This is a genomic window from Nonomuraea soli (genome assembly GCF_013761175.1).
In the GTDB taxonomy this organism is placed as follows: Bacteria; Actinomycetota; Actinomycetes; order Streptosporangiales; family Streptosporangiaceae; genus Nonomuraea; species Nonomuraea soli.
Genome location: NZ_JACDUR010000005.1, coordinates 382,437 through 497,779 on the forward strand (window position 1 = coordinate 382,437; position 115,343 = coordinate 497,779).

Annotated in this window: 52 protein-coding genes and 1 tRNA gene (2 of these 53 cut by a window edge); 20 read left to right on the forward strand and 33 right to left on the reverse strand. The window is 72.0% G+C overall.

Annotated features, from left to right (window positions below; translation table 11 throughout):
- On the reverse strand, positions 1 to 948 hold the 5' portion of the coding sequence (locus HNR30_RS49445; RefSeq protein WP_181612523.1) for a M28 family peptidase. It extends 549 nt beyond the left edge of the window; 948 of the gene's 1,497 nt are visible here — the first part of the coding sequence; the start codon lies at positions 946 to 948; its stop codon lies off the left edge, out of view.
- A 367-nt stretch (positions 949 to 1,315) separates the two neighbouring features.
- Between HNR30_RS49445 and HNR30_RS25355 the strand changes: the two genes are divergently transcribed.
- Complete coding sequence (locus tag HNR30_RS25355; RefSeq protein WP_181612524.1) at positions 1,316 to 2,317, forward strand: ATP-binding cassette domain-containing protein; 1,002 nt, start codon at positions 1,316 to 1,318, stop codon at positions 2,315 to 2,317.
- On the forward strand, positions 2,314 to 3,144 hold the full coding sequence (locus HNR30_RS25360) for an ABC transporter permease (protein WP_181612525.1): 831 nt from the start codon (positions 2,314 to 2,316) through the stop codon (positions 3,142 to 3,144). Before HNR30_RS25355 ends, HNR30_RS25360 begins: the two co-directional genes overlap by 4 nt.
- Here HNR30_RS25360 and HNR30_RS25365 read toward each other — a convergent pair.
- Complete coding sequence (locus HNR30_RS25365; RefSeq protein ID WP_181612526.1) at positions 3,123 to 6,287, reverse strand: AfsR/SARP family transcriptional regulator; 3,165 nt, start codon at positions 6,285 to 6,287, stop codon at positions 3,123 to 3,125. The genes HNR30_RS25360 and HNR30_RS25365 overlap by 22 nt on opposite strands.
- Before the next feature lie 119 nt (positions 6,288 to 6,406).
- Here HNR30_RS25365 and HNR30_RS25370 point away from each other — a divergent pair, with 119 nt between their 5' ends.
- Positions 6,407 to 8,710 (forward strand): polysaccharide lyase 8 family protein, encoded by a 2,304-nt coding sequence (locus HNR30_RS25370; RefSeq protein WP_181612527.1) that lies wholly within the window; start codon positions 6,407 to 6,409, stop codon positions 8,708 to 8,710.
- Here HNR30_RS25370 and HNR30_RS49450 read toward each other — a convergent pair.
- Entirely contained in the window at positions 8,683 to 9,279 is a 597-nt protein-coding gene (locus HNR30_RS49450; RefSeq protein ID WP_181612528.1) for a TetR/AcrR family transcriptional regulator, read from the reverse strand. The two genes, HNR30_RS25370 and HNR30_RS49450, sit on opposite strands and share 28 nt — an antisense overlap.
- Before the next feature lie 93 nt (positions 9,280 to 9,372).
- Here HNR30_RS49450 and HNR30_RS25380 point away from each other — a divergent pair, with 93 nt between their 5' ends.
- The 3 genes from HNR30_RS25380 to HNR30_RS25390 all read left to right on the forward strand — a co-directional run bounded on the left by HNR30_RS25380 (position 9,373) and on the right by HNR30_RS25390 (position 12,815).
- The gene (locus HNR30_RS25380; RefSeq protein WP_181612529.1) at positions 9,373 to 10,572 is read left to right on the forward strand and encodes a cytochrome P450 family protein; all 1,200 of its coding nucleotides are present in this window, start codon (positions 9,373 to 9,375) and stop codon (positions 10,570 to 10,572) included.
- A 74-nt stretch (positions 10,573 to 10,646) separates the two neighbouring features.
- Entirely contained in the window at positions 10,647 to 12,380 is a 1,734-nt protein-coding gene (locus HNR30_RS25385; RefSeq protein ID WP_181612530.1) for an alpha/beta hydrolase, read from the forward strand.
- 3 nt (positions 12,381 to 12,383) lie between these two features.
- Positions 12,384 to 12,815: a hypothetical protein gene (locus HNR30_RS25390; RefSeq protein ID WP_220133982.1), complete on the forward strand. Its 432-nt coding sequence runs from the start codon at positions 12,384 to 12,386 to the stop codon at positions 12,813 to 12,815.
- Here HNR30_RS25390 and rnhA read toward each other — a convergent pair.
- Positions 12,802 to 13,263 (reverse strand): ribonuclease HI, encoded by a 462-nt coding sequence (rnhA, locus tag HNR30_RS25395; protein ID WP_246379357.1) that lies wholly within the window; start codon positions 13,261 to 13,263, stop codon positions 12,802 to 12,804. The genes HNR30_RS25390 and rnhA overlap by 14 nt on opposite strands.
- Before the next feature lie 82 nt (positions 13,264 to 13,345).
- Between rnhA and HNR30_RS25400 the strand changes: the two genes are divergently transcribed.
- Positions 13,346 to 15,496, forward strand: a complete 2,151-nt coding sequence (locus HNR30_RS25400; RefSeq protein ID WP_181612533.1) for a hypothetical protein — start codon at positions 13,346 to 13,348, stop codon at positions 15,494 to 15,496.
- 11 nt (positions 15,497 to 15,507) lie between these two features.
- Positions 15,508 to 15,858 carry a hypothetical protein gene (locus HNR30_RS25405; RefSeq protein WP_181612534.1) on the forward strand — a complete coding sequence of 117 codons (351 nt, stop codon included), beginning with the start codon at positions 15,508 to 15,510 and terminating at the stop codon, positions 15,856 to 15,858.
- Here HNR30_RS25405 and HNR30_RS25410 read toward each other — a convergent pair.
- Complete coding sequence (locus HNR30_RS25410; protein ID WP_181612535.1) at positions 15,842 to 16,792, reverse strand: GlxA family transcriptional regulator; 951 nt, start codon at positions 16,790 to 16,792, stop codon at positions 15,842 to 15,844. The two genes, HNR30_RS25405 and HNR30_RS25410, sit on opposite strands and share 17 nt — an antisense overlap.
- A gap of 91 nt (positions 16,793 to 16,883) precedes the next feature.
- Here HNR30_RS25410 and HNR30_RS25415 point away from each other — a divergent pair, with 91 nt between their 5' ends.
- Together HNR30_RS25415 and HNR30_RS25420 are read left to right on the forward strand one after the other, a co-directional pair.
- Positions 16,884 to 17,498: a DJ-1/PfpI family protein gene (locus HNR30_RS25415; RefSeq protein WP_181612536.1), complete on the forward strand. Its 615-nt coding sequence runs from the start codon at positions 16,884 to 16,886 to the stop codon at positions 17,496 to 17,498.
- 46 nt (positions 17,499 to 17,544) lie between these two features.
- Positions 17,545 to 17,916 carry a nuclear transport factor 2 family protein gene (locus HNR30_RS25420; RefSeq protein ID WP_181612537.1) on the forward strand — a complete coding sequence of 124 codons (372 nt, stop codon included), beginning with the start codon at positions 17,545 to 17,547 and terminating at the stop codon, positions 17,914 to 17,916.
- 71 nt (positions 17,917 to 17,987) lie between these two features.
- On the opposite strand, the gene HNR30_RS25425 is transcribed toward HNR30_RS25420, so the two are convergent.
- Positions 17,988 to 19,055: a PP2C family protein-serine/threonine phosphatase gene (locus tag HNR30_RS25425; protein ID WP_181612538.1), complete on the reverse strand. Its 1,068-nt coding sequence runs from the start codon at positions 19,053 to 19,055 to the stop codon at positions 17,988 to 17,990.
- A gap of 141 nt (positions 19,056 to 19,196) precedes the next feature.
- Here HNR30_RS25425 and HNR30_RS25430 point away from each other — a divergent pair, with 141 nt between their 5' ends.
- A complete protein-coding gene (locus tag HNR30_RS25430) occupies positions 19,197 to 21,257 on the forward strand; it encodes an ATP-binding protein (RefSeq protein WP_181612539.1) in 2,061 nt (686 codons plus the stop codon).
- A 170-nt stretch (positions 21,258 to 21,427) separates the two neighbouring features.
- On the opposite strand, the gene HNR30_RS25435 is transcribed toward HNR30_RS25430, so the two are convergent.
- Positions 21,428 to 22,294 (reverse strand): GNAT family N-acetyltransferase, encoded by an 867-nt coding sequence (locus HNR30_RS25435; RefSeq protein ID WP_181612540.1) that lies wholly within the window; start codon positions 22,292 to 22,294, stop codon positions 21,428 to 21,430.
- Positions 22,295 to 22,597: 303 nt separating this feature from the next.
- On the opposite strand from HNR30_RS25435, the gene HNR30_RS25440 reads away from it, so the two are divergent.
- From HNR30_RS25440 to HNR30_RS25445, 3 genes are read left to right on the forward strand one after another with little or no spacing between them, the layout of a single operon-like run.
- The gene (locus tag HNR30_RS25440; protein WP_181612541.1) at positions 22,598 to 25,495 is read left to right on the forward strand and encodes a helix-turn-helix transcriptional regulator; all 2,898 of its coding nucleotides are present in this window, start codon (positions 22,598 to 22,600) and stop codon (positions 25,493 to 25,495) included.
- A 59-nt stretch (positions 25,496 to 25,554) separates the two neighbouring features.
- On the forward strand, positions 25,555 to 25,677 hold the full coding sequence (locus HNR30_RS49455) for a hypothetical protein (RefSeq protein ID WP_281389815.1): 123 nt from the start codon (positions 25,555 to 25,557) through the stop codon (positions 25,675 to 25,677).
- A 33-nt stretch (positions 25,678 to 25,710) separates the two neighbouring features.
- Positions 25,711 to 29,772: a S8 family serine peptidase gene (locus HNR30_RS25445; protein ID WP_181612542.1), complete on the forward strand. Its 4,062-nt coding sequence runs from the start codon at positions 25,711 to 25,713 to the stop codon at positions 29,770 to 29,772.
- Positions 29,773 to 29,953: 181 nt separating this feature from the next.
- On the opposite strand, the gene HNR30_RS25450 is transcribed toward HNR30_RS25445, so the two are convergent.
- From HNR30_RS25450 to HNR30_RS25475, 6 genes are all read right to left on the reverse strand, one after another.
- Positions 29,954 to 30,027: transfer RNA gene (locus tag HNR30_RS25450), tRNA-Lys, on the reverse strand.
- A gap of 57 nt (positions 30,028 to 30,084) precedes the next feature.
- Entirely contained in the window at positions 30,085 to 31,836 is a 1,752-nt protein-coding gene (locus HNR30_RS25455) for an ATP-binding protein (protein ID WP_181613051.1), read from the reverse strand.
- Positions 31,837 to 31,941: 105 nt separating this feature from the next.
- Complete coding sequence (locus tag HNR30_RS25460; RefSeq protein ID WP_312894633.1) at positions 31,942 to 32,640, reverse strand: 4'-phosphopantetheinyl transferase family protein; 699 nt, start codon at positions 32,638 to 32,640, stop codon at positions 31,942 to 31,944.
- Positions 32,641 to 32,730: 90 nt separating this feature from the next.
- Positions 32,731 to 33,378 (reverse strand): response regulator, encoded by a 648-nt coding sequence (locus tag HNR30_RS25465; protein WP_181612543.1) that lies wholly within the window; start codon positions 33,376 to 33,378, stop codon positions 32,731 to 32,733.
- Positions 33,365 to 34,351, reverse strand: coding sequence for a sensor histidine kinase (locus HNR30_RS48120; RefSeq protein ID WP_181612544.1), 987 nt, complete (start codon positions 34,349 to 34,351; stop codon positions 33,365 to 33,367). Before HNR30_RS48120 ends, HNR30_RS25465 begins: the two co-directional genes overlap by 14 nt.
- A gap of 347 nt (positions 34,352 to 34,698) precedes the next feature.
- Entirely contained in the window at positions 34,699 to 36,369 is a 1,671-nt protein-coding gene (locus HNR30_RS25475) for a 2-isopropylmalate synthase (protein ID WP_181612545.1), read from the reverse strand.
- A gap of 307 nt (positions 36,370 to 36,676) precedes the next feature.
- Here HNR30_RS25475 and HNR30_RS25480 point away from each other — a divergent pair, with 307 nt between their 5' ends.
- A complete protein-coding gene (locus tag HNR30_RS25480; protein WP_181612546.1) occupies positions 36,677 to 37,609 on the forward strand; it encodes a UbiA family prenyltransferase in 933 nt (310 codons plus the stop codon).
- Positions 37,610 to 37,777: 168 nt separating this feature from the next.
- Here the strand turns inward: HNR30_RS25480 and HNR30_RS25485 are convergent, their stop codons facing one another.
- The 4 genes from HNR30_RS25485 to HNR30_RS25500 form a co-directional block, all read right to left on the reverse strand.
- On the reverse strand, positions 37,778 to 40,495 hold the full coding sequence (locus tag HNR30_RS25485; protein ID WP_181612547.1) for an AAA family ATPase: 2,718 nt from the start codon (positions 40,493 to 40,495) through the stop codon (positions 37,778 to 37,780).
- Positions 40,496 to 40,720: 225 nt separating this feature from the next.
- Positions 40,721 to 40,996 (reverse strand): DUF5988 family protein, encoded by a 276-nt coding sequence (locus HNR30_RS25490; RefSeq protein ID WP_220133983.1) that lies wholly within the window; start codon positions 40,994 to 40,996, stop codon positions 40,721 to 40,723.
- 76 nt (positions 40,997 to 41,072) lie between these two features.
- Positions 41,073 to 41,927: an ABC transporter permease gene (locus tag HNR30_RS25495; protein WP_312894634.1), complete on the reverse strand. Its 855-nt coding sequence runs from the start codon at positions 41,925 to 41,927 to the stop codon at positions 41,073 to 41,075.
- Complete coding sequence (locus HNR30_RS25500) at positions 41,924 to 42,769, reverse strand: ABC transporter ATP-binding protein (protein WP_181612548.1); 846 nt, start codon at positions 42,767 to 42,769, stop codon at positions 41,924 to 41,926. The genes HNR30_RS25495 and HNR30_RS25500 overlap by 4 nt, the downstream gene beginning before the upstream one ends.
- A gap of 206 nt (positions 42,770 to 42,975) precedes the next feature.
- On the opposite strand from HNR30_RS25500, the gene HNR30_RS25505 reads away from it, so the two are divergent.
- The 5 genes from HNR30_RS25505 (at position 42,976) to HNR30_RS25525 (ending at position 48,841) form a co-directional block, all read left to right on the forward strand.
- Positions 42,976 to 43,692 (forward strand): ABC transporter ATP-binding protein, encoded by a 717-nt coding sequence (locus tag HNR30_RS25505; protein ID WP_181612549.1) that lies wholly within the window; start codon positions 42,976 to 42,978, stop codon positions 43,690 to 43,692.
- Positions 43,689 to 44,411: an ABC transporter permease gene (locus HNR30_RS25510; RefSeq protein ID WP_181612550.1), complete on the forward strand. Its 723-nt coding sequence runs from the start codon at positions 43,689 to 43,691 to the stop codon at positions 44,409 to 44,411. Before HNR30_RS25505 ends, HNR30_RS25510 begins: the two co-directional genes overlap by 4 nt.
- Complete coding sequence (locus HNR30_RS25515) at positions 44,405 to 45,628, forward strand: sensor histidine kinase (RefSeq protein ID WP_181612551.1); 1,224 nt, start codon at positions 44,405 to 44,407, stop codon at positions 45,626 to 45,628. The genes HNR30_RS25510 and HNR30_RS25515 overlap by 7 nt, the downstream gene beginning before the upstream one ends.
- Before the next feature lie 3 nt (positions 45,629 to 45,631).
- Positions 45,632 to 46,267: a response regulator gene (locus HNR30_RS25520; RefSeq protein ID WP_181612552.1), complete on the forward strand. Its 636-nt coding sequence runs from the start codon at positions 45,632 to 45,634 to the stop codon at positions 46,265 to 46,267.
- Positions 46,268 to 46,372: 105 nt separating this feature from the next.
- Positions 46,373 to 48,841 (forward strand): PEP/pyruvate-binding domain-containing protein, encoded by a 2,469-nt coding sequence (locus HNR30_RS25525; protein ID WP_181612553.1) that lies wholly within the window; start codon positions 46,373 to 46,375, stop codon positions 48,839 to 48,841.
- 101 nt (positions 48,842 to 48,942) lie between these two features.
- On the opposite strand, the gene HNR30_RS25530 is transcribed toward HNR30_RS25525, so the two are convergent.
- From HNR30_RS25530 to HNR30_RS48130, 16 genes are all read right to left on the reverse strand, one after another.
- Entirely contained in the window at positions 48,943 to 49,917 is a 975-nt protein-coding gene (locus tag HNR30_RS25530) for a methyltransferase (protein ID WP_181612554.1), read from the reverse strand.
- An 8-nt stretch (positions 49,918 to 49,925) separates the two neighbouring features.
- The gene (locus HNR30_RS25535) at positions 49,926 to 50,666 is read right to left on the reverse strand and encodes a thioesterase II family protein (protein WP_181612555.1); all 741 of its coding nucleotides are present in this window, start codon (positions 50,664 to 50,666) and stop codon (positions 49,926 to 49,928) included.
- Positions 50,663 to 51,697 (reverse strand): Gfo/Idh/MocA family oxidoreductase, encoded by a 1,035-nt coding sequence (locus HNR30_RS25540; protein ID WP_181612556.1) that lies wholly within the window; start codon positions 51,695 to 51,697, stop codon positions 50,663 to 50,665. Before HNR30_RS25540 ends, HNR30_RS25535 begins: the two co-directional genes overlap by 4 nt.
- Positions 51,694 to 52,758, reverse strand: coding sequence for a saccharopine dehydrogenase NADP-binding domain-containing protein (locus tag HNR30_RS48125; RefSeq protein WP_181612557.1), 1,065 nt, complete (start codon positions 52,756 to 52,758; stop codon positions 51,694 to 51,696). Before HNR30_RS48125 ends, HNR30_RS25540 begins: the two co-directional genes overlap by 4 nt.
- A complete protein-coding gene (locus HNR30_RS25550) occupies positions 52,755 to 58,133 on the reverse strand; it encodes a non-ribosomal peptide synthetase (RefSeq protein ID WP_312894635.1) in 5,379 nt (1,792 codons plus the stop codon). The genes HNR30_RS48125 and HNR30_RS25550 overlap by 4 nt, the downstream gene beginning before the upstream one ends.
- The gene (locus HNR30_RS25555) at positions 58,130 to 64,426 is read right to left on the reverse strand and encodes a non-ribosomal peptide synthetase (RefSeq protein ID WP_246379168.1); all 6,297 of its coding nucleotides are present in this window, start codon (positions 64,424 to 64,426) and stop codon (positions 58,130 to 58,132) included. The genes HNR30_RS25550 and HNR30_RS25555 overlap by 4 nt, the downstream gene beginning before the upstream one ends.
- A 36-nt stretch (positions 64,427 to 64,462) precedes the next feature.
- A complete protein-coding gene (locus HNR30_RS25560) occupies positions 64,463 to 67,522 on the reverse strand; it encodes a non-ribosomal peptide synthetase (RefSeq protein ID WP_181612558.1) in 3,060 nt (1,019 codons plus the stop codon).
- Between the two features lie 2 nt (positions 67,523 to 67,524).
- Positions 67,525 to 68,346 (reverse strand): hypothetical protein, encoded by an 822-nt coding sequence (locus HNR30_RS25565; RefSeq protein WP_181612559.1) that lies wholly within the window; start codon positions 68,344 to 68,346, stop codon positions 67,525 to 67,527.
- Between the two features lie 14 nt (positions 68,347 to 68,360).
- Positions 68,361 to 95,699: a type I polyketide synthase gene (locus tag HNR30_RS46885; RefSeq protein ID WP_220133984.1), complete on the reverse strand. Its 27,339-nt coding sequence runs from the start codon at positions 95,697 to 95,699 to the stop codon at positions 68,361 to 68,363.
- 71 nt (positions 95,700 to 95,770) lie between these two features.
- Positions 95,771 to 96,661 carry an FG-GAP repeat domain-containing protein gene (locus tag HNR30_RS25600; RefSeq protein ID WP_246379173.1) on the reverse strand — a complete coding sequence of 297 codons (891 nt, stop codon included), beginning with the start codon at positions 96,659 to 96,661 and terminating at the stop codon, positions 95,771 to 95,773.
- Between the two features lie 171 nt (positions 96,662 to 96,832).
- Positions 96,833 to 97,603 (reverse strand): ABC transporter permease subunit, encoded by a 771-nt coding sequence (locus HNR30_RS25605; protein WP_181612561.1) that lies wholly within the window; start codon positions 97,601 to 97,603, stop codon positions 96,833 to 96,835.
- Positions 97,603 to 98,502 (reverse strand): ABC transporter ATP-binding protein, encoded by a 900-nt coding sequence (locus HNR30_RS25610; protein WP_181612562.1) that lies wholly within the window; start codon positions 98,500 to 98,502, stop codon positions 97,603 to 97,605. Before HNR30_RS25610 ends, HNR30_RS25605 begins: the two co-directional genes overlap by 1 nt.
- Before the next feature lie 30 nt (positions 98,503 to 98,532).
- Complete coding sequence (locus HNR30_RS25615; protein ID WP_181612563.1) at positions 98,533 to 99,951, reverse strand: isochorismate synthase; 1,419 nt, start codon at positions 99,949 to 99,951, stop codon at positions 98,533 to 98,535.
- Entirely contained in the window at positions 99,948 to 101,558 is a 1,611-nt protein-coding gene (locus HNR30_RS25620; protein ID WP_181612564.1) for a (2,3-dihydroxybenzoyl)adenylate synthase, read from the reverse strand. Before HNR30_RS25620 ends, HNR30_RS25615 begins: the two co-directional genes overlap by 4 nt.
- 37 nt (positions 101,559 to 101,595) lie before the next feature.
- The gene (locus HNR30_RS25625) at positions 101,596 to 111,315 is read right to left on the reverse strand and encodes a type I polyketide synthase (protein ID WP_181612565.1); all 9,720 of its coding nucleotides are present in this window, start codon (positions 111,313 to 111,315) and stop codon (positions 101,596 to 101,598) included.
- A 29-nt stretch (positions 111,316 to 111,344) separates the two neighbouring features.
- Positions 111,345 to 115,343 carry the 3' end of a type I polyketide synthase gene (locus HNR30_RS48130; protein ID WP_181612566.1) on the reverse strand. It continues 7,071 nt past the right edge of the window, so 3,999 of the gene's 11,070 nt are visible here — the last part of the coding sequence; its start codon lies beyond the right edge, outside the window; it ends in the stop codon at positions 111,345 to 111,347.

Below are 115,343 nucleotides of genomic sequence, written 5' to 3' on the forward strand. Positions count from 1 at the left end.
CCAGACGGCGTGGGCGATGGCGTCGGCGTTGCGGTCAAGGGCGGTGTCGTTGATGTTGGAGGTCGTGTCGCAGGCGCGATGGTAGCAGACGTCGAAGGCCTGCCCCGCCGTGCCACCCCAGAGCTGCGCCTGGGCGCTCGACTTGATGCCCTCGGCACCGGTGAACGTGCCGCCGGCGGCGATGCCGCGGGAGATGAACGGGCCGTAGTCGGAGCGGCCGTCGAAGTCGGTGCCTCGCGTGGGCACGCCGATCGACGTGAAGTAGCTCTGCAGGACCTGCTCCAGCTGGGCCGAACCGGCCGGGCCCGGTCCGGCGCCGACGCCGTCGGAGTTGTCGCCGTCGTAGAGGAAGTAGCCGGCGTTCGGAGAGCCGACCATGTCGAAGTTCAGGTACGCCTTGATCTTGGCTCGCTCGGTGGCGGCCAGGTTGGTGACGTAGTGCTGGGAGCCGCGCAGGCCCAGCTCCTCCGCTCCCCACCAGGCGAAGCGCAGGTGCTTCGTCGGCTGCAGCGCCTGGCGCGACACCTCGAGGGCCGTCTCCAGGATCGCCGCGCTGCCCGAACCGTTGTCGTTGATGCCCGGTCCGGCCGTCACGCTGTCGAGGTGGGCGCCGACCATGAGGATGTCGTCGGGATTGCCTCCCGGCCAGTCGGCGAGCACGTTGTAGCCGGTCAGGCCGTTGTAGGTGAAGGACTGCAGGACCGTCTGGAAGCCGGCGGCGTCCAGCTGGGCCTTCACGTAGTTGGCCGAGGCCAGGTAGCCGGGACGGCCGTGGGCCCGGTTGCCGCCGTTGCTGGTGGCGATCGTCTGGAACTGCGTCAGATGGGCCTTGACGTTGGCCAGCGAGATGTTGGGTGGAGCGAGCCGTACGGCTGACGCGGGCGCGGCATGGACGAGGGGTGCGACCAGGGATAAGGCCGCTAGTGCTGCGAGGAGCCTGGCTTTCATGGACCATCCTCCGGGGGTGCGCCGACAGGACACTGAGCGGACGGTAAGCCGCCGACGCCCCGTTGGGTAGGGCCCCTATGGCAATCAGCAGAGATGAGACCTTCCTGCCGGTCACCGGCGGCGTTCGCCGATCTTCTCGGCCGCCTCGACGGCCACCGCCGCGACCAGCTCGCCGCTGCCCCTCGCCACGGGGCTGACGAGCGTCTCGTAGCTGGTCGGCGCGTCGCGGGAGGGGAGTGCCGTGGAAGACGATCGCGGGCGGTCGTACCGCCTCCAGGCGGTCGCCCCACACGGTAGGAGGTGCCCACGAAACGGTGTGAAACCATCGCGAGGGCGCCGTGAAACCGGACCCTCCCAACCTGGGGTCATGACTATCACAGCGCTCGACCGTCCCGGCGGGCCCTCGCCCGCCGGGACCGACCTGGCCGTCATGGCCGACGGGCTGGTCAAGACCTTCGGCGAGCAACGCGCCGTCGACGGCGTCGACCTGGCCGTACGGCCCGGCGAGATCTTCGGCGTGCTCGGCCCCAACGGCGCGGGCAAGACCACGATGCTGCGCATGCTGGCCACCCTGCTGAAGATCGACGGCGGACACGCGGAGATCTTCGGCGTGGACGTCGCCAGGGAACCCCACGTGATCAGGCAGCTGGTCGGCGTCACCGGTCAGTACGCCTCGGTCGACGAGATCCTCACCGCCCGCGAGAACCTCTGGCTCTTCGGCCGGCTTCAGGGCATCGCGAGCAAGCGCGCCCGGCGGATCGCCGAGGACCTGCTCGCCCAGTTCGGCCTGCAGGACGCGGCCGACAAGCCGATCGCGCACTTCTCCGGCGGCATGCGGCGGCGCCTCGACCTGGCCGCCAGCCTGATCACCAGACCCCCGCTGATCTTCCTCGACGAGCCGACCACCGGTCTCGACCCGCGTACGCGCGGCCAGATGTGGGAGACGATCCGCGGCCTGGTCGCCGACGGCTGCACCGTGCTGCTGACCACGCAGTATCTCGACGAGGCCGACCAGCTCGCCGACCGCATCGCGGTCATCGACCACGGCCGCAAGGTCGCCGAGGGCACGCCCGACGAGCTGAAGACCGCCGTCGGCGACTCGACCCTGCAACTGCTGCTCTCCGACCCGGACTCGGTGCCCGCCGCCGCGGCGGTCGTGCGCAGGATCCTCGGCTCCGACCCGGTGCTCAGCCCCGAGCTGGGCCGCCTGAACGTCGCGCTGGAGCAGGCCGACCTGGCCGCCGACGTGCTGATCGCGCTGCGCGACTCCGGGGTGTCGATCGCCTCGATGAACGTGGCCAAGCCCAGTCTGGACGAGGTCTTCCTGGCTCTGACCGGCCACGGGACCGAGGAGGAGGAGAACCGATGACCACCACCCTCGCACCCGCCACCCGCGGGCGGGACCGCGCCGCGACCGCGCGGCGGACCGTCTCGACGAGCGAGACCGTGAGCCAGACGATGACGATGGCGTGGCGGTCGTTGAAGAACATGCGCAGGCAGCCCGAGCAGTTCTTCGACGTGGTCCTCCAGCCGTTGATCTTCACCGCGATGTTCGCCTACATCTTCGGCGGCGCCGTGTCGGGCAGCGTCGAGGACTACCTGCCGTTGATGATCCCCGGCATCGTCGCCCAGACCGTGCTGACCACCTGCATGGTCACGGGCACGAAGTTGCGCGAGGACATGGAGAAGGGTGTCTTCGACCGGTTCAAGTCGTTGCCGATGGCCAGGATCGCCCCGCTGGCCGGTCCGATGGTCGCCGACCTGTCGCGCTACACCATCGCCTCGGTGCTGACGTTCGCCACGGGCATCCTGATGGGCTACCGGCCCGGCGGCGGCTTCACCGGGGTGACCGCCGCCATCCTGCTGTCGATCTTCACCGGCTGGGCGCTGGCGTGGATCTTCACGTGGATCGGCACGATCGCCAGGAGCGCGCAGGCGGTGCAGGGCATCTCGATGCTGATCCTGTTCCCGCTGACGTTCCTGTCGAATGCCTTCGTGCCGGTCGACACCCTTCCCAGCTGGCTGGCCGCGTTCGTCCGGGTGAACCCGGTCTCGCACCTGGTCACCGCCGCCCGCGACCTGGCCAACCACGGCACGGTCAGCTCGGCCGTCTTCTGGACACTCCTGGCCGGGGTGATCGTCATCGCGATCTTCGCCCCGCTGTCGGTGTCGAGCTACAAGCGCAGGCACGTCTGACGGAGCCGGGCGACCAGGGCGCGCGCCTCGTCGAGCAGGTCGGGGCCCCGCCGCTCGCCGTACTCCTCGAAGACGGCGGCGAGCGCGCCCGGCGCCACCCGCTCGGCGTGCGACTCGGCCCGCTCGAAGGTCAGGCTCGGCATGCTGCGGTTGTAGCCGAACCGCTCGGCCAGCGCCAGCGACCTGATCGCGTCGTCGGTCGTCATGCCGCCGCGCAGCAGCCCCCAGGCGCCGAAGGCGAACACCATCGTGCCCGACACCGGGTAGTCGATGAACGAGATGCCCTTGTTCAGCACCGCGTCCATCCTGGCGACCCCCGCCCGCAGCAGCTCCTGGCCGTACGGCAGGTCGGCGGGGGTGCCGTGGTAGGCGAAGGCGACCAAGGCGAGCGCCTCGGCCATCACCAGCCACGGCTCGAACCCCGTCTGGGGCACGGACGGCAACCGCAGGTCGCGTGCGCGTTGCACGCCCACGCGATACTCCCGCAGGGCCCCCGCCGTGTCTCCGCGCGCGAGGGCGACCTCCGCCACGCACAGCGGGACGACGGCCAGGGCGCCGAGCACCGGATCGTCCTCGTTGATCCCGCTGATCCGCTTGAGCTCGGCCTCGGCGGCCTCGAGATCGTCGTCGCCCAGCGCGGCCATCAGCAGTACGGCACGCAGCTGGGTCTCGTCGTCGGTGGCGCCCAGCCTGGCCAGCACGGGCAGCGCGGCCCGCGCGTGTCCCACGGCCCGCTCCGTGTCGCCGAGCTGCATCGTCAGGTGCGCCAGCGTGGTGTGCATGAGCGCCGCCTGCCAGGGCCCGTCGGCCTCCACGTCCACCAGCGCCAGCGCCTGCTCGGCGGCCTCGACGGCGGCCCTGCGGTCGCCCGCGTTCTCCAGGATGTGAGCGCGGGTCTGCGCGGCCATGTGCGCCAGGTGATGGTCGGGGTCGTGGCTGAGCTCTTCGAGCCTGCGCAGCCCGGCCGAGGCGTCGGCGGGGTCGAAGGCGAGCATCACCGTGCCGATGGCGGCGGCGCGGGGGTTGGTGGTGTCGCGGATCGGCAGGCTGCGCAGCAACTCGCGCAGCGGCCTGTCGCCGTCGTCAGCGATGATCATCGTATTCATCAGCGTGATCACCACGGCGATCCTGGTGGCCTCCTCGAGCTCGGGCGGCGGCCGCCACCCGTCGAGCACCCGCACGACGGCGTCCCTGAGCACCAGGACACGCGGGTGGTCGCCCCGCATGGACCACAGCCCTCCGAGCCCGGCCAGCAGTTGCACCGCCGTCGGGATGTCGGGCTCGCTCAGGGTCTGGCGCAGCAACTCGGAGAGGTTGCCCTCCTCGGCGCGCAACGCGTCGGCCGCCTCGAACTGCCCGGGGCCGGTCAGCCTGTCGGCCTGGCCGATGGCGTACCCGACGGCCCAGGCGCGGTAGGCGGCCTTGGCCCTCTCCTGCTCTCCGGCCTGCGCCAGCCGCATCCGGCCGAACTCCCTGACCGTCTCCAGCATCCGGTAGCGCACGCCCGCGTCGCCCTCCCCGACGGTCAGCAGCGACTGGTCGGCCAGCGCCCGCACCGACCGCAGCGCGTCGGGCCCCAGCAGACCCTCGGCCGCCTCCAGCGTGAAGCCGTCGCCGAACTGCGACAACCAGTGCAGGGCGCGGCGTTCTTGCTCGTCGAGCAGGTTCCACGACCAGTCGATCACCGCCAGCAGGGTCCTGTGCCGGTCGGGGGCGCTGCGGTCGCCGCCGTCGAGCAGGACGAACCGGTTGGCCAGCCGCCTGCCGATCTCCTCGACCGACATCACCCGGACCTTGGCCGCGGCCAGCTCGATCGCCAGCGGCAACCCGTCGAGCCGGGTGACGACCTCCAGCACGGTGGCGTCGTCGAGGCGCGCGTCGGGGCGGGCGGCCCTGGCCCGCTGGCGGAACAGCTCCACGGCGTCGCCGGCGCCGAGCTCCCCGAGCGGGTAGACCTGCTCGGCGGCGATCGACAGCGGAGCACGCGAGGTGGTCAGCACGCGCAGGTCGCGGGTGGCCGCCACCAGGAAGGCGACCAGGTCGGCCACAGCGCCGACCACGTGCTCGCAGTTGTCGAGGATCAGCAGCGCGGGCGCCTGGCCGAGCTGCTGGGCGATCATGGAGCGCAGGTCGGTGCGCCGGCTCGGAGCCAGGGCACGCCGGGCGCCGACCGAGTCGCGCACGCCGAGCGCGGAACCGACCTCGCTCACGACGTCTTCGGGCGAGCCGACGCTGACGAGCTCCACGAAGTGCACGATCGGCTGCTCGGCGACCCTGCCGACGACGTGCGCGAGCCGCGTCTTGCCCAGCCCGCCGGCTCCGAGGATGGAGACCACCCGGCTGCCGGCCAGCAGGGCGCGCACCGCGCGCAGGTCGTCGTCCCTGCCGAGCAGCGACGAGCCGTCGAACAGGACACCCTCACGGACCGGATGGTCGGCCGCCAGCAGCTCCGCGTGCACACGGGCGAGCTCGGGCCCGGGGTCGGCGCCGAGGTGTTCGGCCAGGTCGGCGCGGTGGCGGTCGTACCGTTCGAGTGCCGCGGCCGCGCCGCGCACCGCCGCCTCGCTGCGCAGCAGGCCGGCGATCAGCTCCTGGTCGTACGGCTGGGCGGCGGCGGCCTCCTCCAGCAGCGGCAACGCCTCCTCGTGGGCGCCGCCCCTGCTGCGGGCCAGGGCCAGCACCCGGCGCGAGTCGGTCAGGTGCCCGGCGGCACGGCAACGCAGATCCTCCAGCGCTCCCGTGGAACCTTCCACGCCCGCGCCCGCCAGGCCGAGCGCTTCGCGGGCCCGTTCCGTCGCGGCGGTGACGTCGCCCTCGGCCAGCGATTCGCGCGCTCTGCCCGCCAGCACCGCCACGAGCAGCGCGTCGACGTCGGCGTCGGCCAGGCCCAGCCGGTATCCGTGCGGGGTGCGCACCACGGCCTCGGCCGAGGTCGCCGACCGCACCCGGGAGACGACGACCTGCAGCGCCTTGGTGGGGTTGGCCGGGGGCTCGTCGCCCCACAGCTCCTCGACCAGGCGCTCGTCGCTCACGCCCGCTCTGCCGTACAGCACCAGGACGGCCAGGAGCGTGCGGGCACGGTCGCCGACGACGCGCGTGCCCTTCCAGGCGACGCCGTCGAGCAAGGTCAGCACCGGTGCCATGTCCCCAGCTTACGGAGACGCGCGGGGCCGTGGATCTCCCACCCAAATTGACCTGATGATCCCCGCATGGCACGTTTTGTCATTGTGGTGTCGGCACCCCGCGAGCGAGGCCCTCTTTCATGACCTTCCCCCTCTCCCGGCGATCAGCCCTGCTGGGGGCCGCGGCCGTCACCGGCCTCGCCCTGGCGGGCAGGCCCGCCGAAGCCGGCACGAGCGCCTTCAGTACGGCACGGCGCCGCTGGGTGGAGATGATGCTGGCCGACCCCGCCCGACTGGAAGGCTCGGCCGGCGCGGTCCTGCGCAAGCTCGACCCCGACCCACGCCGCCCCAGCCTGTGGGACGACCTGCCGATGGGCCACCCCTCCAACGGCAACTTCAACCGTTCCTACAACCGCATGCGCGCCCTCGCCCTGGGCTGGGCGACCCCCGGCACCCGCATGCACCACGACCGCGACGTCGCCAGGACCGCGATCAAGGCCCTGGACTTCCTGCACCGGCACGCCTACAACGAGCACCTCGACCGGCGCGGCAGCAACTGGTACTGGTGGGAGATCGGCGTGCCCCGCGCGCTGACCGACACCTGCGCCCTGCTCTACGAGGCCATCCCCGACGACCGGCTCGAACGCTGGCTGCGCCCCCTGCACCGCTGGTGCCCCGACGCCGACCACCGCGCCGGCACCTCGGTTCCCGAGACCGGCGCGAACCGGGCGGGCAAGGCCATGGCCGTCGCCGTGCACGGCGTGCTCACCCACGACTCCCGGCTGATCAAGCGGGCCAGGTCCGCGATCTCCGACAAGCGCGGCGGCGGGCGCTGGAGCCTGCTGCGGCTGACCAGAGGTCCCGGCGACGGCTTCTACCGCGACGGATCCTTCATCCAGCACGACCTGTTCCCCTACACCGGCAGCTACGGCGTCGACTACCTCGACGGCATCGCCAGGCTCGTCACCCTGCTGTCGGGCTCGCCGTGGGCGATCACCGACCCCGACCTCGACAACGTCTTCGACATCGTGGAGCGCTCCTTCGTCCCTGTCGTCTTCGACGGCCTGATGATGGACGGCCTGCGCGGGCGCCAGATCAGCGTCCAGGGCCACCGCGACGTCACCTCGGGGCAGAAGGCCATGGAGGCCATACTCAACCTGCTGCCAGCCGCACCCGACAAGCACGCAGAACGCTGGCGCCCCCTGGTCAAGGGCTGGCTCACCCGCAACCCCGCCCTCACCACGCCGCCCCAGGCGCGGGCGCTCATGGCCGACCCCACGATCGCACCGGGCGAGCGCACGGTCGGAACGTACGTCTTCGCCGACATGGACCGGGTCGTGCACCGGCGGCCCACCTGGGCGTACACGATCTCCATGTCGTCGTCGCGCATCGCCGCCGTCGAGGGCATGAACCGGGAGAACCTGCACGGCTGGTACACCGCCGACGGCATGACCTACCTCTACACCGAGGACCTCACCCACTGGAACGACGAGCTGTGGCCGACCATCGACCCCTACCGGCTGCCCGGTACGACCGTCGACCGGCGCAAACGTGCCAACGTGCCGCACGGCGCCCGCTACCGGCCGCCCACCCGCTGGGCCGGCGGCGCCGCCCTCGGCAACCTCGGCGTCGCGGCCATGCAGCTCGACGCCGAGAACTCCTCGCTGCGCGCCAAGAAGGCCTGGTTCCTGCTCGACGACGCCGTGATCGCCCTGGGCGCGGGCATCACCGCCTCCGACGGCCGCCGCGTCGAGACCGTGGTCGAGAACCGCAACACCGGACGCGCGCACCCCGATCTGTCACGCGGCGACTCGTGGATCCACCTGCCGGACGTGGCCGGATACGTCACGCTCGGCGACGCCAGGATGAAGGTCGTCAGGGACAGGCGCACCGGCCGCTGGCGCGACATCGACCGAGGCGCCACCACCGGCGGCGACGGCGAGCGCCACACCCGGCACTACACCACCATCGTGCTCGACCACGGCGTCGACCCCGGGCGCGAGCGATACGCCTACGCCGTCCTGCCCGGAGCCACCTCCGAGTCCACCGCCGCCTTCGCCGCCGAGCCGTACGTCGAGGTGCTCGCCAACGGTTCGCGCGTGCAGGCCGTACGGTCGGGCGACGTGCTGGCCGCCGCCTTCTGGCGGGCGGGCTCCGTCGACGGCGTCGAAGTCGACGGGCCCTGCGCGGTGCTCATCAGCAGGACGGGCTCCGAACTTCGGGTCGCCGTCTCCGACCCGACACGCACCCGCGACAAGATCCGCGTCCGGCTGGCCTGGCCCGTGCGCTCGCTCGAACGCGGCAGCCGCTCGGTCAGGCTACGCAAACGCACGCTCACCGTGGAGGTCGGCGGCAGCAGGGGCCGCACCCACACCGCGACGCTCACCCTGCCGTCGGAGCCCCCGCCGATCCACGTCTACCCGGACCTGAAGCTGCTCACCTGAACAGCGGGCATGACCACCTGATCGACGATGTCCTCGATGTCCCTTCCTGAGAGCTCGAGTCCCTGGATCAGGTAGGTGTAGATGATCAGTGCGGGTCCCGACGCGGCCACGAACGGCGTCACCGCGCCCGGCCGCACCTCGCCCCTGTCGACGCCCCGCTGGATGGTGTCGGCGACCGCCTGCGCGCGCGGCCGCACGATCCGCTCACGCGCCGCCTTCTGCAGGCCGGGGGCGTACGGCAACGCGCCGAGCAGGCCGGCGATGGCGCGGCCCGCCGGGGAGTTGAGGGTGTCGAGCATGCGCCCGAAGCCGACGACCAGGTCCTCCCTGACGCTCCCCGTGTCGGGGTACTCCTCCGGCTGGGTCATCCTGCGGTCGACCGTGTCGATCACGAGCTCCTCGATGGAGCTCCACCGGCGGTAGAGCGAGGCCTTGGCGGTCCTGGCCCTGGCCGCCACGCCCTCCATGGTCAGGCGGCCGTAGCCGGCCTGCAGCAGCTCGTCGATCACCGCGTCGTGGATCGCGTCCTCGAGTAGCCGCCCTCGCCGGCGCTGCTGGCCCACTGTCACAACCCAGAATCTAGCAAAGAGACGCTTGCGTCCCCTAACTTAGAGACTTACGGTGATTTAAGAGACGGAACCGTTTCTTAAGGAGAGCCCATCATGGATCTCGAAAGCCAGCTCTTCCAGCCCGACCCCTACCCGGCCTACGCCAGGCTGCGCGACCAGGCGCCCGCCGTCCGCGTCGACGGCGCGGGCGGCGACATCTGGGTCATCACCCGCTACGAGGAGGCTCGCGCCGCCCTCACCGACCCCCGCCTGGCCAAGGACCCCACGCTCGCCCCGCGCTGGATGCAGGAGATCGGCCTCTTCGACGGCGACGAGGGCCCCGCCGGGCGCACCATGCTCGTCAGCGACCCGCCCGACCACACCCGGCTGCGCAAACTCGTCGCCAGAGCCTTCACCCACCGTCGCATCGAGAACCTCCGCCCTCGCGTCCAGCGGATCGCCGACGACCTGCTCGACACCCTCCCCCGCGAAACCGACCTGGTCGCCGCCTTCGCCTTCCCGCTGCCGATCACCGTGATCTGCGAGCTCCTCGGCGTCCCGCTCGACGACCGCGCCGACTTCCAGCGGTGGACCCGCGAGCTGCTCACCCCGCCCTACACCCCGCCCGGGGCCGAGACCCGACGCCGTGGCGCCGCCGCGATGGAGCACTACATCACCGCCCTCATCGAGCGCCTCCGCGAACGGCTCGACCCCGGCCTGGCCGCCGACGAGCAACCCGACCTCCTCAGCGCCCTGATCAACGGCGGCGGCCTGAACGAGCGCGAACTGCTCGGCATGGCCCAGCTCCTGCTCGTCGCCGGACACGAGACGACCGTCAACCTCATCGCCAACGCCGTGTTCGCCCTGCTGCGCCACCCCGGGCAGTACGCCCTCCTGCGCGAGCGCCCCGAGCTCATCCCCTCGGCCGTCGAGGAACTCCTGCGCTACGACGGCCCCGTGGAGCGTGCCACCCCGCGCTTCGCCCTCGAAGACGTCACGATCGGCGACACCACCATCCCCAAGGGCAGCGCCGTCCAGGTGGGGCTCGGCTCCGCCGCCCGCGACCCCCGCCGCTTCCCCGACGCCGACCGTCTCGACATCACCAGAAGCGACAACCCGCACCTCGCCTTCGGCCACGGCATCCACCACTGCCTCGGCGCACCCCTCGCCCGGCTGGAAGCCCAGGTCGCCCTCGCCACCCTGCTCCGCCGGTTCCCCTCCATCACCCTCGCGTGCGCCCCCGAGGACCTGTCATGGCGGGCCGGCGGCCCCTCGATCATCCGAGGCCTGGAGGCCCTCCCCATCCGCACCTGACAGACCACCACGAACCCGGGTAACCCGCCGACCTGCTGAAACGAACCCGCCCGGACTGCCATCCTGAGCCGGTCATGGCGGAGTATGCAGCGGCCCTCGAAGCCTTCAAACGCGCGACGGCCCTCGCCGCCGACCACCACACCGCGCTCGACGCGGCCGCCCGCCTCATGGCCACCTGCACCTGGGTCGGCGGCGGCGCCACCGCCTTCACCACCGCCCTCGCCGGCAGCCGCACCCGCCTGCAGACCGCCCTGTCGTCGGCGCTCCAGTCGCTCGCCACCCAGGTCGTACGGCAAGGCGGCCCGCCACCCGGCATCCCCCGGGTCACCACCACCCCCGTCACCCTCAGCCCCGCACCCAGCGCCTTCCAGGGCATCGACCCCCAGGCCATGACCGCCCTCGCGTCCACCCTCGACCAGGCCGCCCACACCCTCGCCGCCGCGGGCGCCCGCCTGGCCACCGAACTGTCCACCCACGGCCTGCCCTCCCAGCCAGGCCACACCGTCGGCCAGATCGCCGGCTGGGCAGCCGCCCAGAGCACCGACCTACGCCGGCGCCTGGCCCTCATCCAGCGCACCGTCCCCTCTGGCGCGCTACCGGCGGGCATCACCGCCCACCACCTGTTCGGCGCCCACGCCCCCGACCCCCACGAGACGGGCGCCCTGCTCGCCCGCCTCGCCGCAGGTGACACGGCGGCACTGGCACGGCTGCTGGAGCTGCAGGAACAGGGCCGAGACGCGGACCTCGCGGCCCGGGTCAACGCGTGGTGGCGCGGCCTCACGGACAGGGTCAAGGAGGCCCTGGTGGGCGTAGGCGGGTTCGGGCTCCTCAACGGGGTGCCGTCGAGCGTGCGAGACACGGCCAACCGGCGGTGGCTGGGCAGCGAGAAGGCTCGGCTGCGGGCCGAACTGGACGAGGCCACAACCGCGTTCGGGCATCCGCTCGACCTCGGAGGGTGGGAACGGATCGCCAACCAGCTGCGGAGGATCGAATACATCGAACGCGAACTTCGCCCCGTCCCCGGCTACCCGGATCCACTGCTGCTCGCCTTCGATCTGACCGGGCAAGGCAGGCTCGTCGTCTCCTGGGGCGACCCCGACACCGCCGACATCACCGTCACCAGCGTCTCAGGGCTCACCTCCGGCCTGGATGTCGCCCACGGCGATCTCGGACGTGCTCGCGCCCTCTGGCGCCAGGCCGACGCCACCGGCGGCGGCAGGTCAGTCGCCTCGATCACCTGGCTCGGATACGACGCGCCCCAGCTCGATCCCGGGCTCCTCGACGCCCGCAAATCGGTCGCCTTCCAGGCGTCCGCCGCTGCCGGCGGCGCCTCGCTTGCCGCGTTCACCGACGGGCTGCGAGCCTCCCACGAGCCCACCAGCACAGGGCGCACGGTGGTGATCGGCCACAGCTACGGCTCGCTCACCAGCGGCCGCGCCGCGACCCTGCGGCCGGGACGGTTCGCCGACGAGCTCATCATCGTGGGCAGCCCGGGCGTGGGTGTCTCCCACGCGGCGGAGCTCGGGGTGAATCCCCGGCACGTGTGGGTCGGCGAGGCGGGCGGGGATCCGGTGGCGGCGCTGGGGCGATTCGGGACGGACCCGGGGCACTCGTCGTTCGGAGGGCAACGGTTCCCTGTGGGCCGCGACGTGTGGACTTCGGCGCACAGCAGTTACTGGAACCCGCAGTCACCCTCCCTCATCAACATGGGCCACCTCATCAACGGCGGCTATCACCGGCTCGTTCGTCCGGAACCGCTCAATGACCAGCCTCAACTCCTCCTGCCCGCACTGGCCCCGGAAAGCTGAAACGTGCGCCCCATTCTCGTGCTGTTCGCCCTCCTCCTGACCGGATGCACCATGACTCAGCCCGCCATAAACCGAGCGCAGGCTCTGACCCGCGTAGAAGAGCTCATCCACGACACCACGCGGGCGCTCACGCCAAGGCCGCGACTCGAGGCCCTGCCGTCGTTCAACGCGCCAACCGGCTGCCTCGATGACGACGAACACCGGGTCGTGATCAGCCGCGCCTACTGGCTCCGCGACGTTCCCGCAACGGAGAACATGGCTGTCTCACGCCAGATCCGTGCCCACTGGGAGAGCCGAGGACATCGGATCACCGCCTCAGGAGGCCCCGGTCTCAATGCGGAGACCCGCACCGACGGATTCCTCCTGGCCCTCGTCTGGTCCGAAGGTGACGCGCTCTACCTGGGCGTCTCATCCCCCTGCATCACGCCGAGCTGACGACCCCCGCCCCCTCGCACCCCAACCGCGCCAGCTCGTCCGCCCGTTCATTCCCCGGATCTCCGTTGTGCCCCTTCACCCACAACCACTCCACCCGATGCCTCCCCGCCGCCTCCTCCAGCCTCTGCCAGAGGTCGGCGTTCTTGACCGGCTCCCGCCCCGCCGTCTTCCACCCGTTGCGTTTCCATCCGGCGATCCACGACGTGATCCCGCTCCTCACGTACGTGCTGTCCGTATACAGCCGCACCTCGCAGGGCCGTGTGAGCGCCTCCAGTGCCTGGATGGCCGCCATCAGCTCCATGCGGTTGTTCGTCGTGGCGGGTTCGCCGCCCTTCAGTTCCCGCTGGTGCCCGCCGTACTGCAGCAGGCATCCCCACCCGCCGGGCCCTGGGTTGCCTCGGCAGGCGCCGTCGGTGTAGATCACGACCACGTCCGTCACCTCACCCAGCCTAGGTGCGTTCCGCACCGCGGCCCGAAGTTGTGGGTAATTGTGCGTGTACGCACCGCCCAAGGGGCGAGACAATCCGCGCATGGCTGTGGCATGGGGCCCGGTGCGCGGGCGTGTGGTCTTCGACAGCACCTGGCAGCAGGGGGTGCGCGAGCAGCAGTCCACCGGCTTCTCGTGGACGGGGACGCGGTCGTTGCTGGTGACCGACTGGCCTGCGGTGTACGTGCATGACAGTGGCGGGATGGGGCTGGGGCGGGCGCCGGCGGTGGTGGCGCTCGATCCGGCGCGTGATCCTGAGGCGTCGATCGAGCTGGCCGACAACAGCACCAGGCTGGTGGCCGATCTGCGGTTGCCGCAGGGGCGGTCGATCAGGATGAGTTCCGGGGTGCTGCCTCCTGCGGCGCTGGCGACGTTGACGGGGCTGCGCGGGCGGTTGTTGCCGGACGCGGCGGCGGCCGACTTCGTGAGTCCGTGCGCGGTGTCGATCACGCCGCAGTTCGAGTCGCCGGAGGGGGTGGAGGCGGAGATCACGGCGTACGTGGTGCTGGCGGGCGGGCGGCTGATGGTGCGCGCTCGCGGTGAGGTGCTGGTGGAGTGGCCGGTGAACCGGGCGGCTCTGAGCGCGTACGGTCCCGCTTCTGTGCGGCTTCGCGGCGGCGCGCTTCTGGGCGGGCGCTTCCTGACGGGGGCGACGGTGCATCTGGCGACGGTCCAGGTGCGGCAGGCGTTCATGGCGGCGGCGTCGGCGCTGAACGAGGGGTCGGCCACGGTGGCGGTGCCGATGCGCCGGCCCTCCTCCACCGCTGGGTCGGCCGGGTTGTCGGCGCAGGTCACGATCAGGGGGCCGGTCCCGGGCAGGCCGGCGGCGAAGGCCGACTGCGTCCTCACCGACGACTCGCTGGAGTTCCAGGCCACCGACACCCAGCGGGTGGTCGCCGCGTTCGCGCTGGACGATCCGCAGTTGCGCGTCGCCGGTTCGGCCGAGCGGTTCGTGGTGTTCACGCCGGCGCACGGCCCGCTGGCGGTCACGTGCGACTCGGGCACGTTCGGGCGGCGCCTGCACGAGAACACGAAGTTGCGCGAGGCCGCCGAGCGCACGCTGTCGTCGGGCATCCTGCCGGCCGAGCTGGCCGACGGCAGCCCGGTCGCGATCGCGTTCGCCGGGGACGGCATGCGTGTGAAGGGCCCTGACGTCAACGTCAGGATCGCCTACGACACGATCCGCGGCGTGGAAGGCGATCTGGCGGGGGCGCGTCCGGCGCTGCGGGTGTCGGCCGAACGCGGCGAGCACGTGATCGTCGCCCAGCCCGAGCTGGTCCAGGCGGCCCACATCGAGATCAAGGCGTGGAGCTACGCGAGCGCGACGCCCCGGCAGATCCCCGACCTCCTGCGTGCCGCGGTCGGCCTGGAGGAGGACTACCTGCTCTACACGATCTTCGGCCCCTTCTACGAGCTGCACGCCGCCCTGCTCGGCCAGGCCGAGGAGCTGCTCCCCGCGGAGTCGCCCGAGGAGCGTGCGCGTGTCGCGGCCGGGCTGCAGATCGGGCTCGGCGAGCTGCAGCGTCACCTCGACCAGGTCGCCTTCGTGCTGCCCGCGTTCCTGCGTCACCGCGACGCGCTGCTGATCAGGGCGGCCGGCGGCGGTGAGCCGGCCTGGCTGAAACAGGGCGAGGCGGCGATGCGCGCGGCGCTGGCGCCGACGCAGCGGATCGCGGCGGAGACGGCGCAGCTCGCCGCGCAGGTCTCCCGCCTCGTCGACCTCGACCCCGATGCCCTGCCCAAGGTGAGTTACGCCGGAGCCGCCGTCTCGCTCGGCGCGGCGGCGCTGATCAACCCGGTCTTCGCCGTTTCCGGCCTGTCGCAGGCCTACTCGGCGCGCACCCAGGGCGAGAAGCGCAAGGCTCACGTGACGGCCCAGTCGGAGCGCGGCTGGGCGACGGTCCTGGAGCGGTGGAACGCGCTGATCGCCTCCACCCTGCCGGTCCTCTCCTACGTGATCACCGAGAACGTCTTCGCCCTGCGCTGGGCGGCGGCGCGGCGCATCAGCACCGAGGTCGCCTCGGCGAAGGAGCCGGACGCCGCCCTGCGAGCGGTGGCGCGCCGCCTGGCCACGCTCGACGTGATGCGCAAGTACCCCGCCAGCCCCGCCGTACGGCTGCGCCGGGGCGAGATCGCCGACCAGCTGCGCGCCCGCCGTGACTCCCTGTCCACCCCGCGCTTCACGGGCTTCTGAGAGGACCCATCATGTTCAGCAGCCAGTTCGACAAGGCCCGCCGCTACGCCGAGGCGTATGCCGGGCCGTCGGGCGAGACCCGGTTCTGGACCCCGGCGAAGGTGGCCGCGGCGGGGATCGCCGGGGCGGCCGCGGCCGGGCTCGTCGCCGCCGGGCTGGCGGACGACCCGTTCGCCGACGACCCGTTCGCCGAGGGTCCTGTCGCCGAGGGCCAGGTGGCGGACGGCGCGGGGCCGCCGGCCGCCGACGACGGGGGCGCGTGGTCGGTGCACTCCGACTGGACCGACGCCTCCGTGGGCGGCGACGGCGAGGGCTTCATGTACTTCTCCGACGGCGACGTCAGCTTCACCGTCGACGGCTGACCCACGAGTCGCGATAGGCCTGCGGGCTGGTCCCCACGATCCTCTTGAACTGGTCGCGGAAGGCCGTGGGCGAGCCGAACCCCACCTGGACCGCGATGCGCTCGACCGGTTCGTCCCCCGACTCCAGGAGGTGTTGTGCCCGCCGTACGCGTGCCCGGTTGAGCCACTTGAGCGGCGTGGTACCGGTCTGCTCGCGGAAGCGGCGGTTGAGCGTGCGCGTGCTCATGCCCGCCCTGGCGGCGATCTCGGCCAGCGTCAGCGGCCGGTCCAGGTGGTCGCCGATCCATCGCAGCACCGGTTCCATGAGCGAGCCGCGCGGCGCGGGCGGCTGGTCGTGCACGATGAACTGCGTCTGGCCGCCCTCGCGTTCGAGCGGCATGACCGACAGCCGGGCGGCGTCGGCGGCGACGGCGGCGCCGTGGTCGCGGCGGATGAGGTGCAGGCACAGGTCGAGCCCGGCGGCGGCGCCCGCCGAGGTGAGGAACTGGCCGGCGTCGACGTAGAGCACGCCGGGGTCCACGGTGATCTCGGGGTGCAGCTCGGCGAGGGTGTGCGCGGCGAGCCAGTGGGTGGTCGCGCGGCGGCCGTCGAGCAGCCCGGTGGCGGCGAGCGTGAACGCGCCGGAGCAGATGGAGGCGATCCTGGCGCCGCGTGCCGCGGCCTCGCGCAGCGCCGCGATCACCTCGTCGGGCACCGGCGTCAGCGGGTCGGCCCGGCCGGGCAGGATGATCGTCCCGGCCGCGGCCAGCGCCTCCAGCCCCCACGGGGCCCGCATCACGAACCCGCCCGCCTCGACCTCCGGCTCGGGCGCGCAGACCCTGACCTCGTACGGCACGCGCCCGCCCGGCAGCCTGGTGCGCGCGAAGACCTCCAGCGGGGTGGCCAGGTCGAAGGCGACGACCTCGGGCAGGGCCAGGACAGCCACGGTGTGCATGACCGCCACCCTAGAAGCGCTGGCGAGAATCCGTGGACACCCGGCAATCCTGCCACTGCCGTACCCGCGTGCCCGTCACTAGCGTGGCCGCATGCTCACCCAGTTCGTTCTCTTCGACGGTTTCGACCCCCTGGACGTCATCGGCCCCTACGAGGTCCTGCACGCGGGCGGGACTACCGTCGAGCTGGCCTGCGCGGAAGGGCCGCGCGACGTCGTCAGCGGCCTCGGCCTGTCGCTGCGCGCCGTCGCCCGGCTCGACCCCGATCGCGCCGACGTGATCGTCGTCCCCGGCGCCGCGGGCCGCCTGCCCGCCGGTGACGACGACGTGGCGCCCGACAGCATCCCCGGCATCCTGCTGGCCACGCTCTCCACCGGGCTGCCCGCCGTACTCAAGCACGCCCTCGACCTGCCGGACGTGACGGTCGCGACCGTGTGCGGCGGCTCGCTGATCCTGGCGATGGCCGGGCTGATCGGCGACCGGCACGCCACGACCAACCATCTCGGCCTGCACCTGCTGCCCGGCCTCGGCGTGCACGCGGTCGACGCGCGGGTGGTCGACGACGGCGACCTGGTGACGGCGGCCGGCGTCACGTCGGGGGTGGATCTCGGCCTGTACCTCCTGGAACGGCGTTTCGGGCCGGCCAGGGCGATCGAGGTCGAGAGGCTCTTCGCCCACGAGCGCCGCGGCACGGTCTGGCGGCCGTGATCGGCGTGTGATCCGCGCGTGACCCGCTCGCGTGGACAATGGCGGCATGGCCGACCACGACGCCACCCAGCTGATCGACGCCTACTGCGCGGCCTGGAGCGAACCGGATCCGGGCAGGCGACGCGAGATCCTCGGCGGGGTGTGGGCCGACGGCGGCACCTACACCGACCCGAACGTGCACGCCGTGGGGCTGGACGACCTGCTCGCCCACATCGGGTCCGTCGTCGCGCGCCGGCCGGGCGCCAGGGTCGTGCGCACCAGCCGGGTCGACGTCCACCACGGCCTGGCGCGGTTCGCCTGGCAGGTCGTGCAGGCTGACGGCACGGCCCTGCCGGAGGGGCTGGACCTGGCCGAGTTCACCGGCGACGGGCGGATCCGCCGCATCGTCGGCTTCTTCGGCCCGCTCGCGAAGGCCTGACGCTCGGCACAGAGCTCGGCTTGGCAGGGGGTATAGCGCGCGGCCTCGCCCAGGCGTAGCTCGCGGAGGGGTCAGCGGGCCGGTTCCGTCACCGGGCTGCGCGGCCACGCCTGGGCCGCGCCCGAGTGGTCGTACTCCGGCTGGCACAACACCAGCGCCAGATCGTCGTCGAAGTCGCCCCTGGCATGTGCGAGCACCATGTCGTGCACCCCCTGCAGGGCGTCCTCGAGCTGGGGACGGGTGAGGCAGGCGCGCACGCGCTCGTCGAGCGCGAACATCTGCCCGCCCGGGTCGCGCGCCTCGACCAGGCCGTCGGTGTAGAACAGCAGCCGCTGGTTGCCGCCGACGATCGCCGTGATCATCGTGGGGTCCGGGTCGAGCCCGAGCGGCGGCGCCGGGTCCGGCGCGCACAGCACGTCGAGGCGGTGCCCGATGCGCACCGGCGGGTGGTGGCCGCAGTTGACCAGCCGTACCAGCCCTGGCGCGAACTCCGCCAGCAGCACGGTGACGAAGTCCTCCTCGTCGAGGTCTGCGCCGAGGCGCCTGTCCATCGCCTTGGCCAGGTCGACCAGGTCCTGAGCGTGGAAGACCGCCTCGCGGAAGCTGCGCAGCACGTCCGCGGCCTGGGAGACGGCCTGCAGCCCCTTGCCTTTCACGTCCCCGATGATCAGCCGCACCCCGAACGGGGTGAAGGCGACGTCGAACAGGTCTCCGCCGATCAGGGCCTGGCGCGCGGCCGAGCGGTAGCGGTGGGCGAAGGCCAGCCCGCCGACGCGGGCGGGGATGGGGCGCAGCAGCGCGCGCTGGGCGACCTCGGCGACCTGGGACAGGTCGGCCAGCCGCGACAGCTCGCTCTCCCGGTGTCCGCGCACGTGCGCGGCGATGGTGGCGAACACGCCGCCGACCATCACGGTGACGGTGTGCACGACGTGGTCGGCGGTGACGAGGGTCTGTTCCAGTACGCCGGTCATGGTCGCCAGCACCACGGCGAAGATCCCGGCCATCGCGGTGCGCGCGGCGACCGACCGCGCGGAGATGATCAGCGGCCCGGCGATCAGCAGCCCGGCCAGGTGCACGCCCGGGCCCAGCATCACGTCCGCTGACGCGATGGCCAGACTGGTCAGGAGCGCGAATCCCACCCACGCTCGCTCGATGTGCACGAGAAAGTACCGCCTCGCCGGATTGCTTTGCCTGTGGCAACTATCTCACCATGCGTCAGCTCTCGCACACGGTCCGCGAAAGAGTACGCTGTGGTCTTCTCCTCACGGGAGGTGAATGCCGTGAACCTGCGGACGGGCAATCTCCCGGCCGAGTCGACGAGTTTCGTCGACCGGGAGCGCGAGCTGGCCGAGCTGCGGCGCCTCGTGGGCGGATCGCGCCTGGTGACGCTGACCGGCGTCGGCGGGGTGGGCAAGTCGCGGCTGGCGCTGCGCCTGGCGTCCCAGCTGGCGCACGCGTACGCCGACGGCGTCTGGTTCGTGGAGCTGTCGAGCCTGCAGGAGCCCGCGCTGCTGGCGCACACCGTCGCGCTGACGCTCGGCGTGCCCGACCAGTCCGCCCGCCTGCCCGGGGAGGTGCTGGCCGAGTACCTCGCGGGCAGGCGCTTGCTGATCGTCTGGGACACCTGCGAGCACATGATCGCGGCCTGTGCCGATCTGGCCGCTGCCCTGCTGCGTGCCGCGCCGGGGCTGCACCTGGTGGTCACCAGCCGCGTCAGGCTCGGGCTGAGCGAGGAGCGCCTGTTCACCGTCGAGCCGCTGGCCGTACCGGAACCCGGCGAGATCGGCCCCGACTACACCACGCAGCCCGCCGTGGTCCTGTTCGCCGAACGGGCCCGCGCCGTCGCGCCGTCGTTCACGCTGACCCCGCAGGTCGCCGCCATCTGCCACCGCCTCGACGGGCTGCCGCTGGCGATCGAGCTGGCCGCCGCCCGCCAGCGGGTCATGACGGTGCAGGAGATCACCGACCACCTCGCCGACCGTTTCCACCTGCTCACCGGCACACCCCACGGCGATCCTCGCCACCAGACGCTGCGCACCACGATCGGCTGGAGCCACGAGCTGTGCGAGCCGAAGGAACGGCTGCTGTGGGCCCGCCTGTCGGTGTTCGCCGGGCTGTTCGACCTCGACGCCGCCACCACCGTCTGCGCCGACGAGGCGCTCTCGCCCGCCGAGATCACCCACGTGCTGCGCGCCCTGGTCGACAAGTCGATCGTGCAGCGCCTGCCCGAGGGTTACCGCATGCTCGACACCATCCGTGAGTACGGCGCGCAGTGGCTGGCCGAGCTCGGCCAGGACGAGCCGCTCCGGCGCGGGCACCGCGACTACTTCCTGGGCCTGGCGCGCTGGTTCTACGCCGACTGGTACGGCCCGCGGCAGATCGAGTGGTACGACCGCCTGCGACGCCGGTTGCCCGACATCCGCACGGCCCTCGACTACTCCTTCTCCCGCCCGGACCAGCAGCTGGCCGGGCTCGACCTGGCCGGGTGCCTCATCTACTGCTGGGTCTGCCTCGGCATGGTCCGCGAGGGCCGGCTGCACCTCGACCGCGGCCTGTCCCTGGCCGTCGAGCAGGGTCCCGAGCTGGCCCGCGCCCTGTGGGCCTCCGGCTGGGTCACCCTCACCCAGGGCGACTACGAGCGGGGCCAGGTGCGGCTCGAACACGCCCTGCGTGTCGCCGACGAGCTCGGCGACCTCGAAGCCCTCCCCCACGCGGGCGCCATCACCGCGGTCGCGCCCGCGCTCGCCGGCCGCAACGACGACGCGGAACGCCTGTGCGGCGAGGTCCTGGCCCTGGTCGGCTCGCGTCACCACGACTGCCTGTTCGTCGTCCACATCCACCGGCTCATCGCCCGCGCCCAGAGCGGCGACCTCGACGGCGCCCTGGAGACCGTACGCACCATCCGCGAGCTGTCCGACCGCCACGGCGAGGTGTGGGCACGCTCCTACGCCGACGCGTTCGGCGCGGGGGTCCAGCTGGGCCTGGGCGACTTCGCCGCGGCCGCCGCCTCGGCCCGCGCGGCCATCCGCGTCAAGTCGTCGCTCAACGACGCGCTCGGGCTGGCCATCTCCTTCACCAACCTCGCGCTGGCCACCGCCTTCCTCGGCGACGCCGCCCGGGGCGCGACGCTGCTGGGCATCGCGACGGCCCAGTGGCAGGTCGCCGGTTCGGTGGTCGCGCAGACCTCACCGGCCTTCGTGGCCGCGCACACGAGGTGCGAGGAGCACTGCCGCGCGGCGGTGGGCGACCAGGCGTTCGAGCACGCCTTCGGCGAGGGCGAGGAGATGGACCTGCGGGCGGCGCTCGCCTACGCGCTCCATGACCCGGGCCGCCGGCGATGACCTCGCGCCCCATTACTCCGTTCGATCAGCACCAGGTCATGGACAGCGCGACGCCCTCACCCACCGGCCCATGGACCTGACGGACGACGAGCAGGCTCTGGTCGGGCGAACGATCGCCGAACTCGGCGGTGAGTAACCCCCCTACAGCCCCATCGGCGGGCAGGCACGCCTTACTCCACCCGGCTCAGGTCCCGCACCTCGGCCTGCGCCTGGTACCCGGCAGAGCGATAGGTAGCGACGGCCCCGGCGTTGGAGCCTTCGGCGCACACGGTCGCGCTGGACGCCCCCATGTCCCGCAGAGCGGCCGCGGCACCGACCGCCATCGCCTTGCCGTAACCGTGCCCTTGATGATCGCCGTGCACTCCAAGGGGTTCGAGCAGGCCGGGCTTCCCCGGACCCGCAGACCAGACGGTCGTGGCCGCGACCGCTTCGCCCTGGTCGTTGTATCCCACCAGGCATCGAGCGTTGGCGTACGGCGTCCCGGCCGCCATGGCCTGCCATCGCTCCACGCTGAACTTCGACCCTGGGAATGCCGCGCGGTGAACCGCGACTCGGTCGTCGACCCGTTCGGGGCCGACCACCTCGACTCGCAGGCCGCAGTCCTCCACGGCTTCGCTCAGGCCACGCACCATCGGGATCCACGGCTCATCGAGTTCCCAGCCGCCCTCCTGCAACAACTCCGAGAATCGGCTGCCCCAGAGCGCTTCGACATGAGCCTTGCCCGCCGCCAGGACGCCGCGTTCGCGTCGCGACACGTCATCGGCCATCTGCCGCGCGAGGTCCTCATCCATTCGCGCTTCCGGATCGACCGCCAGACGCACCAGTTCGGACCCGTCGAGCAGGCCGACCCCGAGGATCCTGCCCTCACGACTCCACACTCGCAACGCCGCGGCGGTCCGCTCCGGGCCGAACTGCCAGTAGAACCCGACATCCCCCGGATGCAGCTGCATCGAGGCCCCTTCGCGCCGCCACTCCGCCAGCGCGCGCACCACTTCGTCCAGGTCACCGGCACCCGGCGTACTCAGCAAGACAGACATCCCGCGATCAAACACGGTCACACCCGGCGCGTCCAATGATTTAGCGCGAGCCCCAGCACGCTCACCGGCGGAGCCTCCGCCTCGGCGCGTCAGTCGCCGCACAACCGACGAGACCGGAAAGGGAGAAGCCATCTGACGAACTTCACGCGATGCACGCCCGGAGAGGGGCCAGAACTCGCCCGTGCTCAGCGCTCCACGATCCACAACCTGCCCCTGAGCCGTACGAACCTTTGCTGTATGAATGACCGCAACTGTGGCGATTCGTGACGCAGGGCATGGGTCAGGTGAGCGGAGGCGGTCCCGATGGCAGGCAGCGACGCGGGACGGGTGACCTGCCCGATCCTGATCGGACGTGAGCAGGAGCTCGATCGCCTGGTCGCGGCGGTGAGTCGGCCACCCGCTGTGGTGGTTCTCGAAGGCGAAGCCGGCATCGGTAAGAGCAGGCTGCTGGCCGAGCTGGCCGAGCGGCCCGAGATGGACGGCAGGCTGCTGCTCCGGGGCGGCGCCCGGCGCATCAGGGAACCGTTCCCGCTGGGTCCTCTAGTGGAAGCGCTCCGCGGCACAGGCGATTATCTGGTGCGCGCCGAACTGTCGCCGGTCGCGGGCGCGCTGCGCGCCCTGCTGCCAGAACTCGCGCCGGTGCTGCCGCCCGCGCTCGACCCCCAGAACGACCGGGCCGCCGAACGGCATCAACTGTTTCGCGGTCTGGCCGAGGTACTACGAGCGCTTGAGCCCCTGGTCCTCGTGGTGGAGGATCTGCATTGGGCTGACCAGCAGACGATGGAGTTCCTCTCCTACGCACTGGCGCTGCCCCTGCCCAGGACGTCGGTCGTGCTCGCCTACCGTGGGGAGGAAGCCGGCCCCGCGGTCCGAGAGGTGACCGGGCGTCACGCTGACGCGGTCTTCCACGATCACATCCTGTTGACGGCCCTGAACTCCGCGCAGACGGGTGACATGGCTGCGGCGATTCTGGGCGAGGAGGGTGTCACCGCCGATTTCGGCGCTCACCTGTATGAGCTTTCGTCAGGGCTTCCGCTCGCCGTACAGGAGTTGATGGCGCTGCTGCGGGCGCGTGGTGCGCTGATCAGGCTGCGTAGCGGACGGTGGGCTCGCAAGGCTGTGGCTGAGCTTGACGTGCCACCAGGCGTACGCGACTCGGTGCGTGAGCGGGTGGCACGGCTGCCTGAGCCGGCGCGCGTCGTGGCCGAGGCGGCCGCGGTCCTGCATGTCCAGGCGCGCTTGGAGGAGCTGCAGCGGGTCAGCGGGCTTCCCAGGGCTGACACCGTGGCCGGAGTGGACGAGCTGCTGGTCTCCGGCCTGCTGGTCGAGCAGGACGGGTCGGTGGCGTTCCGGCATGTCCTCACCGCCCAGGCGGTGTACGGAGCGATCCCGCTCGGCCGCCGGCAGGAGTTGCACGCGCGGGCCGCCGCGGCGGTGCGGGCCCGCAAGCCGGTGCCGCTCGGTCAGGAGGCCCACCATCTGCGCCAGGCCGGGCGGCTGGCCGACTGGGTGGAGACGGCTGAACAGGCAGCCGAACAAGCCTCGCAACTCGGCGACGACGCCGAGGCCGTGCGCATTCTGGAGGACGTGCTGCGCCACGCGCCCCTCGAACCCGAACACCGCAGCCGCCTGGCGGTGCGGCTGGGCTGGGCCGCTCCCCAGATGCTGCGCCCGCCGGAGGTCATCGACCTGCTGTCGCAGGCGCTGGAGTCGGAGCAACCAGGCCTGCTGCGCGGCCAACTGCACTTCCTCATCGGCCTGCTCCAGGAAAGACGCGGAGAGGATCCAGGCGCCCAGCGCCGCGCCTTCGCCGCGGCCGTCGGCGATCTCGCCGGCCGCCCCGACCTCGTGGCATGGGTGATGGCGGCGCTCGGCCGGCCGATCGACCCGCGAGTGCCGCTGTCCGAGCACGCCGTCTGGCTGGAGCGGGCGCTGCGGGCGGTGCCGGCGATCGGCAACCCGGTCGAGGAGGTGTTCGTCCTGGGCAAGATCGCGACCTCGCTGGGTGGGTACGGCGATTCCCGCTGGCGGGAACTGACCGAGGAAGTGCGCGGCAGGACCGGCGGGCGGCCACGGCACCGGCAGGAGGTGGGCGCCTATCGGTCCATCGCGGAGAACGCCTGCCTCACGGGGAGCTACGAGATCGCCGCCGCTCTGCTGGCGGCGGCGATGCGGGAGGCGGCCGGTGAAGAGTGGTCACGCGAGCCACTGGCTCGCTGCCGCTTGGTCGCGCTCGTGCTGTCTTGCTGCCAAGGCCGGTGGGACGGCCTGGAGGAGGAAACCGCGCTGCTGCTCGAGGAGTACGACGGACGCCCGTTCGATCGCCTCGGTGCCGAGACCGTCGCGGCCTGCCTGGCTTTGGCGCGTGGCGAGCTCGACACCGCCCGGCGTGAGCTCCCCGATGTGGCCGGGAAGGCCGTGGCCATGGGCGCCTATGAGCTGCTTCCGCTGTCGGTGGCCGGGCTTCTACGGCTGTCCACGGCGAGCGGCGAGGCCCGGGGCGCGCTCGCGGCGACCGAGGAGGCAGTGGCCGTGTGGGACACCAAGGGACTGTGGCCGCTCGCGGTCCGAGCGGCACCCGCGCTGGCCGAGGCGATGGTGGCAGCGGGCCGGCAGGACGACGCGGCCGCCTTGACGGATCGGCTGGCGACACGCCTCGACGGCCTCGACGCGCCGCTGGCCGCCGCGGCGCTGGCGCACGCGCGCGGTCACCTGGCCTCGGAGGACATGGCCGCCGCGGCGCACTTCCGCGCGGCGGCGGCCGGTTACGACCTGCTGGGCGCACCGTATGAGGCGGCCCAGGCGCGCGAGCTGGCCGCCGGTCGCCTGTTCGCCGGCGGCAGATCCGGAGCAGGTGAGCTTCTGCTGGCTGCCATGGCGACCTTCCGCGACCTGGGCGCGCGTTGGGATCTCGATCGTGCCGCGCAGCTCGCCCGCAGGCACGGCGTGACGGTCAAGGGCCGCTATCCCGGGGGTCCGCAGGGTTACGGCGCGGACCTGTCCCCCAGGGAACGGGAGATAGCCGAGCTGGCCGCAGAGGGACTGACCAACCGGGAGATCGGCCAGCGGCTGTTCGTCTCGCCCAGGACGGTGGAGAAGCACCTCGGCGCCGCATTGCGCAAGCTCGGTCTGCGCTCGCGTGCGGCTCTTGGCGCGCACCTCGGCACCGAGCGCCCCCGTAGTGACCCACCCGGTCCGTGAGCCTCGAATGGGGCGCCCTACCCATAGCCCCTACCGGCCGCGCACAAGACGCTTATGGCATGTCCGAAACCGACTCCCCCGACGGCGAACAGGGCGACGCCGACCCGAAGCGGAAAGAACCGCCGGAGAAGCCGGTCATCGAACCTCTTGATGACGCCCCCGAAGGGTTCGAGCCCGTCTGATCTTCCCCACTGCAGCCGAAAGGGCAGTTCCGCATGCTTTCCCGCAGATCACCGCACGATCCCCCCTCCCTCAGGCCACGTCGCACGAGCGCGCTGCTCGCGGTCTCGGCACTGTCGATCGGCGCCTTCGCAGCGCCTGGCACCCCCGCCCTCGCCCAGGAACCCGCCCCCGTTCCGGGCCAGATCACCAGTCCGGTCGCGCTGACCGGACTGGGCCCGGGTGACCGTACGATCACCCTGATCTCCGGAGACCGGGTACGGCTCAGCGACGCGGGCGGCGGCACGTACTCCGTCCGGCCGGAGTCGAGCGTGCGCCCCGACGGCACCACCGCCCAGCTCGCCACGCTCGCCACCCCGGACGGCGTCTACGTCACCCCGAGCGACGCCGTGCCCGCCATCAACGCGGGCCGCCTGGATCGGGAACTGTTCAACATCACCTACCTGGCCGAGAACGGCTACACCGACGACCAGGCCGAGCAGTTACCCGTCATCGTGCAGTACCCCGGCCGGCACACCGACAACGCGGTCGCCTCCGCGGCCGAGGCCATCCCCGCCAGCGAGCCCGTGCTCACGCTGGAGAGCGTCAACGCCGCCGCGCTACGCGTCACCAAGGCAGAAGCGGGCACGTTCTGGACCGCGGTACGGGCCGCGCCGGACGCGAACGGGCTCGCCGGGCGGGCGGCGCTGCGCGGCGAGATCGCCAAGGTGTGGCTGGACGGCAAGGTCAAGGCCGACCTGGCCGAGAGCGTCCCGATGATCGGCGCACCGCAGGCGTGGGCCGGCGGCCACGACGGCGCGGGCGTGACGGTCGCCGTCCTCGACACCGGCGTCGACGCGGACCACCCCGACCTGGCAGGCCGGATCGCCGACAGCAGGTCCTTCATCCCCGGCCAGCAGGTGCGGGACGGCCACGGCCACGGCACCCACGTCGCCTCCACCATCGCCGGCTCCGGCGCGGCGGCCGGTGGCAAGCACAAGGGTGTCGCGCCCGGCGTCCGGCTGATCGTCGGCAAGGTGCTGTCCGACGAGGGGTCGGGCAGCGATTCCCAGATCATCGAGGGGATGGAGTGGGCAGCCGCCTCCGGCGCCAAGGTGGTCAGCATGAGCCTGGGCGGCGGGGCCAGCGACGGCGGCGACCCGATGAGCCAGGCGGTCGACGCGCTCAGCGCGTCGACCGGCGCGCTGTTCGTGATCGCCGCGGGTAACGCCGGCGAGGGTGGTGCCGAGACCGTCGCCACCCCCGGCACGGCCGACGCCGCGCTCACCGTGGCCGCCGTGGACAAGAGCGACCAGTGGGCCGCCTTCTCCAGCCAGGGGCCGCGCGTCGGCGGCGGCCTCAAGCCGGACATCGCCGCCCCTGGCGTCGCCATCGCCGCGGCGCGCGCCGCGGGCACGAGCATGGGCAGCCCGATCGACGAGCACTACACGGCCGCGAACGGCACCTCGATGGCCACCCCGCACGTCGCCGGAGCCGCCGCGATCATGGCGCAGCGGTATCCGGACTGGACGGGCCCGCAGCTCAAGGCCGCGCTCATGTCGACCGCGAAGGACGACGCGCTCAGCGTGTACAAGCAAGGCGCCGGCCGCGTCGACCTGGCCACGGCCCACACCCAGCAGGTCTTCGCCGTCACCGGAGGGATCGACTTCGGCGCGGTGGAGACCGGCGCCGAACCGGCCACCCGGGAGCTGACCTACACCAACGTGGGCAGCATGCCCGTCACGCTGACGCTCGCCTCCGCCCTGAGCGAGTCGGACGGTGGCGTGGTCGAGGGCGCGCTGAGCCTCGGTGCGACGACGCTCACCGTGCCCGCCGGAGGAGCCGCCACCACGACGGTCACCGTCGACCCCAAGGCGCTGGCGAACCTTGACAACTACACCGGCGCGGTCACCGCGACCGCCGACGGCGTCCGGCTGCGCACCCCTGTGGGGGTCGTCCGCGAGGTTCCCAAGGCCACGCTCACCATCCGCACCCTCGGCCGTGACGGCAGGCCGCTGACCCCCTGGGCCCAGGACACCATCGACGTGTCCGGTGGCAAGGGCGTCATCGGCGGCGTCGCCGTACCCGCCGAGGGCACCACGACCGTCCGCGTCCCGCACGGCGTCATCAGCGTGGCCCAGTTCGTGGAATGGGTCGGCGACGACGACCGGCTCAACCTGGCGATGTTGTCGGTGCCGGAGCTGACCGTCACGCGGGACACCGAGATCACGCTCGACGGCCGGAAGCTGAGCCAGGTGCGCTTCAGCACCCCGCAGCCCGCAGAGCCGCTGAACAACTATCCCTACCTGGCCTATCAGCGGACCGTCGTCAACGGCGACTCCTACATGGGGTTCACCTGGCCACGCGCGCCCTACGGAGGAGCCGCCCAGTTGTGGGCGCTGCCCACGGAGAAGGTCACCAAGGGCGCCTTCCGCTTCCACACCCGCGTCACCCTCGGCCGGGCAGAGGTCGCCATGAGCGTGCGCGGGCGCGACAGGCTCACCCTGCACCCGATGACCGCGCTGCACGGCATCAACCCCGCCGGGGTGCACGAGCAGAGCGACGGCTTCCCCGGCTACGTTCCGTTCACCGGCACCCAGGACCTGGAGGTCGTCGACGTCGGCGAGGGCAGGCCCGAAGACCTCGCGGGCCGCGACCTGCGAGGCAAGCTGGTCCTGCTGGAGGCGCCGCTGTCACAGGGCGTGTTCGGTGACGCGTGCGGCGTGCAGATCGAGCGGCTCGGCCCGATCCGTGACGCCGGTGCGGCGGCGGTCGCGCACTTCCCGAAGCCGGGGTCCGGCTGCGCCATCCCGCTGGGCTTCACCCAGGTCCCCTTCACCGGGGAGGCCAAGCCCATCGGCGTCGCCACGGTGTCACTGCCGTCCCGCGAGGGGCTCGCCCTGCGCGCCCGGCTCGCCGGCGGCAACCAGGTGACCGTACGCGTGACCGGCACGGAGGAGACGCCCTACAGCTACACCTTCGCCCCCTACGAGGAGGGCCGGGTGTCCCGCTCGCTGCACTACACCTTCGGCGAGCGTGACCTGGCCAGAGTCGATCTGGAAGCCCATGTCGCCGCCCCCAATCGTTACGACGACTGGCGGTATGCGCACAAGCTCGACGACGTCATGCCGCTGTCGACGAGTCTCGCCGGATGGGGCGGCCCCCGGCTCGGCCTGCAGGAACGCCGCGACTGGATCGGGCCGCTCGACGGCGGGACGCTCTGGTCGCACGGCATGGAGGAGTTGCGCGGCACGCCCGCCGACGCCCGCGTGCCGCAGTGGGCGCTGGAGGTGTTCGACAAGCCGGTCAGGATCCGCCAGACCTGGATGGCCACGCCGTTCACGCCCGGCGCCGCGACCGGCTCGGACAAGGTCTACAAGCTGGCCCGGCCGGGCGCGAACCTCGGCGCGTTCTTCCGGTGCATGATGTGCGTCCAGGGCGACAAGCTGTGGGCGGAGTTCGAGCCCAGCTACGGCTCCCCGGGCACCAGGCAGTACAGCGGCGGCTACTGGCCGACGAACGACCTGACCAAGCCCGGTTTCGAGGTCCGCCTCCACCGGGACGGCAAGGAGATCCCGCGCGCCTCGGTCGGCGGCACCACCATCCTGCCGGTCTTCACCCTGCCGGAGGAGTCCGGTAGGTACCGGTTGACGGCCAGGAACGATCGGCACGACGTCGAATGGATCTTCAGCACCCCGGTGACGGCCCAGCCCCTGCCCGGCTCCTTCTGTTCACTCGAGGTGCTGTACGGCACGGCAGAGCCCTGCAAGCCGACCCCGGTCGTGTTCGTCAGCTACGACCTGGGCGACACGCTGGACGTCGCCAACAGCGTGCGCGCCGGGCGTTCACACACCTTCACCGTCTCCCCCTACCACGCGCCGTCCTTGGGGAAAATGCCTGACATCGCCGGCCTGAAGCTGTGGGCCAGCACCGACGACGGCGCCACCTACATCCCCGTCCCGGTCACGCGCGGCGCGGACGGCACCTACACCGCCAGGACCCGCTACCCCGCTCTCGGGGACACCACGGGCGCCGTGACTCTCAAGGTCGAGGCCTGGGACAGGGCGGGCAACACCATCAAACAGACCACCATCCGAGCCTTCGACCTGCGTAAGTGACCATCTGACCGCGTGGATCCGGCCGCGGCGCAGAGCCGCGCCGGTTCCGCCGGGGATCTCGTCCATGAGCGCGTGCCGCAGGTGGCGACCGGATGCACGCCTCGACAGCCGCATCGACGATCCGAGCCCTGAAAACCACGAAGCCCCAGCTCAGCACGCTGAGCTGGGGCTTCGTATCAGGTGCGCCGCCAGGGACTCGAACCCCGGACCCGCTGATTAAGAGTCAGCTGCTCTAACCAACTGAGCTAGCGGCGCCTGCGAGAGAAATATACCGGTGATCCGCATCCTGGTCGAATCGGTTACCTGAGCGGCTCACACGTCGAGGATCTCGCAGATGACGGCGCCGGTGGCGATGGTCTGCCCGGGGGTCACGCCGAGGCGGGCGATCATGCCGGATTTGTGTGCGGTGATCGCCTGTTCCATCTTCATCGCCTCGATGACCGCCACGAGGTCGCCCTTCTCGACCAGGTCGCCGTCGCATCGCGCGACCATCACGACCGTGGCCTGCATCGAGCTGACCACGGCGGTTCCCTGGGCCGCAGGGGTGGCGACGCCGAGGCCGCTCCGGCGGGAGGCCGGGCGCGCGGGTGTCGGTACGGCGGCGCCGGACAGGGCGGCGGGCATCACCACTTCGAGCCGCCTGCCGCCGACCTCGATGAGGACACGTTCGCGGGCGGGTGAGGGCGGCCCGTCGAGGGTGCCCGATCCGGCGAAGGGCGGGATGGTGTTGGCGAACTCCGTCTCGATCCAGGAGGTGTGCACGGTGAAGGGAGAGGAGGTGAAGGCGGGGTCGGTCACGACCGCGCGGTGGAAGGGCAGCACCGTCGGCATGCCGTCGATCTCCATCTCGGCCAGGGCACGCCGTGACCTCTCTAGAGCTTCGGTGCGGGTGCGCCCGGTCACGACGAGCTTGGCCACGAGGGAGTCGAAGGTCTGGGGGACCGTCATCCCGGCCTCGTAGCCGCAGTCGAGCCGCACGCCCGGTCCGGAGGGGACGCGCATGGCGGTGAGGGTGCCGGGGGCGGGCAGGAAGTTGCGGCCGGGGTCCTCGGCGTTGAGGCGGAACTCGATCGAGTGTCCGCGCACCTCCGGGTCACCGTAGCCGAGCGGCTGGCCGTCGGCGATGCGGAACATCTCGCGCACCAGATCGATCCCGGTCACCTCTTCCGAGACGGGGTGTTCCACCTGCAGCCGGGTGTTGACCTCCAGGAAGGAGATGGTGCCGTCGCGGGCGACCAGGAACTCGCAGGTGCCCGCGCCCGAGTATCCGGCGGCCCGCAGGATCGCCTTGGAGCTGGAGTAGAGGATCTCGACCTGGTCCGCGGTCAGGAACGGCGCGGGCGCCTCCTCGACGAGTTTCTGGTGCCTGCGTTGCAGCGAGCAGTCCCTCGTGCTGACCACCACCACGTCGCCGTACTTGTCGGCCAGGCACTGGGTCTCCACGTGGCGTGGCCGGTCCAGGTAGCGCTCCACGAAGCACTCGCCCCTGCCGAAGGCCTTCGTGGCCTCGCGGACGGCGCTGTCGTACAGGTCAAGGATCTCCTCCAGCGTTCTGGCGACCTTCAGCCCGCGTCCGCCTCCGCCGTACGCCGCCTTGATCGCGATCGGCAGCCCGTGTTCCCGCGCGAAGGCGACCACCTCGGCCGCTCCCCGCACCGGTTCGCTCGTGCCCGCGGCCAGGGGCGCGCCCACGGCCGCCGCGATGTGTCTGGCGCGGACCTTGTCGCCCAGGGCGGCGATGGCGGAGGGCGGAGGGCCGATCCAGGTGAGGCCCGCTTCGATGACGGCGCTGGCGAACTCGGCGTTCTCGGCCAGGAAGCCGTAGCCGGGGTGCACCGCGTCGGCGCCGGTCCGCGCCGCGATGCGCAGCAGCTTGGCGACGTCGAGGTACGTCTGCGCGGGCGACTGGCCGCCCAGCGCGTGCGCCTCGTCGGCCATCCTGACGTGCAGCGAGTCGAGGTCCTGCTCGGCGTAGACCGCCACGCTGGCCAGCCCGGCGTCCCTGCAGGCACGTGCCACCCGTACGGCGATCTCGCCGCGGTTGGCGATCAGGACCTTTCTCAACATGCTTCCCTCCGCGAACGTGGGCGGGGCGGTGACCGAAGGGCGGGGCGGTGACCGAAGGGCGGGGCGGTGACCGAAGGGTGGGGCGGTGACCGAAGGGGCGGATCAGATCCGCTGCAGCGCCTTGTCGGAGCGCGCCGAGATGGCGATGGCCGTGAGGACCAGCCCATGGCTCGCCATCCAGCGGCCGCTGAAGCCGGTCAGCGGCCGGCCCATGACGCTGGGCCCGGTCACGAGCAGCCGGGCGAAGAACGTGCCGCGCACCGGGTCGAAGGTGACCGTCGCGCTCTCGAAGTCGAGCCAGCGTTTGGTCAGGGGGAACCAGGCCTTGTAGACCGATTCCTTGGCGCTGAAGAGCAGGCGGTCCCAGGAGGGCCCGGGATGCTCGCGCGCCAGCCGACGGATGGCGGCCCGCTCGTCGGGCTTGGAGATCGCCTCCAGCACTCCGGTGGAGATGCCCTTGTCGGGTTCGGCGTCGATGCCGATCGTCAGGGCCTCGGCACTGGATCCGACCACCGCCGCGCGGTAACCCGTGCAGTGGGTGATGCTGCCGACGACGCCTCTGGGCCACTGGGGTTCGCCGCGCACACCCGGCAGAACCGGCTGGGGAGGCACGCCGAGCGACTCCATGGCCTTCCTGGCGCACATCCGTGCTGTCGCGAACTCCGCGCGCTTCTTGGCCACGGACCTGCTGATCACCTCGGCCTCCGCGGGGAAGAGCCGGACGTTCGCGTGGTCCTCGAAGGTGTCGACGGCCATCGCCCAGGGGGGCAGGATGTTCGCGATCAAAGCCTCGGTGTTCACATTTTCACGATAGGCAGGGGCCGCGAGCCCGAAGAATCGCCGGGGGCGGCTTCTGGGGTAGTCGGCGCGGCAGTCAGGGGGCGGGCAGGGTCACCTCGTGGGGGTGATCAGCGAGGCGTCGATGGCCCGGTTGACGGCGTCGATGCGGGATGCGGCTCCGAGCTTGACGAAGATGTTGCGCAGGTGGCGCTTGACCGTTGCCTCCGTGGTGTTCAGCCTGGAGGCGATCTGCCTGTTGCTGAGGGCCTGCGCCACCAGTTCCAGCACCTCTCGCTCCTTGCTGGTCAGCACGTCGGACGGCGCGCCCTCCATCTGGGCCAGGCTCTCAGGGGAGACGACCAGGACGAGGCGGTCGCGTTCGAAGTGCACGCTCCGGATCGCCGACACGAGCTCGTAGCGGTGCACGGTCTTGAGCAGGTAGCCCCGGATTCCCGCCTGCAGCAGCTGGCGCAGCAGATGCGGCCCGTCATACATGCTGAGGATGATGATCTGGGTGCTCGGCGACAGGGCGCGGGCCTGGGTGACGGTGTGCGCCGCGGAGCCACCGGGGATCTCGACGTCGAGCAGGAGGACATCGGGGCGTTTCTGCGAGATCAGCTCGAGCGCGGTGGCCGAGGTGCCGGCCTCTCCCACGACGACCAGGTCTCCCTGCGCCTCCAGGATCTCACGCACCCCTTCTCGGAACAGCGCGTGGTCGTCGACCAGCACGATGGTGATGGGACGGTCAACCTGGCTCATCTACGGACCCCGGTAACGGCACGGCGAGATCGATCCTGGTGCCTCGCCCCACCTCGCTGCTGATGGTGACCATGCCGCCCAGCAGGGCGGCACGTTCTTGGATGGAGGCCAGCCCGAGACTGTGGCGGTCAGAGGGCCGGTTGACGTCGAAGCCGCGGCCGTCGTCGGCCACCGATGCGCGCAGCTCGTGCGGCGCGATGTCGACCCTGATGGAGATGGCCGACGGCTTGCCGTGGCTGAGCGCGTTGCGGATGCCTTCGCTCAGGATGAGCAGGCATTCCTCGGAGATGGCCGGTGTCGCCCACACCTCGTCCCCGTTGACCACCAGTTCGGCCCGCAGGTCCTCGGCGCCGATGGTCTCGAGATGGGCCAGCAGCGCCTTCTCGAGGCTCTGGATCGGCTCCAGGGGGTGAAGGTCGGAGGTCAGTTGCCGTAGGCGCCACATGGCCTCGCGGATGGCCTCCTGGGTGCGCTCCATCTTCGCGATGGCCTTGGCCGGGTCGGTCGTGCGGTACATGACCGACAGCTCGGCCTGCCGGTGGGCGACGCTCAGGCTCTGCCCGATGCGGTCGTGCAGTTCGCGGGCGATGCGCCCGCGCTCCGCCACGTGCGCTTCGTGCACCTTGCTGAGCAGGAAGCCGGCGTAGCTGGTGGCGGCCTCCCTGATCCGGATGGAGACCGACTGCTCCAGCGTGTTGACCACGTGCCTCAGCAGGCGGTCGGTCTCCGAGTCGCCCTGGAGGCGCTTGCTCAGCACCGAGAAGGCGGCACGGAAGAACACGGAGGCCGCCAGGAGGGATTCCTTGGGATGTACGCCCGCGGCCGCCCGGGTCAGGCCGATGTCCCAGGACAGGAAGCGGAAGGCTTCGTCCGACTGGGGAAGGTCAGTACTGAGCGCGGCCGCGATATCCGTCAGGATTTGGTTGGCGTTGGCGATGACCTGGGCTCTTGCGTGTGGGTCACGGACGAGCACGCTCCCTACCGCTTCGAGATCCTGCTCGTACCTGGCGAGGATATCCGCTCGACACTCTTCGATAAGAGCGACTGAGGGACCATGCGTCTCAGCCTCGGCCACCCTGCCCCCTTCTGTCAGTTTCCCCGATATTCACATCATGGTTCAAAACTGACAGGCGGGCAACCGACATCGGGTGAATGAAGGAGTCAACCAACAGAACCCGAGCCTAACTCAATTGGACAATAGACTTTGCTCCTAATATTACTGAAGGTCAGTTTCCACTGTCATTCACATGCTCACGAGCACAAATGTGAGTGCCAATGTAGGAGGACGGCGCCCCTGCGCGGAGGCGCCGTCCTCGATGATCAGGCCGGACCTGTGGTGATCATCGACTCGGGCACGCCGCTCCTCCTGAGGGCGACGCCGATCGCCGACAGGGCGGCCCCGACGACGGAGGAGTCCACACCCGCCCCCCAGACGATCCCGGCGTCGAACTTGCACTCGGCGTAGACCGTCGACTCCACGTCCTGCCCGGCCGGCCGCGCCGCGCGGTGCACCGTGCGCACGTCGATGCCCCAGGCCGAGAGTTTGGCGCCGATCGTCCGCGCGTCGTGCTCGCCCGCCCCGTCGAGGTGGAGCGTCGCGGCGATGCGGCCACCGGCCACGTACAACTCGCCTGGCATGCCCTGCGGCAGGAGGTACTCCTTCTCGAACAGCGCCCAGACCTGTTCCGGCGACAGCTCCGCCCCCAGCAGTTCGGCGCTCGCCTGGACCACCGTGGAGAAGTCCCGCTGGAGTTCCTTGGGCAGGCGCATGCCGTACCTGGCGTTCATGACGTAGGCGACGCCGCCCTTGCCCGACTGGGTGGTGATCCGCACGATCGCCTCGTAGGTGCGGCCGACGTCCTTGGGATCGATGGGCAGGTACGGCATCTGCCATGGCACCTCGTCGACGCTCGACCCCTCCTCGGCCGCCTGGCGCTCGAGATCGTCGAAGCCCTTTTTGATCGCGTCCTGGTGCGAGCCGGAGAAGGAGGTGTAGACCAGATCGCCGCCGTAGGGGTGCCTGGGGTGGACGGGGATCTCGTTGCAGAGCTCGACGGTGTGCCGGATCCGGTCGATGTCGGAGAAGTCGATGCCGGGGTCGACGCCGTGGCTGAACATGTTCATGCCGAGCGTCACCAGACACACGTTGCCGGCCCGCTCGCCGTTGCCGAAAAGGCAGCCCTCGATGCGCTGGGCGCCGGCCAGGAGGGCCAGTTCGGCCGAGGCAACACCCGTCCCGCGATCGTTGTGCGGGTGGATGGACAGGCAGACGTGCTCGCGGCGTGACAGATTCCGGTCGAGCCACTCGATCTGGTCAGCGAAAACGGACGGGAGCGAACGCTCCACGGTGGTGGGGAAATTCAGGATTATCGGACGGTCCGCAGCCGGCTCCCACACGTCCATGACGGCCTCGCACACCTCGAGGGAGAAATCGGCCTCGGTCTCATTGAACAACTCAGGTGAGTACTGGAAACGAAAATCACCCTCACGAAGCTCCTTGTCGGCGTATTTCTTCACCAGCTCCGTTCCCCGCACCGCCAGCTCCCGGCACTGCTCGCGGTCCATTCCGAACACCACGCGCCGGAACAGGGGCGCGGTCGCGTTGTAGAGATGCAGCGTGGCCCGGGGCGCACCGGACAGGCACTGGATCGTGCGTTCGATCAACTCGTCCCTGGCCGGCACCAGTGCCGATATCCAGACGTCGTCCGGGATGCGATCTTCCTCGATGAGGAGGCGGACGAAGTCATGATCATCCTGGCTGGCGACCGGGAACCCGACCTCGATCTCCTTGTAGCCGATGTCGATCAGAAGTTCGAACATGCGAAGTTTTCTCGCCGGGGACATCGGGTTCGCGAGCGACTGATTGCCGTCACGCAGATCCGTGGAGAGCCACCGAGGCGCGGAAACAATGCGCCGATCCGGCCACGCGCGACCGGGCAGAACGAGAGGAGTGAAATTTGAATAACGCTCTACTGGTCGACTCGCGTCCATTCCTGAATCTCCTTCGGCGAGATATTCCGAATGCCTCTGCGTGTTGTCAACACCAAATAATCATTGACCCCCCAGGTCAAGACCGATGATCAGGAGAACGCCGTCGTGCACCGAAGGATCAGTCCGGGTATCCAAAGTTCGGTCCGTGCGCGCCGGACCGATCCCCCCATGGGGGCGCATCGATGTTCAGGCCACCAGGACCTGTGTGACACTAGGGGTGAAATCCGGCGTCGATCTGCAACGTCACCGGCTCCACCGGGCGAAGGTGACTAGTGAACAGCTCCACTGCGGCGGAAGGCTGACGATGATGACGACCGACATCGGTTCCTCTTCCGGTTCCTCCTCCGGCTCCCTGCCCCTGCGCCGCGCCGTTATGTGCGTGGCCGAGGCACGGGTGACCGTCCAGATCAACTTCCTGCTCCGCTACCTCACCGGCGCCTGGCTCAGCTCGGCGGCCGGCGGGGGCGAGCCCGTCAGGGCGGCGTGGGGGGCAATCAGCTGGACCCTGGCCGTCTTCGCCGTCTACCTCTACAACGGCGTCACGGACATGAACGAGGACCGGCTCAACGGCTCGCGCCGGCCCATCGCCAGGGGTGAGCTGCCGCCGTCCTTCGCCACCGGGGTCGCCGCCGCGTCGGCGCTCGTGTCGGTCGCCGCCGCGGTGCCGCTCGGGCCGGCGTGGACCGTCATGGCCATGCTCTTCCTGGCGCTCGGCTACCTCTACTCCGGCCCGCCCTTCCAGCTCAAGCGCAGGACGAGCGCGACCGTCGTGATCGGCCTGACCGCGAGCGTCCTCACCTACTGCGCCGGCGCCTACGCCTATGCCGGCGAGCTGCACGCCGACCCGACCTTGATCGTCTTCGTCCTGGCGGCCTCGCTCTGGACCGGGCTGGTGGGCTCGACCACCAAGGATCTGCCCGACCTGGAGGGCGACGCCGCGGCCGGGCGCGTGACCTACGCCGCGGTCCACGGCGAGCGCGCGCTGCGGCGGGCCGCCGTCGCCGTCTCCCTGGCGCTACCCGCCGTCGTCACGGTGGCGGTCGTGCTGCTGGATGTGGCGTTGCTGCTGCCGACGGCCGCCATGTGGGTGGGCGGAGTGGTCATCGCCCTGCTGTGCAGGCGGCCGATCCCAGCGGGCCCCCGGCGGGGCCGGCCGTACGCCGTCTTCATGGTCACCCAGTACGTCCTGCACGCGTGCGTGATCGTGCCGGCGCTCTCGCGGGACTGGCTGCTGCTGTAGGGGGCCCGCACGCGGCACAACGGGCCGCGCACACGAGTGACCCGCCGACCGCCGCGCCGCGCCCGCGCTGAGCGCGCGTCCGCCGCGCCGAACGACCCGCCACCACGCCGAACGACCGGCCGCGTGTCATCGCGGCCGGTCGCAACGGAGGTACGGCCGGCGACCGTTCTACTGCGCGGCCGAGGCGTGGCCCACCAGGTTCAGATCCGCCGGCAGGTCGGCCCGCTGGGTGATGTTCAGCTTGCGATACACCCGCGTCAGGTGCTGCTCGACGGTGCTGACGGTGATGAACAGCTTGGCGGCGATCTCCCGGTTGGAGTAGCCCGCCGTGGCCAGCCCGGCCACCCTGCGCTCGGCGTCGCTGAGGATCGCCACCGCCCTGCCGGGCTGGTCGCCCTCCCCGGCGTGCACGTCGTCGACGGCGAGCAGGCGGCTCAGCGGCCGGGCGCCGCACTCCTGGGCCAGCGCCCGCGCCCGGCCGGCGATGACGCCCGCCCGGCGGAACTCGCCCACCGCGTGGTAGGCCTCGGTGAGCTCGAGCAGCACCCTGGCCAGCTCGTAGCGGTCGCCGCTGGCCTGGACGTACTCGACCGCCTGGCGCAGGAACACCGGCCGCTGCCGGGGCTCGCTGGTGACCGCCAGCATCCGCAGCGCCATCCCGTCGGTGCGCTCCGACCCGGCTCCCGACCGCTCCAGTTGCGCCTCGGCCAGCTCGCGGGCCTCGTCGGGCGAGCCCAGCGCGAGGAGTGCCTCGGCGGCGTCAGGGCGCCAGGCGATGAAGCCGCAGGTGTCCATGTTCCACTCGGTCAGCAACTCCCCGCAGAGACGGAAGTCGCGCAGGGCCGCCGCCGGGTTGCCGACGGCGAGCTGGTAGCGGCCGCGGGCCTGCAGGAACTGCACGCCGAACCGGGTGCGGAGCATCGCCTCGGGGAAGGCGTGGTCGAGCTGGGCGAGCGCCTCGTCGTAGCGGCCCATCCCGGTGGCGGCCAGCATGAGGGTGGCCACCGGGCCGCCCACGGCCACGCCCCAGCTGCCGGGCGGGATGCTCTGGAGCGCCTGGCGGGCCAGGTCGGCGGCCTCGGCCAGCTCGCCGCGTCGCAGGCAGATCTCCGCGCGGATCGCCGTCAGGCGGGCACGGCGGGCCGGTGATCCGCCGGTGCTCAGCTCGCCGAGCAGTTCGTCGCAGCGGGGCATCGCCCGGTCGGCCTTGCCCGCGTACACGAGTGCGAGCAGCGCGCTCTCCACCGTGTCCATGGACATCTCGTCGAGCTTGGAGCTGCGCAGGATCCGCTCGGCGGTCTGCACGATCTGCTCGCGCGGGCCGTTGGTGAGCGCCCCGGCCAGGACGTTGATCGACTCCAGCCGCCGGCCGACCTGGAACGGCAGTACGGCTTCGCTGACGCTCCTGCCGGTCCAGCTGTTCATGTGGGTGAGCAGCGGCGGCGCCGTGCAGCGCAGCCACATCCGGGTGCCCACACCCTCCGCGACGGTCAGCGGGTCGGCGTCGCCGGATTCGGCGATGCGCTCCAGCACGTCGCAGGCCACGTCCATCCGGCCGTGCCACAGCAGCGCCCTGGCCAGGACCATGGCGTCGCTGCCCTGGAGGGTGCCGTTGTGGAGCGCGGCGGTCAGCTCCTCCATGTGGCCGATGGGCACCTTCGGGTCGATGCGCCACTCGGCGCGCATGAGCATGGTCGCGATGGCCGAGCGCTCGCGCTCGTCCAGGCGGCCGTGCAGGGCGAGCTTGAGGCAGTCGACGGCGGATTCGACGTCGCCGTCGGCCAGCCGCCTGCGGGCCGCGGACTCCAACACCGGTACCGCCCAGGACTCGTCGGCGGCCTCGGCCTTGCACAGCTGCTCGGCGACCGACAGGTCGGAGGCTCCCTCGTGGTAGAGGAACTCGGCCGCCTGCCGGTGCATCTGCCGGCGCCGCTCGGCGGACAGGTCGGCCAGGACGGCGTCAGCGCCGGCCTCGTCGCGGAAGCGGCCCGCCTCCAGCAGTCCTGCCGTCTCCAGCCAGTGGAGCGACATCGGGACGGAGGTGGTGTCGGAGTGGGCCAGCCGGCGGACGAGACCGGGGTCTCCGAGCACCGCCACCCACCGGGCCACGTCCAGCAGGGCAGGGTCGGCCCGGTGGAGGCAGGACAGGACGGCTTCGCCGTACCCCTCGGCCGCCTGCTCGGTGCCGGTGCGGAGGAAGTCGTCGACCAGGCCGCCCATCAGGAGCGGGTTGCCGCCGCTGAGGCGGTGCCACTCCGGTGTCACCCGCTCGGCGGCCTCGGGGCCCAGGCGCTCGGCGGCCATGCTCTGCACCGAGCCGCGCGAGAGGGGCAGGAGCCGGATGGCGGTGCAGTGCGGCTGGCGCATGACGTCGGTGGGGAAGAACCGGTCGCGCTGGTGGGCGTAGTCGGCGTGGCCGAACACCATCATCGTGGGTGTCGACCGGGAGCGGCGCATGAAGTACGACAGGCACGCCTGGGAGGCGTGGTCGGCGTCGTGCACGTCGTCGACCACGATCACCAGCGGCAGCTGCTCCGCCAGCGACAGCAGCACGCCGCTCAGGGCTTCGATCACCGGTGTGGTCAGGCGCTCCGCACCCTCGTGGAGCAGGCCGGTCGTCTGCTCGCGCAGGTTGCCGCCCAGCGGGGCGCCGCCCAGCAGTTGTCCCATGACCCCGAGCGGCAGTTCTGTCTCGGCACGCGAGGCCGACGCCACCAGCGGGAGCGCCGCCTGGCCGTAGGCCTGCTCGGCGAAGGCGTGCAGGAGTTCGCTCTTCCCCGTGGCGACCACCCCGGTCACCATCGCGACCCTGCTGCGCCCTTCGACGGCCTCGCCGAGCAGCCGTTGCAGCGAGTCCATCGCCGCGTCTCTTTCGAAGAATCCCATATCACGTGCCCCCTGAGCCTGTGGAGAACGATATTCACAGTCCGATCAGGACCGATTGGTGGAATTTACGGTACGCCGCCCCTTATGCGCCCACAACGGGGTTACCCGTTATGTCGACCGATCTACAACTTTCGATCCCCCAAGGGGTCGAAGAAGACCCCAAGGCGTCAAAAAAGCGCCGCGCCCACCTTTCAGCGGGGCGCGGCGCGCACGTTCTCTCGTGGATTACTCGGCGATTCTCGTCCTGGTCGTCCAGCGGTACACGACGCCCTGGCAGTCGCCTCCGACGTGGTAGTGCTCATCGGACCGCTCGAAATGCTCGTATCCACTGCGGTGCTGGATCTTCACCTTCTCGTCGAGATTGTCCAGCCTTCTGTAACGGGCACCCTCCGGGAAATCGGAAGGTCCGCCGAGAAGGAAGATGTTGACGTCGTAGGGACCGTTCTCCCAATTCGCGCAGTCCGCGATAGCCGTCGTGGCCGGGCTGGGGACAGGGGCCATGGGCACCTCCATGAATTAGCCTATGAATTGATTGGACAGCCATTTCCAGAGTGGTCCCATCCCCGACCTCCCCCTACTATCCGTCGTCCCTCGCGGTCCAGCGGAAAGTCTTCAGGCACAGGATGAGACCCAGCAGGCACCAGCCGCCGAGCGCCAGGGCGACCATGGGCAGCTCCCAGCTGCCGGCCGGCTCCAGGACCACCGCCTGCTCGGGCAGGAACACCGAGCGCATGCCCTGGGTCATCCACTTGAGGGGGAAGATCGACGCGAAGATCTGCAGGAAACCCGGCACGTCGGAGAAGGGGATGTAGACGCCGGAGCAGAACTGCACGATGAGGAAGGGAAGCGTGATCACGGCGTTGGCGCCCCGGGTGGACTTCGGAAGGCTGCCCGCCGCGATGCCGAGGAAGGTGCAGGAGATGCCGCCGAGGACGAGGACCCAGGTGAAGGTCAGCCACTGGTTGACGGTCGTGGGCAACGCCACGCCGAACATCAGGACTCCGACCGTGATCAGGAGCGCCACCTCGGCCAGCATGCACACGAGGACCTGGATGATCTTCCCGCCGAAGTAGGCGACACGCGGCATCGGCATGCCGTACAGGCGCTTGAGTGTCCCGTCGTGACGCTCAAGAGCGATGTTGATGCCCAGGTTCTGGAAGGAGGTGCCCATGATGCCGGCGCCGATCATGCCGGCGGTCAGGATCTGGGCGCCGGTGATCCCGGGAAGTCCGGCACGGCTCCCCGACATCGCACCCAGCAGCATCAGCATGATCGCCGGGAGCGAGAAGATGACGATGAACTGGCCCTTGGTGCGGAAGAAGCCCTTGAGCTCCATCGCGCCGCGTTTGAGTGCCAGCCGGGCGGCGGAGGGCAGCCTCGGTACCGGATCCGCCTCGATGTCGGTGGATCGCAGGGGCAGCGTTGTGGTCACGGATGTTCTCCGATCAGGCCGAGGTAGGTGTCTTCGAGAGTCGGCCGCGTCACGGTCAGATCGGGGATCTCCCCGTCGAACTGCGCGATGAGCTCGGCGACCACCTTGGTGGGCGACGAGGTCTTGATCCGGCGCTCCCCGTCAGGAGTGGACCAGCAGACCGTCGCCTCCGCCTCGGCCCGCCCGGCCAGCGTGGCCGGATCGCCGACCGCCACCACCCGGCCCGCGGCGATCACGCCCACCCGGTCGGCCAGCGCCTCCGCCTCGTCGAGGTAGTGGGTGGTCAGCACGATCGTGGTGCCCTCGCTGGCCAGCAAGGAGATCAGGCTCCAGAACTGGCGGCGCGCCTCGGGGTCGAACCCCGTGGTCGGCTCGTCGAGGAAGAGCAGCTCGGGACTGCCCACCACGCCCAGGGCCACGTCGACCCGGCGCCGCTGGCCTCCCGACAGGTTGCGGATGCGGGCATCGGCCTTGCCGGACAGGCCCACCAGCTCGATCACCGATTCGGGGTCGCGCGGCCGCGGAAAGTAGGTCGCGAAATGGTGCACGGTCTCACGGACGGTGAACTCCGCGGCGTCGGTGGCCGACTGCAGCACGATGCCGAGCTTGGACCGCCAGGTGCGCCCAGCCCGGCTGGGATCCTCACCAAGAACGCTGACCTCGCCGCCGTCGCGCCTGCGGTGACCCTCCAGGATCTCGACGGTGGTCGTCTTGCCGGCCCCGTTGGGACCCAGGAGCGCGAACACCTCGCCCCGGGCGATGTCCAGGTCGATACCGTCCACGGCGGTCACATCGCCGTACTTCTTGCGCAGCTCACGAACACGTACTGCTGTATCGCTCATGCTCCTTAGAGTTGGAGATGGCCGGGAAATGCGGTATTCACCCTTCGGCACCCCGCTCCTACGCCCTTCGATACCCCTACGGCGAGCGGCCCCTGGTCAGCACCCCCGAACCGGTCCGATCGGGGTGGGACCCCGATCGGGGCCGCCAACCCCCATCAACCAATCGGTGGATTCCAGAGTTCCGAGGCAGCCGCGATTCTCGAACCATGACAGTCATCGAAATCAACGGCCTGCAGAAGAGCTACAAAACGCACAGAGTGCTCGAGGACGTCACCCTGAAAGTCGAGAAGGGCGAGATCTTCGGCATCCTCGGCCCCAACGGAGCCGGCAAGACCACCGCGGTGGAGTGCATGTCCGGCCTGCGCAAGCCCGACGGCGGCACCCTGCGCGTGCTGGGGCTGGACCCGCAGACCCAGCGGGCCGAGCTGCTGCAGCGCATCGGCACGCAGCTGCAGGAAGCCGCGCTGCCCGACGCCATCAAGGTCGCGGAGGCGCTGCGCCTGTACGCCTCCTTCTACGACGAGCCCGCCGACTGGCGAGCCCTGATGGACGAGTGGGGGCTGACCGAGAAGCGGCGTGCCCGGTTCGGCAGCCTGTCCGGTGGCTGGAAGCAGCGCCTGTTCATCGCGCTGGCCCTGGTGGGCAACCCCGAGGTCGTCTTCCTCGACGAGCTGACCACCGGTCTCGACCCGGCGGCGCGCCGCATGACCTGGGGCCTGATCCGCGACATGCGCGACCGCGGCGTGACGGTCGTGCTCGTCACCCACTTCATGGACGAGGCGGAGGCGCTCTGCGACCGCATCGCCATCATCGACCGGGGCCAGGTCGTCCACGAGGGCACCCCGGGCGAACTCATCAGCAAGGGTCACACCAACTCGCTCGACGACGCTTACTTCGCACTCACCGAGAGGACCGTGTCATGAAGGGTCTTGGCAACGTCATCGCCATCGAGCTCAAGCTGGCCCTGCGCGACCCCATGGCCGCCTTCTTCGCCCTGGCCTTCCCCGCGGTCATCCTGTGGATGAAGATGCGCAACGGCGGCACGCTGCCGAGCGGCCTGCCGATCATCGAGGCGGTGGTCCCGATGCTCAGCGTCTTCGTCATCGGGCTGGCCTCGCTGGTGGTGCTGCCCGCCACGATGGCTCAGTACCGCGAGCGCCGGGTGCTCAAGCGGCTGCGCGCCACCCCTGCCTCCTCCACCATGATCTTCGGCGCGCAGTGGGCGGCGCACATGCTGCTGGCCGTGGTCGGCACGGCCGTGCTGGCCGTCATCGGCGTGTTCGCCTACAACCTGCAGGGCCCTGTCGACGTGCCGGGCATGGTCCTGGCCTGGGTGCTCGGAGCGCTCAGCCTCGGCGCCATCGGCCTGCTGATCGGCGCCCTGGTGCCCAGCGGCCGCGCCGCCACGGTCGTCGGCCTGGCCGTCTTCTTTCCCATGGTCTTCGTCTCCGGTGCCATGAGCGCCCGCGAGACCCTGCCGGAGTCGATGCGCTCGCTCGGCGACTGGACCCCCATGGCCCCCGCCGTCCAGGCGGTCCGCGCCGGATGGGAAGGCCACGCCGCCTCCCCTGTCACCCTGGCCGTCATGGCCGGCATCTTCATCGTGGCCAGTGCCGCTGCGTTGAAGGCCTACAGATGGTGACGAGCGCCGAGCCCGACGCCTCGCGCTGGGACCGCTCCTGGCCGGCTCTGCCGTACCTCTTCATCCTGCTCCCCACGGTCTTCTCCGTGCTGCAGGAATGGCAGCCGGAAGCAGCGGTCCTGGCGGCGTTCACGGCGGCGTGGCACTGGTTCATGGTCTCCTCCAGGTTCAGCCGCATCGATCGGCCCGCGGTGGCGGTCGGCTACTTCGTGGTGATGCTGGCCCTCGTCGCGGCGCTGATCAGGATCGACTCGCTGTTCACGGTGGCCGGTCTGGGCGCCTTCGTCCAGTCCTTCACCCTCCTGTCAGGACGGCTGGCCTACGTCGGCGTGGCCGCCACGGCGGCCGTGCTGGTCCTGGCCCGCCCCGAACCCCGCCCGGCCGCGGAGCTGGCCTTCTCCTTCCTGCTGGCGGTCCTCGTCGCCTCCACCGTCGGGCTCTTCATCCAGACCATCTCGCGGCAGAACCAGCAGCGTAAGGCGATGATCGCGCAGCTGAAGGCCAGCGGGGCGAAGATGGCGGCGCTGGCCGAGGAGAACTCCAACCTCCAGTCGCAGCTGCTGACCCGCGCCCGCGAGGCGGGAGTGCTCAGCGAGCGGCAGCGCATGGCCAGGGAGATCCACGACACGATCGCCCAGGGGCTGACCGCCATCCTCACGCAGCTGGAGGTGGCCGAGAACGTCATCGACGACGTGCCCGCCGCCCGATCCAGGCTCGACACCGTCCGCATGCTGGCCAGGGAGAGCCTCAACGAGGCGCGCCGGTCCGTGCTGGCGATGCGCCCCGCCCCGCTGGCCGACGCCCAGCTCGCGACCGCCCTCGAAGAGGTCGCGAACACCTGGTCGCAGACCGCCGGCATCCCGGCGCCCGTGTCGGTCACCGGGGAGGCCAGGCCGTTGCACGCCGAGGTGGAGATGACCATCCTGCGGGTGGCGCAGGAGGCGCTGGCCAACGTCGCCAAGCACGCCGACGCGGGCAGGGTGGCCGTCACACTGTCGTACATGGAAGACGTGGTGGTGCTCGACGTGCGCGACGACGGGCGCGGATTCGACCCTCAGGCGGTGGAGCCTTCTCCCGCCGGGGGATTCGGCCTCGTCTCGATGAGACAAAGGGTCACCCGTTTGGCCGGTGACTTCGAGATCGAGTCTGCCCCCGATCAAGGGACGGGCGTGTCTGCTACCGTGCCAGCCATCCCCGCCGACTCCAGAAACGCGTGAGGCATGCCGATTCGTATCATCGTCGTGGACGATCACCCCGTCGTCCGCGATGGTCTGCGCGAGATCTTCTCCACCGACGAAGCCTTCGAGGTCGTCGGCGAGGCCGCCGACGGGCCTGAGGCGCTGGCCCTGACCCGTCGCACCAATCCCGATCTCGTGCTCATGGACCTGCGCATGCCCAAGATGAGCGGGGCCGAGCTGATCCGCCGGCTGCGCGAGCAGAATCCCGGCATCAACGTGCTTGTTCTGACGACGTTCGACAACGACGGTGACGTCCTGCCCGCCATCGAGCAGGGGGCCACCGGATACCTGCTGAAGGACACTCCCCGCGTCGAGCTGCTGCGCGCCGCGCAGGCCGCCGCGCGGGGCGAGACGGTGCTGTCGCCCACCGTGGCCGGGGTGCTCCAGCAGAAGGTGCGCTCTCCCGGGCAGACGCTGAGCCGTCGCGAGCTGGAGGTGCTGGGGCTGATCGCCCGCGGCGCCACCAACCGCGAGGTCGCCGCCCGGCTGTTCATCACCGAGGCGACGGTCAAGACCCACCTGCTCCACATCTTCGGCAAGCTCGGGGTCAAGGACCGTGCTGCCGCCGTGGCCGCGGCCTACGAGACCGGCCTGCTCAAACGGGCTTCCGAGACCTGATTCTGGGGCGCCTAGGGGTGGGCCGCCCAGTCCCGAGATCCGTAGCGTGAACATGTCTGCCCTGTTCGCGAGCGGACAACCCCCGGGACGAATGGAGATGGGTCCATGAACACTCTTGCCCTGGCCGACCCGCGGGCCGATCTGCCGACCGTCGGAGGCAAGGGCGAGTCCCTGGCCCGCCTGGCCCGCGCCCGGTTACCTGTTCCGCCGGGCTTCCACATCACCACCTTCGCCTATCGCGCCTACGTCGAGCACCACGGCCTGCAGCAACGCATCCTGGCCGGCGACGCCGCGCAGATCGCGGGCCTGTTCGCCACCCACGAGATACCTCACGACATCGCCGACGACATCCGCGCCTCCTACCTCGCCATGGGTGACGAGCCGGCCGTGGCCGTCCGCTCGTCGGCGACCGCCGAGGACCTTCCGGGCATGTCGTTCGCCGGCCAGCAGGACACCTACCTCAACGTCCGCGGCGCCGACTCCCTGCTGGAGACGGTACGTCGCTGCTGGGCCTCCTTGTGGACCGAGCGCGCGGTGGCCTACCGCGAGCGCAACGGCGTCCCCCACGACGAGGTGGCGCTGGCCGTCGTGGTCCAGGAGCTGGTGCCCGCCGACGCCGCCGGGGTGATGTTCACCGACGACGGCGACCACCTGACCATCAACGCCGCCTGGGGTCTGGGCGAGGCCGTGGTCGGCGGCCTGGTCACGCCCGACACGATCACGTTGGACCGCGACGGCCTCACGGTCGTCGCGGAGAGCGTCGCCGAGAAGGACGTCATGACGGTCCGCGTCCCGGACGGCACCCGCGAGGCGCCGGTGCCCGAGGACGACCGCGGCAGGCCCGCCCTGTCGAAGGACCAGGCGGTACGGCTGGCGGAGCTGGGCATGGCCATCGAGGAGCTGTACGGCCACGCGGTGGACGTCGAATGGGCCATCCACCGGGCGCAGCCGTACATCCTGCAGGCCAGGCCCATCACCGGGCAGCGCGAGGTGTGGAACGACTCGCTCAGGGGCGACTACCTGTGGACCAACGGCAACCTGGGCGAGGCGATCCCCAGCGTGATGACGCCGTGCACGTGGTCGCTCGTGCGGGCGTTCATCGACGAGATCATGGTCGTGGGCGAGCTCGGCGGCCATCCCTACTGCGGCAACATCGGCGGCCGGGTCTATATGAACATGAGCCTGACCGCCTCGCTCGGCAGGGCGCTGGGCATGACCAGGAAGATCCGCGACGCCCAGGAGCCGGTGTACGGCAGGCTGCCGGAGGGGGTGGAGACGCCGCTGCTGCCGATGACGCGGTGGCAGACCCTCAAGGCGGCCAAGCCGATCATGGGCGGGCGGCGCGCCATCCAGCAGCTCGTCGACGTCATCCCCGAGTACGTCGCGTCGGCGACCGGCGTCACCGAGGCGCTGCGCGCCAAGATCGCCGTCAGCGACGATCTGCCCACGCTCTGGGAGAAGGAGATCGAGCCGCGGTTCCTGGAGTGCAACCGCATGCTCGCCGCCGCCGCCCGCCAGGACGCCGGTTCGCTGGTCTATCTCGGCGCGCGCCTGAACAAGCTGGTCGGCGAGGCCGACGCCTCCGTGCTGATGTCCGGGATCCAGGCCGGCGACGGCCGGCTGGAGAGCCTCGGGCCGCTGCTCGGGCTGGCCAGGTACAAGCGGGGCGAGATCACGCGCGAGGAGTACACCCGGCGCTACGGCCACCGCTGCCCGGACGAGTTCGAGGTCTCGGTGCCCAGGCCCGTGGAGGACCCCGGGTGGCTCGACCGGCAGATCGCCGGGCTCACCGTGGACCCGGGCGAGTTGCTGAAGCGCCAGGATGAGGCGAGCAGCGCCGCCTGGACCCGCTTCCGCGAGCGCCATCCGCGCCAGGCCGAGAAGTTCCGCCGCAAGATCGACCGCTGGGAGGCGATCGTCCGCTCCCGCGAGGAGACGCGCTCGGAGATGATGCGCGGTTTCTGGATGGTGCGTGACTTCGTCGTACGGGCCGGTCAGGTCAGCGGGCACGGCGACGACCTGTTCTTCCTGACGATGGAGGAGATCATCCAGGTGCTGCGCGGATCGCGCCGGCCGCTGTCGCAGGTGGCCAAGCGCCGGGCGACCCACGAGCTGTACTCGTCGCTCCCGCGCTATCCCGGGATCATCCGCGGCCGGTTCGATCCGGAGCGGTGGGCGGCCGACCCGAACCGGCGTGGCGACGTGTTCGACGCCGGGGCCGGGGTGGCTCCGCCCTCACGTGAGGTCACCGGCTTCCCCGGTGCGTCGGGTGTGGTGGAGGGCGTGGCCCGCGTGATCTTCTCCGTGGAGGAGGGCGAGCGGCTCGCGGAGGGCGAGATCCTGGTGACGACCGTGACGAACGTGGGCTGGACGTTGTTGTTCCCGCGTGCCGCCGCGGTGGTCACCGACATCGGCGCGCCGCTGTCGCACGCGGCCATCGTGGCCCGTGAGCTGGGCATCCCCGCCGTCGTCGGGACCAGGAACGCCACCATGCTCATCAGGGACGGCGACCTGCTCCGTGTCGACGGCAGCCAGGGCAGCGTGGAGGTCCTGCGGGTTCCCGCGACGGTCTGACCTCACGACCGTACGGCGAATGGCCGCGATCCCCGGGGATCGCGGCCATCGTCGTAGAAGCCGGGGTCAGCGGATCGCGGCCATCGTCGTAGAAGCCGGGGTCAGCGGGTGGCGGTGAGCAGGTGCATGCCCAGCGGCAGCTCGACCAGCTTGCCGGGGACCAGCCCCGCACCCTCCAGCAGCACGCGGTATTCCTCCTCGGTCCGCTCCCGCCCGCCGGTCATCACCATCATGTGCAGGTCGTAGGCGAGCGGCAGGTAGGTTGCCGCGGAGACGACCCGCTCGACGATCAGCAGCTGCGCGCCCTTGTCCATCGCCGCCGCGCAGGTGGCCAGCAGCCGGGCGCAGCGCTCGTCGTCCCAGTCGTGCAGGATGCGGGAGAGCAGGTAGACGTCGCCGCCGCGCGGGACCGACTCGAACAGGTCGCCCGCCACGAGCTCGCACCGGTCGAGCACCTCCATGCGCTCCAGGTGCGGCGGCGCGGCCGCCACGACCTCGGGGAGGTCGAACAGGACGCCGCGCGCCGCGGGGTGGTCGCGCAGGACGGCCGCGAGCAGCGCGCCGGTGCCGCCGGCCAGGTCCACGACCGTTCTGGCGCCGGAGAAGTCGTGGGCCACGGGGACCTCGCGGAAGAACGCGGCGCCCGCAGCCATGCCGGTGTTGAACACCGACGCCTTGTCGGGATCGTTCGCCAGGTGCGCGAAGACCGGCCTGCCGAAGACATGGTCGAAGGCGCGCTCGCCGGTGCGGAGGGTGTGCGTCAGGCCGCGCCAGGCGGTGCCGAAGTAGTCCTCGCCGTACAGGGCCGCCAGCGGGCCGAGCCTGTCCCGCTCCAGCATGGCTCCCATCGGGGTCAGCCCGTACCGGTCGTCGTCGTCGACGTCGACCAGCCCCACCCCCGCCAGCAGGCGCAGGAGGCGGTGCAACGATCCGGCGTGGGCGCCGACGCGGAGGGCCAGCTCCGCCGGGCGCAGGCGTTGCCCGGCCAGCGAGTCGGCGACGCCGAGCCGCACGGCGGCGAAGGTCGCCTCCGCGACCCAGCCGCCGGTCAGGATCCTCATCAGGTCGTGTTCCATCGTGGTCCTTAAGGGGTGGAGGGCCAGGACATGGAGACGGTGCGGAGCACGTGCGCGAGCACCTCGTCGCGGCGTGGCACGAGGTAGAAGTGGTCGCCGTCGAGCTCGCGTACGGCGAAGCGGCCGGAGGTCAGCTCTCCCCAGCGCGCGGCCTGCCCGGAGCTGACCTCGGGGTCACCGGCGCCCAGCATGGCGGTGACGGGACAGCTCAGCGTGCCGCCGGGGATGTGGGTGTAGTTCTGGTCGAGTCGGTAGTCGTTGCGCGCCACCGGCAGCGTCAGCTCCCTGATCACCGGATCGGCCAGGTGGGCGGCGTCCACGCCGCCGAGCCGTACCAGCTCCTCGACGAGGTCGTCGTCGGTCAGGAAGTCCTGGCCCGGCCGGTACTCGTGCGGCGCGTGCCGGCCCGAGGCGAACAGGTGCACCAGGCCGCGGCCGCGCCGTTCCAGCTCGCGGGCCACCTCGTAGGCGAGCAGGGCGCCCATGCTGTGCCCGAACAGCGCGACGGGCCGGTCGAGCAGGGGCGCCATGGCGTCGGCCACGAGCTTGGCGATGTGGTGGGCATCGTCGATCAGGGCGTCGGCGCGCCGGTCGGCACGGCCGGGATACTGCACCGCCCGCACCTCCACGGCGGGCGGCAGGTCGTGGTGCCAGGCGCGGAAGAAGGCCGCGGATCCGGCGGCGTGCGGGAAGCAGAACAGCCGCAGTCCCGCCCGCGGCCTGGGCTCGTAACAGTGGAACCACGTCATGAGATCTCCGCTGCGGACAGGGGTCGGGGGGCGCCCTGGACCAGCAGCTCGGGGCGGCCAAGGGCGGTGGTGGCGTCGAGCCAGAGCCGGCTGAGCGTCAGGTGGTACTGACCCTGGCGCAGCGGGTCGGCGCCCTGCGCGGCCGCGTCGCACAGCTCGCCCAGAGCCCGCCGGACCCCGTCCGGCCAGAGCGTTCCGACGATCTCGCGGAAGGTCGGCGCGCGCTCGGGCCCGAGGACGGTCGCGCTGGGCAGGCACAGATGCTCGGCTTCGATGTCGAACCGGTCGTCGGCGTCGCGGCCGACGTACATGCGCGGGCTCCACACCAGGGGGCCGTGCGTGTTGACCAGGGTGAGGTTGCCGCCCTCCGTCCCCAGGGTGATGCGGTGCAGCAGGTGGAGGTGGGCGTCGGGGTCGTTGGGCGCGATCTGGTTCTGCACCCGCAGCGTCAGCGGCACCCCGCCGATCGTGCCGGTGAGGCAGGTGAACGGGCCGGCCTGCGGGGCGGGCGCGAAGGCCCACGGCCGCAGCCCGCCGAGCGCGCGGCCGAGGATGTCGAAGAGCGCGTAGGCGACGTGCACGCTGCAGGCGGCGTCGATGTAGAGGGGCTGCTGGAGTGCGCGCAGCCTGCGGGCCGCCTCGACGAACCTGCGCACCGGCTCCAGGTGCACGTAGAGCGTGTTGATGTGGTGGATCGCTCCGGCCGAGCGGGCGGCGCGCAGGCAGCGGGCCAGCTCGTCGGCGTGCACGGGGTGCTCCTGGAGCACGTGGACGCCGCGCTCCAGCAGCGCCGTGGCCAACTCGCTGCCCTCTCCCCCGACGACGCCCGAGCGCACCACGACGCAGGCCAGGTCGGCGACCTCGGGCACCTGGTCCGGGTCGGTGAGCAGGGGTACGCCGTACTCCTTGGCGTACCCGGCCGAGCGGGGGCTGCCGCGGGCCAGGATGCCCGTCAGCTCGAACGGCCCGCCGGCCAGGGCGGACAGGTAGATCTGGCCGAACTTCGTGCCGCAGACCACGACCCGCTTCACAGCGCGCCCTCCTCGAAGGCCGGTTCGGCCAGGTCGATCATCGTGATCTCGTCGGAGACCTCGATCGTGGCCACGGAGGCCACGTCGGCCAGCACTCCTGCCGGGTCGAGCACGGCGTCGGCGTAGTGCAGGCCGGCCCCGACCTGCCCGGCGAGCACGGCGGCGGTGGCGTGCGCCACCACCGCCGCGGTGAGCGCGTAGGTGTCGGCGGTGCGCAGGGCCAGCGTGCGGGTGGCGCCTGAGCCGCTGAGCTGGAAGAGCAGCACGTAGTACGGCGTGCGCCCGGCCAGTTCGAGCTCGGCCACCCGGATGAGGTCGTCGGCGGAGACCGCGGTGCTGGCGGCGGCCATCATGCGCTCGCCGGTGACGACGTTGTACCAGCGTGCCTCCCGCAGCCCGAGCTCCCCGGCGACACGCGCCGCCTCGGTGCTCAGGTACGGGTAGGCGGTGACGGGCCCGTGGAAGAAGGGCAGCTCCACGCCGTGCGCCGGGGTGAGTGCCCGGGAGCGGGTGGCGCCGTCACGCCATACGGCCATGGCCTCGCCGTGGCCTTCCCGCCCGGCCAGCAGGACGTCCACGGCGGCCGCGGGGGTGAGCCGGTCCAGGCCGCCGGTGTAGACGTCGAGCCGGTCGGCCCCGCCGGGGGCGAAGCGCGCCAGGTGGCGCGGCAGCAGCCCGGTGAGGCCGGGCAGCATGCCGGCGGAGAACACGGCGACGGCCCCGGAGGGCTGCGATCCGTCGAGACGCTCGATGGCCGGGCCGTCGCCCGCGGCGTCGACGTAGTCGGCTCCGGCCAGGAACGCGGCTCGTGCCACGCGGTCGAGCAGCCGGTAGGAGGGGCCGGCGCAGTTGACCACGACGCTGCAGCCGCGGCAGAACCTGGCCAGGCTGGCCTCGTCGTAGGCGTCGACCTGCCACGCCTCGCCGTGCCCGGCCAGCTCCTCCTCGACGAAGCGGCGAGCCCGCCCGGCGTCGCGCCCGCCGACGCGGATCCCGTGCGGGGCCAGCAGCCGCGCCGCCGCGCCGCCGACCGCGCCGTACCCTCCGACGATCCCGATCATGACGGGTCGCCGGTGATCAGCCGGGCGACGCCCGGCGCGTTGGCCTGGTCCAGGCAGCTGAAGTGGTCGCCGGCGATGTCGACCACGTTCAGCCGGCCCAGGCAAAGCTCCTGCCAGAAGCCGGTCATGTCCGTCTGGAGGGTGGGCACGAGGTTGGTGACGCCGCTCTGGCGCAGGAAGGTGATGTCTCCGGCGTACGGCTCCGGCTCGTAGTGGGTGACGGCGGAGAAGCTCTGGCGGAAGACCCGGTAGGCCGGCTCCACCCGCTCGGGCGGCTGGCCCAGCGCGCGGGCGACGGCGGCCAGCCGGTCGCGGTGCGGCCGGTCGGCCAGGGCGGCGAATCCGCGGCCGATCCGCGCCAGTCCGGCGTCCGCGCCGGCGCCGAGGGCGGCCAGGCTGCCCTCCGGCACCTGGCCTGGCGTGGCCTCCTGAACGGCCAGCAGCGCTCTGGCCAGGTCTCCGTCCGGATAGCCGAGCCCGGTGGGGTCGAGCCCGCAGGCCTGGGCGAAGCCGTACTCCAGCATGAGCTCGTCGGTGATCCGGTAGGGGAAGCGCGAGCTGCTGATGACGGTGAGGTCGTCGACGGCCGCGCCGCTCTCGGTGAGCTGGCGGGCCAGCTCGGTGGCGATCAGCCCGCCCATGCAGTAGCCGACGACGCGTATCCGGCTCAGGCCCCGCTCCAGCAGCAGCCGCGTGTAGGCGCCCGCGAGCGTCGACGCGGCTTCGGCCGGGTCGAGCTCCAGGTAGAGCTCGGCGTCGTCGATCGCCAGGCCGTACAGGTCGGTGCCTGCCAGTTCCCTGATCAGCGCCCGGTAGGGGGTGAGGGTCCCGGTGCCGTCGTGGACCAGCACGCGGGCCGGGCCGTCGCCTTCCGACAGGTGGACCAGCGAGCCCGCGCGCCCACGGGTCCGGCCGGACGCGCGGTCCTCGCCCGCCTGGCGGAGGTGGGCTGCCAGCGCGGCGATGGTCGGCTGGTTGACCAGCTGGCGGACCAGGCTGTCCCAGTAGAAGCCGTCGGCCTCCGGCATCTCCTCGCGCACGCGGCCGGCCAGCCGCGTGACCAGCAGGGAGTCGCCGCCGAGTGCGAAGAAGTCCTGGTCGCGGCCGACGCGCGGCAGGCCGAGCAGCTCGGCCCACAACGCGGCCAGGCGGCGCTCGAGGTCGTCGCGCGCCTCCTCACCGGCAGGGGCGGCCTCGCCCGACGCCCGGGGCAGCAGGGCCGCCAGCCGGGCTCTGTCGATCTTGCCGTTGGAGGTCAGGGGCAGCTCGTCCACGACCTGGAAGTGGGCGGGGATCATGTAGTCGGGCAGGCGTTCGGCCATGAAGGCTCGCAGCTCGCCCTGGTCCAGGTGCTCGCGGTCGTCGGGGAAGCGGGCGGCGAAGACGCACTGTCCCAGCTGGGCCAGCGGGCCGTCTGGCTCGGGCAGGCAGGTCATGGTGGTGGCGCCGGAGTCGGCCAGGAGGTCGAGCCATTCCTCGCGGGTGATGAAGGTGCGATCCCGGCCCCGCCGTACGTCGTCGTAGTCGCGGGGGTTCATGAGGAACTCCATCGAGCTCATGATCTGGACGTGCTCGCGGGTGGTCTCGATGAACACCAGCCAGCCGCCCGGCACGAGCAGCTCGCGGAAACGCCGCAGGACGGCGTTCGCGTCCTGGGAGTTGTGCAGGACGTTGGCGCAGAGGATGACCTCGAAGGAGTTGGGCTCGTAACCCTGGGCGCGGTAGTCGGCGTTGATGTCGAACAGGCCGTAGCGCACCCACGGATGGTCGGCGAAGTGCTCGGCCGCCCGGGCCAGGAAGAACCTGGACAGGTCGGTGAACAGGTAGTCGACGCGGTGCCCTGCCAGCTCGGGGATCAGTTCGGCACTGGTGCCCCCGACGCCCGCGCCCGCCTCCAGGATGCGCAGCGGGCCCCCGGTGTGCTGCTCGGCGACGCGGCCGATCACGGCTCGCACGATGCGGTTGACGTAGCGGCTGAGGACGTTGTCCTTGTAGGCGCCCTCCGCCGTCTCGACCCCGGCCTCGGGAAACAGCAGGTCGCGGGCGTCGAGCTCGCCGCGCAGCAGTTCGGGCAGATGCGCGGTGCTGACGCGCAGGAATCCGATCAGCTCGGCGCCGTAGTCGAGCCGCTCCGTCAGCTCCTCGACGCGGCGCCACAGGACGGCGGTGTCGGCCGGGGCGCGCAGGCCCCGGTAGCGTCCTGAAGGATCACGGTCGAGGTGGCCGCGCTCGTGCAGCGCGGTGAGCCAGCGCCTGACCAGGCGGTGGTGGTCGGGTTTGACCCGGGCCGCGTCGAGGATCTCGGCCAGCTCGTGCCCGGGACCGGCCTCGTCGGCGAACAGCCCGGCGGTGCGCAGCGTGCCGGCCATGGCGGACAGCGCGATCTCGTCGAGTGTCCCGGCCACCTCACTCACGCCCGCCAGGTCGACTCCGGCGATCGTCGCCCGCGCCGCCTCGCGCGCCGCCGCGTCGACGTCGGGTGCCGGGTGACGCTCCGTCTTGGGTACGGCTCGCGCGAAGGCGACCAGGCGCCGTTCCAGGGGACGGTCCCCCTCGACGATCACCGTCCCGGCGGCGACGGCGGGGTGGGCCTGCAGCGCGCTCTCCACCTCGGCGAGCTCGATGCGGTGGCCGCGGATCTTGACCTGGGAGTCCTCGCGGCCAAGGAACTCGATGGTGCCGTCGGGCCGGTAGCGGCCCAGGTCGCCGGTGCGGTAGAGGCGCTCGCCCCGGTGGTGGACGAAACGTTCCGCGGTCTTGGCCTCGTCGCCGAGATAGCCCAGGGCCAGGCCCGCACCGCCGATGTACAGCTCGCCCGGCACCCAGTCAGGGCTCGGCCGCAGGTGGGAGTCGTAGACGTGGAAGCTCTGGTTGGCCAGCGGCCTGCCGTACGGGATGCTGGGCCATCCGGGCAGGTCGGCGCCGATGGGGTGGTAGATCGACCAGATCGCGGCCTCGGTCGCGCCGCCCAGGCTGACGAGTCGCAGGCCGGGCAGGCGCCGCCGCACCCGGCCGGGCAGCGCCAGCGGGATCCAGTCGCCGGAGAGCAGGGCCAGGCGCAGCGCCGGCAGCTCCACGTGGGGTTCGGCCTCCAGGTAGTCCTGGAGCATCTGCAGTTGCGCGGGCACCGAGTTCCAGACGGTGATCGCGTGCTCGGCGGCCAGCGCGGCCCAGTGGGAGGGGTCGCCGCGGCGCAGGGCGTCGGGCAGCACGAGTGCGGCTCCGGTGGCCAGGGTGCCGAAGACGTCGTAGACCGACAGGTCGAAGCCGAGCGCGGCCAGGCCGAGCACGCGGTCCTGGGCGCCGACGCCGAAGCGGGAGCTGATGTCGTCGATGGTGTTGCGGGCCGCCCGGTGGCTGATCACCACGCCCTTGGGGGCGCCGGTCGAGCCCGAGGTGTAGATGACGTACGCCGGTTCGTCCGGGTCGCGCCCGATCGGCGGGGCGGTGGCCGTGGTGGCGGTGGTGGGCAGCCGGTCGACCGCGATCCAGCCCTCCTCGGCCTGCCACGACTGGGTGAGCACCAGACGTGCGGAGGCGTCGGCGAGGATGCGGTCGCGCCGTGACTTGGGCTGGCCGGTGTCGATCGGCAGGTAGACGCCCGCCGCCAGCAGCGTGCCGAGGACCGCGACGACCTGCTCGATCCCCTTGTCCATGACGACGGCGACGATCTCGCCGGGCGAGTGCCCGGCGTCGAGCAGGGCTCGTGCCACTCCTCTCGCGCGTTCCAGGAGCTCGCCGTAGGTGAGGGTGGTGGCGCCGATGACGGCGACGCGCTCGGGCGTGCGCAGCGCCTGGGCGACCACCTCGTCGTGGAGCAGGCCGGTGGGCAGCGGGGCGGCGGTCCGGTTGACCTCGGCGCGGCGGCTCGCCTGGGCGGCGGGCAGCTCGACGGGCGACACGCTCGTCCACGTCTCCTGGTCGGTGAGGCGGGTGAGCAGGCCGCCGAAGGCGGTGAACATGTCGTCCACCAGCGCGTCGGGCAGCACTCCCGCGCGGACGTCCCAGTTGATCAGCAGGGCTCCGGCGTGCTCCTTGACCTGGCAGTCGATCCACACCTGGGGGGTCTGGCTGATGCCGTACACCGGTTCGCCCTGCTCGGCCTCGGTCTGGCCGATGCCGATGGCGCTGGTGAACACCACGGGCATCAGCCCGGCGTCCCGGCCGCGCCTGCGGACCAGCTCGCGGATGACCTCCACGCCGCCGCAGCGGCGGTGTTCGAGGTCGGTGAAGAGCTGCGCGCCGATGGCGGCGGCCCTGGCGGCGAACGGAGCGTCGGGCGTGGTGTCGACGGCGAGCAGGTTGAGTGAGGTGAAGTCGCCCACGACCCGGTCGATCTGGGGGTGCAGGGGCGGGCGGTCCAGCAGCGTCAGGTTGAGGGTGAAGGCGGGCCTGCGGCTCCACCTTCCGACGACCTCGGCGTAGGCGGCGAGCACGGCCTGCGACGGGGTGAGCCCGGCGGCCGCGGCGCGTGCCCGCAGCTGCGCCCACTCCTGCGGCTGGAGGGTGGTCTCCCAGCGGGTGAACCTGGCGGCCGTGTCCTGTCCGAGGACCGGCAGTTCCGGCGCGGGCGGGAGCTCGTCGATGCGGGACCACCAGTAGGAGCGGTCGCGGTCGTACCTGCTGCTGTCGCGCTGGGCACGCAGGCCCAGCACGCAGTCGCGGAAGCTGACCGGCACCGGCGGCAGGTCGGCGTCCGGGTCGCCGATCAGCCGGTTGAGCTCGGCCAGGAGCAACTGGATGCTGACGTAGTCGGCGATGAGCAGGTCGATCGAGGCGTGCAGCAGGTCGGCGGTGTCGGTGCGAGTGATCCGCAGTTCGAACAGCGGCCAGGTGCCGGCGGGGTAGACCTTGTGCGCCATCTCCTCGCGGACCGCGGCCAGTCCTTCCCGCGGGTCCACGCCGCGCAGGTCGCTGACGAGGATGTCGTAGGCGGGCACCTGGTCCAGGACGTTCTGGTGCCCTTCCGGGTGGATCACGGCGCGCAGCATGTCGTGGCGCTCGACCAGGGTGCGCCACGCCCGCTGGGCCCTGCCCGGGTCGAGGCTGGCGTAGGCCACCTCGACGTAGCCGTGACAGGCCACGCCGCCGTAGCCGAAGGCGTCGTTGCGGCCGATCAGGTAGGCCTGCTGGATGTCGGTGAGCGGGAAGGGGTCCAGGCGCCGTTCCGGTTCCGGCCGCACGGTCTGGGAGGCCGATTCGCGGCGCAGTTGCTCAAGGATCTCGGGTTTGGCTTCCTGGAGGAGGGCGCGCCGGTCTTCGGTGAGCGCTCCCTTGGGGGCGCGGAAGCGCAGCCGGCCGTCCTCCTCCCACAATCTGATGCCGGCCGACTCCATGTCGGCGATCAGTCCGCGTGCGGCGGGTGCGTGGGTCACAGCTCGCCCTCTTCCGTGTCGTGGTCGTCGTCGATCGAGAGGGCACAGTCGGCGATGGTGGGCGCGGCGAAGAAACGCCGCAGCGTCACCTCCACGCCGAGCCGCTGCCGGGCGATCTCCGCGAAGCGGGTGGCGAGCAGGGAGTCGCCGCCCAGGGCGAAGAAGCTCTGGCTGCGTCCGGGTTCCGGGATCTCCAGCAGGTCGGCCCAGATGGCGGCGAGCCGCTGTTCCAGTCCTGGTCTCGGGGGGTCGTCGTCGGGTGGGGGCGCCTGGCCCGCGTCGAGAGCGGATCGGTTGATCTTGCCGTTGGCGGTCAGCGGGAGCTGCTCCAGCGGCGTGATCGAAGGCGGGACCGCGTGGGCGGGCAGCCGGTCGGCCAGGAACGCCCGCAGATCGTCGGGATCGAGGCCGGACGGGGTGACGAACGCGGCCAGGCGACGCTGCCTGCGCTCGCCCACCGCCACCACCACCGCCCGGTCCACCAGCGGATGAGCCTCCAAAGCCGCCTCGACCTCGCCCAGCTCCAGGCGATGGCCGCGGATCTTCACCTGGTGATCGGCGCGACCCAGGAACTCCAGCGTCCCGTCCGGCCAGTACCGGCCCAGATCACCCGTGCGATACCAGCGCTGCCCGCCGTACTCCACGAACTTGGCCGCCGTCGTCACCGCATCACCCCGGTAACCGCGCGCCACCCCCGCTCCGCCGATCCACGACTCCCCCGCCACCCAGTCCGGGCAGTCCCGGCCCCGGCCGTCGACCACCCGGAAACACTGGTTACGCAACGGCAGACCATAGGGAACCGACGACCAGTGCGCCGGGACGTGGCTCACCTCCCACGCGTTCGACCAGATCGCCGCCTCCGTCGCACCGCCCAGCGCCACCAGCCGGCACCCGGCCGGCAGGCGGGCGTGCAGGTCCAGCCCCACCCAGTCACCCGACACCAGCGCCAGTCTGAGCCGGGAGGGAAGGTCGTCCGTGGCCGACAGGAGCATTTCGAGCAGGGTGGGGACGCTGTTCCACACGGTCACGCCGTGGTCGGTGCACAGCTGGGCCCAGCGTTGCGGGTCGCGCCGTTCGTCCTCGCCGATCAGCACCACCGCCCCGCCCACCGACAGCAGACCGAACAGGTCATAGACCGACAGGTCGAAGTCGAGGGCCGAGACCGCCAGCACCCGATCGTCGGCGCCCACACCCCAGCGGGCGTTGACCTCGGCGACCGTGTTCATCGCCGCCCGATGCGACACCTCCACACCCTTCGGCACACCCGTCGAACCCGACGTGAAGATCACGTAGGCGGAGGAGTCCGGGGCTACGTTGACCGGCTGTTCGAGCGGGGTGCCGTCAGGCAGGTCGGTGAGGACGTGCACCACTCCGGCGCGCTCCAGGATCGACTCCCTGCGGGCGGGCGGCTGATCGACGCCGACCGGCACATAGACGCCGCCGGCGGCCAGCACCCCCAGCACCGCCACCACCTGATCCACCCCCTTGGGCAGCACCACCCCGACCGCGTCACCCGGCCGCACACCCGCAGCGCTCAGGGAACCGGCCACCGCCAGCGCCCGATCCGCCAGCTCGCCGTACGACACCGTGACGTCGTCGCCGGCCAACGCGGTGCGGTACGGCTCGCGGGCGGCCACGGTGAAGAACCCACCGTGCAGGGTGACGTCGGGCAGCGGACCCGCGGTGTCGTTGACCTGTTCGCGTACGGCCCGCTGGCCGGAGGGCAGCAGGGCGGGAACGGGCTCCGCCCAGTCCCCCGCAGCGAGCCACTCCAGCAGGTCCAGGTGGGCGCCGAACATCGCGTCGAGCACGCCGGGCGCGAACAGCTCCTCCACCGCGTCCCAGCGCACGAGCAGCTCGCCGCCGATCTCGGCCACCTGGTAGTCGAGCCAGACCTGCGGCGTCTGGGAGATGCCCCAGACCTGCTCGGCGAAGCCCGGTCCGGTGGCGCCGTCGGCGACGCCCAGCATGCTGGTGAAGACGATGGGCATGGCCATGTCGATCGCGCCCGAGCGCCTGGCCAGCTCGCGCATCACCCACACGGCCGACACCTCGCCGTGCTCGAGGCCGCGCCAGACCTCTTCCTGCAGGCGGCGCGCGCTGTCCAGCCACGCCGAACCCGACTGGTAGCCGACGAGCATGAGCGAGGTGAAGTCGCCCAGGACGCGGTGGATGTCGGGGTGCACCTCGCGGCGGTCGAACAGGGTGAGGTTGAGTGTCAGGTCGGGCTGGGCACTCCAGGCGGACAGGATCTCGCCGAAGGCCGAGGCCAGCACCGTGGAAGCCGTCAGGTCGTGCTTCCTGGCCAGCTCGGACACCCGCTTCCAGGCGGGCGCGGCCAGCCTGACCTCGCGGCGCACGAACCGGGGCCGCTCGATCATGCTCGGGTCGACGCGCAGCGGCGGCCGCGGGGCCGGGGGCAGCTCGGGCAGGCGTCCGCTCCAGTAGGCCTCGGCCGCCTCGACGACGGCGCGGTCGGGGTTCATGCCGAGCACGTAGTCGCGGAAGGACACCTCGACCGGCGGCAGCGTGGTGGTGGGGTCGCGGTAGAGCAGGTCGAGCTCGGCGAAGAACGTCATCGTGCTGAGCGCGTCGAGGATGATGTTGTCGAAGCTGACGCCCAGCCGGACCCTGCCGTCGTACACGGCCGCCCGCGCGTCGAACAGCGGCCAGACGGCGGGGTCGAAGACCTGGTGCGACATCTGCTCGCGAAGCCGCTCCGGGCTGTCGGCCAGGGCGATGGTGAAGGCGGGCACCTCGGGCAGGATGCGCTGGGAGCCGTCGGCGTCGAAGACGGCACGCAACATCTCGTGCCGCTCGATCAGCAGGTTCCACGCCGTCCGCAGCCGGTCGAGGTCGATGTCGCCGTCGAACTCGGTGTAGAAGTGGCAGCCGACGCCGCCGAGCGTGAAGTGCTCGGCGCGGCCGAGCCAGTAGGCCCGCTGCACCTCGGTCGGGGGGAAGGGGTCGTGACGGTGGCCGGGGTCGGCCTTCAGCGTGGCGGGCGCCTGGGTGTGCGCCTGGTCCAGGGTGAGGGTCGCGGCGAAGTCAGCCAGGACGGGCGAGTCGAAGAGCGTGGTGAGCTTGGCGCCGGAGGCCTGCGCGGCGCGCAGCCGGGCGATCATCCGGGTGGCGAGCAGGGAGTCGCCGCCGAGGGCGAAGAAGTTGTCGGCCCGGTGCACGGCGGGGATCTCCAGCAGGTCCGCCCAGATCCCGGCGAGCAGTGTCTCGGCGGCGCCGGCGGGCCGCTCCCCGGCCTCTGCGACGGGAACGTTCTCCAGGCCTTCCAGGGCCGAGCGGTTGATCTTGCCGTTGGCGGTCAGCGGGAGCTGCTCCAGCGGCGTGATCGAAGGCGGCACGGCATGGGCGGGCAGGCGGTCGGCCAGGAACGCCCGCAGATCGTCGGGATCCAGCCCGGACGGGGTGACGAACGCGGCCAGGCGACGCTGCCTGCGCTCGCCCACCGCCACCACCACCGCCCGGTCCACCAGCGGATGAGCCTCCAAAGCCGCCTCGACCTCGCCCAGCTCCAGGCGATGGCCGCGGATCTTCACCTGGTGATCGGCGCGGCCCAGGAACTCCAGCGTCCCGTCCGGCCAGTACCGGCCCAGATCACCCGTGCGATACCAGCGCTGCCCGCCGTACTCCACGAACTTGGCCGCCGTCGTCACCGCATCACCCCGGTAACCGCGCGCCACCCCCGCTCCGCCGATCCACAACTCCCCCGGAACCCAGTCCGGGCAGTCCCGGCCCCGCCCGTCGACCACCCGGAAACACTGGTTACGCAACGGCAGACCATAGGGAACCGACGACCAGTGCGCCGGAACGTGGCTCACCTCCCACGCGTTCGACCAGATCGCCGCCTCCGTCGCACCGCCCAGCGCCACCAGCCGGCACCCGGCCGGCAGGCGGGCGTGCAGGTCCAGCCCCACCCAGTCACCCGACACCAGCGCCAGGCGTAAGGACGCCGGGACCCGCTCGGCCGCCGACAGCAGCATCTCCAGCAGCGTGGGCACGCTGTTCCAGATCGTGACCCCGTGCCTGACGCAGAGCTGGGCCCACCGCTGGGCGTCGCGCCGTTCGTCCTCGCCGATCAGCACCACCGCCCCGCCCACCGACAGCAGACCGAACAGGTCATACACCGACAGGTCGAAGTCGAGGGCCGAGACCGCCAGCACCCGATCGTCAGCGCCCACACCCCAGCGGGCGTTGACCTCGGCGACCGTGTTCATCGCCGCCCGATGCGACACCTCCACGCCCTTCGGCACACCCGTCGAACCCGACGTGAAGATCACATAGGCGGAGGAGTCCGCGGACACCCCCACGGGCCGCTCCAGCGGCGGGCCCTCGGGGATCTTGTCGAGGACGTGGGTCACGCCCGCCCGTTCCAGCATTGACTCCCTGCGGGCGGGCGGCTGATCGACGCCGACCGGCACATAGACGCCTCCGGCGGCCAGCACCCCCAGCACCGCCACCACCTGATCCACCCCCTTGGGCAGCACCACCCCGACCGCGTCACCCGGCCGCACACCCGCAGCGCTCAGCGAACCGGCCACCGCCAGCGCCCGATCCGCCAGCTCGCCGTACGACACCGTGACGTCGTCGCCGACCAGCGCGGTCCTTCCCGGCTGGTTGGCGGCCCAGGCGAACAAGCCCGTGTGCAGGAGGCACTCGGGCACCGGACCAGCGGTGTGGTTGACCGTCTCGCGGACGAACTCCTGCTCCATCGGCAGCATGACGGGCGCGCAGGTCTCCCAGTCGCCCGCGGCCAGCCAGTCCAGCAGGCGGCCGTAGGCGTCGAACATCGTGTCCAGCACGCCCGGCGCGAACAGCTCCTCCACCGCGTCCCACGCCAGGTGGAGCCCATGGTCGTACTCGTTGATCTGGTGGTCGAGCCAGACCTGCGGCGTCTGGGTGATCATCCATCCGGGGTCGCCGAACGCCTGGCGGACCGCTGGCACGATCAGCTCCGTGCCCAGGTTGCAGGCGAAGACCACCGGAGCTCCGGTGTGCTCGCCCTCGCGGGCCAGGTCGCGCAGGACCTCGACGCCCGAGTAGCCGGTGTGCCGGGCGTCGGCGCGGAACCTGGCCTGCAGAGCCCTGGCCCGCTCGGCGAACGGCAGGTCCGCCGACAGGTCGGCGGACAGCAGGATCAGGTTGGTGAAGTCGGCCACCATGCCCGACACGTCGGGATGCACGGTCTCGTCGCGGTCGAACAGCGGCACGTTGATCAGGAAGCGCGGCTCGCCGCTCCACGCGGCGAGGACCTCGCAGTACGCGGCGGCCAGCACCATGGCCGGGGTGAGCCCTTTGGCACGGGCCTGCGACTCGATGCGCCGCCACGCGCCCAGCGGCAACCACCGTTCCCTGCGCGCGAACCGCGGCCTGGTGATCAGGCTCGGGTCTACCGCGAGCGGCAACTGCGGCGCTCCGGGCAGCTCGGCCAGGCGTCCGCGCCAGTACGCCTTGTCCTTCGCGTGCTCGCGCGAGCGTTCCGCCTCGCGGGCGGCCAGATAGCGGGGGAAGGAGCAGGCCGGCGGCGCGGGCATGGCCGCCGGGTCCAGGTAGAGCAGCGCCAGGTCCTTCAGCAGGATCTGCAGGCCCAGCACGTCGGCGACGAGGAAGTCCACCTCGAAGTGGATCCGGCGACGGCCACCCGGCAGCAGCGACAGCTGCACGTCGAAGACCTCACCGCGCGAGGCGTCGAACCGGCGGTGCGACAGCCGCTCCCGCAGGTGCTCGGCGCCCTCGTCGTCGAGTTCGCGCACCGTCAGGCCGGGCCACGGGCTGCTGTCCATGATCTGCTGGGTGCCGTCGTCGTTGAAGCGTGCGCGCAACATGCCGTGCCGGTCGATCAGCGCGCGCACGGCCCGCTCCAGCCTTTCCGGATCGACGTCCGAGCCGTCGAACTCCAGATAGGCGTGGCAGCCGACCCCGCCGACGACCTGGCCGTCCGCGCGGCCGATCCAGTACGCGAGCTGGACCGGGGTGAGCTGGAACGGAGCACGCTCGTCCACCTCCGGCAGCACCGTCGCGGGAGCGGCGGGCGCCAGCCGCGCGGCGGCCAGCGCCCACCAGGCCTGGAGTGTGAACTCCTCGGCCAGTTCCGCGAAGGCGATGCGGGCTCCCGCACGCCGCCAGCGCCCCGCCAGGCGCATGGCCCGGAGCGAGTCCAGGCCCAGGCCGACCAGATCGGCGTCGTTGCCGATCTCGGCGGGAGAGAGGGCGAGTTGATCGGCGATGTCAGCGCGCATCGACTCCATCGTCAAGACGCCGGCTGCGATCTCATTCATGTTCGGGAGCCCAACCTTCGTTCGTGTCTGACGGATTCAGCCGGCCGCGCGCAGCCTGCGGGCCAGACCCGCGGGCGTCGGCTCTTCGAAGACGTCCTTGAGCTTGAGCCTGATCTGCGTGGCCCGCTTGATCTCCTGGAGCAGCTGAACGGCCAGCAACGAGTGGCCGCCCATGGCGAAGAAGTGGCTGTCAGGCCCCAGGTCGCCGCGGCTGAGCATGGCCTTCCAGAGCCCCACCAGCGTGTCGACGAGCTCGTCGCCGCTGCTGTCGGTCAGTTCCTGCGTCGCGCCCACCGCGACGCTGCGCAGCTCGGTCGCCAGCCGGCGCAGCGCCGGGTAGTCGACCTTGTCGTTGCCGGTCATCGGGAAGGAGTCGAGGGTGACGTACTCCTGCGGTGTGGCCGCGAAGGGCAGGGAGGAGCTGGCGTGCTCCCACAGCTGCGAGGTCACCTCCGGGTTGTCAGGCGCCACGACGAACGCCCATAACACGGCGTCGGCGCTGGGGTCCCCGACGACCACCACCGCCGCCGCCCGCACGTCCGGGTGGGTCAGCAGCGCGCCCTCGACCTCGGCCAGTTCGATGCGGTTGCCGCGCAGCTTGATCTGGCGGTCGAGCCTGCCGAGGATCTCCAGGCGGCCGTCGAGCGTCCACTGGGCCAGGTCGCCGGTGCGGTAGAAGCGGCCGTACCAGGCGTGCGTGCCGAACCGCTCGGAGGTCAGTTCCGGGCGCCTGTGGTAGCCGATGGCCAGCCCGTCGCCGGAGATGCACAACTCGCCACGCGTCCCGATCGGCAGCGGGCGGCCGCTGGGGTCGGCCACGTACACCTTGGTGTTCGCGATCGGCACGCCCACGTCCACGCGGACGTGGGCGGGGTCGATCCGGCCCGCCGTGGACCAGATGGTCGTCTCCGTCGGGCCGTACACGTTGTAGAGCTCGCACCCGGTCGTCGTGAGCCTGCGGGCCAGCACGTCCGGCATCGGCTCGCCGCCGCACAACACGCGGCGGCCCGCCAGCAGGGGCGCGACCTGGTCGATCACCAGCCGCCAGGTGGTCGGCGTGGCCTGGACGATGGACACGTCGTACCGCTGCAGCGCCTCGGCGAGCGGCTCGCCCTGGGTCCGGGCGTCGTCGGGCGCCACGGCCAGCCTGGCTCCGGCCGTGAGAGGCAGGAACAGCTCCAGGGCGGAGATGTCGAAGCTGAAGGTGGTCAGCCACAACACGGTGTCGTCCGGGCCGGCGGCGAGCTGGCGCGCGAAGTGGGCCACCAGGTTGGCGAGGCTGTGGTGGTCGATCAGCGTGCCCTTGGGCAGGCCGGTCGAGCCGCTGGTGTAGATCAGGTAGGCGCAGTCGGAGGGCGTGATGGCGAAGGCTGCGGCCACCTTGCCGGTCACCGGCCGCACCGAGTCGACAGGCACGAGCGGCAGGACGGTCCGTTCGCCGGGAACGACGATGCCCTCCCCGGCCAGCACCACCGCCGCGCCGGAGTCGTCGAGCTGGTAGTCGAGGCGCTGCTCCGGGTGGTCGGGTTCGAGCGGCAGGTAGGCCGCTCCCGCCAGCCATACGCCGATCACCGCCGCGGCCAGCTCGGGACCGCGCCGCGCCAGGAGCGCCACGACGTCGCCGGTGCCGACCCCCGCCGCCGCGAGCCGGTCGCGGGTGGCCTCGGCCGCCGCCCACAACCGCCGCAGCCCGATGGCGCGGTCGCCGTCCAGGACCGCCACGACGTCCTCTTCCGGTGCGCGGGACACGCGGCCGGCGATCATCTCCAGCACCGTCGCCGGGGTGACGGAACGCTCGGTGGCGTTGGCCATCTCGATGGCCGCCCGGTCCTGGTAGCACCAGACCGAGGTCTCGCCGAGCGGCCGGTCAGGGTGCTCCGCGAGCGTGACGAGCATGTCGTCGTAGCGGGCCAGGAGCAGCTCCACGTCGGCACGGTCGAGCACGTCGACGCAGAAGGCCGCCCTGATCTTGATCGATTCCGGCGTGGCGGTGACGAAGAACTCCAGGTCGAACTTGCTGGCGCCGTTCTCGACCACGACCGGTTCCGCGCGCATGCCGTCCAGGGCGAACTCGCCGCCGAGGTCGGCCGGGATGTAGTTGAAGGTGTGGCGGAACAGGTTGTTGCGCCAGCCCTCACGCGCGACCAGCTCCAGCAGCTCGTCCACGGGGTAGTCGGCGTGCGCCATCGCCTCCATGAACGTGCGCCTGGTCTGGCGCGTGTAGGTGCGGAAACTCTCCGCCCAGTCGATCTGCGTACGCAGGGTGAGGACGTTGATGTGGTAGCCGATGGCCATGCCCGCCTCGGGGGTGCGGACGCTGACGGGCGAGCCCATCGTGAGGTCGGGGCCCGCGCCGTGGGCGGCCAGCAGCACCCCGTAGGCGGCCATGAGCACCACCGACTCCGGAGCGCGCAGCTCACGCTGCATCTTCCTGGCCGCCGCCGCGGCGGCGGGAGTCAGCTCCCAGTTGACGATGTCGCCCACGAGCGTGGTCTGCGAGGCCTCCGGCTTCTCACACCACAGGTCCAGCTCGGCGGCACGGAACCCGGCCAGCTTGGCGCGCCAGTACTCCGCGCTGCGCGCGTCGGCGGGCGGCTCCTCCCACGCGGGCAGGACCGCGGGGGCGGGTGCGACCGCGGCGGCCAGGCCGTCGTAGAGCGCCACCAGCTCGTTCAGCAGCAGCGCCGCCGACAGCCCGTCGAAGATCGCGTGATGGATGGCCAGGCAGTAGAGCTCGCCGTCCGGCTCCTCCACGACGGCGGCACGCACCAGCAGCTCGCCCTCGGGCTGGAAGGGACGGGCGAGGAAGGCCGTCAACCACGGCCTCGAATCGCCCACCTCCAGGGACAGGTCGATCTCCCCGATCGGGACGACCTGCCGCATCATGCCCTGGGCCTCGATGCGGAAGACCGTCCTGAGGATCTCGTGGCGGTGCAGCAGGTGGCCGACCGCCTCCAGGAAACGGGTACGGCTCAGCCGGCCGGCCACCCTGAAGGCGACGCTGAGGTTGTTCACCCCGGTGCCCGGGACGAGTTCCTCGAGCATCCACAACGCCTGCTCCTTGCGGGTGGCGCGGGTGCCCAGCATCTGTTCCATGGTCATCTCTCCAGTACCTTGGTCACGGCCCGGGCGATCTCCTCGGACCTGAACAGGTCCGCGTGGGGCTTCTCGAACTCGAGCTCCTCGGCCACCTGCGGCTCGAGGCCGGAGGCCCGCGCCTTCTTCAGCCCGTTGATCGGGGAGGAGGAGCTCACCACCACCGCGCGCCGCCAGGAGTCCCACGGGTCGTACTGGTCGGCCAGGCTCATGAAGGACAGGAAGGCGCTGAAGGTGCCGAGCATCTCCTCGGCGTACTCCATGTCGAGCCCGGCGCGCGCGAACGCGTTGTGCGCGACCTGGCTGAAGGTGGCGTAGAGCTGCTCGGCGTAGCTCTCGATCGTGACGCCCTCCTGGTGGAGCAGGCGGTCCCTGGCCTCCTGGGTCACGGCGACGTCCTGCGGGCTCAGGATCGACGAGAGGATCTCGAAGACCTTGCCGAACTGGAAGTAGACGTTCGCCAGGCTGGTGGGCTCCGGGTCGAACAGGATGAGCGCGGGTGGCCGCTCCTGCGTGCCGGCGAGCCGGTCGGTGAGCTCTCCTGCGTAGACGGCGCCGACGCAGTAGCCCATGACCGCGCGCACGGTCTTGCCGCTCGCGGTGACCGGCTCCAGCCACGAGGCCAGGTACTGCGGCCCGTCGATGCCCGAGCCCGGCGCCACGCCGGGAGGCTCGACGTGCCAGAAGGTCGCATCGATGTCCATGCGGGCGACCAGCTCGGTAAAGCCGGCCTCGGCGCGGCCGGTTCCGGTGAAGTCGATGCAGAGGACGAGATCCGAGGAGTCGGATTCCTTCAGCGTCGTCCAGGCGGTTACCAGGTTCATGATCACTTCCTTGGTTAGGAACCCCCGCCCTCAAGGGCGAGTTGAATCAGGAGGTCGGCGTCCATGGTGTCGATCGCCTCTGCCTCGGTCGGGTTGTCCGGCTCGCGGTCGTCGGGACCGGCCAGGCGGAGCAGGCTGTCCAGCAGGCCCGCCTCGCGCAGCCGCGAGATGGGGATGGTCGTCAGGAACTGGCGCACCTCGGCGTCGCTGTGCGCCGGGCCGGCCTCGGCCGCCGCCACCGCGGGGAAGAGCTGCTCCAGGACGAACTGGGTCAGCGCCAGGGGGCTGGGATAGTCGAAGATCAGCGTCGCCGGGAGCCGCAGGCCCGTGGCGGCGCTCAGCTGGTTGCGCAGCTCGACCGCGGTCAGCGAGTCGAAGCCGAGGTCCTGGAAGCGGCGCCGCGGTTCGACCGCCGAAGCGTCGGCGAAGCCGAGCACCACCGCGACCTGCTCCCGGACGAAGTCGACCAGGGTGGCGTGCAACTGCTCCGGATCCATCGTGGCCAGGCGCTCCGACAGGGACTGCGCGGACCTCGTACGGCGAGGCTGCGGCCGGGTCCTCGCCCTGGCGAAGCGGGCGGGGACGAGGTTCGGCTCGCCCGTGCGGAGGGCCGCGTCGAACAGCGCGAGACCTTCCTGGACCGACAGGGGCTTGATGCCCGCCCGTTCCATCCGGCGCAGATCGGCCTCGGACAGGTCACCCGCCATACCGCCGGAGGCCCACAGCCCCCAGGCCAGCGAGGTGGCCGCCAGACCCTGCTCGTTTCTCTGCCTGGCCAGCGCGTCGAGGTAGGCGTTGGCCGCCGCGTAGCTGGCCTGGCCCGCGCTGCCCACCACACCGGCCAGGGAGGAGAACAGCACGAACGCGGTCAGGTCGAGGTGGGCGGTCAGCTCGTGCAGGTGGCGGGCGGCATCCGCCTTGGGTCGCAGGACCGCGTCCATGCGTTCCGGGGTGAGCGAGCCGACGACACCGTCGTCCAGCACGCCCGCCGTGTGAACGACCCCGGTCAGCGGGAGCGAACCCACCAGCCTGGCCAGCTGCTCACGATCGCCGACGTCGCACGCCACGACCGTCACGGCCGCGCCGAGCTCCGTCAGGTCCGCCACCAGCTCCCCCGCTCCAGGAGCCTGGCCACCGCGCCGGCTGACCAGAACCAGGCGTCCCACGCCGTGGGCCGACACCAGATGCCTGGCCACCAGCGCGCCCAGGCCGCCCGTGCCACCGGTCACCAGGACCGTGCTGTCGGGGCCGAACACCGGGCCTACGAGCCGCTCGCCCGGCTCCGCGGCTCGGTCGCTGTCGGCGGCCGGTGGGGCGGCATTCTGGCGGTTCAGCTTCGGCGCCAGCACCTGCCCGTCGCGCACCGCCACCTGCGCCTCGCCCGAGGCCAGCGCCAGCCCCATCAGTTGCTCGTCGGCCGCGGCGCCCTCGTCCAGGTCGAGCAGGACGAACCGGCCCGGCTGCTCGGCCTGCACCGCGCGCACCAGACCCCACACCGCCGACTGCACCGGATCCGCCACCGAATCCCGAGAGACCAGCACCAGCCGCGAGGACGCGAACCGCTCCTCGGCCAGCCACCGCTGCACCAACCCGAGCACCTCATGCGTCACCGCACGCAGATCCTCACCCGACGGCCCCTCGACCAGCACAGCCTCCGGCGGCTCCACCACCGCGTCCAGATCGTCGGCCCACACCCAGGCAGGCGCCGTCCCGGCTGTAACCACCGCCGTCCAATCCACCCGGTGGAGCAGGCTCTCGCCTCCGGCGGCGCTCAGACCCGCGGTGGACATCGGGCGCAGTGTGAGCGCCTCGACGTCGGCCACGGGGGCACCGGTCTGGTCGGCGATGGCCAGCGTGACACTGCTCCCGCCCGTAGCGATGATCTTCACGCGGGCCGAGGTCGCGCCCGGAGCGTGCAAGGAGACACCCGACCAGGAGAAGGGCAGGTACGGCTTGCCGGGCTCGGGCTGCGGCAGCAGATCACCCACAGCACAGGCGTGCAGCACGGCGTCCAGCAGAGCCGGGTGCACCCCGAACCGGTCCGCCTCGGCATGCGCCTCTTCGGGAAGGTCGATCTCGGCGAACACCTCACCCGGGCGCGTCCAGGCGCGGACCAGCCCCTGGAAGGTCGGGCCATAGTCCAAGCCCAAGCCCGCCAGGTCGTCGTACAAGCCCTCGACCGCCGCCGGTTGCGCGTTGGCCGGAGGCCACTGCGTCAGCTCGAACGCCGGGAGCGGAAGCTCGGTGGTCAGCAGACCCTGGGCGTGCTGGGTCCACTCGGCGGCGTCCTGGGCTCGGGAGTGGACGGTCAGGGCACGCGCCTCCGGATCCTCCGCCGATCCAATGACGACCTGGAGCTGAAGGCTGCCCTCCGCAGGCACCACCAGCGGCGCCTGGATGGTCAGCTCCTGCAGGTAGGAGCAGCCGACCTCGTCGCCGGCGCGGGTGGCCAGCTCCACCAGGGCGGCGCCCGGCACCAGCACGTGCCCGCCCACCATGTGATCGGCCAGCCACGGCTGGGCCCTGACCGACAACCTGCCGCTGAAGACCACCGACTCGCCACCCGCGACCTCGGTCACCGCGCTCAGCAGCGGGTGGTCGATCGCGCCGAGTCCCGCGTCCGCCATGTCGGCTGTGTCGATCATGGCAGGGACCCAGTAGCGGTCATGCTGGAAGGCGTAGGTCGGCAGGTCGACGTGCTTGGTGGGGGTGAGGATCGTGGTCCAGTCGACCGTGGCGCCGTGGGTGTGGAGGGTGCCCAGAGCTTCGACCACCGTGCGGACCTCGTCGCGGTCCTTGCGGGCCGTGGGGATGAACACGCCCTCGTCGACGCAGTGCTGCGCGAGAGCGGTGAGGGTGGTGTCGGGGCCGATCTCCAGGAACACGCTCGCCTGGCTGGCCGCGACTCCGTCGGCGAAACGGACGGCGTCGCGGACGTGCCGCACCCAGTAGGCGGGATCGGTGACCTCGCCGCTGGACATGATGGGGATGGATGGTTCGTTGAAGGTCAGCTGCGAGACGACCTGCGAGAAGTCGTCCAGCATCGGGTCCATGAGTGGCGAGTGGAAGGCGTGAGACACCTTCAGGCGTCGGGTGCGGGCATCCACCAGGGCCGCAATCTCCTCCACCGTGGTCTCGCTGCCGGAGATGACCACTGAGGCGGGGCCGTTGACGGCGGCGATGCTGACGTCGGAGCGGCCTTCCAGCAGCGGCGCTACCACTGCTTCAGGGGTCGCGATGGCCAGCATCGCGCCACCCTCGGGAAGCGCCTGCATCAACTGCGCGCGGGCGGTGACCAGGCTGCAGGCATCGGCCAGGGAAAGCACCCCAGCCACGTGCGCAGCCGCGATCTCGCCAACCGAGTGCCCGACCAGCACGTCGGGGGTCACGCCCAGGGAGGTGAGAAGGCGGTAGAGCGCCACCTCGAAGGCAAACAACGCCGGCTGCGTCATACCCGTCTGGTTCAGCGCCTCGACCGGGCCGGAGATCATCGTCTCCCGCAACTCCGAGGGAAGCAGCGCGCAGACTTCATCGAGCGCTTCGGCGAACACCGGGAAAGCCGCCGCGAGTTCGGCGCCCATGCCGACCCGCTGGCTGCCCTGACCGGCGAACAACATCGCCAACCGGCCGCCACTCGCCGCGCTCGCCGTACTGTTCTCGGCCAGCGCCCGCAGACCGGCCACCAGCTCGGACCGATCCGCGCCCACCACCACCGCGCGATGCTCCAGCAACGCACGGCCAGTGGCCAGCGTCCAAGCCGGATCCACCTCCGGCCATTCCTGCGCCCACGAAGCGAGCCGGGCAGCCTGCGCCCGCAGAGCCTCAGGCGTCTTCGCGGACAGCAGCCACGGCGACACCGCAGCCTCGCCCGCGACCGGTCCCTCGGCCACCGGACCCTGCTCGATGATCACGTGCGCGTTCGTGCCGCTGATCCCGAAGGAGGAGACCGCGGCGCGGCGGGGGTGGCCGTTCTGCTGCCAGGCGACCGGCTCGGTCAGCAGCTCAACAGCCCCCGCCGACCAGTCCACGTGCGGGCTGGGCTCGTTCACGTGAAGCGTCTGGGGAAGCAGCTCGTTGCGGAGAGCCATGACCATCTTGATCACGCCACCGACTCCGGCGGCGGCCTGCGTGTGCCCGATGTTCGACTTCAGCGACCCCAGCCACAGCGGCCGGTCGCGGTCCTGGCCGTAGGTGGCGATGATCGCCTGGGCCTCGATCGGGTCGCCCAGGGTGGTGCCGGTGCCGTGGGCTTCCACGGCGTCCACGTCGCTGGTCGTCAGACCGGCGTTGGCCAGGGCCTGGCGGATCACCCGCTGCTGCGAGGGACCGTTCGGCGCGGTCAGACCGTTGCTCGCACCGTCCTGGTTGATCGCGCTGCCGCGTACGACGGCGAGGATCTGGTGCCCGTTACGCTGCGCGTCGGACAGCCTCTCCACCAGGAGCACGCCGACGCCCTCGCCCCATGCCGTGCCGTCCGCCGAGGCGGAGAAGGCCTTGCAGCGGCCGTCCGCCGAGAGTCCGCGCTGGCGCGAGAACTCGATGAACATGCCCGGCGTCGACATCACGGTCACGCCGCCCGCCAGCGCCAGGTCACACTCGCCGGAGCGGAGTGCCTGAGCTGCCCAGTGCAGCGCCACCAGCGACGACGAGCACGCCGTGTCGACGGTGACCGCAGGGCCCTCCAGGCCCAGCGTGTACGAAACCCGACCGGACACCAGGCTGCCGCCGCTCGTGTTCGCCGGAGTGCCGAGACCGTAGTCGTGGTACATCACGCCCGCGAACACGCCCGTACGGCTGCCGCGCAGCCCGTCGGGGCTGATCCCGGCACGCTCGATCGCCTCCCACGACGTCTCCAGCAACAACCGCTGCTGCGGATCCATCGCCAGAGCCTCACGCGGCGAGATTCCGAAGAAGCCGGGATCGAACTCTGCCGCGTCGTAGAGGAAGCCGCCGTGCCGCGTGTAGGTCTTGCCGGGCGTACCAGGTTCGGGCCCGTACACCCCTTCCACATCCCAGCCGCGGTCGGACGGGAAGTCGCCCACCGCGTCCCGGGCCTGCGCGACCAAGTCCCACAGCTGCTCCGGCGAGGAGACACCTCCGGGGAAGCGGCAGGCCATGCCCACGATCGCGATCGGCTCGTCCGCCGCGACGCCACGGGTCACCTCTTGCTCGACCGTTTCGCCCGCGAGCTCAGTGGCCAGATGGGCGGCCACCGCCTCGGCCGTGGGGTAGTCGAAGATCAGGGTGGCCGGGAGCCGCAGCCCGGTCGCGGTGTTGAGCTGGTTGCGGAACTCGACCGCGGTGAGCGAGTCGAAGCCGAGGTCCTGGAACTGGCGCCGCTGGTCGATCGCCGACCCGTCGGGGAAGCCGAGGACGGTGGCGGTGTGGCTCTTGACCAGCTCGGTGAGCATCGACTGCCGCTCCGCCTGGGTCATGGTCGCCAGGCGCTGCGTGAGCCCGCCTGCCGTGGCCGCTCGCCGTACCGGCTTACGATCCGCCCGGCGCTCGGCGAGCCGGGCGGGGACGAGGTTCGGCTCACCGGTGTGGAGGGCGGCGTCGAACAGCGCGAGGCCTTCCTGGATCGACAGGGGCTTGATGCCCGCCCGTTCCATCCGCTGCAGGTCGGTGTCGGTCAGGTCGCCCGCCATGCCGCCGGAGGCCCACAGGCCCCAGGCCAGCGAGGTGGCCGCCAGGCCCTGCTCGTTTCTCTGCCTGGCCAGCGCGTCGAGGTAGGCGTTGGCGGCCGAGTAGCTGGCTTGTCCAGCGCTGCCGACCACACCGGCTATCGAGGAGAAGAGCACGAACGCGGTCAGGTCGAGGTGGGAGGTCAGCTCGTGCAGGTGGCGGGCGGCGTCGGCCTTGGGTCCCAGGACTCCGTCGAACCGCTCGGGGGTGAGCGAGCCGACGACACCGTCGTCCAGCACGCCCGCCGTGTGAACGACCCCGGTCAGCGGGAGCGAACCCACCAGCCTGGCCAGTTGCTCACGGTCGCTCACGTCACACGCCGCGATCGTGACCGTCGTGCCCAGCCCGGTCAGCTCGGCCGCCAGTTCGGCAGCCCCCGGTGCCTGGTCTCCGCGCCGGCTGACCAGCAGCAGATGACCGACGTGGTAGGTGTCGGCCAGGTGCTTGGCCACCAGCGCGCCCAGGCCGCCCGTGCCACCGGTGACCAGGACCGTGCTGTCCGGGCCGAACACCGGCCCCGCGACACGCTTGCCACCGGCGCCCTGCCCTGCCGGCTCGCCGCCAGCGGACGGCTCTGCGGCTCGGTCGCTGTCGGCGGCCGAGGGTGCGACGGCCAGGCGGTTCAGCCTCGGCGCCAGCACCTGCCCGTCGCGCACCGCCACCTGCGCCTCACCCGAGGCCAGCGCCCCGTCCACCAGGGACTCATCGAGCGCGCCGGCTTCCACGTCGAGCAGGACGAACCGGCCCGGCTGCTCGGCCTGCACCGCGCGCACCAGACCCCACACCGCCGACTGCACCGGATCCGCCACCACACCCCGAGTGACCAGCACCAGCCGCGAGGACGCGAACCTCTCCTCGGCCAGCCACCGCTGCACCAACCCGAGCACCTCATGCGTCACCGCACGCAGATCCTCACCCGACGGCCCCTCGACCAGCACGACCTCCGGCGGCTCCACCACCGCGTCCAGATCGTCGGCCCACACCCAGGCAGGCGCCGCCCCGGCTGTAACCACCGCCGTCCAATCCACCCGGTGCAACATGCCCTGGCCACTGGCCGAAGCCAGGTCCGAGGTCGACAGGGAGCGGAAGGTGAGTGTGCGCACCTCCATCATCGGAGCGCCGGTCTCGTCGGCGATGGCCAGCGTGACGCTGCTCTCGCCCGTTCCGGAGATCTTCACCCGCACCGAGGTCGCGCCGGTCGCGTGGAGCGAGACGTCAGACCACGAGAACGGCAGGTACGGCTGGCCGGGCTCCGCATCCGGCAGCAGATCGCCCAGGCCTGTCGCGTGCAGCACGGCGTCCAGCAGAGCCGGGTGCACCCCGAACCGGTCCGCCTCGGCATGCGCCTCTTCGGGAAGGACGATCTCGGCGAACACCTCACCCGGGCGCGTCCAGGCGCGGACCAGCCCCTGGAAGGCCGGGCCGTACTCCAGACCCAAGCCCGCCAGGTCGTCGTACAAGCCCTCGACCGCCGCCGGCTGCGCGTTGGACGGAGGCCACTGCGTCAGCTCGAACACCGGGAGCGGAAGCTCGGTGGTCAGCAAGCCCTGCGCGTGCTGGATCCATGGGCTCGCCGGATCGTTCTCTTGGCGGGTGTGGATCGAGATCGGCCGGGTGCCCGAGTCTTCGGAACCGAGGACGACCTGCATCTGCAGGCCGCCTTCGACCGGCAGCACCAGCGGGGCTTGCAAGGTCAGCTCCCGCACCTGCGGCCAGCCCACCTCCGCGCCCGCTCGCAAGGCCAGCTCCAGCAGGCCTGCGCCGGGGAGCAGCACGGTGCCGTTCACGGCGTGGTCGGCCAGCCACGGCTGCGCCTGGAGGGAGAGGCGCCCGCTGAAGATGACTGTCTCGCCGCCCGCGACCTCGGTCACCGCGCTCAGCAGCGGGTGGTCGATCGCGCCGAGCCCGGCGTCCGCCACATCGCCTGAGCCGGGCTGCGCGGTGATCCAGAACCGCTGGTGCTCGAAGGCGTAGGTCGGCAGGTCAACGTGCTTGGCCGGAGGGACGATCGCCGCCCAGTCGACCGTGGTGCCGTGGGTGTGGAGAATGCCCAGGGCCTCGACCAGCGAGCGGACCTCGTTGCGGGCTGCCGGGATGAAGACGCCCTCGTCCAGGCACTGCTGCGCCAGGGCGGTGAGGGTGGTGTCGGGGCCGATCTCCACGAACACGTCCGCTGCGGCAGCCCGCACGCCGTCGGCGAAGCGGACGGCGTCGCGAACGTGGCGCACCCAGTAAGCAGGGTCTGTCACGGAACCGCTGGTCATGATCGGGATGGACGGCTCGTTGAAGGTCAGCTGCGAGACGACCTGCGAGAAGTCGTCCAGCATCGGGTCCATGAGCGGCGAGTGGAACGCGTGCGACACCTTCAGACGTCGCGTGCGCGCATCCACCAGGGCCGCGATCTCCTCCACCGCGGTCTCGCGGCCGGAGATGACCACCGATGCGGGACCGTTGACGGCGGCGATGCCGACGTCGGAGCGGCCCTCCAGCAGCGGCGCTACCACTGCTTCAGGGGTCGCGATGGCCAGCATCGCGCCACCCTCAGGCAGCGCCTGCATCAACTGCGCACGGGCGGTGACCAGCGCACACGCATCGGCCAGAGACAGCACCCCGGCCACATGCGCGGCCGCGATCTCACCGACCGAGTGCCCAACCAGCACGTCCGGGGTCACGCCCAGCGAGGTGAGCAGGCGATACAGCGCCACCTCGAAGGCGAACAACGCCGGCTGCGTCATCCCCGTCTGGTTCAGCGCCTCGACCGGACCGGAGATCATCGTCTCCCGCAACTCCGAGGGAAGCAGCGCGCAGACTTCATCGAGCGCTTCGGCGAACACCGGGAAGGCCGCCGCGAGCTCGGCGCCCATGCCGACCCGCTGGCTTCCCTGACCGGCGAACAACATCGCCAACCGGCCACCAGCAGACCCGCTAGCCGTACCCTCGGCCAACGCCCGCAGACCCGCCACCAGCTCGGCCCGATCCGCGCCCACCACCACAGCCCGCCGCTCCAGCGACGAACGGGCGGACACGAGAGACCAGCCGACATCGGCCAGGCGCAGCTCAGGCCGCTCCTCGACCCACGACGCGAGCCGAGTGGCCTGCGCTCGAAGGGCTTCGGGTGTGCGAGCCGACAACACCCACGGCGACACCGGCAGCTCAGCCTCGGCCTGCTCCGGTTCCTCGGCCTCCGGCCCCTGCTCGATGATCACGTGGGCGTTCGTGCCGCTGATCCCGAACGACGACACCGCAGCCCGGCGCGGACGGTCGTCCACATCCCAGGCCCGAGCCTCGGTCAGCAGCTCAACAGCCCCCGCCGACCAGTCGACGTGCTCCGAAGGGCTCTCGGCGTGCAAGGTGCGCGGCATGACGCCGCTGCGCAGCGCCATCACCATCTTGATCACACCGGCCACACCGGCGGCCGCCTGCGCGTGCCCGATGTTCGACTTGATGGACCCCAGCCAGAGCGGCCGGTCGCGGTCCTGGCCGTAGGTCGCGATCAGCGCCTGGGCCTCGATCGGGTCACCGAGCGTGGTGCCGGTGCCGTGCGCCTCGACCACGTCGACATCCGACGGTGCCAGCCTGGCGTTCGCCAGCGCCTGACGGATCACCCGCTGCTGCGAGGGCCCGTTCGGCGCGGTCAGGCCGTTGCTGGCACCGTCCTGGTTGACCGCGCTGCCCCTGAGCACGGCGAGCACGTGGTGCCCGTTGCGCCGCGCGTCCGACAGCCGCTCGACCAGCAGCACACCGACGCCCTCACCCCAGCCGGTGCCGTCGGCCGAGGCGGAGAACGCCTTGCACCGCCCATCCGTCGACAGGCCGCGCTGCCGCGAGAACTCGATGAAGGTGTTCGGCGTCGACATCACGGTCACGCCACCGGCCAGGGCAAGATCACATTCGCCGGAGCGCAGTGCCTGGGCCGCCCAGTGCAGCGCCACCAGCGACGACGAGCACGCCGTGTCGACGGTGACCGCGGGGCCCTCGAACCCGAAGGTGTACGACACCCGCCCGGAGGCGATGCTGCCCGAACTGCCGGTGCCGATCAGCCCTTCCAGCTCGCTCGGCGCGGCCGAGAGCTGGGGTGCGTAGTCGTGGTACATCACGCCCGCGAACACGCCCGTACGGCTACCGCGCAGTCCCACCGGATCCAGCCCGGCCCGCTCGATCGCCTCCCACGACGTCTCCAGCAACAACCGCTGCTGCGGATCCATCGCCAGAGCCTCACGCGGCGAGATACCGAAGAACCCGGGATCGAACCCGGCCGCGTCATAGAGGAAGCCGCCGTGACGGGCGTAGGAGGTGCCGCGGTGATCGGGATCCGGGTCGTACAGCTTCGCCAGATCCCAGCCCCGGTCGGTGGGGAACTCCCCGATGGCGTCCACGCCGGATGCGACGAGGTCCCACAGTTCCTCGGGTGAGGCGACCCCGCCGGGGAAGCGGCAGGCCATGCCCACGATGGCGATCGGTTCGTCGGCGGCCGCGACATCCGCCACGACGGCCTGCGACGCCTGGTCGCTGGCCAGCTCCGACTCCAGGTAGCCGGCCACCGCCTCGGCCGTGGGGTAGTCGAAGATCAGCGTGGCCGGGAGCCGCAGCCCCGTGGCCAGGTTGAGCTGGTTGCGGAACTCGACGGCGGTGAGCGAGTCGAAGCCGAGGTCCTGGAAGCGCCTGGCCGGTTCCACCGCCTTCGCGTCGGAGAAGCCGAGGACCGTCGCCGCCTGGGTGCGCACCAGCCGCAGGAGGTCCGCCGGATCGAAGGCGGCGGCCGCTGCCGTACCGGATCTGCGTGCGGGCACGCGGACCAGGCCGTGCAGGATCGTCGGGAGGGTCCCGGCCTGGGCCTGCAGCGCCGGGACGTTGAGGGAAGCCGGGACCAGGACGGCACGCTCGTGGCCCACGGCCGTGTCGAACAGCGCCAGGCCGTCGTCAACCGGCAGCGGCGTGATGCCACCGCGTTCGAGACGTCGCCGGTCGGTTTCTGTGAGCTCGCCCGCCATGCCGGAGGCCCACAGACCCCAGGCCAGCGAGGTGGCCGCGAGACCCTGGGCGCGGCGCTGCTCGGCCAGGGCGTCCAGGAAGGTGTTGGCCGCCGCGTAGTTGCCCTGCCCCGCACTGCCCAGCAGGCCGGAGAGCGAGGAGAAGAGCACGAACGCGCTCAGGTCGAGGTCGGCGGTCAGCTCGTGCAGGTGCCAGGCGGCATCCGCCTTGGGTCGCAGGACCGCGTCCATGCGTTCCGGGGTGAGCGAGCCGACGATGCCGTCGTCCAGCACGCCCGCCGTGTGAACGACCCCGGTCAGCGGGACCGATTCCACCAGCCTGGCCAGTTGCTCACGATCGCCGACGTCGCACGCCGCGATCGTGACCGTCGCCCCCAGCCCGGTCAGCTCGGCCATCAGCTCGGCCGCTCCCGGAGCCTGGTCCCCGCGCCGGCTGACCAGCACCAGGCGTCCCACGCCGTGGGCCGACACCAGATGCCTGGCCACCAGCGCGCCCAGGCCACCCGTGCCGCCCGTGACCAGCACCGTGCTGTCGGGCCCGAAAGCGGTCTCCTCGGAAGGCGCCGCGAGGTCCGGATGCCCTGCCTCGCCGCTCGGCGACTCGGCGGTCACCCGGTTCAGCCTTGGTGTCAGCACCTGTCCGTCGCGCACGGCCGTCTGCGTTTCGCCCGAGGCCAGTGCCAGCCTCACGAGCTCCTCGTCCGCAGCGGCGCCGTCGTCCAGGTCGAGCAGGACGAAGCGGCCCGGCTGCTCGGCCTGCGCCGCACGCACCAGACCCCACACCGCGGCCTGCGCCGGGTCCGGGATCTCGCCCAAGGCGGTCGCCACCGCGCCATGCGTGACGATGACCAGCGGCGAAGCGCCGGGCTCCGCCTGCAGGACGTTGAGGACCATGCCCGTGGCGCGACGAGCCGCCGCAGGGGCGGGCCCGTCGTCCACCGGCACGTCCAGCAGCTCGTAGGGAAGGTCCGCCCTCCCGGTACGGCCGGCCTGGATCCAGTCCAGCTGGAACAGGGAGGTGCCGCGTGCGGGCGCCTGCCCGGCGGAGCGGGGCCGCAGGATGAGCGAGCCGACCTCCGCCACGGCAGCACCCGTGGCATCGGCCAGAACCAGGCCGAACACCCCCGTGCTGCTCGTCGCGGAGATCCGGACGCGCAGGGCGGTGGCCCCCTCCGCGTGCAAGACCACGTCGTTCCAGGCGAACGGGATGTACGGCCGGCCTGGATCGGCCTCGGGCAGCAGCCCTGCCAGGGGGATCGCGTGCAGCGAGGCGTCCAGCAGCGCCGGGTGAAGCCCGAACCGCCGGGCGTCGGCCGCGTCCTGCGCAAGCGCGATCTCGGCGTAGACGACCTCGCCGTCACGCCAGGCCGCCTTGAGGCACTGGAACGCTTCGCCGTACTCCATGCCGATCTCGGTCAGGTCGGCGTAGACGCTCGCCACATCGAGCGGCTGAGCACCCGGCGGCGGCCACTGCGCCAGGTCGAAGCCCGACGAGCCGGAGGAAGCCGGAGACAGGACACCCTGGGCGTGCTGCTGCCAGTCCGCGCCGTCGTCGGATCGGGAGTGAATGGTCACCCGTCGCCGGCCAGAGCCGTCCGCTTCCGCGACCACGACCTGCAGGTGCAGGCTCCCGTGTTCGGGCAGGGCCATGGGGGTCTGCAGGGTGAGCTCGTCGAGAACCGGGCAGCCGACCTCGTCACCGGCACGGATCGCCAGCTCGACCTGCGCCGCCCCCGGCACCACCACCTGGCCGTCCACCGCGTGGTCGGCCAGCCAGGGCTGCGTCTGCGAGGACAGCCTGCCCATGAGCGTCAGCGATCCCGAGCCGGGGGCCGGGACGACCGCCGTCAGGATCGGGTGCTCCACCGCTTCGAGCCCGCTGCCCGAGGTGATCTCGATGGGGGCGTCGAGCCAGTAACGGCGGTGCTGGAAGGCGTAGGTGGGCAAGGCGACGTGGGCGGTGGGCACGGGGGCGAAGTAGGCGTCCCAGTCGATCATGACGCCGTGGATGTGGAGGGTGCCCAGGGCTTCGACCACCGTGCGGACCTCGTCGCGGTCCTTGCGGGCCGTGGGGATGAAGACGCCCTCGTCGACGCAGTGCTGTGCGAGAGCGGTGAGGGTGGTGTCGGGGCCGATCTCCAGGAACACGCCCGCTTCCGCAGCGGCCACACCATCGGCGAAGCGAACGGCGTCGCGGACGTGCCGCACCCAGTAGGTGGGGTCGGTGACCTCACCGCTGGACATGATCGGGATGGACGGCTCGTTGAACGTCAAGCGCGAGACGACTTGCGAGAAGTCGTCCAGCATCGGGTCCATGAGTGGCGAGTGGAAGGCGTGCGAGACGCGCAAGCGTCGGGTGCGTGCATCCACCAGAGCGGCGACGTCCTCCACGGCGGCTTCGCTGCCGGAGATGACGACAGAGGCGGGGCCGTTGACGGCGGCGATGCTGACGTCGGAGCGGCCCTCCAGCTGCGGCGCCACCACTGCTTCCGGCGCCGCGATGGCCAGCATCGCCCCACCCTCGGGAAGCGCCTGCATCAACTGCGCGCGGGCGGTGACCAGCGTGCACGCATCGGCCAGGGAAAGCACCCCAGCCACGTGCGCGGCGGCAATCTCGCCCACGGAATGCCCGACCAGCACGTCCGGGGTGACACCCAGCGAGGTGAGAAGGCGGTAGAGCGCCACCTCGAAGGCGAACAACGCCGGCTGCGTCATCCCCGTCTGGTTCAGCGCCTCAACCGGGCCGGAGATCATCGTCTCCCGCAACTCCGAGGGAAGCAGCGCGCAGACTTCATCGAGCGCTTCGGCGAACACCGGGAACGCCGCCGCAAGCTCGGCACCCATGCCGACCCGCTGGCTGCCCTGACCGGCGAACAACATCGCCAACCGGCCGCCACTCGACGCGCTTGCCGTACCGGTTTCGGCCAGCGCCCGCAGACCGGCCACCAGCTCGGCCCGATCGGCACCCACCACCACCGCGCGATGCTCCAGCAACGCCCGGTCGGTGACCAGGGCCTTGCCGACCAGGGCGGGTGCCGTGGTGTTCTGTGTGGCCCAGGAGGCGAGCCGGGCGGCCTGGGCCCTGAGACCCTCGCCGTCGTTGGCGGAGATCAGCCAGGGGACGACCGGCGGTTCGGCGGGTTCGGCGGATTCGGGCGCGGCCGGGCCCTGCTCGATGATCACGTGGGCGTTGGTGCCGCTGACGCCGAAGGACGAGACGCCGGCGCGGCGTGGACGATCCTCCGTGTCCCAGGGCCTGGCCTCGTTCAGCAGCTCGACGGCACCTGCCGACCAGTCGATGTGCTCGGACGGGTTCTCGGCGTGCAAGGTGCGCGGGAGAACTCCGTGCCGCATGGCCATGATCATCTTGATCACGCCACCGACTCCGGCGGCGGCCTGGGTGTGCCCGATGTTCGACTTCAGCGACCCCAGCCACAGCGGCCGGTCACGGTCCTGCCCGTAGGTCGCGATGATCGCCTGGGCCTCGATCGGGTCGCCCAGGGTGGTACCGGTGCCGTGGGCTTCCACGGCGTCCACGTCGGACGTCGACAGCCCGGCGTTGGCCAGAGCCTGACGGATCACCCGCTCCTGGGAGGGACCGTTCGGCGCGGTCAGGCCGTTGCTCGCACCGTCCTGATTGATCGCGGTCCCGCGCACGACAGCGAGGATTTGGTGCCCGTTACGCTGCGCGTCCGACAGCCGCTCCACCAGCAGCATGCCCACGCCCTCGGCCCAGCCGGTGCCATCGGCGGAGGCGGAGAAGGCCTTGCACCGTCCGTCGGTGGCCAGGCCGCGCTGGCGGGAGAACTCCACGAAGACGCTCGGCGTCGCCATGACGGTCACGCCGCCCGCGAGGGCCAGGTCGCACTCCCCCGAACGCAGCGACTGCGCCGCCAGGTGGAGCGCCACCAGCGACGAGGAACAGGCCGTGTCGACGGTGACCGCAGGACCCTCGAGGCCGAAGGTGTAGGCGACCCGGCCGGAGGCGATGCTGCCAGCGCTGCCGTTGAGCACGAATCCTTCGAACCCGTCCGGCGCCTGCGCCAGCCGGCCGCCGTAGTCGTGGTACATCACTCCGGCGAAGACTCCGGTACGGCTGCCGCGCATCGACTTCGGGCTGATCCCGGCACCCTCGATCGCCTCCCAGGAGGCCTCCAGCAGCAGCCGCTGCTGCGGGTCCATCGCGGTGGCCTCACGCGGCGAGACCCCGAACAGCGCGGCGTCGAACTGGTCGGCGTCGTGCAGGAACCCTCCCTCGCGGGCGTAGCTGGTTCCCGCGTGTGCTGGATCGGGGTGGTAGAGCCGCTCCAGATCCCAGCCGCGGTTGACGGGGAAGGTGCTGATCGCGTCTCCGGAGCGGGCCAGCAGCCGCCACAGGTCGTCGGGCGAGAGCACCCCGCCGGGATAGCGGCAGGCCATGCCCACGATCGCGATCGGCTCGTCGGTCTGGACGGTGCGGGTGCTGACCTGCTGGGTCTGGGTGGCGCCGGTGAGCTGGGCGTACAGGTGGTCGGCGAGCGCGTCGGCGGTGGGGAAGTTGAACAGCAGGGTGGCGGGCAGGCGCAGGCCGGTGGCGGCGTTGAGGCGGTTGCGCAGCTCGACGGAGCTCAACGAGTCGAAGCCCAGATCCTTGAAGGCCGCCTCGACTCCCACGGAATCGGGGTCGGCATGCCCGAGGACGAGCGCGATGTTCGTCCTGATGAGGGTGAGCAGTGCCGCCCTGTCCGTCCCGGCGCGGAGCCGCCTGGCCGGTGCGGCGCGCCGTACCTGCGGTTTGACGAGGGATCGGAAGACTGCGGGGATCTCGTCCTGGCGGCGGAGCGTCGTGGTGTCGAGGAGGGCCAGGACCTGCACGGCCCTGTCCAGGTTGAGTGCGGTGTCGAACAGCGTCATGCCCTGCGTGGCGGGCATCGGGGCGAGCCCGATGCGGCCGAGGCGGGCGACGTCGGCCTGAGTGAGCGCTCCGGCCATGCCCTGCTCGGTCTGCCACAGGCCCCACGCCAGGGAGTGGGCGGGCAGGCCGAGGGTCCGCCGGTGGACGGCCAGGGCGTCGAGGTAGGCGTTGGCGGCGGCGTAGTTCGCCTGACCGGCGCTGCCCACGGTGGCGGCCACGGACGAGTACAGGACGAAGAACGCCAGGTCGAGCTCGGCCGTCAACTCGTGCAGGTGCCACGCGGCGTCGGCCTTGGGAGCGAAGACCCGGTCGATGCGCTCCGGGGTCAGGGAGGCCACGGCGCCGTCGTCGACGACGCCCGCCAGATGGATGATCCCCGTCAGGGGCCTGTCGGCCGGGATGGTGCCCAGCAGCGCGGCCAGCTGTTCGCGGTCGGCCACGTCACAGGCCGCCACGGTGACCTGCGCGCCGAGATCGGTCAGGTCGGACACGAGCTCGTCCGCTCCAGGAGCCGCCGGACCGCGGCGGCCGGCCAGCAGCAGGTGGCGCACGCCGTGCTCGGTGACCAGCCGGCGCGCGGCGAGCGCCGCGAGCCCGCCGGTGCCGCCCGTGAGCAACACCGTTCCCTCCGGCGAACCGGTCAGCAGATCGCCGCCCACGGCTGCGCGGGCCGGCGGGTGCTCCAGTCGCCGGGCACCGGTGAGCGGCGCCAGACGTGGAACGTGGATCGTGCCGGTACGCAGGGCCATTTGCGGCTCGCCCGACATGCAGGCACGCGGCAGAACCGCCTCGGAGTCAGGGTGACCGTCGGTGTCGACAAGGACGAAGCGCCCGGCGTGCTCGGACTGCGCGGATCGGATCAGCCCCCAGACCGGAGCGGTGGACAGGTCGAGCACGTCGCCTTCCACCACGCTGACAGCACCGGAGGTCACGAGCACGAGCTGCGACTGCGCCAGCCGCTCGTCGGCGAGCCACTCCTGGACGAGCGCCAGCACCTCGTAGAGGCGCTCACGGCCCGAGCCGGCCGGGACGCGGTACACGACACGCTCGACGCCCACGGCCTCGTCCAGCGAGATCGGAGCGCGCAGCTCCGCCACCTCGTCCGGCTCCGGCCCCGCCACCGGTACGACCAGCCAGTCCAGTACGTACGGCGTGTGCTCCGGAGAACGCTCGTTCGCCACCGGCCTGACCACGATCGATTCCACCGTGAGGATCGGCGCGCCGGTGTGGTCGGCGACGCTGAGCGAGAGCTCCCCCGCCCCTCTGGCCGTCGTCCGCACCCGCGCCCCGACGCCGCCCGCTGCGTGCGCGTGCACGCCGGACCAGGCGAACGGCAGGAACGGATGTCCCGGCTCGCTCGGCGGCAGCAGCCCGCCGAGGGTGATCGAGTGCAGCACCGCATCGAGGAGCGCCGGGTGGAACCCGAACCGCTCCGCGTCGTCCTGGGCATGGCCGGGCAGGTCAATCTCGGCGTAGACGGCGCCGTCCCGCTGCCAGGCGCCCACCAGCCCCTGGAAGGCCGGGCCGTACTCCAGGCCGCTCGAGGCCAGGTCGTCGTAGAGGTCGTCGATGTCGAGGGGCTGCGCGCCGGGCGGCGGCCACTGCACCAGGTCGAACCCGGGCTCGGGAGCCGCCTCGGCCGGAGCCAGCGTGCCCTGGGCGTTCCGCTGCCAGGCGGTCGCCCCCTCAGCCCTGGAGTAGAGGGAAAGGCCGCGCCGGCCGTCGTCGTCTGGCGCGTCGATGACGACCTGGAGCTGGACAGGGCTGTCGTGGGTGAGGACGAGAGGCGCCTGCAGGGCGAGCTCGGAGACGCTCGCGCAGTCCTCGGTCTCCGCGGCCGCGCGCAACGCGATCTCCAGGAAACCCGTGCCCGGCAGGATGGCGGTGCCGTTGACCGCATGATCGGCGAGCCAGGGCAGGGTGGCCAGGGAGAGCAGTCCGGTGAGCGTCAGCCCGTCGCCGTCGGGGGCGGGGATCGCGGCGCTCAGGATCGGATGGTCCACGACGCTCAGGCCCGCTGCCGCCACGTCACTGACGGACCGGCTCGGCTCCAGCCAGAACCGCTGGTGCTGGAAGGCGTAGGTGGGCAGGGCCACGTGGCGTGCGGGTTCCAGGATCGCGGTCCAGTCGATCTCCACGTGGTGGGTGTGGAGGGTGCCCAGGGCCTCGATCAGCGAGCGGACCTCGTCGCGGTCCTTGCGGGCTGACGGGATGAAGACGCCCTCGTCGACGCACTGCTGCGCCAGAGCGGTGAGCGTGGTGTCCGGGCCGATCTCCACGAACAGGTTCGCTTCCGAGGCGGCCACACCATCGGCGAAGCGGACGGCGTCGCGCACATGCCGCACCCAGTAAGCGGGGTCCGTCACGGAACCGCTCGACATGATCGGGATCGACGGCTCGTTGAAGGTCAGCTGCGAGACGACCTGTGAGAAGTCGTCCAGCATCGGATCCATGAGTGGCGAGTGGAAGGCGTGCGAGACGCGCAGGCGACGGGTGCGGGCATCCACCAGGGCCGCGATCTCCTCGACCGCGGTCTCGCTGCCGGAGATGACCACCGACGCCGGACCGTTGACCGCCGCGATGCTGACGTCGGAACGGCCCTCCAGCAGGGGAAGGATCGCCGCTTCGGGAGCAGCGATGGCCAACATCGCCCCACCCTCGGGAAGCGCCTGCATCAACTGCGCACGGGCGGTGACCAGCGTGCAGGCATCGGCCAGAGACAGCACCCCAGCCACATGCGCGGCCGCGATCTCACCGACCGAGTGCCCGACCAGCACGTCCGGGGTCACGCCCAGCGAGGTGAGCAGGCGATACAGCGCCACCTCGAAGGCGAACAACGCCGGCTGCGTCATCCCCGTCTGGTTCAACGCCTCGACCGGCCCAGAGGTCATGGTCCCGCGCAGCTCGGCCGGGAGCAGGGCACAGACTTCGTCGAGCGCTTCGGCGAACACCGGGAACGCCTCCGCCAGCTCGGCACCCATGCCGACCCGCTGGCTTCCCTGACCGGCGAACAACATCGCCAACCGGCCACCAGCCGAACCGCTTGCCGTACCGTTCTCGGCCAGCGCCCGCAGACCGGCCACCAGCTCGGACCGATCGGCACCCACCACCACCGCGCGATGCTCCAGCAACGCCCGGCCAGTGGCCAGCGTCCAAGCCGGATCCACCTCCGGCCGCTCCTGCGCCCACTCCGCCAACCGGGCGGCCTGCGCCCGCAGAGCCTCAGGCGTCTTCGCCGACAGCAGCCACGGCGACACCGCAGCCTCACCCGCGACCGGTCCCTCGGCCACCGGACCCTGCTCGATGATCACGTGCGCGTTCGTGCCGCTCACGCCGAAGGACGAGACCCCTGCGCGACGCGGACGGTCGTCCACGTCCCACGGCCGAGCCTCGGTCAGCAGCTCGACAGCCCCCGCCGACCAGTCGATGTGCTCCGAAGGGTTCTCCGCGTGCAGAGTGCGCGGAAGCACGCCGTGCCGCATCGCCATGACCATCTTGATCACGCCGGCCACACCGGCGGCGGCCTGCGTGTGGCCGATGTTCGACTTCAGCGAGCCCAGCCACAGCGGCCGGTCACGGTCCTGGCCGTAGGTGGCGATGATCGCCTGCGCCTCGATCGGGTCGCCCAGCACGGTTCCCGTGCCGTGGGCTTCCACGGCGTCCACGTCGGAGGTCGTCAGACCGGCGTTGGCCAGCGCCTGACGGATCACCCGCTGCTGCGAAGGCCCGTTCGGCGCGGTCAGACCGTTGCTCGCACCGTCCTGGTTGATCGCGGTCCCGCGCACGACGGCGAGGATCTGGTGCCCGTTACGCTGCGCGTCGGACAGCCTCTCCACCAGCAGCACGCCGACGCCCTCGGCCCAGCCGGTGCCGTCGGCGGAGGCGGAGAAGGCCTTGCAGCGGCCGTCCTCCGAGAGCCCTCGCTGCCGGGAGAACTCCACGAAGGTGCCCGGTGAAGCCATCACCATCACGCCACCGGCCAGCGCCATGTCGCATTCCCCTGTCCGCAGCGACTGCGCGGCCAGGTGGAGCGCCACCAGCGACGAGGAGCAGGCCGTGTCGACCGTGACCGCGGGGCCCTCGAACCCGAACGTGTACGACACCCGCCCGGAGGCGACGCTGGCCAGACCGCCGGTGAGGAGGTAGCCCTCCACCGCCTCCGCGCCCTCGTAGCGGCGCGGGCCGTACTCCATGGGCGCGATGCCGGTGAACACGCCGGTCTGGCTGCCGCGCAGCCCGGCGGGGTCGAGGTTGGCGTGCTCGATCGCCTCCCACGACGCCTCCAGCAGCAGGCGCTGCTGCGGGTCCATCGCCAGGGCCTCACGCGGCGAGATCCCGAAGAAGGAGGCGTCGAAGTCGGCGGCGTTGTACAGGAAGCCGCCGTGGCGGGTAGAGGATGTGCCCGGGTCGTCCGGGTCGCCGGACAGGAGCCGCTCCAGGTCCCAGCCTCGGTCGGTGGGGAACTCCCCGACCGCGTCGGCGCCTGACGCCACCAGGTTCCACAGGTCCTCGGGCGAGGCCACCCCGCCGGGGAAACGGCAGGCCATGCCCACGATCGCGATCGGTTCGTCGAGGGCCGCGGTCCTGGCCGTCACCACGCCGGACCCGACACCGTCGCCGCCGAGCAGCTCGGCGCGCAGGTAGGCGGTCAGCACGGCCGGTGACGGGTAGTCGAACAGCAGCGAGCTCGGCAGTTGCAGCCCGGTGGCCGCGTTCAGCCGGTTCCTGAGCTCGATGGCCGTCAGCGAGTCGAAGCCGGCGTCCTTGAACGCGCCGTTCGCGCTGATCACGCTCGGGGTCACGTGCCCGAGCACCAGGGCCGCCTGGCTCCGGACCAGGTCGAGGAGGGTGCGTTCCTGCTCCTGGGTGTTCATCCCGCGCAGCTGCTCGCCGAGCGCCATCTCGCCGGACGTGCCGGAGGTGCGCCGCTCGACCGGCTTGCGCAGCAGACCCCGCAGCATCGCGGGCGCGGGGTCGGCGACCCCGGCCAGGTTCAGCCGGGCGGGCAGCGGCGTTTCCGCCGTCGAGGCGAGCGCGGTGTCGAAGAGACCCAGCGCCTGCTCGGGCGGCAGCGGGGCGATGCCCAGCCGGGCCCAGCGCGCCAGGTCGGCGGGTGCGAGCGTCGCGCCCATGCCGCCGTTGTCCCACAGGCCCCAGGCGAGCGCCGTCGCGGGCAGCCCGAGGGTACGGCGGTGCCGCGCCAGTCCGTCGAGGAAGGCGTTGGCCGCGGCGTAGTTGGCCTGGCCCGCGCTGCCCAGCGTGCCCGCGCATGAGGAGAACAGCACGAACGCCGACAGGTCCAGGTCCTTCGTCAGCTCGTGCAGCAGCCAGGCGGCTTCGGCCTTCGTCCGCCACACGGCGTCGAGCCGTCGCGGGTTCAGTGCCGGAACGACGCCGTCGTCCAGGACACCGGCGATGTGCACGACCGCGGTCAGCGAGTCGCACGAGGCGACGAGCGCAGCCAGGGCGTCTCGATCGGCCAGGTCGCACGTGACGAGCTCGACTCGCGCGCCGAGGCCGGTGAGCTCGTCCGCCAGGTCGAGCGCCGCGGCGGAGCGCGCGTCGCGGGTCGGCAGCACCAGGTGGCGTACGGCATGCGTGCCGACCAGGTGGCGGGTGATCGCCCGCCCGAGCCCGCCGGTGGCGCCGGTGACCAGGACGGTGCCGTCGGCCCTCCAAGGGGCCTCGCCCGGCGGCAGGTCGCGTTTGGCCAGCCGGGGGACGAAGATCCGGCCTTCTCGCACGGCCAGTTGCGGCTCGTCGTAGGCCAGGGCGGCCTCCGGCGGGCAGCTGCCGTCGTGGTCGAGCAGGACGAACCGGCCGGGGTACTCGGTCTGGGCCGAGCGCACCAGTCCCCAGACGGCCTTGGCGGCCAGGTCCGTCCCGTCGCCGGTGGCGCCCTCGGTGAGGATCACCAGGCGGGAGGACGGCGGGTGGTCGGCGGCGAGCCATTCCTGGACGGCGCCCAGTACCCGCGCCACGCCCTGACGTGCGCGTCCGGGCTCGTCACCGGACACGCCCTCCGGGGCGGTCCACGGCAGGAGCTCGTCTCCGGGAGCGGGCATCGCGCCGGTGGACGGCACGGGCGTCCAGTCGACCCCGAACAGGCCCGTGAGCTCCGTGGGCACGCCGGCCGGCCCTCCGGCCTCCAGCCAGTACCTGTCGCGCTGGAAGGCGTAGGTGGGCAGCTCGACGTGCCCGGACGGCACGGCGGCGAAGAAGGCCTTCCAGTCCGGGGATCGCCCGGAGGTGTGCAGCAGCCCGAGAGCCTGCACGAAGGTGCGCACCTCGTCGCGTTCCTTGCGTGCGGCGGCGACGAACACGCCGTCGGCGAGCGTCTGCTGGGCCAGGCCGGTGAGGATGCCGTCGGGGCCGACCTCCAGGAAGAGGTCCGCCTGCGCGGCGGCGGCGGCGTCGGCGAAGCGCACCGGCCGCCGCACGTGGTCGACCCAGTACTGGGCGGTGGTGAGCCGGCCGGGCTCCACGGGCCTGCCGGTGACGCTGGAGACGACCGGGATGCGCGGCTCGTGGTAGGTGACGGTGGCGGCGATGCGCCCGAACTCGGCGAGCATCGGCTCCATCAGGGGCGAGTGCGAGGCGTGCGAGACCCGCAGCGCGCGGGTGCGCGCGTTGATCCGCGCGCCGATCTCGCTGACCACCGAGGCGACGCCGGAGATGACCACCGAGGTCGGGGTGTTGACCGCGGCGATGGCGACCTGGTCCTCGCGGCCTTCGATGAACGGCTGGACGTCGGTCTCCGACGCGGCGATCGCGAGCATCGCCCCGCCCGCCGGCAGTGCCTGCATGAGCCTGGCCCGCGCCGCGACGAGCGTGCAGGCGTCGGACAGGGAGAGCACGCCCGCGATGTGCGCGCCGGCGATCTCGCCGACGGAGTGGCCGGCCACGACGTCGGGGTGGATGCCCAGGGAGGCGAGCAGCCTGGTCAGCGCCACCTCGAAGGCGAAGAGCGCGGGCTGGGTCATCAGCGTCTCGTTGAGCACGCCGTCCGGGTCGTCGACCATCGTCTCGCGGAGCCGGTGCGGCAGTTGCGCGTCGAACAGGGCGCCGATCTCCTCCAGCGCCTCGTCGAAGACGGGGAAGGCGGCGGCCAGGTCGCGGCCCATGCCGAGCCGCTGGCTGCCCTGCCCGGTGTAGAGCATCGCCAGCTTGCCGCCGCGCCCACTTCCGGTGATCACGTCGGGCGTCGCCGTACCGTCGGCGAGGGCGCGCAGGCCCGCGAGCAGTTCGTCGCGGTCGGTGCCGACGACCACGGCGCGTTGCTCCAGGGAGTCACGCCGGGTGGCCAGGGCGGCTCCGGCGGCGGCGACGGGCACGTCGGGTCCGGCCCACGCCGCGAGCCGCCGGGCCTGGGCCCGCAGCGCCTCGGGGCTCTTGCCGGAGATCAGCCAGGGGACGAGGGTCAGGCCGGAGTCGTCGGGTTCGGCGTCCGGCGCTCCCTGCTCGATGATCACGTGGGCGTTGGTGCCGCTGATGCCGAAGGAGGAGACGGCGGCCCGGAGGGGGCGTTCCCGCTGCTGCCAGGTGTGCTCTTCCGTGAGCAGCCGTACGGTTCCCGCCGACCAGTCGACGTGGGGCGAGGGCTCGTCCACGTGCAGGGTGCGCGGCAGCAGGCCGTGGCGCATCGCCATGACCATCTTGATCACGCCGCCGACTCCGGCGGCGGCCTGGGCGTGGCCGATGTTCGACTTCAGCGAGCCGAGCCACAGCGGCTGGTCCTCGGGCCGGTCCTGACCGTAGGTGGCGATGATCGCCTGGGCCTCGATGGGGTCTCCGAGCGTGGTTCCCGTGCCGTGCGCCTCCACGGCGTCGACGTCGGAGGCCGTCAGGCCGGCGTTGGCCAGCGCCTGCCGGATGACCCGCTGCTGCGAGGGGCCGTTCGGCGCGGTCAGTCCGTTACTGGCACCGTCCTGGTTGATCGCGCTGCCCCGCAGGACGGCGAGGATCTGGTGCCCGTTGCGCCGCGCGTCCGACAGCCGCTCCACCAGGAGCATGCCGACGCCCTCGGCCCAGCCGGTGCCGTCGGCGGAGGCGGCGAAGGCCTTGCAGCGCCCGTCCGCCGACAGGCCGCGTTGCCGCGAGAACTCCACGAACATGCCGGGCGAGGACATGACGGTGGCGCCTCCGGCCAGGGCCAGGTCGCACTCGCCCGAACGCAGCGACTGCGCCGCCAGGTGCAGCGCCACCAGCGACGACGAGCACGCCGTGTCCACCGTGACCGCCGGGCCCTCGAACCCGAACGAGAAGGCCACCCGCCCGGAGATCACGCTGGCCGTCGTGCCGGTGAGCACGTAGCCTTCCGCGCTGCCGGTCGCCTCGTGCAGGCGGGGGCCGTAGTCCTGCGCCGTCGCCCCGGCGAAGACGCCCGTACGGCTCCCGCGCAGCCCGTCGGGGCTGATCCCGGCACGCTCGATCGCCTCCCACGACGTCTCCAGCAGCAGGCGCTGCTGCGGATCCATCGCCAGAGCCTCACGCGGCGAGATGCCGAAGAAGCCGGCGTCGAACTCCGCCGCCTCGTACAGGAACCCGCCGTGGCGGGCGTAGGAGGTGCCGTGGCCGGCGGGATCGGGGTCGTAGAGCCGCTCCAGGTCCCAGCCGCGGTCCGCGGGGAACTCCCCGATCGCGTCCCGGCCCGAGATCACCAGCTCCCACAGATCGGCAGGGGAGACCACCCCGCCGGGGAAGCGGCAGGCCATCCCGACGATCGCGATCGGCTCGTCGTGGCCCGCCACGCGCGCGACGGCGGCACCCGGCCGCTCGATCGAGCCGGACAGCCGCGCGCGCAGGGACCCCGCCAGTACGGCGGGCGTGGGGTAGTCGAACAGCAGCGAGCTGGGCAACCGCAGACCGGTCGCGACGCTGAGCCGGTTGCCGAGCTCGACGGCGCTGTAGGAGTCGAAGCCGAGCGCCTTGAAGGTCGTGCCGGCGTCGACGGTGGCGGTGGTGGCGTGGCCGAGCACCAGCGCCACGCAGGTCCTGACGAGGTCGAGGAGCACCTGCTCCTGAGCCGCCTCCGTCAGCCCGGCCAGCTTGCCTGCGAGGGGAAGATTCGCCGATCCACCGGAGGGCGCCATACCTGCCGGCTCCCCGGCGGGCGACATGCCTGCCGGCTCCCCGACCGAGGCTCCGGCCAGCTCGCCGCCGGGCGGGAGCCCGGTCGCGCCGCCCGTGTCACGGCGGGCGGGATCCGTGCCCGGGGCGCCGCTGCCGGGTGACTCGGTGAGCCAGTGCCGGGTGCGCTGGAAGGCGTAGGTGGGCAACGGCACCCGCCGCCCGCCGGGCAGCACGGTCTCCCAGTCCACCTCGACCCCGCCGGCGTACAGCTCGGCCACGGCCAGGGCGGCGGCGAGCGGCTCCGGCCGGCCCTCGCGGAGCGTGGGGATGAAGCGCGCGCCGGTCCCGTGCGGCAGGCAGCGCGGGCCCAGCGCCGACAGGACGGCGCCCGGCCCGATCTCCACGAAGGTGCCGGTTCCCGCGTCGGCCAGGGCCCTGATGCCGTCGCCGAACCGGACGGCCTCGCGCACGTGCCTGACCCAGTGGTCGGGCGAGCCCAGCTCAAGGGCGGACGCCACGGCGCCTGTGAGGTTGGAGACGACGGGAACGGCAGGCTCGTGATAGGTGAGCGACTCGGCCACCTGCCTGAACTCCGCGAGCATCGGCTCCATCAGCGGCGAGTGGAAGGCGTGGCTGACCCGCAGGCGGCTGGTCTTGCGCCCTCTGCCGCGCATCTCCTCGGCGATCTCGGCGACGCGGCTCTCCACGCCGGAGACGACCACCGAGTCCGGCGCGTTGATCGCGGCGATGCCGGTGCCCGCGTCGAGGAGCGGAAGGATCTCCTCCTCCGTCGCCTGGACGGCGACCATGGCGCCGCCGGGCGGAAGGTTCTGCATCAGCCTGCCGCGCGCCGAGACCAGGGCGCAGGCGTCCTCCAAGGACAGCACTCCCGCGACGTGCGCGGCGGCGATCTCACCGACGGAGTGGCCGATGAGGTGGTCGGGGCGGATGCCCCAGTGGGCGTACAGGCGGGTGAGGGCGACCTCGAAGGCGAAGAGGGCGGGCTGGGTCGTGCCCGTCTCGTCGAGGCGGCCGTCCTGGTCGGTGAACATCGCCTCGATGAGGTCGCCGCCGAAGCAGGCGGCGATCTCGTCCAGGGCGCGGGCGAAGACGGGGTGCCTGCCGTACAGCTCCTGGCCCATGCCGCGGCGCTGGCTGCCCTGGCCGGCGTAGAGGAAGGCCAGGCCGCCCGTGCCGGGGCGGCCGGTCACCACCCCGGCGGCGGGCTCGCCCTCGGCGAGCTTGGCCAGGACGTCGGCCAGCTGGGCCGGGCCGTCCACGACGAGGCCGGCCCGCGCCGGGAACGCGGTGCGGGTGGTGGCCAGCGAGTAGGCGAGCTCGGAGAGTCCCGTCTCCGGGGTGGTCAGCAGGTGCTCGCGCAGCCGTACGGCCTGGCCGCGCAGCGCGGCGTCGTTCTGCCCGGACAGCGGCACGATCAGCGGCGGCGTGACCTCGGGGGGCTGCGGTGCCGCGACAGCGGAGGGCGGCTCGACGAGGACCAGGTGGCAGTTGGCTCCGCCCATGCCGAAGGAACTGACGCCGGCCACCAGCGGCGCGTCGGTGCGCGGCCACGGGCTCAGGGCGGTGTTGACCCGGATGTTGAGCTCGTCGAAGGGGATCTGCGGGTTGGGCGTCTCGAAGTTCAGCGACGCGGGCAGCTCCCGGTTCCGTATGGCCAGCGCGGTCTTCAGCAGGCCGACGATGCCCGCGGCTCCCTCGAGATGGCCGACGTTGGTCTTGGCCGAGCCGACGAGCAGGGGGGTTCCCGGCTCTCTGGCGGCGCCCAGGGCCGCGCCGAGCGCGCGGGCCTCGATGGGGTCGCCGACCCGGGTGCCGGTGCCGTGCAGCTCGACGAACTGCACGTCGGCGCCGCTCACCCCGGCCCGCTCGCAGGCCAGGCGGATGACCTCCTCCTGCGCGTGCTGCGCGGGCACGGTCAGCCCGTCGCCGCCGCCGTCGTTGTTGACGGCGCTGCCCGCGATGACGCAGTAGACGTGGTCGCCGTCGGCCAGCGCGCGCGACAGCGGCTTGAGCACGACGACGCCGCCGCCCTCGCCGCGGACGTAGCCGTTGGCGCGGGCGTCGAAGGTGTGGCAGCGCCCGTCGGGAGACAGGGCGCCGAACCGTGCGGCGGCCAAGGTGCTGTCGGGCGTGATGTTGAGGTTGACGCCGCCGACGAGGGCCAGCCCTGACTCGCCGTTGCGCAGGCTCTCGCAGGCCAGGTGGACGGCGGTCAGGGAGGCGGACTGCGCCGAGTCGACGGTCAGGCTGGGCCCCTGCAGGCCCAGGGTGTAGGAGATGCGGTTGGCGAGCAGCGCCCGGCTGAGCCCGGTCAGGCTGTGGCGGGTCAGGTTGCCCTGGAGCAGCTGCGCGTAGTCGCCGGCCATGGCGCCGATGTAGACGCTGGTGCCGCTGTCGCGCAGGCTGGCGGGGACGATGCCGGCGTCCTCCAGGGCCTCCCAGCTCAGTTCGAGGACCAGCCGCTGCTGCGGGTCCATCATGGCGGCCTCGTTCGGCGCGATACCGAAGAATTCGGCGTCGAAGTCGGCTATCGCGTCGATGAATCCGCCGCGCATTCCCTCGGTCTCCGGCGATTCCCAGCGGCCGGGCGGCACTTCTGTGATGGCGTCGCGGCCGTCGCGGAGCAGCCGCCAGAACGACTGCGGATCGGGGGCCTGCGGAAGTCGGCAGGAAATACCGACGATCGCCACTGCGTCGTCGGAAAAGGTACGGGAAGAAAGTTCGAATTGCATGTGAACCTGTCCAGCTTCCGACGGAGTTATCAGCTGATGACGTCGTAGATCTCGAACCCGGTGGCGACGGTGACCGGCTCCTCGAAGAGCGTGTCCGGGTGGTCCGGGTCGAATTTCCCGCAGTGGCGGTAGGCGGCCAGGGTGCCGTCCTGGTGGAGCGCGAGCAGGTCGGGGCGGCCGTCCAGGTCGATGTCGGTGAGCGCCATCAGGCGCATGTCCTGCCAGCCCGTGGCGACCGTGTGCCAGGTTCCCTCGGTGGTGTGGCCCGGCCGGCCGGCGAACTCGAACAGGTCCATGTCGCCGTTGACCCGGCGGACCAGCAGGTCGAGGGTGCCGTCGCCGGTGAAGTCGGCCATCGCGACAGGCAGGTCGTCGACCCCGATCTCGGTGAGCCTGACCGGCTCCTTGTCGTAGGTGTCGTTGCGGACCACGCCACGGTCGCGGTGCGGGAAGACGTCGACGTTGCCGGCGTCCTTGCCCCTGCCGAAGGTGTCGTCGGTGCCGGTGCCGGTCACGTCGGCGAAGCCGATCGTCTCCCACTGCTGGTCGTCGTCACGCCTGCCGGACACCCTGATCGGCTCGGCGAACGGGCCGATCTCGCCGGGCCCGCCCAGGTTCCGCAGCAGGAAGAACCCGTGCTCCCCGTTCTCGCCCGGGTTGATGCCGAATTCGTGGGCGCTGAAGGCGCAGATGTCCGCCTGGCCGTCGCCGGTCGCGTCGACGGCGCGGACGAAGAAGAAACGCCACCAGCCGAATCCGTCGCCGATGCGCACGGGATCGGAGAAGGTGGCGGTGCCGTCGAATTCACCGCTGTGCGGGTACACGAACAACTCTCCGGTCTCCGTGTTACGCACGAGCAGGTCCGGCCGTCCGTCACCGCGGAAGGATCGGCATTGACCGTTCGCGAAATTCGCCGCCATTCTGAATGCTCCTCCCGACAGGTTCCACCGATTTCAGTATTCGTGGGCCGCGAGAGGCCGAGTAACCCCTAGAGGCCACTAAAGGCGCTGGTAGAGGCCCCAGTAAGGGGTGCCGGGCACGACGACGCCCGGCGGCCGGGGCGGCACGCCGGGCGTCGTGGGGGGCTGTGGTCAGGCGTCCCTGGACCTGAACACGGCGAAGGCGGCCAGCAGCAGGACGGCGGTGCAGGCCGCCATCAGGCCCAGGCCCGTCCACGGGGCCAGCCGTTCCGGGTCGGGGACCGTGGAGGTGATCCGCAGACCGGCCTGGATCGGCCAGTAGACGGTGACCCAGTCGCCCATGGCCTGGGGCATCAGGCGCGGGCCGATGATCGGGATGATGAAGTTGACCGCGACCACCACGGTCGTGGCCGCCATCGTGTCGCGCAGCAGGACACCGATCCCGACGCCGATCAGGCCCACCAGGACCCAGATCAGCCCCATGCCGAAGACCGCGCGCAGCACGCCGGGGTCTGCGAGCGAGACCGCCGGCGCGCCGTTGGCGCCGATCGCGATCTGCCCGAGCAGGAACGAGCCGAAGGCGGCGACCTCCCCCATCACCAGGGTGATCAGCCCGAACGTCCAGACCTTCGCGGCCAGCAGGCGCCCGCGCCGCGGCACCACGGTGAGGCTCGTCCTGATCATCCCGGTGGCGTACTCGGAGGTCACCGCGAGCACGCCGAGCCCGCCCACGCTGATCTGGGCGAACAGGAAGCCGCCGTACATGCTGATGTAGGCGGCGTCGAACATCGCCCCGGCGGCCTGGGCGTTCTTGCTCGCGCCGTTGGCGGTGAGGAAGCCGGCGCCGATCATGACCGCCACGGTGGCCAGCAGGACGGGGACGTTCGACGGGATCGAGCGGAACTTGGTCCACTCCGAGCGCATCGTCTCCACGGCGGCCATCACGCCACGCTCGCCTGGAACTCGACGCTGTCGCGGGTCAGGTCCATGTACGCCTGCTCCAATGAGCGTTGGGGGGTCAGTTCGGTCAGCACCACTCCGGCGGCGAGCGCCTCCTCGCCGATCCTCCTGGCCTCCAGGCCGGTGACGATGAACGAGCCGTCCGTCCCGCTCTGGACGGTGCCGCCCGCCTCGACCAGCCGGGGGACCAGTCGCTCGGCGTCGTCGGCGCGGACCAGGACGTTGGAGCCCTGGCGGACGAACTCGCCGATCCCGATGTCGGCGATCAGCCTGCCCTTGCCGATGACGACGAGATGGTCGGCGGTCTGCGCCACCTCGCTCATGAGGTGGCTGGAGACCAGCACGGTGCGGTTCTCGGCGGCCAGGCCACGCATCAGTTCGCGGATCCACTTGATGCCCTCGGGGTCCAGGCCGTTGACGGGCTCGTCGAACAGCAGCACCTTCGGGTCTCCGAGCAGCGCCACCGCGATGCCGAGCCGCTGGCCCATGCCCAGGGAGAAGGATCCGGCCCGTTTGCGCGCCACCGACGCGAGACCCACCAGCTCCAGCACCTCGTCGACCCGGCGGGCTGGGATCGCGTTGGTCTGGGCTAAGCAGAGCAGGTGGTCGCGTGCCGTACGCGACTTGTGGACGGCACGGGCGTCCAGCAGCGCACCCACCTCGTGCATGGGGCGGGCCAGCCCCACGTAGTCGTGACCGTTGACGGTCACCGTGCCGGCGTCGGGCCGGTCGAGGCCGAGGATCATCCTCATGGTCGTCGACTTGCCGGCCCCGTTCGGCCCCAGGAAGCCGGTGACCCTGCCCGGTTCGACGCTGAAGGTCAGGTCGTCCACGGCCGTCTTGGCGCCGAAGCGCTTCGTCAGCCCGGTTATCTCAATCATGGTCGAGTGCCTCTCGAAGGTGGTTTCCGATCAAGAGGTTCCCACCCCGACCGGCCCGTACCCGGGAACGGCGAGAGCATCGAGCATCGTACGGAACTTGAGCCGGGTCTCCTCCAGCTCGGCCTCGGGATCGGAGCCGGCCACGATCCCGCAGCCGGCGTAGAGGGTGGCGGTGCGTCCGTGCAGGTGGGCGGAGCGCAGGGCCACGGCGAAGTCCCCTTCCTGGTCGGTGTTCATCCAGCCGACGGGGCCCGCGTACCAGCCCCGGTCGAAGGGTTCCGCCGCGGCGATCCAGTCCAGGGCGGCCTGCCTCGGATGGCCGCCGACGGCGGGCGTGGGATGCAGCAGCTCGACCAGGTCGAGCACGCCGGTGTTCGACGGGTCGGCGATCCGGCCCTCGATGCGGCTGTGCAGGTGGCGCAGGTTCGGCAGGTCCATCACGTACGGCTCGGCGGGCACCCGCACGTCGCCGCACACTCGCTCGAAGGCCTGGCGCAACATGGCGGTGACCATCTGCTGCTCGCGCCGGGACTTGTCGTCGGCCAGCAGGGCGTCACGCAACCGGGTGTCCTCCGCGGGCGTCGTGCCCCGGGGCATGGAGGCGGCCAGGCTCATCGACCTCGCCTGGCCGGCGCGCACGCCGACCAGCCGCTCCGGTGTGGCGCCGACGAAGGCGTGCCGGTCCAGGGCGACCGCGAAGACCGTGCTGCCGGGCTGTCCCTCGATCAGGGCGCCCACCACGGACGGGATGTCGTAGGAGCAGGGGGCGTCCACGCGCAGCTGGCGGGCCAGCACGGCCTTGCCGAACGCGCCGCCGCCGACCTGCTCCACCGCGCGCCCCGCCAGCGCCTTCCACTCGTCGGGCGGAGGCACCTCCGTGACCGTCGTGCCCTCCAGGTGAGGGCTGCGGCACGGGCGCCCGCCCACCGCGGTGAGCCAGCCGTACGCCTGGTTGACCACCCGCGCCACGTCGTCGGGTACGGCGGGGCCGGGTTCGACGCCGACGCTGAGCGCCAGCACGGTCGGCCCGCCCGCCTCCCGTGAGATCAGCACCCTCGGCACCCACATCAGCCCGTCGGGCATGGGCCCGTCGCCCGGAGCGAAGGCGAAGCCGCCGACGAGCGACGGCGTGCCGCGCGGCCCGGTACCGCCCTCCACGACGTCACGGGCGGCCGGTTCCCAGCCCGCCCTGACGGCGGCGAAGCGCGCGGTCCCACGGCCGGAGAAGTCGGCCGCGGTGCCCATGGCCAGGACGCTCGACTGCGGCGAGATCCAGACGAAGGCCCGCCGCGTGTGGACGAACAGCGGGATCAGCAGCTCGGCGGGATCGACGGGGTCGATCTGCTGGCGCCAGGTCGCCAGGGTGGCGCGGCCGCTGTTGCACGCCTCGGCCACGGCCTTGGCGTGCACTTCCATGAAGCCGGACAGGTCGATGTGGAACGAGGTCATCCAGAACTCCCCGTCGTGCCGAACATACTCGCGAGCTGCTTCTTGCTGACCTTGCCGAGCGGGGTCAGCGGCAGCGCCCCGACGATCTCCAGCCGGTCGGGGAACTTGAAGGCCGCCACTCCCCTGTCGCGCAGGAACGCGGTGAGCTCCACCAGCGTCGGGGGCTCTCCGCGCGGCACCACGCAGGCGCAGCTGCGCTCGCCGAGCACCTCGTCCGGCACCCCGACCAGGGCGACCTCGCGGATGTTCTGATGGGCCAGCAGGTGGTTCTCCACCTCCTCGGCCGCGATCTTGTCACCGCCCCGGTTGATCTGGTCCTTCACCCTGCCCTCGAAGATCACGTGGCCGGACGGCAGCAGCCGTACCAGGTCACCGCTGCGGTAGAAGCCGTCGGCGGTGAAGGAGCGCGCGTTGTGCTCGTCGGCCCGGTAGTAGCCGCGGGTCGTGTACGGCCCGCGGGCCAGCAGCTGGCCGACCTCTCCCGGGGGGACGTCGTTGTCCTCCTCGTCGACCACCCGCACCTCGTCGGCGGGCGAGACCGGCAGCCCCTGGCTGATCAGGACCACCTCCGGCGGATCGTCCGGCCGGTGGAACCCGCACAGGCCCTCCGCCATGCCGAAGGCCTGCTGCAGGCGGCATCCGAGTGCGGGCTCCACCCGGCGAGCCAGCTCCGGCTGGAGTTTCGTGCCGCCGATGGTCACCCGGTTCAGACTGGAGATGTCGTACTCACCCCAGTCCGCGGCTTCCATCCAGAGCAGGGCGGCGCCGGGGATCAGGCCCGTCTCCGTCACCCGCTCGCGCTCGATCAGCGGGAAGGACTCGTCCGGGCTCGGGCCGGGGGCCAGCACGAGCGTCGCCCCCGCGTGGAAGGTGGCCAGCAGCCCGTGGGTCAGCGGCCAGTTGTGGCACAGCGGCAGGCTCACCATGTGCACGGTGCCGGCGTGGTAGCCGCACGCCTCGCCGACCGCCCGCCCGCTGTAGCTCCACTCCTGGTGGGTGCGCGGCACCAGCTTCGGCACCCCGGTCGTGCCGCCCGACAGCAGGAACAGCGCCACCCCGGCGGGGTCAGGACGCGGCAGGTCGGGCAGGAGGTCGCCGTCGACCTCGGCCAGGGGCACGAAGCCGCCGGGCTCGCCCGCCACCAGGACGTGCTTGACCGTTGGCACGCTCGCCACCACCTCGGCGGCCAGCGTGCGGTAGTCGAACCCGAGATGCGTGTCGGCGACGATGTAGGCCGTCGCCTCGGTGAACTCGCAGAAGTAGGCGATCTCGCTGCTGCGGTGCGCGGGCAGCGCCATGACCGGCAGGGCGCCGATCCTGAACAGCGCGAACAGCACCACCACGAGCTCGGGCACGTTGGGCAGCTGCACGACCGCGCGGTCACCGGGGCCGATGCCGAGGCCGAGCAGGCCCGCCGCCATCCTGTCGACCCTGGAGTCCAGCTCGGCGTAGGTCCAGCGGTGCGGGTCCACCACGAGAGCGGTCCTGCCGGGGTGGTCACGCGCCTGGCGGCGCAGCAGCTCACCCAGGTTCTCGTCCGTCCAGTAGCCGGCGTCCCGGTACCGCCGCGCGAACTCCTCGGGCCAGGGAGTGAATCCATCGAGCACGGGCTCGTCCTTTCCGTCTCGGCCTCCTGCCACCGGCTCAGCCGGCGACGGCCACCTCGGCGAGCAGGTGCCCGGCCAGTTCGGCCGGGGTCGGGTAGTCGTAGACCGCGTCGGCGGCCAGCTGGATGCCGGTCAGCTCGCCGATCCGGTTGCGCAGCTCCACCGCCGCCATCGAGGAGAAGCCGAGCTCGAAGAACTCCGCGTCCGGCTCGATCGCGTCGGGCAGGGGGAACTGCAGGATGGCGGCCGTCTCGCGGCGCACCACGTCGAGCAGGATGCCGTGGTGGCTGTCGGGCGCGCTGTCGTCCAGCAGGCGGCGGAAGGCGGCGCTGCCGTCGATCACGTTCTCCGCCTCCTGCGGGGGCAGTGCCGCCTCGGGGACGGCGTCCAGCAGGTGGGAGCGGAGCAGGGCGGCCAGGGCGGCCCAGTCGGGGTCGGCCACGACGAGCGTGGTGTCTCCCAGGCGCAGCGCGTGGCGGAGGGCCGCGACCGCGTCCGCCGGCTCCTTCAGGCCGATCGCCGCCGACAGCACCGGCAGGCCCGCCTCCCGGCGCCGGGCGGCCAGCGCGGTGAAGTGCTCCAGGTGCGCTGCCCCGTCGTCGCCCCAGGCGGCCTGGGCAGGAGCGAGCATGATGAAGGCCGCCAGGTCCGTCGTGCGGGTCCGCTCGTCCAGCAGCCGCGCCGCCTCCGGCGTCGTGCAGACGACGGCGGTCAGCGGATGAGCGCCGTCCGCCATCACGGCGTCGAGCCCGCCTGCGATCGTGCCACGCTCGCCGTCGAGGCGGCGGACGACCACGCCCTGCTCGCCGTCGAGGCGGGCGTCGGGTTCGGTGAGCACGACTCTCGTGGCACCGTTGCGCGCGGCCCAGCGGCCGAGCTCCGCGGCGGTTTCGTCGAGCGGCCCGGCCAGCAGGAGGGTCCCGCTCGGCCGCCAGCCGGCGCCGAGCGCCGTGGCCCGTGCCGGCGCGGGGCGGAGCCTGCGCACGAACACGCCGCCGGGCCGTACCGCCGCCTCGTCCTCGCCGGTGATTCCTGACAGCACCGTGCACAGGCGGCGCAGCACCTGCTCGTCCAGGACGGCGGGAAGGTCGACCAGCCCGCCGTCGCGCAGCAGCCGCTCGCGGGCCGCCGTTCTGAGCCTGCCCCAGGTCTGCGCGGTCTCCGGCGCGACGTCGCCGTCCGAGGGTGCGACGCGCACGGCGCGCCGGGTGAGCACCCAGACGGGTGCGCCGCCGGGCGCGATGGAGGGCGGCGGTGCGCCCTCGGGCAGGAGGCAGACGATGCCCGCCACCCCGGTGTCCGAGCCCGGCGGTTCCGGGACGACGGCCGTGTCGGCGCCGTACCTGGCCAGCGCGGCCGCGATCGCCCGCCCGGCCGCAGCCGCGGGGATCGGCTGCTGGGAGCCGTCGGCCGGCGGAGCGGCCTGCGGGGAGGTGTCGGCCTGCTGGGAGCCGTCAGGCCGCGGTGAGGTGTCGGCCTGCGGTGCGTAGTCGGGTGCGACCACCAGCCAGGTGCCCGACAGGACGGGCGCGGGCAGGTCGGTGAGCGGCTGCCAGCCGAGCTGGAGGCGCGGGTGCCCCTGGTCGGCGCCGGCGCCACCGTGCAGCCTGGCCAGGGCGGGCAGCAGGTCCTCCAGGGTGGCTCCCGCTCCGAGCCCGAGCGTGGCGAGCAGTCCGGGCAGGTCCTGGCGTGCGACCGCCTCCCACAACTCCGTGTCGGGCGCGGCCACCTGCTCGATCGCGGGCGGGTCGGGCCAGTAGCGCTGGCGCTGGAAGGGGTAGGTGGGCAGCGGCACGGTCGCGCCGGCGCCGACGACCGCTCCCCAGTGGACGTCCGCCCCGTGCGCCCAGGCCTGGGCCAGCGCGTCGAGCAGGGTGGCGGCCTCCGGCCGGTCGCGGCGCAGCACGGCGGCGGCGACCCCCGTCCAGTCCTCGACGCAGTCTCCGGCCATCGCCGTCAGCACGGCGTCGGGGCCGACCTCCAGGAAGGTGGTGACTCCCTGCCGCTGGAGTGTCCGGATGCCGTCGCAGAAGCGCACGGCCTGCCGCAGATGGCGCACCCAGTACTCCGGCGAGGTCAGTTCCTCGGCGCCGGCCGCCTCGCCGGTCACGTTGGAGACGATGGGGATCGCGGGCGGCCGGAAGGCCAGTCCGGAGGCCACCTCGCGGAAGGCGTCCAGGACCGGTTCCATCAGCGGGGAGTGGAAGGCGTGGCTGACGGCCAGCCGCTTGGTCTTGTGCCCGCGCAGCGACAGCAGCGCGGCCACCTCCAGGACGGCCTCCTCGGTGCCGGACAGGACCACCGACGAGGGCCCGTTGACGGCGGCGATGCCGACCCGGTCCTCGCGCCCGGCCAGCAGCGGCAGGACCTCCTCCTCCGTGGCGCGGACCGACACCATCGCGCCGCCGGACGGCAGTTCCTGCATGAGGCGGCCGCGCGCGGCCACCAGCTTGACCGCGTCGTCCAGCGTGAGCACGCCGGAGACGTGGGCGGCGACGATCTCGCCGATCGAGTGGCCGGCCAGGAAGTCAGGGCGCATGCCCCAGGCTTCGAGCAGGCGGTAGAGCGCGACCTCGACGGCGAACAGGGCCGCCTGGGTGTAGCGGGTCTGCTGCAGCGCCTCGGGGTCTGCGGTGACGACCTCGCGCAGGGGCCGGTCGAGGTGGCCGTCGAAGCGGGCGCACACCTCGTCGAAGGCCGCGGCGTACTCGGGGTAGGCCGCGTACAGCTCCTCTCCCATCCCCTGGCGCTGGCTGCCCTGGCCGGTGAACAGGTAGGCGGTCCGCCCGCGTGCGGCCGTCGCGCTGATCACGTTGTCGGCCGGGGTCTGCGCGATCGCGGCCTCCAGCCCGGAGGTGAGCTCCTCCCTGGTCGTGCCGAGCACCACCAGCCGCCGCCGGAAGGACGAACGGGTGGTGGCGAGGGAGCGGGCGATCTCGTCCGCCGGGTGCTCCTGCCGGGTGGCCAGGTGGCCGCGCAGCCGCCTGGCCTGTGCCCTCAGCGCCTCGTGCGACTTGGCCGACAGCACCCACGGGATCAGGGGGCGCGGCTGCGCCTCCGGCGTGGCCGCGGTCTGCGGCGGCGCCTGCTCCAGGATGATGTGGGCGTTGGTGCCGCTGATGCCGAAGGAGGAGACTCCCGCGCGGCGCGGCCGCGCGGTCTCGGGCCACGGGGTGGCCTCGTGAAGCAGCCGTACGGCGCCCGCGGACCAGTCGACGTGGCCGGTCGGCTCGTCCACGTGCAACGTCTGCGGCAGCACGCCGTGGCGCATCGCCATGACCATCTTGATCACGCCCGCGACGCCCGCGGCCGCCTGGGTGTGGCCGATGTTCGACTTGACCGAGCCGAGCCACAGCGGCCGGTCCTCCGGCCGGTCCTGGCCGTAGGTGGCCACGATGGCCTGCGCCTCGATCGGGTCGCCCAGGGTGGTGCCGGTGCCGTGCCCCTCGACGGCGTCGACGTCGGCCGTGGTCAGGCGGGCGTCGGCCAGCGCCTGCTCGATCAGGCGCTGCTGGGAGGGTCCGTTCGGGGCGGTGAGCCCGTAGCTGGCGCCGTCCTGGTTGATGGCGCTGCCGCGCACGACGGCCAGGATCGGGTGGCCGTTGCGCTGCGCGTCCGACAGCCGCTCGACGAGCAGCATGCCGACGCCCTCGCCCCAGCCGGTGCCGTCGGCCGCCGCGGCGAAGGACTTGCAGCGTCCGTCCGCGGCCAGGCCGCGCTGGCGGGCGAAGTCGACGAACACGGCTGGAGTGGACAGCACGGTGACGCCGCCGGCCAGCGCGAGCGAGCACTCGCCGCGGCGCAGCGCCTGCATCGCCATGTGCAGGGCGACCAGCGACGACGAGCAGGCCGTGTCGACGGTGACCGACGGGCCCTCGAACCCGAAGGTGTAGGAGACCCGCCCGGACGCGACACCCGCCGAGACGCCGGTGCCGACGAAGCCGTCCAGGTCGCTGGCCAGGTTCTGCAGGTGCACGCCGTAGTCGTGGTACATCAGCCCGACGAACACGCCCGTACGGCTGCCGCGAACCTCGGCGGGGTCGATGCCCGCGTGCTCCAGCGCCTCCCACGAGCCCTCCAGCAGCAGGCGCTGCTGCGGGTCCATGGCGACCGCCTCCCTGGGCGAGATGCTGAAGAAGGCCGGGTCGAAGGCGGTGGCGTCGTAGACGAAGCCGCCCTCGCGCGCGTAGGTGGTGCCCGGGTGCTCCGGGTCGGGGTGGTAGAGGTCGTCCAGCGGCCAGTTACGGTCGGTGGGGAACATCGACATCGCGTCCCCGCCCTGCGACACGAGGTTCCACAGGTCCTCGGGGCCTGTGACGCCGCCGGGCAGCCGGCAGCTCATGCCGACGATGGCGATCGGCTCCTCCGCGCTCATCGCGGTGTGGGTGGAGACCGCCGTGCCGGGCCCGTCCAGGAGCCTGGCGCGCAGGTACTGCACGAGGGCCACGGGTGTGGGGTAGTCGAAGATCAGTGTGGCGGGCAGCCGCAGCCCGGTGGCCGCGTTCATCCGATTGCGGAACTCGACGGCGGTGAGCGAGTCGAAGCCCGCCTCGTTGAAGGGCCTGTCCTGCTCGACGGCGCTCGCGTCGGCGTATCCGAGCACGGTCGCGACCTGGTCGAGCACCAGGTCCATGACGACCTTGGCGTGCTCGCCCTCCGGCAGGCGGGCCAGGCGCTCGCGCAGCTGCGAGGCGGCGGCGGGGTCGGAGCCGACCACGCGGCGCTTGGAGACGGGCACGAGGCCGTGCAGGATCGCGGGCAGCGCCCCGAACTGCGCCGCCGTCCTCAGGTTGCGCAGCTCCAGCTTGATCGGGACCAGCGTCGCCCGGTCGGCGGCGCAGGCGGTGTCGAGCAGGGCCAGGCCTTCCTCGGTGGTGAGCGGGACGACACCGGTGCGGGCCAGCCTGGCCCGGTCGGCGTCGCTGAGCGTGCCGGTCAGGCCGCTGTCCTGCTCCCACAGTCCCCAGGCCAGCGACAGGGCGGGCAGGCCGAGCCGCCGGCGCTGTACGGCGAGCGCGTCGACGAAGGCGTTGGCCGCGGCGTAGTTGCCTTGGCCGGGGCCGCCGAAGACACCGGCGGCGGACGAGAACGTGACGAACGCCGAGATCGGCAGGTCCTGGGTGAGTTCGTGCAGGTTCAGCACGGCGTCGGCCTTGGGGCGCAGCACCGCGTCGATACGCTCGGGGGTCAGCGTGGCCAGCACACCGTCGTCGAGCGCGCCCGCCGCGTGCACGATCCCGGTGAGGGGGTGCCGGGCGGGGATCGATGCCAGGAGCGCGGCCAGGGCGTCGCGGTCGGCGGCGTCGCAGGCGGCGATGGTGGCGTCGACCCCGAGCTCGAGGAGTTCGGCCTGCAGCCGGAGCGCCCCGGGAGCGTCCGGTCCGCGGCGGCTGGTCAGCAGCAGGCGGCGCACGCCGTGCCGGAGCACCAGGTGACGGGCGACGATGCCGCCCAGGGTGCCGGTGCCGCCGGTGATCAGCACGGTTCCGCCACGCTCCCAGCCCTCGGCCAGGTCACCCGCGATCGCCGTCTCGGCTTCCGGGCCTACGCACTCGGCTTCCGTGCCCGCAGGCACGGTTGCCGTGATCGCGGTCTCGGTGGTCTGCTCGGGTGTGTACCGGGCCAGGCGCGGGACGTGGAGGGCGCCCGCGATCAGCGCGGCCTGGGCCTCCCCCGACTCCGCGGCGGCCGGGACCGCCCGCCACGACTCCTCGCTGCCGTCGACGTCGAGCAGGACGAAACGCCCGGGGTTCTCCGACTGGGCGGAGCGCATCAGGCCCCACACGGCGGCGGCGGCGAGGTTCTCCCCCGACACCGCTCCTTCGGTGACGATGACGAGCGGCACGTCGGCGTATTTGTCCTCGGCGAGCCACCCCTGCGCCACCGCCAGCACTTCGGAGGTGGCGGCCCGTGCCTCGTCGGCCGCGCCTGCCGTACCCACCGCGCCTGCCGTACCCACCGGGCCTGCCGTACCCGCCGGGCCGCAGGGCAGGAAGGCCAGCCGCGGCAGCGGGCCGTCGGCCACGAGTTCGGCGAGCACGACCCCGTGCGCCGCCAGCCGGGCCCCGTCGCCGCCGGCGAGCGCGTGTCCGGCGCCGGCGGCCTCTCCCAGCCTGGCCGGGATCCAGTCGAGCGAGAACAGCGCGTCCTTCAGCGGGTCGGCGGCGGCCTTCAGGTCCTCCACGGCCAGCGCCCGCACGGCCAGCGATTCCACGCTCGCCACGGGCGCTCCGGCGGAGTCGGCGACCTCGATGCCGACGCCGTTGGCGCCCGCCGGGGTCAGCCGCACCCGCAGGGCGGCGGCGCCGGTGGCGGCCAGCCGTACGTTGGTCCAGGCGAAGGGCAGCATCGGCCCGCCCGTGGTGTCGAAGAAGCCGCCCACGGCCAGGGGCTGGATCGCGGCGTCGAGGAGGGCGGGGTGCAAACAGAACCCGCCCGCCTCGGTGCCTTCCGGCAGGGCCACCTCGGCGAACAGCTCGCGGTCACGGCGCCACAACGCCGTCAGTCCGCGGAAGGCGGGGCCGTAGTCGATGCCGATCCCGGCCATCAGCTCGTACACGTCGCCGGGTTGCAGGGCCGTCGCGCCCGGAGGCGGCCAGGACTGTTCGGCGAAGGCCGCCGTGGCGCTGTCCTTGGCCAGGAATCCGGTGGCGTGCCTGGTCCATGGCTCGTCCTCGGCGCGGGCGTGGATGGTGAGCGCTCGCCTGCCGTCCTCGTCCGGCGCGCCGACGGCGATCTGGACGTGCACGCCGCCGGAGGCGGGCAGGATCAGCGGCGCCTGCAGCGTCAGCTCCTCCAGCAGGTCGCAGCCGACCTCGTCGCCCGCCCGTACGGCCAGCTCCACGAAGGCCGTGCCGGGGAGCAGCACCTGCCCGTTGACCATGTGGTCGGCCAGCCACGGGTGCGTCTTGACCGAGAGCCTGCCGGTCAGCAGCACGCCTTCGGCGTCGGCCAGCGACACGGCGGCGGCCAGCAGCGGGTGACCGGCGGCTCCCAGGCCGAGCTGCGTGAGGTCGCCGTTGGTCTGGACGGCGGGCGGCCAGTAGTGCTGGTTCTGGAAGGCGTAGGTCGGCAGGTCGACGCGGCGCGGCAGGGCCGGTGCCAGCAGCAGGTCCCAGTCGACCTCGCCGCCGCGTACCCACAGCTCGGCGGCGCTGGACAGGAACCGGCGCAGCCCGCCGTCGTCGCGTCGCAGGGTGCCCACGGCTACGCAGGCGTCTGCGGCCCCCGCGGCCTCGACGCTCTCCTGCACGCCGATCTTGAGCACCGGGTGGGCGCTGCACTCGACGAAGAAGCGGAAGTTCTCCTGCGCCAGGGTCTCGACCGCTGGGCCGAAGCCGACCGTCTCGCGCAGGTTCTCGTACCAGTAGGCGCCGTCGGCCTCGGTGCCCTCCAGCCAGAGGCCTCTGACCGTGGAGTACCACGGGGTATGGCTGATGCGGGGAGCGACCGGAGCCAGCAGGCCCGCCAGATCGTCCTTGATCGCGGTCACGTGCGCCGAGTGCGAGGCGTAGTCCACCTCGATCCGCTTGGCCCGCTCGTTGACGGCCAGCAGCTCCTCCAGGGCATCGACGTCGCCCGAGACGACGGTGGAGGAGGGACCGTTGATCGCCGCCACGGAGACTCGGCCGTCGAACCCGGCGAGGTACTCTCGCACTTCCGCGACCGGCAGCGGCACCGACACCATCCCGCCCCGGCCCGCCAGCGCCACGATCGCCTGGCTGCGCAACGCCACCACCCGGGCGCCGTCCTCCAACGACAACGCCCCGGCCACCACCGCGGCGGCGATCTCACCCTGTGAGTGCCCGATCACCGCGGCCGGCTTCACCCCGGCCGACTGCCACACCGCCGCCAGCGACACCATCATCGCCCACAACACCGGCTGGACCACGTCCACCCGGTCGAAGCCCGGCTGGCCCTCCTCACCGCGCAACACACCCGTCAGCGACCAGTCCACGAACGGCGCCAGAGCCGTCTCACACTCGGCCATCCGCTGCGCGAACACCGGCGAGGACTCCAGCAACTCCACGCCCATACCGAGCCACTGCGAGCCCTGGCCGGGGAAGACGAACACCGTCTTGCCCGCCGTACCAGCCGTGCCTTCGACGGCGCCCGACACCACGCCCGAGGCCAGCCGCTCCAACGCCGACGTCAGCTCCTCGCGATCCCCCACCACAACGGCCCGGCGCTCGAACGCCGACCGCGACGCCACCAGCGAGTGCGCGACGTCGGCCGCGGCGAGTTCCGGCCGCCCGGCGGTCCAGGAGGCCAGCCGTCCGGCCTGCGCCCGCAGCGCCTCGGCGGTCTTGGCCGACAGCACCCACGGCACCACCGGCAGCTCGATGCCCGCCTCGCGCTCCGCGGGCTCCAGCGCGGGAGCCTCCTCCAGGATCACGTGCGCGTTGGTTCCGCTCATGCCGAACGACGAGACGCCGGCCCGGCGCGGCTCCGCACCCGGCGACCAGGGGCGTGCCTCCTGGAGCAGCTCCACGTCGCCGGCGGTCCAGTCGATCTGCTCGGAAGGTTGCGAGGCGTGCAGGGTGGCGGGCAGGACGCCGTGGCGCATCGCCATGACCATCTTGATCACACCCGCCGCACCGGCGGCCGCCTGGGCGTGGCCGATGTTCGACTTGACCGAGCCCAGCCACAGCGGCTGTCCCTCCGGGCGGCCCTGACCGTAGGTGGCGATGATCGCCTGGGCCTCGATCGGGTCGCCCAGCGCCGTGCCGGTGCCGTGCGCCTCGACGGCGTCGATCTGGTCCGGGGTGAGCCGGGCGTCGGCCAGCGCCTGGCGGATCACCCGCTGCTGCGAAGGGCCGTTCGGCGCGGTCAGACCGTTGCTGGCGCCGTCCTGGTTGATGGCGCTTCCGCGCACGACGGCCAGGATCGGGTGGCCGTTGCGTTGCGCGTCCGACAACCTCTCCACCAGCAGGACGCCCGCGCCCTCGGCCAGCGCCATGCCGTCCGCGTCGTTGGAGAAGGCCTTGGAGCGCGCGTCCCTGGCCAGCGCGCGCACCCGGCTGAACCCGATGAACGTGCCGGGCGTCGACAACACGGTGACCGCTCCGGCCAGCGCCAGCGAGCAGTCTCCGTTGCGCAGCGCGCGCACGGCGAGGTGGAGGGCGACCAGCGAGGAGGAGCAGGCGGTGTCGATGGTGACGGCCGGGCCCTCCAGCCCGAGGGTGTAGGAGATGCGGCCGGACACCACGCTGGTGGCGACGCCGGTCATCAGGTAGCCCTGCAGCTCCGGAGGGGCCTGCATCATCATCGTGAGGAACTCGGGGCTGTTGGCGCCCACGAACACGCCGGTCCTGCTGCCGTGCAGCGTGGCGGGGTCGATGCCGGCCCGCTCGATCGCCTCCCAGGAGGTCTCCAGCAGCAGCCGCTGCTGGGGGTCCATGGCGACGGCCTCGCGCGGCGAGATGCCGAAGAACCCCGGATCGAACTCCGTGATGTCCCCCACGAACCCGCCCTCGGCGACGTAGGAGGCGCCGAACGCGTCGGGGTCGGGGTTGTAGAGGGTCTCCAGGTCCCAGCCGCGGCCGTCGGGGAAGCCGGAGATCGCGTCCGTGCGGTCGGCCACCACCCGCCACAGGTCCTCCGGGCTCTGGACCTCACCCGGGTAGCGGCAGCCGATCCCGATGATCGCGATCGGTTCGTGATTGCGCTCCTCGGCCGCGTGCAGGCGTCGCTTGTTGTCGTGGAGCTCGGTCGTCACTCGCTTCAGATACTCGACGAGCTGTGCTTCGGTCGCCATCGTCGTTCCTCTCTCGCTTCCACGCCTGCTCAGGCGATGCCGAGCTCGTTGTCGATGAAGGTGAGGATCTCGTCGGCCGTCGCGGCGGCCAGCCGGTCGGCCACGTTCTCCTCCGCGGGCCGGGTGCCGCTCTGCCGTTCCTTCCAGGAGAAGAGCAGCTGCTCCAGCCTGGAGGTGATCTCCTCGGGGGTCGCGCAGTCGGCCGCGGCGGCGGCCAGCGCCGCCTCCATCCGGTCGATCTCGGCCAGGACCTGCTGTCCCGCGCTGTGCGCCGGTGGCGCGATCTCCTCCAGCAGGTGCCTGGCCAGCGCGGCGGGGTTGGGGTAGTCGAACACCAGCGAGGCCGGCAGCCGCAGGCCGGTGGCGGCCTTGAGGCGGTTGCGCAGCTCCACCGCGGTCAGCGAGTCGAAGCCGATCTCCTTGAAGGCCCGGCCGGGCTCGACCGCGTCGGGCCTGGCGAAGCCGAGGACCGCGGCCACGTGGCTCTGGACCAGCTCCAGCAGCACCGGCGTGCGGTCGGCCTCCGGCAGGGCGGCCAGCCGGTCGCTGAGCGACTCGCCCTGCGCCGCCTCCGCCACCACCACGCGCCGGGCGGTGGTCCGCACCAGGCTGCGCAGCAGCGGATGGCCGAGGCCGCCGGCCGCTCCCGCGCGCAGGGTCGCCAGGTCGAGCCGGATCGGCACGAGTGCCGCCTGGTGGGCGCCGATGGCCAGGTCGAGCAGGGCCAGGCCGTCGTCCAGGTCGAGCGCGCCCATGCCGGATCTGTTCAGCCGGCTGATGTCGGCCTCGTCGAGGTGGCCGGTCATACCGCTGCCGCTGCGAGGTGTCCACAGGCCCCACGCGAGCGAGGTGGCGGCCTGGCCGCGGGCCGAGCGGTGCTGGGCGAGCGCGTCCAGGAAGGCGTTGGCCGCCGCGTAGTTGCCCTGACCCGGGCTGCCGAAGACGCCCGCGGCGCCGGAGTAGATCACGAACTGGGCCAGATCGAGCTCTGCGGTGAGTTCGTGCAGGTTGATCGCCGCCGTGACCTTGGGCCTCAGGACGGTCCGCAGGCGCTCGGGCGTCAGCGAGGTGATCATGCCGTCGTCGAGGACACCGGCGGTGCTCACGACGGCGGTCAGCGGGTGCTCGGCCGGGATCTGCGTGAGCAGCCGCGCCAGGGCGGCGCGGTCGGCGGCGTCGCACGCCACGATGCGCACGCTCGCCCCCAGCTCGGTCAGCTCGCGCTCCAGCTCGGCGGCTCCCTCGGTGCCGGGGCCGCGGCGCCCGGCCAGCACCAGGTGCCGCACCCCGTGCTCGGTCACCAGCCGCCTGGCCGCCAGCGCGCCGAGCGCGCCGGTGCCGCCGACCACGAGCACGCTGCCGTCGGCGTCGATCTCGGCCGGCATGGTGAGCACGACCTTGCCGATGTGGCGGGCCTGGGCGACGTGGCGGAAGGCGTCGTCCGCCCGGCGCACGTCCCAGCCTCTGATCGGGGGCAGCCGCAGCGCGCCCTGATCGAACAGGGCGACGATCTCGGCGAGGATCTCGCCGGTCCTGTCCATGTCCAGCTGGGTGAGGTCGAAGCTGAGGTAGCGGGCGGGAAGCATCTGCTCGGGGTCGCGCAGGTCCGTCTTGCCCATCTCGATGAAGCGCCCGCCGGGGCGCAGCAGGCCGAGCGAGGCGTCGATGAACTCTCCCGCCAGGGAGTTGAGCACCACGTCCACGCCGGCCTCGAAGGTCCGCGCGAAGTCGAGGGTGCGGGAGGAGGCGATCCTGGCGGGGTCCACGCCCAGGTCTCGCACCGCCTGCCACTTGCTCTCGCCTGCCGTGCCGTACACCTGGGCACCCAGGTGGTGGGCCAGTTGCACGGCGGCCGTGCCGACGCCGCCCGCGGCGGCGTGCACCAGGAGCGACTCCCCCGCGCGCAGCTGGGCCAGGTCGACGAGCGCGTGGTAGGCGGTGATGAACGCGATGGGCACGGACGCGGCCTCGGTGTACGACCAGCCCTCGGGGATGCGGGCCAGCAGCCGGTGGTCGGTGACGGCGCGCCGGGCGAAGCCGTCCACGATGCCCATGACCCGGTCTCCCGGCGCCAGCGTCGTGACGTCGTCGGCGACCTCGATGACCACGCCGGCGCCCTCGCCGCCCATGGGAGCCTCGCCCGGGTACATGTCCAGGGCGATCAGGACGTCGCGGAAGTTCAGGCCCATCGCCCGGGTGGCGATCCTGACCTGGCCCGGGTCCAGTGGCGCGTCTTCGGCGGCCAGGAGCGCGAGGTTGTCGACCGTGCCGCGGCCGGTCGTGTCCAGCCGCCAGTTCGCGGTGCCCGCGGGCGGGACCATCGCGCTGCCGCGCCCGGTTCCGGCGCGGACCAGCCGGGGCGTGTACGCGACCCCCTCGCGCAGCGCCACCTGGTTCTCGCCGCCCGCCAGGACGGACGGCAGAGCCCGGTAGGAGTCGGGGTGGCCGTCCAGGTCGAGCAGGACCAGGCGCTCGGGATTCTCCGACTGGGCCGATCGGGCCAGGCCCCAGACGGCCGCGTTGACCAGGTCGGGCACCTCGTCGTGGACGTCGGCGGCGACGGCGCCGCGGGTGATGAGGACCAGCCGCGAGCCCGGGTGGCGCTCGTCGGCCAGCCACTCCTGCAGCAGGCCGAGCGCCTCACAGGTGCGCTCGTGGACGGCCTCGGCCAGGCCGCCCGCGGTCGCGCCGTCCAGGGTCACGCACACCAGGTCGGGTGCCTGCTCCATGGAGAGGACCTCGGCCAGGCCCGCGTACGGCACGGCGGTGATGCCCGCCGCGTCGAGGGCGGCGGAGTCGCCGACAGTGGCCCAGCGCAGGCCGGGAACCGGCTCGCCCGCCTGCATGGCGGTCCATTCGAGCTCGTAGAGCGATTCGCGTGTCGTGTCCGCGTTCCTCGCGCCTCCGCCCGCGGGCAGGGGACGCAGGAGCAGGGACGCCACGTCGGCGACGGGAGCCCCGGCCTGGTCGGTGATCGTGAGCGTCACCCGGCCGGCCTCCTGGATCGACAGCTGGGCGCGGACGGCGGCGGCCCCGGTGGCGTGCAGGCGCACCCCGCTCCAGGCGAAGGGCATCTGCGGCCCGTCCTGGGAGCCGACCTCGTGCAGCGCGATGGAGTGCAGCGCCGCGTCCAGCAGGGCGGGGTGGAGGCCGAAGCCGCCGGTGACGGTGTCGTCCGGCAGGGCCACCTCCGCGTACAGGTCGGCGCCCTTCACCCAGACGGCGCGCAGGCCCTGGAAGGTCGGGCCGTAGCCGAGGCCGGCCTGCGCGAGCCAGCCGTACATGCCGGTCACGTCGACCGGTCTGGCGCCCTCCGGCGGCCAGACGGCCGTCTCCTGCGCCGGGCGGTGCGCCGCCCCCGCGGCCAGAGTGCCGGACGCGTGGCAGGTCCACGGGTCGTCGGCCAGGCCGCGATCGGGGCGGGCGTGGACGGTGAGGGGTCGGCGCCCCTCGCCGTCGGGCGCGCCGACCGTGAGCTGCAGCTGCACCGCTCCCTGCTCGGGCAGGGTGAGCGGGGCCTGGATGGTGAGCTCGTCGAGCAGGTCGCAGCCGACCTCGTCGCCCGCCCGCAGGGCCAGGTCGACGAAGGCGGTGCCCGGCAGGATGGCCTGCCCGTTGACCGCGTGCTCGGCCAGCCACGGGTGGGTCCTGAGCGACAACCTGCCGGTCAGCAGGACCCCTTCCGCCCCGGCCAGCGGCACCGCCGCGCCGAGCAGGGGGTGTCCGGCCGCGCCCAGGCCCGCCGCGCCGACGTCGCCGGCCGTGGCGGTGCGCTCCTCGAGCCAGAAGTGCTGGTGCTGGAAGGCGTAGGTGGGCAGGTCGACGACGCGGGGACGGGCGGGGGCGAGGATCTGCCGCCAGTCCACGTCCAGGCCGCGCACCCACGCCTCGGCGGCGCTGGTCCACACCCTGCGCAGCCCGCCTTCCTGCCGCCGCAGCGTGCCGACGGCGGTGACGTCGTGCTCGGCCGCCTCGGCGGTGTCCTGGATGGCCGTGGTGAGCACCGGGTGGGCGCTGCACTCGACGAA

Coding starts and splice junctions, on each gene's coding strand:
- HNR30_RS25355 (WP_181612524.1), top strand. CDS start 1,316: ATGACTATCACAGCGCTCGACCGTCCCGGCGGGCCCTCGCCCGCCGGG.
- HNR30_RS25360 (WP_181612525.1), top strand. CDS start 2,314: ATGACCACCACCCTCGCACCCGCCACCCGCGGGCGGGACCGCGCCGCG.
- HNR30_RS25365 (WP_181612526.1), bottom strand. CDS start 6,287: ATGGCACCGGTGCTGACCTTGCTCGACGGCGTCGCCTGGAAGGGCACG.
- HNR30_RS25370 (WP_181612527.1), top strand. CDS start 6,407: ATGACCTTCCCCCTCTCCCGGCGATCAGCCCTGCTGGGGGCCGCGGCC.
- HNR30_RS25380 (WP_181612529.1), top strand. CDS start 9,373: ATGGATCTCGAAAGCCAGCTCTTCCAGCCCGACCCCTACCCGGCCTAC.
- HNR30_RS25385 (WP_181612530.1), top strand. CDS start 10,647: ATGGCGGAGTATGCAGCGGCCCTCGAAGCCTTCAAACGCGCGACGGCC.
- HNR30_RS25400 (WP_181612533.1), top strand. CDS start 13,346: ATGGCTGTGGCATGGGGCCCGGTGCGCGGGCGTGTGGTCTTCGACAGC.
- HNR30_RS25405 (WP_181612534.1), top strand. CDS start 15,508: ATGTTCAGCAGCCAGTTCGACAAGGCCCGCCGCTACGCCGAGGCGTAT.
- HNR30_RS25410 (WP_181612535.1), bottom strand. CDS start 16,792: ATGCACACCGTGGCTGTCCTGGCCCTGCCCGAGGTCGTCGCCTTCGAC.
- HNR30_RS25415 (WP_181612536.1), top strand. CDS start 16,884: ATGCTCACCCAGTTCGTTCTCTTCGACGGTTTCGACCCCCTGGACGTC.
- HNR30_RS25420 (WP_181612537.1), top strand. CDS start 17,545: ATGGCCGACCACGACGCCACCCAGCTGATCGACGCCTACTGCGCGGCC.
- HNR30_RS25435 (WP_181612540.1), bottom strand. CDS start 22,294: ATGTCTGTCTTGCTGAGTACGCCGGGTGCCGGTGACCTGGACGAAGTG.
- HNR30_RS25440 (WP_181612541.1), top strand. CDS start 22,598: ATGGCAGGCAGCGACGCGGGACGGGTGACCTGCCCGATCCTGATCGGA.
- HNR30_RS49455 (WP_281389815.1), top strand. CDS start 25,555: ATGTCCGAAACCGACTCCCCCGACGGCGAACAGGGCGACGCCGACCCG.
- HNR30_RS25445 (WP_181612542.1), top strand. CDS start 25,711: ATGCTTTCCCGCAGATCACCGCACGATCCCCCCTCCCTCAGGCCACGT.
- HNR30_RS25465 (WP_181612543.1), bottom strand. CDS start 33,378: ATGAGCCAGGTTGACCGTCCCATCACCATCGTGCTGGTCGACGACCAC.
- HNR30_RS25475 (WP_181612545.1), bottom strand. CDS start 36,369: ATGGACGCGAGTCGACCAGTAGAGCGTTATTCAAATTTCACTCCTCTC.
- HNR30_RS25480 (WP_181612546.1), top strand. CDS start 36,677: ATGACGACCGACATCGGTTCCTCTTCCGGTTCCTCCTCCGGCTCCCTG.
- HNR30_RS25485 (WP_181612547.1), bottom strand. CDS start 40,495: ATGGGATTCTTCGAAAGAGACGCGGCGATGGACTCGCTGCAACGGCTG.
- HNR30_RS25490 (WP_220133983.1), bottom strand. CDS start 40,996: ATGGCCCCTGTCCCCAGCCCGGCCACGACGGCTATCGCGGACTGCGCG.
- HNR30_RS25500 (WP_181612548.1), bottom strand. CDS start 42,769: ATGAGCGATACAGCAGTACGTGTTCGTGAGCTGCGCAAGAAGTACGGC.
- HNR30_RS25505 (WP_181612549.1), top strand. CDS start 42,976: ATGACAGTCATCGAAATCAACGGCCTGCAGAAGAGCTACAAAACGCAC.
- HNR30_RS25510 (WP_181612550.1), top strand. CDS start 43,689: ATGAAGGGTCTTGGCAACGTCATCGCCATCGAGCTCAAGCTGGCCCTG.
- HNR30_RS25515 (WP_181612551.1), top strand. CDS start 44,405: ATGGTGACGAGCGCCGAGCCCGACGCCTCGCGCTGGGACCGCTCCTGG.
- HNR30_RS25520 (WP_181612552.1), top strand. CDS start 45,632: ATGCCGATTCGTATCATCGTCGTGGACGATCACCCCGTCGTCCGCGAT.
- HNR30_RS25525 (WP_181612553.1), top strand. CDS start 46,373: ATGAACACTCTTGCCCTGGCCGACCCGCGGGCCGATCTGCCGACCGTC.
- HNR30_RS25530 (WP_181612554.1), bottom strand. CDS start 49,917: ATGGAACACGACCTGATGAGGATCCTGACCGGCGGCTGGGTCGCGGAG.
- HNR30_RS25535 (WP_181612555.1), bottom strand. CDS start 50,666: ATGACGTGGTTCCACTGTTACGAGCCCAGGCCGCGGGCGGGACTGCGG.
- HNR30_RS48125 (WP_181612557.1), bottom strand. CDS start 52,758: ATGATCGGGATCGTCGGAGGGTACGGCGCGGTCGGCGGCGCGGCGGCG.
- HNR30_RS25555 (WP_246379168.1), bottom strand. CDS start 64,426: ATGAATGAGATCGCAGCCGGCGTCTTGACGATGGAGTCGATGCGCGCT.
- HNR30_RS25560 (WP_181612558.1), bottom strand. CDS start 67,522: ATGGAACAGATGCTGGGCACCCGCGCCACCCGCAAGGAGCAGGCGTTG.
- HNR30_RS25565 (WP_181612559.1), bottom strand. CDS start 68,346: ATGAACCTGGTAACCGCCTGGACGACGCTGAAGGAATCCGACTCCTCG.
- HNR30_RS25600 (WP_246379173.1), bottom strand. CDS start 96,661: ATGGCGGCGAATTTCGCGAACGGTCAATGCCGATCCTTCCGCGGTGAC.
- HNR30_RS25605 (WP_181612561.1), bottom strand. CDS start 97,603: ATGGCCGCCGTGGAGACGATGCGCTCGGAGTGGACCAAGTTCCGCTCG.
- HNR30_RS25610 (WP_181612562.1), bottom strand. CDS start 98,502: ATGATTGAGATAACCGGGCTGACGAAGCGCTTCGGCGCCAAGACGGCC.
- HNR30_RS25615 (WP_181612563.1), bottom strand. CDS start 99,951: ATGACCTCGTTCCACATCGACCTGTCCGGCTTCATGGAAGTGCACGCC.
- HNR30_RS25625 (WP_181612565.1), bottom strand. CDS start 111,315: ATGGCGACCGAAGCACAGCTCGTCGAGTATCTGAAGCGAGTGACGACC.